At 63.6% G+C, this 96,510-nt stretch carries 89 protein-coding genes and 1 pseudogene (1 of these 90 cut by a window edge); 69 read left to right on the plus strand and 21 right to left on the minus strand.

The features are described from left to right. Positions 1–577 carry the 5' portion of a DUF4439 domain-containing protein gene (locus AB0N65_RS08860; RefSeq protein ID WP_364160210.1) on the minus strand. The gene continues 521 nt to the left of window position 1, outside the view, so 577 of the gene's 1,098 nt are visible here — the first part of the coding sequence; the start codon lies at positions 575–577; its stop codon lies beyond the left edge, outside the window. Between the two features lie 105 nt (positions 578–682). Between AB0N65_RS08860 and rimP the strand changes: the two genes are divergently transcribed. The 6 genes from rimP (at position 683) to AB0N65_RS08890 (ending at position 6,983) form a co-directional block, all read left to right on the plus strand. Beyond that, positions 683–1,294 (plus strand): ribosome maturation factor RimP, encoded by a 612-nt coding sequence (gene rimP, locus AB0N65_RS08865; RefSeq protein ID WP_364160212.1) that lies wholly within the window; start codon positions 683–685, stop codon positions 1,292–1,294. Beyond that, positions 1,294–2,274: a transcription termination factor NusA gene (gene nusA / locus AB0N65_RS08870; RefSeq protein WP_364160214.1), complete on the plus strand. Its 981-nt coding sequence runs from the start codon at positions 1,294–1,296 to the stop codon at positions 2,272–2,274. The genes rimP and nusA overlap by 1 nt, the downstream gene beginning before the upstream one ends. 195 nt (positions 2,275–2,469) lie before the next feature. Beyond that, on the plus strand, positions 2,470–2,811 hold the full coding sequence (locus AB0N65_RS08875; protein ID WP_364160216.1) for a YlxR family protein: 342 nt from the start codon (positions 2,470–2,472) through the stop codon (positions 2,809–2,811). A gap of 152 nt (positions 2,812–2,963) precedes the next feature. Beyond that, a complete protein-coding gene (infB, locus tag AB0N65_RS08880) occupies positions 2,964–5,813 on the plus strand; it encodes a translation initiation factor IF-2 (protein ID WP_364160218.1) in 2,850 nt (949 codons plus the stop codon). A 77-nt stretch (positions 5,814–5,890) separates the two neighbouring features. Then, a complete protein-coding gene (gene rbfA / locus AB0N65_RS08885) occupies positions 5,891–6,388 on the plus strand; it encodes a 30S ribosome-binding factor RbfA (RefSeq protein WP_364160220.1) in 498 nt (165 codons plus the stop codon). 82 nt (positions 6,389–6,470) lie between these two features. After that, positions 6,471–6,983: a nucleoside deaminase gene (locus AB0N65_RS08890; protein WP_364160222.1), complete on the plus strand. Its 513-nt coding sequence runs from the start codon at positions 6,471–6,473 to the stop codon at positions 6,981–6,983. A gap of 24 nt (positions 6,984–7,007) precedes the next feature. Here AB0N65_RS08890 and AB0N65_RS08895 read toward each other — a convergent pair whose 3' ends face one another. Beyond that, complete coding sequence (locus AB0N65_RS08895) at positions 7,008–8,162, minus strand: aminotransferase class I/II-fold pyridoxal phosphate-dependent enzyme (RefSeq protein WP_364160224.1); 1,155 nt, start codon at positions 8,160–8,162, stop codon at positions 7,008–7,010. A gap of 34 nt (positions 8,163–8,196) precedes the next feature. On the opposite strand from AB0N65_RS08895, the gene truB reads away from it, so the two are divergent. The 8 genes from truB to AB0N65_RS08935 all read left to right on the plus strand — a co-directional run bounded on the left by truB (position 8,197) and on the right by AB0N65_RS08935 (position 15,936). Beyond that, positions 8,197–9,129 (plus strand): tRNA pseudouridine(55) synthase TruB, encoded by a 933-nt coding sequence (gene truB, locus AB0N65_RS08900; protein ID WP_364160226.1) that lies wholly within the window; start codon positions 8,197–8,199, stop codon positions 9,127–9,129. 2 nt (positions 9,130–9,131) lie between these two features. Further along, entirely contained in the window at positions 9,132–9,485 is a 354-nt protein-coding gene (locus AB0N65_RS08905) for a hypothetical protein (protein WP_364160228.1), read from the plus strand. Positions 9,486–9,505: 20 nt separating this feature from the next. Then, positions 9,506–9,967: a hypothetical protein gene (locus AB0N65_RS08910; protein ID WP_364160230.1), complete on the plus strand. Its 462-nt coding sequence runs from the start codon at positions 9,506–9,508 to the stop codon at positions 9,965–9,967. Between the two features lie 67 nt (positions 9,968–10,034). Then, positions 10,035–11,018 (plus strand): bifunctional riboflavin kinase/FAD synthetase, encoded by a 984-nt coding sequence (locus AB0N65_RS08915; RefSeq protein WP_364160232.1) that lies wholly within the window; start codon positions 10,035–10,037, stop codon positions 11,016–11,018. A gap of 198 nt (positions 11,019–11,216) precedes the next feature. After that, positions 11,217–11,486, plus strand: coding sequence for a 30S ribosomal protein S15 (gene rpsO / locus AB0N65_RS08920; RefSeq protein WP_144663024.1), 270 nt, complete (start codon positions 11,217–11,219; stop codon positions 11,484–11,486). A 235-nt stretch (positions 11,487–11,721) separates the two neighbouring features. Beyond that, positions 11,722–13,971, plus strand: a complete 2,250-nt coding sequence (locus AB0N65_RS08925) for a polyribonucleotide nucleotidyltransferase (RefSeq protein ID WP_364160235.1) — start codon at positions 11,722–11,724, stop codon at positions 13,969–13,971. 77 nt (positions 13,972–14,048) lie between these two features. Next, complete coding sequence (locus AB0N65_RS08930) at positions 14,049–15,392, plus strand: pitrilysin family protein (RefSeq protein ID WP_364160237.1); 1,344 nt, start codon at positions 14,049–14,051, stop codon at positions 15,390–15,392. A gap of 82 nt (positions 15,393–15,474) precedes the next feature. Further along, complete coding sequence (locus AB0N65_RS08935; protein ID WP_364160239.1) at positions 15,475–15,936, plus strand: DUF1579 family protein; 462 nt, start codon at positions 15,475–15,477, stop codon at positions 15,934–15,936. Between the two features lie 3 nt (positions 15,937–15,939). Here AB0N65_RS08935 and AB0N65_RS08940 read toward each other — a convergent pair whose 3' ends face one another. Both AB0N65_RS08940 and moaA read right to left on the minus strand, forming a co-directional pair. Beyond that, positions 15,940–16,206 (minus strand): MoaD/ThiS family protein, encoded by a 267-nt coding sequence (locus AB0N65_RS08940; RefSeq protein WP_364160241.1) that lies wholly within the window; start codon positions 16,204–16,206, stop codon positions 15,940–15,942. A 4-nt stretch (positions 16,207–16,210) separates the two neighbouring features. Next, positions 16,211–17,338 carry a GTP 3',8-cyclase MoaA gene (gene moaA / locus AB0N65_RS08945; protein ID WP_364160243.1) on the minus strand — a complete coding sequence of 376 codons (1,128 nt, stop codon included), beginning with the start codon at positions 17,336–17,338 and terminating at the stop codon, positions 16,211–16,213. 171 nt (positions 17,339–17,509) lie between these two features. Here moaA and AB0N65_RS08950 point away from each other — a divergent pair, with 171 nt between their 5' ends. Genes AB0N65_RS08950 through AB0N65_RS08990 form a run of 9 tightly spaced genes read left to right on the plus strand, consistent with a single transcriptional unit; the run spans position 17,510 to position 25,112 of the window. Next, positions 17,510–18,241: a response regulator transcription factor gene (locus AB0N65_RS08950; protein ID WP_364160388.1), complete on the plus strand. Its 732-nt coding sequence runs from the start codon at positions 17,510–17,512 to the stop codon at positions 18,239–18,241. Beyond that, complete coding sequence (locus AB0N65_RS08955) at positions 18,228–19,460, plus strand: HAMP domain-containing sensor histidine kinase (RefSeq protein ID WP_364160245.1); 1,233 nt, start codon at positions 18,228–18,230, stop codon at positions 19,458–19,460. Before AB0N65_RS08950 ends, AB0N65_RS08955 begins: the two co-directional genes overlap by 14 nt. After that, positions 19,457–21,007, plus strand: a complete 1,551-nt coding sequence (locus tag AB0N65_RS08960) for a molybdopterin-dependent oxidoreductase (RefSeq protein ID WP_364160247.1) — start codon at positions 19,457–19,459, stop codon at positions 21,005–21,007. The genes AB0N65_RS08955 and AB0N65_RS08960 overlap by 4 nt, the downstream gene beginning before the upstream one ends. Before the next feature lie 59 nt (positions 21,008–21,066). Continuing rightward, positions 21,067–22,299, plus strand: coding sequence for a gephyrin-like molybdotransferase Glp (gene glp / locus AB0N65_RS08965; protein WP_364160249.1), 1,233 nt, complete (start codon positions 21,067–21,069; stop codon positions 22,297–22,299). Further along, positions 22,287–22,856, plus strand: coding sequence for a cyclic pyranopterin monophosphate synthase MoaC (gene moaC, locus AB0N65_RS08970; RefSeq protein WP_364160251.1), 570 nt, complete (start codon positions 22,287–22,289; stop codon positions 22,854–22,856). Before glp ends, moaC begins: the two co-directional genes overlap by 13 nt. Next, the gene (locus AB0N65_RS08975) at positions 22,853–23,356 is read left to right on the plus strand and encodes a MogA/MoaB family molybdenum cofactor biosynthesis protein (protein ID WP_364160253.1); all 504 of its coding nucleotides are present in this window, start codon (positions 22,853–22,855) and stop codon (positions 23,354–23,356) included. The genes moaC and AB0N65_RS08975 overlap by 4 nt, the downstream gene beginning before the upstream one ends. After that, a complete protein-coding gene (locus AB0N65_RS08980; protein WP_364160255.1) occupies positions 23,346–23,801 on the plus strand; it encodes a molybdenum cofactor biosynthesis protein MoaE in 456 nt (151 codons plus the stop codon). Before AB0N65_RS08975 ends, AB0N65_RS08980 begins: the two co-directional genes overlap by 11 nt. 60 nt (positions 23,802–23,861) lie before the next feature. Continuing rightward, a complete protein-coding gene (gene dapB, locus AB0N65_RS08985; protein ID WP_364160257.1) occupies positions 23,862–24,620 on the plus strand; it encodes a 4-hydroxy-tetrahydrodipicolinate reductase in 759 nt (252 codons plus the stop codon). A gap of 3 nt (positions 24,621–24,623) precedes the next feature. Then, entirely contained in the window at positions 24,624–25,112 is a 489-nt protein-coding gene (locus AB0N65_RS08990; protein ID WP_364160259.1) for a hypothetical protein, read from the plus strand. Here the strand turns inward: AB0N65_RS08990 and AB0N65_RS08995 are convergent. Further along, positions 25,088–26,323: a heparan-alpha-glucosaminide N-acetyltransferase domain-containing protein gene (locus AB0N65_RS08995; protein ID WP_364160261.1), complete on the minus strand. Its 1,236-nt coding sequence runs from the start codon at positions 26,321–26,323 to the stop codon at positions 25,088–25,090. The genes AB0N65_RS08990 and AB0N65_RS08995 overlap by 25 nt on opposite strands. 91 nt (positions 26,324–26,414) lie before the next feature. On the opposite strand from AB0N65_RS08995, the gene AB0N65_RS09000 reads away from it, so the two are divergent. The 7 genes from AB0N65_RS09000 (at position 26,415) to AB0N65_RS09030 (ending at position 34,100) form a co-directional block, all read left to right on the plus strand. Beyond that, positions 26,415–26,744, plus strand: a complete 330-nt coding sequence (locus AB0N65_RS09000) for a hypothetical protein (protein ID WP_364160263.1) — start codon at positions 26,415–26,417, stop codon at positions 26,742–26,744. Between the two features lie 61 nt (positions 26,745–26,805). Further along, positions 26,806–27,717: a 4-hydroxy-tetrahydrodipicolinate synthase gene (gene dapA / locus AB0N65_RS09005; RefSeq protein ID WP_364160265.1), complete on the plus strand. Its 912-nt coding sequence runs from the start codon at positions 26,806–26,808 to the stop codon at positions 27,715–27,717. A gap of 26 nt (positions 27,718–27,743) precedes the next feature. Continuing rightward, entirely contained in the window at positions 27,744–29,435 is a 1,692-nt protein-coding gene (locus AB0N65_RS09010; protein ID WP_364160267.1) for a ribonuclease J, read from the plus strand. 74 nt (positions 29,436–29,509) lie between these two features. After that, positions 29,510–32,383 carry a DNA translocase FtsK gene (locus AB0N65_RS09015; RefSeq protein WP_364160269.1) on the plus strand — a complete coding sequence of 958 codons (2,874 nt, stop codon included), beginning with the start codon at positions 29,510–29,512 and terminating at the stop codon, positions 32,381–32,383. 24 nt (positions 32,384–32,407) lie between these two features. Further along, entirely contained in the window at positions 32,408–33,010 is a 603-nt protein-coding gene (gene pgsA, locus AB0N65_RS09020; RefSeq protein WP_364160271.1) for a CDP-diacylglycerol--glycerol-3-phosphate 3-phosphatidyltransferase, read from the plus strand. Further along, complete coding sequence (locus AB0N65_RS09025) at positions 33,007–33,528, plus strand: CinA family protein (RefSeq protein ID WP_364160273.1); 522 nt, start codon at positions 33,007–33,009, stop codon at positions 33,526–33,528. The genes pgsA and AB0N65_RS09025 overlap by 4 nt, the downstream gene beginning before the upstream one ends. A 137-nt stretch (positions 33,529–33,665) precedes the next feature. Then, on the plus strand, positions 33,666–34,100 hold the full coding sequence (locus AB0N65_RS09030) for a helix-turn-helix transcriptional regulator (protein ID WP_364160275.1): 435 nt from the start codon (positions 33,666–33,668) through the stop codon (positions 34,098–34,100). A gap of 130 nt (positions 34,101–34,230) precedes the next feature. On the opposite strand, the gene AB0N65_RS09035 is transcribed toward AB0N65_RS09030, so the two are convergent. Continuing rightward, positions 34,231–34,815 carry a MarR family transcriptional regulator gene (locus AB0N65_RS09035; protein WP_364160277.1) on the minus strand — a complete coding sequence of 195 codons (585 nt, stop codon included), beginning with the start codon at positions 34,813–34,815 and terminating at the stop codon, positions 34,231–34,233. A 59-nt stretch (positions 34,816–34,874) separates the two neighbouring features. Between AB0N65_RS09035 and AB0N65_RS09040 the strand changes: the two genes are divergently transcribed. The 6 genes from AB0N65_RS09040 to dapF all read left to right on the plus strand — a co-directional run bounded on the left by AB0N65_RS09040 (position 34,875) and on the right by dapF (position 40,352). After that, complete coding sequence (locus AB0N65_RS09040; RefSeq protein WP_364160279.1) at positions 34,875–35,072, plus strand: DUF3046 domain-containing protein; 198 nt, start codon at positions 34,875–34,877, stop codon at positions 35,070–35,072. Between the two features lie 238 nt (positions 35,073–35,310). After that, positions 35,311–36,351, plus strand: coding sequence for a recombinase RecA (gene recA, locus AB0N65_RS09045; RefSeq protein WP_364160281.1), 1,041 nt, complete (start codon positions 35,311–35,313; stop codon positions 36,349–36,351). Beyond that, positions 36,341–36,883 carry a regulatory protein RecX gene (locus tag AB0N65_RS09050; RefSeq protein WP_364160283.1) on the plus strand — a complete coding sequence of 181 codons (543 nt, stop codon included), beginning with the start codon at positions 36,341–36,343 and terminating at the stop codon, positions 36,881–36,883. Before recA ends, AB0N65_RS09050 begins: the two co-directional genes overlap by 11 nt. Beyond that, complete coding sequence (gene miaB / locus AB0N65_RS09055; RefSeq protein ID WP_364160285.1) at positions 36,883–38,412, plus strand: tRNA (N6-isopentenyl adenosine(37)-C2)-methylthiotransferase MiaB; 1,530 nt, start codon at positions 36,883–36,885, stop codon at positions 38,410–38,412. The genes AB0N65_RS09050 and miaB overlap by 1 nt, the downstream gene beginning before the upstream one ends. A 25-nt stretch (positions 38,413–38,437) precedes the next feature. Continuing rightward, positions 38,438–39,337, plus strand: coding sequence for a tRNA (adenosine(37)-N6)-dimethylallyltransferase MiaA (gene miaA / locus AB0N65_RS09060; protein WP_364160287.1), 900 nt, complete (start codon positions 38,438–38,440; stop codon positions 39,335–39,337). A 46-nt stretch (positions 39,338–39,383) separates the two neighbouring features. Then, entirely contained in the window at positions 39,384–40,352 is a 969-nt protein-coding gene (gene dapF / locus AB0N65_RS09065) for a diaminopimelate epimerase (RefSeq protein WP_364160289.1), read from the plus strand. On the opposite strand, the gene AB0N65_RS09070 is transcribed toward dapF, so the two are convergent. After that, complete coding sequence (locus AB0N65_RS09070; protein WP_364160291.1) at positions 40,333–40,947, minus strand: methyltransferase; 615 nt, start codon at positions 40,945–40,947, stop codon at positions 40,333–40,335. The genes dapF and AB0N65_RS09070 overlap by 20 nt on opposite strands. Before the next feature lie 507 nt (positions 40,948–41,454). Here AB0N65_RS09070 and hflX point away from each other — a divergent pair. Then, positions 41,455–43,017 (plus strand): GTPase HflX, encoded by a 1,563-nt coding sequence (hflX, locus tag AB0N65_RS09075; protein ID WP_364160293.1) that lies wholly within the window; start codon positions 41,455–41,457, stop codon positions 43,015–43,017. Then, positions 43,010–45,076 (plus strand): ATP-dependent DNA helicase, encoded by a 2,067-nt coding sequence (locus tag AB0N65_RS09080; RefSeq protein ID WP_364160295.1) that lies wholly within the window; start codon positions 43,010–43,012, stop codon positions 45,074–45,076. The genes hflX and AB0N65_RS09080 overlap by 8 nt, the downstream gene beginning before the upstream one ends. Positions 45,077–45,096: 20 nt before the next feature. Here AB0N65_RS09080 and lexA read toward each other — a convergent pair whose 3' ends face one another. Next, positions 45,097–45,843 carry a transcriptional repressor LexA gene (gene lexA / locus AB0N65_RS09085; protein WP_364160297.1) on the minus strand — a complete coding sequence of 249 codons (747 nt, stop codon included), beginning with the start codon at positions 45,841–45,843 and terminating at the stop codon, positions 45,097–45,099. A gap of 357 nt (positions 45,844–46,200) precedes the next feature. Here lexA and AB0N65_RS09090 point away from each other — a divergent pair, with 357 nt between their 5' ends. From AB0N65_RS09090 to AB0N65_RS09125, 8 genes are all read left to right on the plus strand, one after another. Beyond that, positions 46,201–46,560: a LysM peptidoglycan-binding domain-containing protein gene (locus AB0N65_RS09090; protein ID WP_364160299.1), complete on the plus strand. Its 360-nt coding sequence runs from the start codon at positions 46,201–46,203 to the stop codon at positions 46,558–46,560. Positions 46,561–46,659: 99 nt separating this feature from the next. Further along, positions 46,660–47,757: a histidinol-phosphate transaminase gene (locus tag AB0N65_RS09095; RefSeq protein ID WP_364160301.1), complete on the plus strand. Its 1,098-nt coding sequence runs from the start codon at positions 46,660–46,662 to the stop codon at positions 47,755–47,757. A 134-nt stretch (positions 47,758–47,891) separates the two neighbouring features. After that, positions 47,892–48,518 carry an imidazoleglycerol-phosphate dehydratase HisB gene (gene hisB / locus AB0N65_RS09100; protein ID WP_026541582.1) on the plus strand — a complete coding sequence of 209 codons (627 nt, stop codon included), beginning with the start codon at positions 47,892–47,894 and terminating at the stop codon, positions 48,516–48,518. After that, positions 48,515–49,258, plus strand: coding sequence for an imidazole glycerol phosphate synthase subunit HisH (gene hisH / locus AB0N65_RS09105; RefSeq protein ID WP_364160303.1), 744 nt, complete (start codon positions 48,515–48,517; stop codon positions 49,256–49,258). The genes hisB and hisH overlap by 4 nt, the downstream gene beginning before the upstream one ends. Next, the gene (locus tag AB0N65_RS09110) at positions 49,259–49,417 is read left to right on the plus strand and encodes a hypothetical protein (RefSeq protein ID WP_364160305.1); all 159 of its coding nucleotides are present in this window, start codon (positions 49,259–49,261) and stop codon (positions 49,415–49,417) included. A gap of 34 nt (positions 49,418–49,451) precedes the next feature. Further along, a complete protein-coding gene (gene priA / locus AB0N65_RS09115; RefSeq protein ID WP_364160307.1) occupies positions 49,452–50,195 on the plus strand; it encodes a bifunctional 1-(5-phosphoribosyl)-5-((5-phosphoribosylamino)methylideneamino)imidazole-4-carboxamide isomerase/phosphoribosylanthranilate isomerase PriA in 744 nt (247 codons plus the stop codon). Then, entirely contained in the window at positions 50,195–51,124 is a 930-nt protein-coding gene (locus tag AB0N65_RS09120) for an SseB family protein (RefSeq protein WP_364160309.1), read from the plus strand. Before priA ends, AB0N65_RS09120 begins: the two co-directional genes overlap by 1 nt. A 52-nt stretch (positions 51,125–51,176) precedes the next feature. Next, positions 51,177–52,484 carry an MFS transporter gene (locus AB0N65_RS09125; protein ID WP_364160311.1) on the plus strand — a complete coding sequence of 436 codons (1,308 nt, stop codon included), beginning with the start codon at positions 51,177–51,179 and terminating at the stop codon, positions 52,482–52,484. 84 nt (positions 52,485–52,568) lie between these two features. On the opposite strand, the gene AB0N65_RS09130 is transcribed toward AB0N65_RS09125, so the two are convergent. Beyond that, entirely contained in the window at positions 52,569–52,973 is a 405-nt protein-coding gene (locus tag AB0N65_RS09130; protein ID WP_364160313.1) for a DUF1844 domain-containing protein, read from the minus strand. A 344-nt stretch (positions 52,974–53,317) separates the two neighbouring features. Between AB0N65_RS09130 and infC the strand changes: the two genes are divergently transcribed. From infC to AB0N65_RS09155, 5 genes are all read left to right on the plus strand, one after another. Further along, complete coding sequence (gene infC, locus AB0N65_RS09135; RefSeq protein ID WP_364160390.1) at positions 53,318–54,328, plus strand: translation initiation factor IF-3; 1,011 nt, start codon at positions 53,318–53,320, stop codon at positions 54,326–54,328. Positions 54,329–54,446: 118 nt separating this feature from the next. Further along, complete coding sequence (gene rpmI / locus AB0N65_RS09140; RefSeq protein ID WP_028266640.1) at positions 54,447–54,641, plus strand: 50S ribosomal protein L35; 195 nt, start codon at positions 54,447–54,449, stop codon at positions 54,639–54,641. Between the two features lie 117 nt (positions 54,642–54,758). Continuing rightward, positions 54,759–55,436, plus strand: a complete 678-nt coding sequence (gene rplT, locus AB0N65_RS09145) for a 50S ribosomal protein L20 (protein WP_364160315.1) — start codon at positions 54,759–54,761, stop codon at positions 55,434–55,436. A 26-nt stretch (positions 55,437–55,462) separates the two neighbouring features. Next, positions 55,463–56,374: an RNA methyltransferase gene (locus tag AB0N65_RS09150; RefSeq protein WP_364160317.1), complete on the plus strand. Its 912-nt coding sequence runs from the start codon at positions 55,463–55,465 to the stop codon at positions 56,372–56,374. Between the two features lie 99 nt (positions 56,375–56,473). Continuing rightward, positions 56,474–57,391 carry a cation diffusion facilitator family transporter gene (locus AB0N65_RS09155; RefSeq protein WP_364160319.1) on the plus strand — a complete coding sequence of 306 codons (918 nt, stop codon included), beginning with the start codon at positions 56,474–56,476 and terminating at the stop codon, positions 57,389–57,391. 76 nt (positions 57,392–57,467) lie between these two features. On the opposite strand, the gene AB0N65_RS09160 is transcribed toward AB0N65_RS09155, so the two are convergent. Continuing rightward, complete coding sequence (locus tag AB0N65_RS09160) at positions 57,468–58,673, minus strand: MFS transporter (RefSeq protein WP_364160321.1); 1,206 nt, start codon at positions 58,671–58,673, stop codon at positions 57,468–57,470. Positions 58,674–58,805: 132 nt separating this feature from the next. Between AB0N65_RS09160 and AB0N65_RS09165 the strand changes: the two genes are divergently transcribed. Further along, positions 58,806–59,240 carry a (deoxy)nucleoside triphosphate pyrophosphohydrolase gene (locus tag AB0N65_RS09165; RefSeq protein ID WP_364160323.1) on the plus strand — a complete coding sequence of 145 codons (435 nt, stop codon included), beginning with the start codon at positions 58,806–58,808 and terminating at the stop codon, positions 59,238–59,240. Positions 59,241–59,294: 54 nt separating this feature from the next. Here the strand turns inward: AB0N65_RS09165 and AB0N65_RS09170 are convergent, their stop codons facing one another. After that, positions 59,295–60,407 (minus strand): Rv2578c family radical SAM protein, encoded by a 1,113-nt coding sequence (locus AB0N65_RS09170; protein ID WP_364160325.1) that lies wholly within the window; start codon positions 60,405–60,407, stop codon positions 59,295–59,297. A gap of 78 nt (positions 60,408–60,485) precedes the next feature. Here AB0N65_RS09170 and pcp point away from each other — a divergent pair, with 78 nt between their 5' ends. After that, complete coding sequence (pcp, locus tag AB0N65_RS09175; protein ID WP_364160327.1) at positions 60,486–61,124, plus strand: pyroglutamyl-peptidase I; 639 nt, start codon at positions 60,486–60,488, stop codon at positions 61,122–61,124. Positions 61,125–61,147: 23 nt separating this feature from the next. On the opposite strand, the gene AB0N65_RS09180 is transcribed toward pcp, so the two are convergent. Together AB0N65_RS09180 and AB0N65_RS09185 are read right to left on the minus strand one after the other, a co-directional pair. Further along, positions 61,148–61,780 (minus strand): SIMPL domain-containing protein, encoded by a 633-nt coding sequence (locus AB0N65_RS09180; RefSeq protein WP_364160329.1) that lies wholly within the window; start codon positions 61,778–61,780, stop codon positions 61,148–61,150. Then, positions 61,777–62,229, minus strand: coding sequence for a hypothetical protein (locus AB0N65_RS09185; protein ID WP_364160331.1), 453 nt, complete (start codon positions 62,227–62,229; stop codon positions 61,777–61,779). The genes AB0N65_RS09180 and AB0N65_RS09185 overlap by 4 nt, the downstream gene beginning before the upstream one ends. Before the next feature lie 123 nt (positions 62,230–62,352). On the opposite strand from AB0N65_RS09185, the gene AB0N65_RS09190 reads away from it, so the two are divergent. The 3 genes from AB0N65_RS09190 to pheT all read left to right on the plus strand — a co-directional run bounded on the left by AB0N65_RS09190 (position 62,353) and on the right by pheT (position 67,021). Further along, positions 62,353–63,261, plus strand: a complete 909-nt coding sequence (locus tag AB0N65_RS09190; protein ID WP_364160333.1) for a hypothetical protein — start codon at positions 62,353–62,355, stop codon at positions 63,259–63,261. A 152-nt stretch (positions 63,262–63,413) separates the two neighbouring features. Then, positions 63,414–64,475, plus strand: coding sequence for a phenylalanine--tRNA ligase subunit alpha (gene pheS / locus AB0N65_RS09195; protein ID WP_364160335.1), 1,062 nt, complete (start codon positions 63,414–63,416; stop codon positions 64,473–64,475). A gap of 2 nt (positions 64,476–64,477) precedes the next feature. Next, complete coding sequence (gene pheT, locus AB0N65_RS09200) at positions 64,478–67,021, plus strand: phenylalanine--tRNA ligase subunit beta (protein WP_364160337.1); 2,544 nt, start codon at positions 64,478–64,480, stop codon at positions 67,019–67,021. Positions 67,022–67,075: 54 nt separating this feature from the next. Here pheT and AB0N65_RS09205 read toward each other — a convergent pair whose 3' ends face one another. Beyond that, positions 67,076–68,830, minus strand: a complete 1,755-nt coding sequence (locus tag AB0N65_RS09205) for a hypothetical protein (RefSeq protein ID WP_364160339.1) — start codon at positions 68,828–68,830, stop codon at positions 67,076–67,078. Positions 68,831–68,973: 143 nt separating this feature from the next. Then, a complete protein-coding gene (locus tag AB0N65_RS09210; protein WP_364160341.1) occupies positions 68,974–70,728 on the minus strand; it encodes a CDP-glycerol glycerophosphotransferase family protein in 1,755 nt (584 codons plus the stop codon). Between the two features lie 453 nt (positions 70,729–71,181). Between AB0N65_RS09210 and AB0N65_RS09215 the strand changes: the two genes are divergently transcribed. Continuing rightward, positions 71,182–71,871, plus strand: a complete 690-nt coding sequence (locus AB0N65_RS09215) for a 4'-phosphopantetheinyl transferase superfamily protein (RefSeq protein WP_364160343.1) — start codon at positions 71,182–71,184, stop codon at positions 71,869–71,871. A 4-nt stretch (positions 71,872–71,875) separates the two neighbouring features. Here the strand turns inward: AB0N65_RS09215 and AB0N65_RS09220 are convergent, their stop codons facing one another. The 4 genes from AB0N65_RS09220 to AB0N65_RS09235 all read right to left on the minus strand — a co-directional run bounded on the left by AB0N65_RS09220 (position 71,876) and on the right by AB0N65_RS09235 (position 79,445). Beyond that, positions 71,876–73,219 (minus strand): M1 family metallopeptidase, encoded by a 1,344-nt coding sequence (locus tag AB0N65_RS09220; protein WP_364160345.1) that lies wholly within the window; start codon positions 73,217–73,219, stop codon positions 71,876–71,878. A 12-nt stretch (positions 73,220–73,231) separates the two neighbouring features. Next, the gene (locus AB0N65_RS09225) at positions 73,232–77,188 is read right to left on the minus strand and encodes a Pls/PosA family non-ribosomal peptide synthetase (protein ID WP_364160347.1); all 3,957 of its coding nucleotides are present in this window, start codon (positions 77,186–77,188) and stop codon (positions 73,232–73,234) included. A gap of 118 nt (positions 77,189–77,306) precedes the next feature. Further along, on the minus strand, positions 77,307–78,272 hold the full coding sequence (locus tag AB0N65_RS09230) for a quinone oxidoreductase (protein ID WP_364160349.1): 966 nt from the start codon (positions 78,270–78,272) through the stop codon (positions 77,307–77,309). Positions 78,273–78,356: 84 nt separating this feature from the next. Beyond that, a complete protein-coding gene (locus AB0N65_RS09235) occupies positions 78,357–79,445 on the minus strand; it encodes an acyl-CoA desaturase (protein ID WP_364160351.1) in 1,089 nt (362 codons plus the stop codon). 173 nt (positions 79,446–79,618) lie between these two features. Here AB0N65_RS09235 and argC point away from each other — a divergent pair, with 173 nt between their 5' ends. The 9 genes and pseudogenes from argC (at position 79,619) to AB0N65_RS09280 (ending at position 89,173) form a co-directional block, all read left to right on the plus strand. Further along, positions 79,619–80,650, plus strand: a complete 1,032-nt coding sequence (gene argC, locus AB0N65_RS09240) for an N-acetyl-gamma-glutamyl-phosphate reductase (RefSeq protein WP_364160353.1) — start codon at positions 79,619–79,621, stop codon at positions 80,648–80,650. Then, positions 80,647–81,813: a bifunctional glutamate N-acetyltransferase/amino-acid acetyltransferase ArgJ gene (gene argJ / locus AB0N65_RS09245; RefSeq protein ID WP_364160355.1), complete on the plus strand. Its 1,167-nt coding sequence runs from the start codon at positions 80,647–80,649 to the stop codon at positions 81,811–81,813. Before argC ends, argJ begins: the two co-directional genes overlap by 4 nt. Positions 81,814–81,822: 9 nt before the next feature. Further along, on the plus strand, positions 81,823–82,782 hold the full coding sequence (gene argB / locus AB0N65_RS09250; protein WP_364160357.1) for an acetylglutamate kinase: 960 nt from the start codon (positions 81,823–81,825) through the stop codon (positions 82,780–82,782). Continuing rightward, on the plus strand, positions 82,779–84,053 hold the full coding sequence (locus tag AB0N65_RS09255; protein WP_364160359.1) for an acetylornithine transaminase: 1,275 nt from the start codon (positions 82,779–82,781) through the stop codon (positions 84,051–84,053). Before argB ends, AB0N65_RS09255 begins: the two co-directional genes overlap by 4 nt. Next, on the plus strand, positions 84,050–85,057 hold the full coding sequence (gene argF / locus AB0N65_RS09260; RefSeq protein ID WP_364160361.1) for an ornithine carbamoyltransferase: 1,008 nt from the start codon (positions 84,050–84,052) through the stop codon (positions 85,055–85,057). The genes AB0N65_RS09255 and argF overlap by 4 nt, the downstream gene beginning before the upstream one ends. Beyond that, positions 85,057–85,593, plus strand: coding sequence for an arginine repressor (locus AB0N65_RS09265; protein ID WP_364160363.1), 537 nt, complete (start codon positions 85,057–85,059; stop codon positions 85,591–85,593). The genes argF and AB0N65_RS09265 overlap by 1 nt, the downstream gene beginning before the upstream one ends. 64 nt (positions 85,594–85,657) lie before the next feature. Beyond that, entirely contained in the window at positions 85,658–86,860 is a 1,203-nt protein-coding gene (locus AB0N65_RS09270) for an argininosuccinate synthase (RefSeq protein WP_364160365.1), read from the plus strand. Then, positions 86,857–88,332, plus strand: a complete 1,476-nt coding sequence (gene argH / locus AB0N65_RS09275; RefSeq protein ID WP_364160367.1) for an argininosuccinate lyase — start codon at positions 86,857–86,859, stop codon at positions 88,330–88,332. Before AB0N65_RS09270 ends, argH begins: the two co-directional genes overlap by 4 nt. Before the next feature lie 96 nt (positions 88,333–88,428). After that, positions 88,429–89,173, plus strand: a pseudogene (locus AB0N65_RS09280) (maleylpyruvate isomerase family mycothiol-dependent enzyme). 45 nt (positions 89,174–89,218) lie between these two features. On the opposite strand, the gene AB0N65_RS09285 reads toward AB0N65_RS09280, so the two are convergent. After that, positions 89,219–90,742: an AlkA N-terminal domain-containing protein gene (locus AB0N65_RS09285; RefSeq protein ID WP_364160369.1), complete on the minus strand. Its 1,524-nt coding sequence runs from the start codon at positions 90,740–90,742 to the stop codon at positions 89,219–89,221. Positions 90,743–90,823: 81 nt separating this feature from the next. On the opposite strand from AB0N65_RS09285, the gene AB0N65_RS09290 reads away from it, so the two are divergent. After that, positions 90,824–91,486, plus strand: a complete 663-nt coding sequence (locus AB0N65_RS09290; RefSeq protein WP_364160370.1) for a DNA-3-methyladenine glycosylase — start codon at positions 90,824–90,826, stop codon at positions 91,484–91,486. Positions 91,487–91,507: 21 nt separating this feature from the next. Here the strand turns inward: AB0N65_RS09290 and AB0N65_RS09295 are convergent, their stop codons facing one another. Continuing rightward, positions 91,508–92,140 (minus strand): GNAT family protein, encoded by a 633-nt coding sequence (locus tag AB0N65_RS09295; RefSeq protein ID WP_364160372.1) that lies wholly within the window; start codon positions 92,138–92,140, stop codon positions 91,508–91,510. Positions 92,141–92,302: 162 nt separating this feature from the next. On the opposite strand from AB0N65_RS09295, the gene AB0N65_RS09300 reads away from it, so the two are divergent. Then, positions 92,303–94,531 (plus strand): AAA family ATPase, encoded by a 2,229-nt coding sequence (locus tag AB0N65_RS09300; protein ID WP_364160374.1) that lies wholly within the window; start codon positions 92,303–92,305, stop codon positions 94,529–94,531. Positions 94,532–94,568: 37 nt separating this feature from the next. Further along, positions 94,569–95,879 (plus strand): tyrosine--tRNA ligase, encoded by a 1,311-nt coding sequence (gene tyrS / locus AB0N65_RS09305; RefSeq protein ID WP_364160376.1) that lies wholly within the window; start codon positions 94,569–94,571, stop codon positions 95,877–95,879. The last annotated feature ends 631 nt before the right edge of the window (positions 95,880–96,510 follow it).

Below are 96,510 nucleotides of genomic sequence, written 5' to 3' on the forward strand. Positions count from 1 at the left end.
GTGGAGCTGTGTTCGTGCTGCCTGAAGGGCTTCCCGACGTCGGCGAAGGTACAGGCAGTTGCCACGCCGCGGCGAGTTTCTCTGCCTCCAGCAGTTGGGCGGACCCGACGGCGGCGAGCAGCCGCGCGATCCCGCCGTCGGCTTCGCGCGCGTGGTCCAGCCGCTGCCGGCCGCTCGTGGCAAGGCCGGCCACAAAGGAAGCGCGCGTCGGTTCGCCGGCCGTTTCAGCACTGGACGGTGGAGCGCTGGACGGTGGGGCGCTGGTGTCGGAGGATGCAGCCGGATCCTGCAGGGCGCGGGCATGGGTTGTCAGCAATGTCACAGCATCGCCCAAGGCCTTGGCGTCGGTGCCCGGGTCAGCGGCGGCAGCCAAGGAGTCTGCGGACCGGCGGAGCAGCAAGGTTCCGGCCAAAGCTTCGGTGCGGGCGGTCTCGGAGAACGGAACGGCCGGGGGAGTCCCGGAATCCCGCGGAATAAGGACTATGCCGGTACCCACAACAAGCAGGGCGACTACTGAAACGAGCAGGACCCGGCCCCACGCTGGTGCCTGTCGTTTTTCACTTGCCTGCTCGTTCACAACACACCATGGTGTCACGTGGGCGGCCAACTCCGTGCACCATGAGCTCCCGAAAATCGTTAGGCTAGTAGTCACAACAACATCTATCGGGAGGCGGCGGGCAACGTGAGTGACTCGGAAGCCACGACTTCAACGGACCGTACTGAATCCAACTCAACGGCCACCATCCACAACCCGGAAGAGAGCAGGCTCAAAGCTTTGCTCGAACCGGCTGTCCTTGCCAACAGGCTTTACCTCGAGGATGTTTCCATCCACGTTGCCGGTTCCCACCGCACCGTCCACGTCGTGGTGGACCTTCCGCAGGAAGAAACCGGTGGCGTCAGCCTTGACGCTATCGCGGACGTCTCCCGGGGCCTGTCCGATATCCTTGACAACGACCCCCATGACGACGGCCGGCCCTACGATCTCGAGGTTTCCTCGCCGGGCGTCGGTCGGCCGCTCACTGAACCCCGACACTGGCACAGGGCCCGTGGCCGAATGGTCAGAGTCAATGTCATCCAAGGCGAAAACATCCTGGGCCGCATCGCGTCCGTGGAGGCAGATGCCGTGACGTTGATACCGGAGCACGAGGTCAAGAAGGGCATGAAACCCAAGCAGGGTGACCCCATCACTATTCCTTTCGACAGGATCCGGCACGGAAAAGTCGAGATTGAATTCAGCCACCTCCACGAGGCCGGGCTGGCAGACGAACACAATGGACCTTCCGAGGAGGCCTAATGGATATTGACATGAGCGCACTGAGACTCCTGGAGCGTGAGCGTGAAATTCCGCTGGACCTCCTGATTCCCACCATCGAACAGGCGTTGCTGGTGGCGTACCACAAGACGCCCGGGGCATTCGAGAAAGCCCGCGCCGAGCTGGACCGCAAGAGCGGCCACGTGACCATTTGGGCTACCGAGATCGACGACGACGGCGAAGCCATCGGCGAGTTCGAGGACACCCCGGCCGGCTTCGGCCGCATTGCGGCCAGCACCGCGCGGCAAATCATCCTGCAGCGCCTCCGCGATGTTGAGGATGACAACGTGCTGGGCGAATTCAAGGGCCGTGAGGGCGAGCTCGTGGCCGGCATGATCCAACAGGGCAACAACCCGCACATGATCCAGGTCAACCTCGGGTCTGTGGAAGCCCTGCTTCCCCCGCCCGAACAGGTCCCCGGAGAGAAGTACGTCCACGGCAGCCGCCTGCGCGCGTTCGTCGTGGATGTCCACCGCGGCGCCAAAGGCCCGTCCATCACGCTTTCGCGCTCACACCCGGGCCTGGTCCGCAAGCTGTTTGAAATGGAAGTCCCCGAGATCGCGGACCGCTCCGTGGAGATCGTGGCCCTGGCCCGCGAAGCAGGTCACCGCACCAAGATCGCCGTCAAGGCGAACGCCCCGGGCGTCAACGCCAAGGGTGCCTGCATCGGTGAAATGGGTTCCCGTGTCCGTGCCGTGATGACTGAACTCAACGATGAAAAGATCGACATCGTCGACTTCAGCGACGACCCGGCAACGTTCATCGCGAACTCCTTGTCGCCGTCGAGGGTGAATTCCGTCACCATCACGGACGAGGCAACCCGCTCGGCCAGGGTGGTGGTTCCCGACTACCAATTGTCCCTGGCGATCGGCAAGGAAGGCCAGAATGCACGCCTTGCCGCCAAGCTGACTGGATGGCGGATCGACATCGTCTCCGACGCCACCCCGGCAAAGACCAACTAGGGGCGTATTCCGGCGGTCTTGACCGTCGGAATACGCCGCGCTGGCGGCGCCACGGTTTCGGCTGTCCGGGACCGGGGGGCTAGAATGGATAGAACCGGGCTTTCATCCGGTATCCGCGCGCCTCGGCGTGCCTCGTCTGTATGTGCAGATCGTGGCGGTCCGGCGCAAGTTGCGTAAGGCAGGTAAGGACACATCGTGGCTGAACTGCTTGAACGCGGCCATGTGCCCGTTCGCACCTGTATCGGATGCCGGAAGCGAGGCTCCCGGTCCGAGCTTCTCCGGCTGGTCGCCCAAGGCGGCGGTTCGTCCGCTGTCCTGGTCGATATTCGACGCCGGATGGCCGGCCGGGGTGCGTGGCTGCACCCCAGCGAAAAGTGCTTGGCATTGGCGATCAAGCGGCGAGCCTTCGGAAGGGCCCTTGCGGGCGCTACCGAAACAAGCGCCGTCGAACGTCACCTGATGCCGGGTACGCCACTTGTGGAGGCCCCGGTCGCCACAGGAAAACCGTCCAAACCTGAAAGCGGGTCAGAAATCTGATGGAAACCCGATGAGTTCCCAGCGATGAGTGCGTAACGATGACAACTTTGTTGCGCTCTGCAAAGGGCCCTTTCGCCGCATGTGTGGCGAGGGTCCGCAGTAAGAAGTAGACGGTTCGTGCCTGGCTCGGTGCGGACCGAGACAGGAGAAATGTGGCCAAGGTCCGCGTACATGAGCTCGCCAAAGAGCTCGGTATCACTTCCAAAGATGCAGTAACCAAACTGCAGGAATTGGGCGAATTCGTTCGCTCCGCCTCTTCCACCATTGAGGCCCCCGTCGTGAAGAAGCTTCGCGACGCCTACCCGGGCGCAGGAGCTGCAAAGTCGGCCGCACCCGCAGCAGCTCCCAAGGCTCCGGCCGCACCAGCAGCGTCCCGTCCGGCTGCTCCGGCACCCGGCCCGGCAGCTCCGAAGGCTCCGGCCCCCGCGGCTCCTGCTCCGGCAGCTCCGGCACCGGCTGCACCCGCTGCCGCGACGCCCGCTGCTCCGGCAGCATCCACCCCCGTTCAGGCAAAGCCCGGAGCGCGTCCGGCTCCCAAGGCTGAGACGCCGGCTCCGGCACGCCAGGGCGGCCAGGCTCCGCGTCCCGGTGGTCCCCGCCCGGGCAACAACCCCTTTGCTACGTCCCAGGGCATGCCCCGCGGCCGTGGCGGCGACGGCGAACGTCCGCCGCGTCCGGGCAACAACCCGTTTGCTACGTCCCAGGGCATGCCGCGTCCGGGTGGCCGCAACGAGGGCGAACGCCCCGGTGGTCCCCGTCCCGCTGCCGGTGCGGGCGGTCCCCGTCCCGCAGCCGGTTCCGGTGGACCGCGTCCGGGTGCTCCGCGCCCCGGTGCGCCGCGTCCGGGAGCACCGCGACCCGCTGGTGGTCCCGGCGGCAACCGTCCTACTCCGGGCATGATGCCCAACCGTACCGAGCGTCCGGCTCCGGGTGGCGCAGGCCGTCCCGGTGGTGCCGGCCGTCCGGGCGGACCGGGTCGTCCCGGTGGCGCCCCCGGTGCCGGTACCGGTGGCGGTGCACCCGCCGGCGGTGGCTTCGGCAAGGGCGGCCGTGGCCGTGGAGGCACCCAGGGTGCCTTCGGCAAGGGCGGTGCGGGCCGTGGCAAGCAGCGTAAGTCGAAGCGCGCAAAGCGCCAGGAACTGGAGCAGATGAGTGCTCCGTCGCTGGGCGGCGTGACCGTACCCCGTGGCGACGGCGAGACCATCATCCGCTTGCGCCGTGGTTCCTCCATCACGGACTTCGCCGAGAAGATCGATGCGAACCCCGCATCGCTCGTGACCGTGCTGTTCCACCTTGGTGAAATGGCAACGGCAACGCAGTCCTTGGATGAAGACACCTTTGGCCTGCTCGGCGCCGAACTGGGCTACAAGCTGCAGGTTGTTTCGCCGGAAGACGAAGAGCGCGAATTGCTCGACTCGTTCGACATCGACCTCCAGGGCGAACTCGACGCCGAAGGCGACGACGTCCTTGAGGCACGTCCGCCGGTCGTCACCGTCATGGGTCACGTTGACCACGGTAAGACCCGCCTGCTCGACGCCATCCGCAACTCCAACGTTGTGGCCGGCGAGCACGGTGGCATCACCCAGCACATTGGCGCTTACCAGATCAGCCACATCCACGAGGGCACTCCGCGCGACATCACGTTCATCGACACCCCCGGCCACGAGGCGTTCACCGCCATGCGTGCCCGTGGTGCCAAGGTCACGGACATCGCCATCCTGGTTGTCGCAGCCGACGACGGCGTCATGCCGCAGACGGTGGAAGCGCTCAACCACGCACAGGCGGCCGACGTGCCGATCGTCGTCGCGGTGAACAAGATCGACAAGGAAGGTGCCAACCCGGACAAGGTCAAGGGTCAGCTCACCGAGTACGGCCTGGTTCCCGAAGAGTACGGTGGCGACACCATGTTCGTTGAGGTCTCTGCGCGCCAGAACCTGAACATCGATGAACTGATCGAAGCTGTCCTCCTGACGGCGGACGCCGCCTTGGACCTGCGTGCCAACCCGGACAAGGACGCTCGAGGCATCGCCATCGAAGCCAACCTGGACAAGGGCCGCGGTTCCGTGGCTACCGTCCTGGTGCAGTCCGGTACCCTGGCGGTTGGCGACACGATCGTGGCCGGTACAGCCCACGGACGCGTCCGTGCAATGTTCGACGAGAACGGCGAGGCACTCGATGTCGCACTGCCGTCCCGTCCGGTCCAGGTGCTCGGCCTCTCCAACGTGCCGCGTGCAGGTGACACCTTCCTGGTGACGCCTGACGAGCGTACGGCCCGCCAGATCGCCGAGAAGCGTGAAGCGGCAGACCGCAACGCTGCGCTGGCCAAGCGCCGCAAGCGCATCAGCCTGGAAGACTTCGACCAAGCTGTCGCCGAAGGCAAGATCGACACCCTTAACCTCATCCTCAAGGGTGACGTCTCCGGTGCCGTGGAAGCCCTCGAAGATGCCTTGCTCAAGATCGACGTCGGAGACGACGACGTTCAGCTCCGTGTCATCCACCGCGGTGTGGGTGCCATCACGCAGAACGACGTCAACCTGGCAACCGTGGACAACGCCATCATCATCGGCTTCAATGTCAAGCCGGCTGAACGGGTGGCCGAACTGGCCGACCGTGAGGGCGTCGACATGCGCTTCTACTCCGTCATCTACGCGGCAATCGATGACATTGAGATGGCTCTCAAGGGCATGCTCAAGCCGGAGTACGAAGAGGTTCAGCTCGGTACCGCCGAGGTTCGCGAAGTCTTCCGTTCGTCCAAGTTCGGAAACATCGCAGGTTCGATCGTCCGCACGGGCATCATCCGCCGTAATACCAAGGCACGCGTCAGCCGCGACGGCAAGGTCATCGGTGACAACCTCACCGTTGAGACCCTCAAGCGGTTCAAGGATGACGCCACTGAAGTCCGTACCGACTTCGAGTGTGGTATCGGCCTGGGCTCGTTCAACGACATCGCTGAAGGCGACATCATCGAGACCTTCGAGATGCGCGAGAAGCCGCGCGTCTAGGTTCCGCTCGGAACGGGTCCGTCGGGAAGTCCCGGCGGACCCGTTCCGTCCCCGTTTCTACTTTTCAGGAGGAAGACATGGCCGATCCGGCACGCGCTGCCAAATTGGCGCAGCGGATAAAGGTTGTCGTCGCCGAGGCACTTGGTCGCAGGATCAAGGATCCGCGCGTCGAAGCCATCACGGTCACGGACGCCCGCGTCACCAACGACCTTCAGCACGCCACCGTCTACTACACCGTCTTCGGTGACGAGGTAGCCCACTCCGACGCCGCCAAGGCATTGGAGAAGGCCAAGGGTGTGCTGCGCCAGGAAGTGGGCCGCAATATTACGGTCCGCCTCACCCCGACCCTCGAATTCGTGGCCGACCAGATACCGGTCAACGCCTCCAACCTTGAGGATCTGCTTCGCGAAGCCAAACGCCGTGATGCCGAGGTGGCTGCATTGGCCGCAGGCGCCAAGCACGCCGGCGATGCCGACCCGTACAAGAGTGCGCAGGAGATCGACGAAGACGACTTCGACGAAGAGGAGCTTGACCTCTCCGGCGATGACGACCTGGACGAAGACGCACACCGTTAACGCCTTCCGTGTTTGTCCACAGATGCCCTTTAGAGCTTCTCTAAAGGGCATCTGCCGTACCCGGACTCGCTAAGATCGGAGCATGCCGGCGCACAGTCTTCAAGATCCCGATGCCCAAGAACCCGATGCCCGCGACCGCGAGCACTTCCTGAACCAGGCCATCCAGCTCGCCGTCCATAACGTTTCCGACGGCGGCGGACCTTTCGGTGCCGTGGTGGTCACCCCTGACGGGACTGCGCATCAGGGGGTCAACCGGGTTACCCGGGACAACGATCCAACAGCGCACGCTGAAGTTGTTGCCATCCGACGAGCGGCAGCGGAAACAGCTAATTTCGACCTCAGCGGTTCAATCCTTTACGCCAGTTGCGAGCCGTGTCCGCTCTGCCTCTCTGCGGCACTATGGGCAAGGATCGGGCGTGTCTACTTCGCCGCCGACCGTCATGGGGCCGCCCGTGCAGGCTTTGATGACGCTGTGTTCTATGAGTACTTCGCCGGAACGAACCCCGCTCTGCTTCCCGTGGAACACAACCCGCTGGACCTCTCCGAGTCTCCGTTCGAGGCGTGGCGCAACAACGCCGGACGCACGGACTACTGAAGCGACCAAAGCACCTCGGCGCTGTCAGGCACGGGCAGGAAGGCGACTGACGCCGTCGAGCAGGTTTTCCTGGTCCCCGCAGAGCGCAATCCGGATCCAACCCTCGCCAATCGACCCGAAGGCCGTACCGGGAGCGACAGCGACTCCTGAATCCGTCAGGAACGACCGCGCCCAGCCCCGGACGTTGCCGCCGCTGACATGCGAGACGTCCGCCCATAAGTAGAACGCACCTTGCGCTCCGAGGAACGGGATCCCCTTGGCTTCAAGAACAGCCGAAGCCGCGTCGCGATTGCTGCGGTAATGGTTGCGGGCTTCCGTCACGTAGTCCTGCGGACCGGTCAATGCTGCCAGTGCGGCATACTGCGGCGGTGAGGCCACGCAGGACACGATCGATTCCATGACGTTGTTCATCTTCTTTTCCAAGCCCGGCGGGCAGACCAACGCGCCGATGCGCAGGCCCGTCAGGCCATATGTCTTGGACAGCGTCAGGGACGTGAAGACACGGGCTTCGCCGGGGACGTCGCTGTCGAAGCGGGCCGGGCTGACATGAGGTACGTCAAAAGTGAAAGCCTCGTAGCACTCGTCGGAAATAATCCAGAGGTCGTGCCGCACGGCCAGGTCCACGAGCCTGCGGGTTGCTTCCTCGGTAATAACCGCACCCAAGGGATTCGAGGGGGAGTTCAACATCAGGACCCGTGTCCGGGGTGTGATCAGGGCTTCGATGTCCTCGATGCGGGGTTGGAACCGGTTCTGCGGGTACAGGGGGTACTGCACGGGCACTGCGTTGAGGAGCCGGCTCGTCATGGCGAACGTTGGGTACCCGGGGTTGGGAATCAGGATTTCGTCGCCGGGGGACAGGAGCAAGCTCATGGCCAGATGTATGCCTTGCTGGGCGCCGGCCACCACATAGACGCGCTCCGCGCCGATCTCGACGTGATGATGCTCACGGAACCTGGCCGCAAAGGCCTCCCGCAAAGCGGGTATGCCGGCGTTCGGCGTGTAGTTGGTTTCATCGCGGTCGAGGCACGCGATGCCGGCGTCGAGCACATGCCGTGGCAGCGGGAAGCCGGGTTCGCCGATGCTGAGGACCACTGCGCCGGGAGTGGCCCATGCGGCTTCCGTGATTTCGCGGATCTGGTTGACGGGGACATCGCGGACGTGGGCAGCAAGCTCAGGCATGGGAGCAATCCTAGCCACCGATATACTGGTAAGCGTGCTTTCTGGACTGGTGATCGTTGACAAACCGCAGGGATGGACCAGCCACGATGTGGTTGGCCGGATGCGGCGACTGGCCGGTACCCGGAAAGTGGGGCATGCTGGAACGCTCGATCCCATGGCGACGGGTGTCCTGGTTCTGGGCATCAACAAGGCCACGCGGCTCCTGACCTACATCGTGGGCACCTCCAAGACCTACACCGCCACCATCAGGCTCGGCGAAAGCACCATCACCGACGACGCCGAGGGCGACGTCACGGAAACCCGCAGCGCGGCCGGCGTCACGGCTGACGCCATCGCGGGTGGGGTCGCCGCCTTGACCGGCCCCATCCAGCAAGTACCGAGCAGCGTCAGCGCCATCAAGGTCAATGGTGAACGCTCCTACGCCCGCGTCCGCTCGGGTGAGGAAGTCAAGCTCGCGGCGCGTCCCGTGGTGATCCACCGCTTCGACGTCCACGCCATCAACCGGCTCGACGGCGGCCGGGTAGTGGACATCGACGTCACCGTCGAGTGTTCTTCAGGTACGTACATCAGGGCACTCGCCCGGGACCTGGGCAGCGCTTTGGGTGTTGGCGGGCACCTGACGGCCTTGCGGCGGACCCAAGTGGGCCCATACACCATCGACCAAGCCCGTACCCTGGAGCAACTCGCTGAGGAACTGGAGATCCTGGAGATGTCACTGGCCGCGCGGTCCCTCATGCCCAACCGGGAATTGAGCGATGACGAAACCACGGAGATTTCCTTTGGACGGCGCATTTCCGCGGGTCCGGGAGCCGGAACCCCTGCTGCCGCGACGGCCGAGAACCCTGCAGCGGCGTTCGCGCCGTCCGGAGAACTGGTCGCCCTCTTGGCCGACAGCGGAAGCTTCGCCAAGCCTGTGCTGGTCTTTGCGCCCGGCACAGGAAACGGCGGAACAGGTCAAGGTACGTAGGCATGGACGGCTACTTCTACTCCATCCTCATCGTCGGCCTGATTTCCACGATTCTCTGCGTGGTGGCCGGCGCCATGAAAAAAGCCCCGAACGACCTCACGATCTTCTCGGTCCTCGCCGTTGAACTCGCCTTGGTGGTCTACCTCGTCGGCTCCATCGTCCGCGTTGCCCTGGGGGAGCACATTGCGGGCGAAGCATGGGAGTTCTGGGGTTACCTGGTCACCGCGTTGATGATTCCACCGGGTGCCGTGTTTTGGTCCATCCTTGAACGGACCCGTTGGAGCAACTTCGTCCTGGCCGCGGTGGGAGTCACCGCACTCGTCATGGCCGCCCGCATGAACCAGATCTGGTACTGACCTTGAAGGAAGAACACAACGTGACCGGAACCGAGACAGAAGCCGTCAACGGGCAGCCTCAAAAGTCCACCAGGGACACCCGGAACACAGGTCCCGGCAGGCTGCTGATCGCCGTGTATGCCGTGTTCGCGCTCTCGGCCACAGCCCGGGCCGGCTACCAGATCGCCACAAAGTTTGCCGAGGCACCGCTGGCGCATGTCCTCTCTGCCTTCGCAGCAGTGGTCTATATTGTCGCCACCGTTTCCCTCGCCAAGCCGGGCAGGACGTGGTTCAAGGTTTCGCTTGCAGCCGTCCTCGTCGAACTCATTGGGGTCCTGGTGGTGGGAGCCGTGAGCCTGTTCGATCCGGTGGCTTTCCCGCACGATACTGTGTGGTCCCTGTTCGGCCGTGGTTACGGGTTTGTTCCGCTGGTGCTGCCCATCCTCGGCCTGCTCTGGCTCAACCGCCGCCGGCCGTCAAGGACGAACGGCCACAGCGGGTAACCTTAGAATGTTCCGGCGCCGGGAGGATGCCGGACGGAACGCATAACTGCAGTAAAAGGCGAGGTTGATGGTCCACATCTGGAACGATCCCACCGAAGTCCCCAAGGACTTCGGCCCAACAGTCGTTACCATTGGAAACTTTGACGGCGTCCATCGCGGCCACCAGCACGTCCTTGCCCAATTGACGGACACCGCCCGGCGGCACAATATCCCCTCCGTGGCCGTGACCTTTGATCCCCACCCCGCCCAGGTGCACCGCCCGGACTCTGCTCCCGAGCTCATCATGGGCCTTCAGGACAAACTCGAGGCCTTGGGCCACACAGGCATCAATGCCGTCCTCGTCATGAAGTACACCCTGGATCTTGCGTCGATGACGCCCATCGAGTTCGTGCGCGACATCCTCCTTGACGCCCTGCATGCCAAGCACGTCGTGGTGGGTCACGATCTCCGCTTCGGCGCCGGGAACGTAGGGGACGTCGTCACCATGCAGGAGTTGGGCGAACGGCTCGGCTTTGGAGTGCAGGTGGTGAATGAGTACGGTGCAGGAGGCTTCCCGGTCCATCACGACGGCGACACGGACCGGCGCTGCTCTTCCACCTGGGTCAGGGAGGCCTTGTCCGAAGGCGACGTCGTGACTGCTGCCGCCGTCCTCGGCCGCCCCCACCGCATGCGCGGCGAGGTCGTCCACGGAGCCGCACGCGGTCGCGACCTCGGTTTTCCCACTGCCAACCTCTCGCATGACTCCACAGGGTACGTACCCGCGGACGGGATCTACGCCGGATGGCTGATCGACGAGGCCGGAACCCGCTGGCCCGCGGCTATCTCGGTGGGCTCCAATCCCACCTTCGATGGCGTCAGCAGACAGGTTGAAGCCCACGTCATCGACCGTCCCGAAGAAGCGGTGGAGGATTTCGACCTCTACGGCCAGACGGTCGCGGTCGAATTCACCCAGCGGTTGCGTGGCATGGTCGCTTATACGGGACCCGAAGCACTCGTGGAGCAGATGTGCCTCGATGTGGCGCAGGCGCACGAACTGCTGGCCCGCCGCTGAGGAACGCTGAAGACCTTGGGCGGCAGGCCGCCGTCGAACCCTGCTTTCGACAACACTGCTGACCTGCCGGTAAACTGATGAGTGGTTCCGGCCGCAGTCCGTGGCAGCTGGACCTGCTTTTGTGTGCGGTGACGCGCCAGAGGCAACCCGTCCGCGCAGCGCTGGATCGGGAAGCACGGCACAACTCTAGGAGTTCACGTGGCACTTGACGCCGCTGTAAAGCAGTCCATCATCAAGGAATACGCAACCTCTGAAGGCGACACCGGTTCGCCCGAGGTCCAGGTTGCAGTCCTGACCCAGCGGATCAAGGATCTGACTGAGCACATGAAGGAGCACAAGCACGACTTCCACACCCAGCGCGGTCTCCTCGCGCTGGTTGGTCGCCGCAAGCGCATGCTTTCCTACCTGAAGGACACTGACATCGCCCGCTACCGTTCGCTCATCGAGCGTCTCGGCCTGCGCCGCTAGTCTGCCTTGGGCGGCCCGGTCCCTTGTGGAACGGGCCGCCTTCTTCAACAACTAAAAACAGGAATCAACCGCATCGCGCATTCGCGGTCCTCGGTAGTGATTCCCGGGATGCACATCGGAGGCGATGTCAGCCCGTGGATCTCGATCGATGACCGGGTGTCGTACAGGCCAGGAATAAAGAAGAGGCCTGGGTTGGTGCGGCGGACTTCCGCTAACAGAAACGGAGGTGACTCTCATGGAGGGTCCCGAAATCCAGTTCTCCGAAGCGATCATCGACAACGGCCGGTTCGGCAAGCGTGTCATCCGCTTTGAAACCGGCCGCCTTGCCAAGCAGGCTGCCGGCGCTTCGATGGTTTACATCGACGAAGACACCGCACTGCTGTCCGCAACCACTGCCGGCAAGCAGCCGCGCGAGGGCTTCGACTTCTTCCCGCTGACGGTTGATGTTGAAGAACGCATGTACGCCGCCGGCCGTATCCCGGGCTCGTTCTTCCGTCGTGAAGGCCGCCCGTCCACGGAAGCCATCCTGGCTTGCCGCCTCATGGACCGCCCGCTGCGTCCCGCCTTCGTCAAGGGCCTGCGCAACGAGGTCCAGATTGTCGTGACCGTCCTGGCCATCAACCCGGACGAGCTCTACGACGTCGTCGCCATCAACGCTTCCTCCATGTCCACGCAGCTTTCCGGCCTGCCGTTCTCCGGCCCGATCGGTGGCGTCCGCGTTGCGCTGATCGCCGACGAGCAGGGTTCGCAGTGGGTTGCTTTCCCGAAGCACTCGCAGCTTGAGAACGCCGTGTTCAACATGGTTGTTGCCGGCCGCATCGCGGGCGACGACGTCGCCATCATGATGGTCGAAGCCGAAGCCACGGACAACTCCTGGCAGCTCATCAAGGAACAGGGCGCCACGGCTCCCACCGAAGAGGTTGTTTCCGAAGGCCTCGAGGCGGCCAAGCCGTTCATCCGTGCGCTGTGTGAAGCCCAGGCCGACCTGGCCGCCCGCGCAGCCAAGCCCACGGTCGAGTTCCCCGTCTTCCTTGACTACCAGGACGACGCCTACGCCGCCGTTGAGGCAGCCGCAGCCGACAAGCTCGCTGCCGTCTTCCAGATCGCCGACAAGCAGGAACGCGACAACGCCTCCGACGCCCTCAAGGACGAAGTCCTGGGTGCCCTCGCGGCAGACTTTGAAGGCCGCGAAAAGGAACTTTCCGCAGCTTTCCGTTCCGTGACCAAGCACGTGGTCCGCCAGCGGATCCTCAAGGACCAGATCCGCATCGACGGCCGTGGCCTGACGGACATCCGCCAGCTGACCGCCGAGGTCGAGGTTCTGCCCCGCGTCCATGGTTCTGCCATCTTCGAGCGCGGCGAAACCCAGATCATGGGTGTCACCACGCTGAACATGCTCAAGATGGAACAGCAGATCGACTCGTTGTCGCCGGTCACGCGCAAGCGCTACATGCACAACTACAACTTCCCGCCTTACTCCACCGGTGAGACGGGCCGCGTCGGTTCCCCGAAGCGCCGCGAAATCGGCCACGGAGCACTCGCAGAGCGCGCACTGGTTCCTGTTCTGCCCACCCGCGAGGAATTCCCGTACGCGATCCGCCAGGTATCGGAAGCTTTGGGTTCCAACGGTTCCACCTCCATGGGTTCCGTTTGCGCCTCGACGCTCTCCATGCTGAACGCCGGTGTGCCGCTCAAGGCTGCTGTTGCCGGTATCGCCATGGGCCTCGTTTCCGACCAGGTTGACGGCCAGACGCGCTACGCCGCACTGACCGACATCCTTGGTGCCGAAGACGCCTTCGGCGACATGGACTTCAAGGTTGCCGGTACGTCCGAGTTCGTCACGGCAATCCAGCTCGACACGAAGCTCGACGGCATCCCCGCTTCCGTGCTGGCCGCAGCCCTGAAGCAGGCCCGCGAAGCCCGCCTCCACATCCTCGAGGTCATCAACGCTGCAATCGATACCCCGGATGAGCTCTCCGAGTTCGCACCGCGCGTCATCGCAGTGAAGATCCCCGTTGACAAGATCGGTGAGGTCATCGGCCCCAAGGGCAAGATGATCAACCAGATCCAGGAAGACACCGGCGCTGACATCTCCATCGAAGATGACGGCACTGTCTACATTGGCGCCACCGATGGTCCGTCTGCCGATGCGGCACGTTCGGCCATCAACGCCATTGCCAACCCGCAGGTACCGGAAATCGGTGAGCGCTACCTGGGTACGGTCGTCAAGACCACCACCTTCGGTGCTTTCGTTTCCCTGACCCCGGGCAAGGACGGACTGCTGCACATCTCCGAACTCCGCAAGCTGGCCAACGGCAAGCGCGTGGACAACGTGGAGGACGTCGTTTCCGTGGGCCAGAAGGTCCAGGTGGAGATCACCAAGATCGATGACCGCGGCAAGCTCTCCCTCTCTCCGGTCGTTGCCGAAGAAGAAGGCGCAGCCGAAGAAGCTCCTGCCGAGGCCGCAGAAGCCTCCGCAGAGTAGTCTGTAGAGAAGTACCCGGCGGGGCCGGTGGACTTGAAGGTCCACCGGCCCCGCTGCCCTTTACCCGAAAGGTCTTGATGACTGTCGTACCCCTGCCGCTGGAACAGACACTTCCCGGCGGCGAATTGATCCATGGTGCCGAGGGTGGTTCCGTCGTACGGCGCTCGGTCCTGCCGGGCGGTGTCCGCGTCCTCACGGAGGCAATGCCCGGGCAGCGCTCGGCCACCATCGGTTTCTGGGTTGCGGTCGGCTCACGGGACGAAGCCGAGGGGCAGCACGGTTCCACGCACTTTTTGGAACACCTTTTGTTCAAGGGCACCAAGAGGCGGACTGCCTTGGAAATCGCCTCGGCCTTTGACGAGGTTGGTGGCGAGTCCAACGCTGCCACTGCGAAGGAAAGCACCTGCTACTTCGCCCGCGTCCTGGACACCGACCTCCCCATGGCCATCGACGTCATTGCAGACATGATCACGGGCGCCGTCCTGGATCCGGCGGAACTGGAGCAGGAACGGGACGTCATTCTCGAGGAAATCGCGATGGACAGCGATGACCCCACTGATGTCGCCCACGAAAAGTTCGTGGAGGCTGTCCTTGGCAGCCACCCCCTGGCGCGCCCCATCGGCGGAACGCCGGATGCCATCAGGGCCGTACCCAGGGATTCAGTGTGGGAGCACTACCAGCGTTACTACCGTCCGGAGGAACTGGTCATCACCGCGGCCGGTGGACTCGACCACGATGTCGTGTGCGGACTTGTGCTCAAAGCGCTGGAAGCCGCGGGTTGGCAACTCGATCCCGGGGCAGCACCCGTGGAGCGACGGGCCACGGATCGCGCCGTGATCACCGGGACGGCGGGCCTCCACGTCGTTAAGCGCCCGGTGGAGCAAGCCAACATCATCATGGGGTGCCCCACCATCGTGGCAACGGACGAGCGCCGCTTCGTCATGAGCGTTCTCAACGCGGTGCTCGGTGGGGGAATGTCATCCAGGCTTTTCCAGGAGATCCGCGAGAAGCGCGGACTTGTCTACTCCACCTACTCCTTTACGGCCGCCTACGCCGACGCCGGATACTTCGGTATGTACGCCGGCTGCACACCCTCCAAGGTCCGCCAAGTGCTGGAACTGCTGGGTGTGGAGCTCGACAAGCTTGCCAGGGACGGCATCACCGAGGAAGAACTCAGGAAGGCCGTGGGCCAGCTCAGCGGCGGCATTGTCCTCGCCCTTGAGGACACCGGCTCCCGCATGTCGCGCTTGGGCAGGGCCGAACTGGTGTCCGGAGAGTTCCAGGACATTGACGAGACCCTTGCCCGGATCAAGGCCGTCACCGTCGAGGAAGTACAGGTCCTGGCGCAGGAGCTCGCCTCGGCTCCCCGCACCGTTACCGTGGTGGGTCCGTTCGAAGAGGACGAGACTTTCGGCTTCTGAGGCCCGGGCAAGCTGGACTCCCCGGCAGGAAAAGGGCAGCATGATCACACGATGATGCTGCCCTGTCCACTTTGGAGCCGTGATGAACCTGCCCCCGACCGGTCGTGCCGCCCAGATGCTGGAGGCGTTCATCGGCCACTGGCGCGGAATAACCGAGATAGCGTCGTCACCGTGGGGGACAGCGCGGACCGCTGAAGCGGAGTTGGCCTTCACCAAGGCGGCCGGGGGACACGCGGTCGTGCAAAGCTACCGGCACCGCGAACCTGACGGGACGCATTTTGAGGGCCATGGCATGTTTACGGTGGACGCTTCCCATGGCGACACGCTGTGGTACTACGTGGACAGCATGGGCCGGCCGCCTTCCGCCCCGGTCCGGGGGACGTGGAATGCAGGAACATTGTCTTTGGAGCGCAGGACGCCTGACGGCGTGGCCAGGCATACCTTCCGCGTGGATGAGGGCGTGTTGGTGCACACCGCGGAATTGCGCCTGGAGGGGAGCAGCGGATTCAGTCCGCTCCTGAAGAGTGTGTTCCGGAAGGCCTGATTGTCAGCCGCCCGCGAAGGGCGGGAGGACATCGATGACGTCCTCAGCACCCAGCGGCGCCGAATGGTCCCGGACGGCGACTTCGTTGCGGAGGAAGCTGCTGCGCGCCACGATCCGGGCAAGTGGTGGTGTGCCCTCCGGAGGCAGGGGACGTTCGACGGCGAGGGCGGCTTCCAGGAGTGCCTCCAGGCTGGTGCCTTCCGGGAGCGGGTGGATTTCCTCTTCGACGCCTGCAGCCGCGCGTGCCGCAGCGAAGTAACGGACAAGCAAGGATTCAGCCTCCGATTGCGCTCATGCTGCGGTCCGGCTGCACGAAGTCCGCTGCGCCGAGGCCGGTGTGGTCCATGCCATGGGCTTTGGGTTTCACCCACATCGCGTCCTGCCAGCGTTCGGCCAGCTCGTCATCCGTGGCGCCGCTTCGCAGCAGCCCGAGGAGGTCGAACTCTTCGCGGGAGAACAGGCAGCTCATGATCTTTCCCTCGGCTGTGATCCGGGTGCGGCGGCAATCGGAACAGAACGGTTCCGTCACGGAAGCGATGATGCCGACTGTACCCAGGACCGGGCCTGACCCTTCACCGGAAGCCGGGTCCCGGCGTCGTACTTCAAACCGTTCGGCGGGCGCACCGTCACGTTCGCGGGGGTCAGGGCCCAGGACGAAATCCTGTGAAAGCAGTTGGCGGATCTCAGCGGCGGTAATCATGTTGCGGCGGGTCCAGCCGTGGTCCGCGTCGAGCGGCATCTGTTCGATGAACCGCAATTCGTAGCCGCGGTCCAGAGCCCACGCGAGAAGGCCCGGGGATTCGGCATCGTTGATGCCGCGCATCAGGACAGCGTTCAACTTGACGGGTCCGAGGCCCGCAGCCCAGGCGGCGTCGACACCGGCAAGGACCCGGTCAAGGAAAGGCCGGCGTGTAAGTTTTGCGAATGTTTCTTCGTGCAGGGAATCCAAGGAGACGTTGATGCGGGTCAGGCCCGCAGCCTTGAGCGCCGCCGCCTTCTTGTCCAGCCCAACGCCGTTGGTGGTCATGGAGACGGGGAGGTCCGGATGGTCGTGGCGGATTGCGGCAATGATGTCCACGAGGTCGGCGCGGACCAGGGGCTCACCACCGGTGAGGCGCAATTCCCGGACGCCGAGTGAGTTGACACCTACCCGGACGATGCGAACGATCTCGTCCTTGGTCATGACTGCTTGTTTGGAGAGCCACTCCAAGCCCTCCGCCGGCATGCAATAGGTACAGCGCAGATTGCATTTGTCCGTGAGGGACAAGCGCATGTCCGTAGCCCGCCGGCCGTAACGGTCCCACAGGCCCGCAGGCGTGCCAGCCGGGCGCGGCGGCGGAACCGGCGCGCTGCCCGCCGTACTGCCCGAAGGGGGCACAGGCATACCAAGCTGAACACTCATGAATTCAGGCTACGCCACCCCTGCCCAATCAGTGATATTGGCTACATTGCGTTCCAGCCACCGGACAGTTGCCCACCGCCGGACAGTTCTTACGGAATACGTACGCTTGCCCGGAAGACGCCCCGGGTGGATGCCCGTGGGGCGCGGCAAACCTATGCTGAAAGCGTGACCATGCAATCGGCATCACCAGCGGCAGAACCGGGAAACCGCCGTATCCTCCTCGTGGAGGACGAGCAGACCATCGCCGATGTTGTTCGTGACTACCTTCTGCAGGCCGGCTTCCAGGTGGATGTTGCCGGGGACGGCTTCACAGCGCTCAAGCTGGCTGCGACGCGCGGGCCGGACCTCGTGATCCTGGATCGCATGTTGCCCGGGTTGGACGGGGTGGAAGTGTGCCGGAGGCTACGCCAGAGCATGAGCGTGCCAGTCATCATGGTCACAGCCCTCGGGACTGAGGATGACCGGATCCTTGGCCTGGAGATGGGAGCTGATGACTACGTCACCAAGCCCTTTTCGCCGCGGGAACTGGTCCTCCGCGTCAAGTCCGTCCTGCGCCGAAGCGTCAAGGAGTTTGCCCCGGAACCGCGGGTGGAACTTGCCGGCTTCGACCTCGATCCCGCATCCCGCACGGTGACGCACAACGGAGGCCAACTGTCCCTGACCGTGCGTGAGTTCGACCTCCTGGCATTCCTGCTCCGCCGGCCCAACCAGGTGTTCAGCAGGGAAGACCTCATCAAAGCCGTGTGGGGGTGGGACTTTGGAGATCTTTCAACGGTGACGGTCCACGTTCGGCGGCTGCGCGAGAAGATCGAGGACAACCCCACAAAACCAGAGCTGATCAAGACGGTGTGGGGCGTCGGCTATCGCTTTGACTCGCAGGGGGACGGACATGCAGGGCACTGAGCTGGCCACGATCCTCGCGTGGGTGCTGTTGTGGGCTGTGGTGATCGGCGCCATCACCCTGTTTCTCCTGCGCTTGCTTCGCCGGGCTTCCGTGTTGGCCCAGATCTGCCTCGTCGTGGTTGCCACTGTTGCGGTGCTCGTAGCCGGAATGGTGAGCGCCTTCAACGCCATGTTCATCTCCGCCCGCGACCTTGAAGTCATGTGGTACATCCTGGCGATGGCATCGGCCGTGGCGGTGGCACTTTCGCTGATGCTGGGAGCCGGTGTCTCCCGGAACGCTGCCCGCTTGGTAGACGCCGCCCGCAGGCTCGGCCGGGGCGAAACCTTGGACGGCCGCGCGGTGGATGGGAAGCGGGCGGCTCCAGCCATGACCTCGGAACTGGCCGAACTCGCCAAGGAACTGGAAACAAGCAGCAGGAGCCTGGCAGAGTCGCGCGAGCGCGAAGCGGCCATCGAGACAGCGCGACGCGAGCTTGTGTCGTGGATTTCGCATGACCTGCGCACACCCTTGGCCAGTATGCGGGCCATGACGGAAGCCCTGGAGGACGGAATGGCTTCCGATGTGCCCGCGTACTACCGGAAGATCATCAGCCAGACCGAGCAGATGACGGCCATGGTGAACGACCTCCTCGAATTGTCAAAGATCCAGGCGGGCAGCCTGCGCCTGAGTGCCGAGCCCTTGGATCTTTATGACCTTGTCAGCGACGCGCTCTCCGATCTGTCCCCGCTCGCTGCGCGGCGCGGCATTACGCTCGACGGCGGCGGCGACCGCGAGTGCATGGCGGTAGCGGACGGGCCGAGCCTTGCCAGGGCCGTGCGGAACGTGCTCCTCAACGCGATCATCTACAGCAAACCCGATACCGATGTGCACGTCACGGTGGGGCGGGAGAACGGAACAGCCGTAATCGGTGTGCAGGATTGCTGCGGTGGCATCGCTGAGGAGGACCTTCCCCACCTCTTTGAAACGGGTTGGCAGAAGGATCCGTCGCGGGGCAGCAACTCCGCCCTCCAGGGACGGTACAGCGGGGCGGGCATCGGACTCAGCATGGTGTCCGGGATCGTCAGGGCCCATGGGGGAGCGGTGACGGTGGAAAACGTCGACGGCGGCTGCCGGTTTGCGCTGTCCCTCCCGGCCGGTGGGACTGCCGCCTGGGGAGGAACTGCTCCCGTCGGCGGGGCAGAAGAGTCGGCAGACAACCTCGAAGGAGGCCGGAAGTGACGAAATCGGTGCTGTGGTCAGCCACGGCCGGGCTGGCGGCCGGCACGGCCGGGATTATCGCGGGTGAGCTGACGGCCGCCTTCTTCAGCCCCCTCGTTTCGCCTGTTACCGCGCTGGGCGGTGCTGTGATCGACGCCGTTCCGCCGGCCGTGAAAGACCTCGCCATTCAACTCTTCGGAACAGCCGACAAGGTAGTCCTGGTAGCCTCCATCATTCTCGTGGCTACGATCCTGGCCGCCTTCGCGGGCATCCTGGAGCGCCGCCGAACCGGAACAGGGCTCGTGCTCGCCGGCCTGGCCGGTGCCGCCGGGCTGACGGCCGTCCTGACCCGTGCCCAAGCGACACCGCAGGCCGCCGTGGCTCCGGTGGTGGCCGCCGTCGTCACCATGCTGCTGCTGCGGACGCTCATCCGCCGGCTGGCGGCGTGGACGCCGCCGGAACCAGCAACTACGGAAGCCCCGACAACCCCAGCCGCGTCCTTTGCCCGGCGGCGCTTCCTCAACGCGTTGGCAGGCACCACACTGGCGGCGGCGGTAGCAGGGGCCGTCACCACCGTCCTCACCCGCGCGACCGCCGTAGCTTCAGGATTCCGCGGGTCCATGACGTTGCCCGATCCTGTGACCACGCCACAGCCCATTCCATCGGGTGCCTCGCTCGCGGTAGATGGAATCAGCCCCCTGGTAACCCCGAACGCGGACTTCTACCGCATCGATACGGCGCTGACGGTGCCGGCCATCGATCCACCCGCGTGGAAGCTGAAGGTCACGGGAATGGTGGAGCGGGAGGTTGAGATCGACTTTTCCACCCTCCTGTCCAAGCCGATGACTGAACGGCACGTCACCATCGCGTGCGTCTCCAACGAGGTGGGCGGCGACCTCATAGGCAACGCACTGTGGTTGGGGTGGCCCGTGCGCGAACTCCTTGCCCTGGCCGGCCCGAAACCCGGTGCGGACATGGTGCTGTCCACGAGCAACGACGGCTGGACCGCAAGCACGCCCTTGGAAGCACTCACGGACGACCGCGACGCCTTGCTGGCCGTCGGCATGAACGGCGAACCGCTGCCCTTGGAACACGGCTTCCCCGTCAGGATGATCGTGCCGGGCCTCTATGGATTCGTCTCAGCCACCAAATGGCTGACCGAACTGAAGGTCACCCGCTTTGCGGACGACGTCGCCTACTGGACTCCCAGGGGCTGGAGCGACCGCGGTCCGATCAAGACGCAGTCCCGCATCGACGTGCCGCGCAGCGGGCGCACACTGTCCGCAGGCCGCGTGCAATTCGGCGGTGTCGCCTGGGCGCAGCATCGCGGCGTGGGAAAAGTTGAACTCCGCGTCAATCGCGGCACTTGGCAGGAGGCCGTACTCGCACCGGGGATTTCCAAAGACACGTGGTACCAGTGGCAACTGGGCCTCGACCTCACGCCCGGCGACTACGAAGTGCAGGTCCGCGCAACGGACGCCACGGGCAAACCCCAGACCGAAGTACGCACGCATGTTGCCCCGGATGGCGCAACGGGCTACCACACCATCAACGTCAAGGTCGCTTGAGGCCCTACTCTGGGTAGGTCCGGATAATCCCCGGAAGCCGAGCGTGACCACACAGGAGGATGTCCGTGCCCAGATCCGTTGCTGCCCACCGTGCCGCCGTGGTGGAACTTCTAACCGGCGTGGCTGCGGCCAACGGCACCGAACACCTGCCGCTGCTGGATGCCCTCGGCAAGGCGCTCGCCGTCGACATCCATGCGCCGGTCTCCCTCCCGCCGTTCGCCAACTCGCAGATGGACGGCTTTGCCGTCTCCTCCGCGGAAATTCCCGACGGCGGCGCGGAGCTCAGGGTCGCCGCCCCGGTTCCCGCCGGTGCAGCTCCGGAACCGCTGAAGCCGGGGCATGCCGCACCCATCATGACCGGTGCCATGATTCCGGACGGCGCGGATGCTGTTGTCCCCATCGAGAGAGCCGTCCCCAACTCCTTTCCGCAGCCGGGCGCTGTGGACGCGGTAGTCGAACTGCCAGCCACAGAGCCGGGCACCTACGTACGGAATGCCGGCAGCGACATCGCAGCAGGGGCGCTGGCGTTGCCGGCCGGCACGTGCCTGGGCCCGGCGCAACTCGGTCTTTTGGCCGCGCTCGGCCTGACAACCGTTGAAGTGCGCAAGCCACTGCGCGTCCTGCTGGTCACCACGGGGGATGAAGTGGTGGAACCCGGCCGAGAGCTGGCTACCGGCAAGATCTACGACTCCAACAGCACGCTCCTGGAAGCCTCCATGCGCCAGGCAGGCCTTGAGGTGCTGCGCAGCGGTATTTCTGACGACGATCCTGCCGGCTTGCTCGCCGTTCTTCGCAACCACACCGGATCCGGCCAAGGGAATGACACCGCGGACCTGATCGTGACCACAGGCGGCGTGAGCAAGGGCGCCTACGAGGTTGTACGCCAGGCCCTGGCCCCGCACCACGTCGAGTTCGTGCCGGTGGCCATGCAGCCCGGTGGTCCGCAGGGCATAGGCAATTTTGAAGGGACCCCCTTCCTGGGCTTTCCAGGCAACCCGGTCAGCTGCCTCGTCTCCTTCGAGATGTTCCTTCGCCCCGCCCTGTCCCTGGTCCACGGAGCACCGGCGCTGCGGACGGTGCAGAAGGCCCGCCTTGTCGGTACCCTCACGTCGCCCGACGGCAAACACCAGGTCCGGCGAGGCACCGTCGGCATTGACGGCTCAGTCCGGTTGGAGGGCGGTGCAGGATCGCACCTGGTTCATGCCCTTGCACGCTCCAACGCCCTGGTGCAGATTCCCAGCCACGTCACGGAACTGCCGGAAGGCGCCGAAGTGGAAGTATGGATGTTGTGAACGAAACTCCTGCCGTACCCGACAGCCCCAGCGGCCTCACGCACCTCAGGCACGACGGCACCGCCCAAATGGTGGACGTCTCAGAGAAAGCGACCACTACGCGCGAGGCCACTGCCACGGCGACGGTGCACAGCACTGCCGAAGTGCTGGAACTCCTGGGCGCCGGGGAACTCCCCAAGGGGGACGCGCTCGCCGTCGCCCGTGTGGCCGGGATCATGGCGGCCAAGAAGACCCCCGAACTGATTCCGCTATGCCACCCGTTACCCATCTCCAAGGTCACCGTCGATTTTCAGCTTGGACGTGACTCGATAGGCGTTCTGGCAACCGTCAAGACCCGGGGAGTCACCGGCGTCGAAATGGAAGCACTGACAGCGGCTTCCGTGGCAGCCTTGAGTGTCTACGACATGATCAAGGCCGTGGACAAGCACGCAGTCCTGACTGACATCCGTGTGTTGGCAAAAAGCGGCGGCAAGAGCGGTAACTGGACCAGCGACGACTGGAAGACGGGAACCCCGCCACGCACCGGGACTGTGCCGCCGGAAGGCGGACGCGCATGAACGCCTGCGAACCCCACGGCCACGGTCCTCGGAAGGCGGGCGTCGTCATTGCCTCCACCCGGGCAGCGGCCGGAATCTATGCGGACGAAACCGGCCCGGTCATCCTGGATTGGCTCAGTGAGCACGGTTTCGATGCTTTTCCCACCATGGTGGTGCCGGACGGCGAGCCGGTCGGCGCGGCGTTGAGGGCGCTGCTCACGCAGCAGCCCGCCGTCGTCATCACCAGCGGCGGAACCGGACTCAGCCCCGATGACCGCACGCCCGAGATGACCCGCCCCCTTTTGGACCGCGAGATCCCCGGCATCATGGAAGGCATTCGCCGGGCAGGTGCTGCCAAGACACCCATGGCCATGCTGAGCCGTGGCCACGCAGGAACTGCGGGGAAGACGTTCATCATCAACCTCCCCGGCTCACCGAAGGGTGTCATGGACGGCCTCGCCGTCCTGGACCCGGTGATCGGGCACCTCTGCGAGCAATTGGAAGGAAGCCATGGGCACTGAAACAGACTTCGAGGTGGTGAGCGCTGTCCTCAGCGCCGAAGCCATCTCCGTGGACCAGGCCATCGCCGCGGTGGAATCGGACACCGCCGGCGCCGTCGTCAGCTTCAGCGGCGTCGTGCGGAACCATGACGGCGGGAAGGCAGTTGACCGGCTGAGCTACAGCGCCCATCCGACCGCCCACCGGATCATGTCCGATGTGGTGGCGCAACTGGTGGCGGAGCACACAGGCGAGGCTGCGCAGCCCGTCCGCATCTGGGCAGCACACCGGATCGGCACGCTGGAGATCGGTGACCCCGCACTTGTTTGCGCTGTTGCCGCTGCCCATCGAGGGCAGGCCTTCGCAGTCTGCTCGGAACTGGTGGACCGGATCAAAGCCCAGGTGCCGATCTGGAAGGAGCAGTTCTTCAGCGACGGCACCGTGGAGTGGGTCGGGGCCGGGGAGTAAGGGCACCGCGGGGGAGTAACGGTTCCTGCCCCAACGCGCCCCGGCGGTAGGGTTAAGGGCATGACCGAACAACTTGCCGTAGCAGTGCTGGGTGCCCACGGGCGCATGGGAATCGAAGCCGTCAAGGCGGTAGAAGCCGCCGACGATATGAAGCTCGTAGCCACCCTCGGTCGTGGCGATTCCTTGGAGACGCTGCTTGAGGCAGGTGCCCAATATGTTGTTGACCTCACGGTTCCGGACACCACGGAAACCAACGTCCGGTTCGCCGTCGAACACGGTATCCACGCGGTAGTCGGTACCACGGGATGGGATGCCCCGCGCCTTGAGGCCTTGCGTTCACTCTTGGAGCAAAAGCCGGATACCGGTGTCCTGATCGCCCCGAACTTTGCCTTGGGATCGGTCCTTGCATCTGCGTTCGCTGCGAAGGCTTCGCAGTACTTCGAATCCGTGGAAATCATCGAACTCCACCACCCAAACAAGGTTGATGCACCCTCCGGGACCGCGGTACGGACGGCTCAACTGATCGCTGAAGCACGGCAGGAAGCCGGGGTCCCTGCGAGTCCGGACGCGACGAAAACGTCCCTGGACGGAGCCCGTGGGTGCGACGTCGACGGTGTCCGCGTCCATAGCGTGCGCTTGCGTGGCCTTGTCGCCCACCAGGAGGTGCTGTTTGGCGGTGCGGGTGAGCAGTTGACCCTGCGCCATGATTCCTTCGACCGTGCGTCGTTCATGCCGGGCGTCTTGCTCGGCCTGCGCAAGGTAGCTGCCCACCCGGGGCTTACCGTTGGGCTCGACGGCTATTTGGACCTGGGGCTTTAGGCCATGGCCGGTATTTGGGATTCAATGAAGAAGAACCGCACCAAGATCTGGGTGGGGGCCATCACCCTGTTGCTGGTGCTGTATCTGGTGGTCTCGTTGCAGCGTTCCATCCTGCTCCTCGGCGACCCCAACCTCGTGGCCAAGGGCATCGGTGCGGCGTACTTGGTCCTGCCCGTCATTGGCGCCTGGGCACTCATTCGCGAGTTGCTGTTCGGCGCCCGCACTGAGCAGATGGCCAAGGTCCTTGAAGCCGAGGGCGGGCTGCCGGTGGATAACCTTCCGCGAACCCCGGGCGGCCGCATTGTCCGTGCCGCGGCGGACGCGGAATTTGAAAAGTACCGTGCAGAGGCAGAGGCCGCTCCTGACGATTGGCGTTCCTGGTTCAGGCTTAGTTGTGCGTACGACGCTTCCGGGGACCGCAAGCGCGCACGCGCATCCATGCGCGACGCCGTGAAGCTGTTCCGCGCTCAACCGACGGCCGCGGGGCGGTAACTGCCCAGGCCCGCGGCCTGATGTGCGAGCCATTCGAGCGGACCACGCCGTCGGAGGAGCGCAAAGCACACGCCGATGCCTACCGCGATGAGGGCCTGGGTCCAGTATATTCCTTCCGGCGTCCACCCTGCGGGCAGTGGCCGGTTATGGAACCCGGACACTACCCAGACGTGCACCGAGTAAAGGGTGAGCGTCATGGCACCTGGTCCGCTGAGGAGGATCAAGAAGTTGACCTTGCTTCGTTCGGCCAAAGCTCCGAGCACGAGGAAGGCGCCGACGACTGCGGCCGCCACGCCACCGGTGTGCAACAGGTCAAGGGTGGTGCCCGCATGCGGTGCCGCCGACGCCAACCACCACCACGAGTCCACCTGCTGTAGCCCGGTGACGTTGACCTGCAACATGCTCTCCAGCGGATAACCCCGCGTCCCTGGGAGTGCTTCGAGGACGGCGCGGCCTCCCCACGCTTCCATGGCCAGCGTTCCCGTGATTTTGGCCAGGGCGGCCACCACGATTCCGCAGGTGACAAGCAGCAGGTGCACCGTCGTGGTGGTGAGCGCCATCCGTCCGATGGCCAATCCCACCAGCAAGTACGCGATCCATTGGAACACCGGGTAGTACCCGGTGAAGAAGAGGTCGGAGAGGAGGCGGCCGGGCGTTTCGAAGTGTTCGCTGTTCGGGTTGTGTCCCAGGACCAGGGGAGGCGTGGCGTCCAGCAGTCCAGGCCTGATGAGGTAGGCCAGGAATGGTGCTGCCACAATCCAGCCAAGCGCCCAGAAGCACAAAGCCTTGAGCCGCAGACCGAGGAACGGCAGGATGCACAGGAACAGGACGGCGTAGTGGACCAGGATGACGGCGATGTTCACGTCAAGCCCTCCGAGCGTCAGCCCGACGACGGCGATCACCAGGGCCCGCATGGCCACGCCGCCTCGGGCCGCCCAAAGCTCCATGCCGTGGCGGGGATGCTGCTTGCCCGTGCTGAGCGCCAGGCCAATGCCGGCCAGAACGGCGAACAGGGCTGCCGACCGTCCCGAGAAAGTCAGTCCCACCCAGGTCGGTTCCCAATCGGGGGAGGGCCCGAACGTCGGCATCAAGTGGGTTGCCATCATTCCCAGCAAAGCCACACCCCGGGCGGCGTCGATGCCCGAGAGGCGGGGTGGCAGCGTGCGCTCCCCGGGGACCTCACGGGCAGGCGCGGTCTCACGCGGCGTCATGGTGCGATCGTCTCACAGGCCGCTGTGAAGGCGCTGTAAAAGTGCGGGCCCCAACCTTGCCTTCGAATATATGTTCGAATACCATGACTGCATGAACGATGTCCCGAAGTTGCCGGAAGGCCTCCATGGGCCTATGAAGGCCATGAGCCCCGGCGTGGTCGATTTCCTGTTCAGGCAGCTTGTAGCCGGTGAGCCACCGGAAGATGTTCAATGGCGCCGGGAGGGCACGGTTCTGGCCGAGCAGGCACCGGGTGCCGAGCTTGCCCGCCGCTTGGCTGAAACGGACCTTGAAGCACTCACGCCGCTGGAACTGTTTGAATACGTCCGGGCTTCCCAGCGGCTGGTCGCGTGGGCCGAGCATCTCAAGGAACGGGCCGTGGCGCACTACTGTTCGGACGGTGCTGCGCGGACGCCCCACTGATGACGACCATCACGGCCGGAATATTCCCGTAACGAGGCTGTGACAAGGTAACGTTTTTCCTATGTCTGACTCCCGCGCGCATTCCCCTGCCCTTGGCACCCTGCTGACCGCCATGGTCACTCCGTTCACCGAGGACGGCAAGGTCGATTACGACCAAGCCGCGGCGTTGGCCGAGAAGCTCGTTGAGGACGGCTGCGACGGACTCGTCGTGACGGGCACCACCGGAGAAACGTCGACGCTGACGGACGAAGAAAACCTGGGCATGTTCCGGGCGGTCAAGGAAGCCGTAGGTGGCAAGGCGGCCATCATCGCCGGCACAGGCACCAACGACACCGCGCACTCCGTGCACCTGTCACAGCGCGCGGCCCAGTTGGGGGTCGACGGTCTCTTGATCGTCACCCCGTACTATAACAAGCCCAGCCAGGCCGGCGTCCGGGCCCATTTCGAGACGATTGCCTCCGCGACGGACCTGCCCGTCATGCTCTATGACATCCCGGGCCGCTCCTCGATTCAGATTGCCCCGGAAACCATGATCGCGCTGGCGCAGCATCGGAACATCGTCGCAGTCAAGGATGCCAAGGCAGACTTCGCCGCTGCTACCCGCGTCATGGCGGAAACGGACCTCGTCTTCTATTCCGGTGACGACGGCCTCACGCTGCAGTGGATGGCACTCGGAGCCGTTGGCCTTGTGGGCGTCACTACCCACGTCGCCACCCGCCGTTTCCGCGAGCTCATTGACGCCGTCAATGCCAGCGACCTCGCAACAGCCAGGGCGATCAACTTTGAACTCGAACCCGTGGTACGTGCAACCATGACCCGGGTGCAGGGCGCAGTAGCCGCCAAGCAGATTCTCAAGTGGCAGGGAGTCCTGCCCAACTCGGTTGTCCGTTTGCCTCTCGTGGAGCCGGACGAAGCCGAGATTCAATCGATCCGCGGGGATTTGGCGGAAGCTGGAATGGACTTCAACGTCTAGGACAGGCCGCCGGAAAGAAGCTGAATATGACCCAAACCGCCCTTCCTGGATTGGTTACTCCGCCGCCGCTGCCGAAAGGCACGCTGCGGATTGTTCCGCTCGGTGGGCTGGGGGAGATTGGCCGCAACATGGCGGTCTTCGAAATCGACGGCAAGTTGCTGGTAGTTGACTGCGGGGTACTTTTTCCCGAGGAAACCCAGCCTGGCGTCGATTTGATCCTGCCTGACTTCTCGTACATCGAGGATCGCCTGGACGACGTCGTCGGCGTTGTGCTGACCCACGGCCACGAGGACCACATCGGAGCCGTTCCCTACCTGCTGCGCCTGAAGGCCGACATCCCGTTGATCGGTTCACAGCTGACTTTGGCGCTGGTGGAAGCGAAACTCCAGGAACACCGGATCAAGCCCTACACGTTGACTGTGTCGGAGGGCCAGGTTGAGCAGTTCGGACCCTTTGAATGCGAGTTCGTGGCCGTCAACCATTCCATACCTGACGCCTTGGCCGTCTTCATCCGTACCGAGGGCGGCACCGTCCTCCACACGGGTGATTTCAAGATGGACCAGTTGCCGTTGGATGGACGTATCACCGACCTTCGGCACTTTGCGCGGCTGGGCGAAGAGGGTGTGGACCTCTTCATGGCTGACTCCACCAATGCCGACGTCCCCGGTTTCACCACGGCCGAGAAGGAGATCGGGCCCACGCTCGACCACCTGTTTGGCCAGGCGAAGAAGCGCATCATCGTCGCTTCCTTTTCGTCCCACGTCCACCGCGTCCAGCAGGTTTTGGACGCTGCTGCCAAGCATGGCCGCAACGTGGCATTCGTCGGTCGGTCCATGGTGCGCAATATGGCCATCGCGGCCAAGCTGGGGTACCTCGATGTGCCGCCGGGCATCCTTGTTGACATCAAGAACATCGACGACCTCCCCGACAACCGCGTGGTGCTCATGTCCACAGGCTCCCAGGGAGAGCCCATGGCTGCACTGTCCCGCATGGCGAACGGCGACCACCGGGTGGTTGTCGGCACCGGAGATACGGTCATCCTGGCCTCGAGCCTCATCCCTGGCAATGAGAACGCAGTGTTCCGGATCATCAACGGCCTGCTCAAGCTGGGTGCGGACGTGATCCACAAGGGAACGGCCAAGGTCCACGTTTCCGGGCACGCGGCGGCAGGGGAACTGCTCTACTGCTACAACATCCTTGAGCCACTGAATGCCATGCCCGTGCACGGCGAAACCCGGCACCTCATTGCCAATGGGAACATTGCGGAGGAATCGGGTGTCCCGTCCGAGGGCATCATCCTCAGTGACAACGGCACTGTGATCGACTTGCGGGACCACAAGGCAAACATCGTAGGCCAGGTCGAGGTCGGATTCGTTTACGTCGACGGGTCCAGCGTGGGTGAAATCACCGACGCCGACCTCAAGGATCGCCGCATCCTGGGCGACGAAGGCTTCATCTCGGTGATCACCGTGATCAACCGGACCACAGGCAAGATTGTCTCGGGACCGGAGATCCATGCCCGGGGTGTGGCAGAGGACGATTCCGTTTTCGATGAGATCATCCCCAAGATCAACGCCGCGCTGGAGGAAGCTGTGCTGAATCACACAGACCACACCAACCACCAGTTGCAACAGGTTGTCCGCAGGGTCATCGGCACGTGGGTCAACCGAAAGCTGCGTCGACGCCCCATGATCATTCCGGTGGTCCTGGAGGCTTAGCCGATCAACAACATGCATCCCAAGGGGGCCTGAAATCCGCGGATTTCGGGCCCCCTTGGGGTAGCGTGGCACGTATGGCGACCCGTACTTCCTCCACGCCACGAGGCAGCTCTAGCAGTAAATCCGGCGGAACAGGCCGTGGTTCGGCTGCATCCAAATCCAACGCGGCTGCCAAAGGCGGCCGGGGTGGCGGCAGCGCCCGGACAAGGCAGCAAGCAGCCCTTGAGCCCCATGCCCCGCTTCCGTTGCGCATGCTTTCGGGCGCCTGGCAGGGCATAGGCCACGTGGTTGGAGCAGGCGTTCGCCGGATCGGCCACGACGTCAGCGACATTGATCCCGCAAACCGCCGCGACGGTGCCGCCCTCTTCAACCTCGTTCTGGGCATTGCCATTGCCACCTTTGCCTGGTGGGGCCTCACCGGCTGGCTCCCTGACATCGTCTACAGCGTGGTCAACGGCACGTTTGGATGGATGTCGCTGGTCCTTCCGTTCATGCTTTTCATTTGCGCGTTCCGCTTGTTCCGCAAGCCGCAGGACGGCCGCGGCAACAACCGCGTAGGCATCGGCTTCATGATCATGACGTTCGCAGGGTCCGGATTGGCGCACATCATCGGTGGGGAGCCGACCGTAGCCGAGGGCTTTGATGGTTTGCGCAGGGCAGGCGGCATGCTCGGTTTCCTTGCGGCGTCGCCATTGGCCGCCATCCATGTGGCCGTTCCCGTGCTGGTGTACAGCCTCCTCGCTTTCGTCTCGGTGCTGATTGTCACGGCGACGCCGTTCGGTGCCATTCCGTCCCGTATCCGGTCCGCGTACGAGCACCTCATGGGCGTTGACCTCATGGAGGACTCCGGCAGGGACGGCCATGACCGCAGCTATCTTTACGAGAATGATTCCGCCGCGAAGCCCAAGCGGAAAAAGCGCATGCGGCTCTTCGGGAAGGACGAAGAAGCAGACCCCGGCTTGGAAGGTTACGTCGGGGACGAGGCTTTTGAGCACGCGATAGTCGACGACGACGAAACTCCCCGTGCGCCTGAGCCCCGCGTTCCGCCGGGCGTGCGTCGCCCGACCCAGGCAGAGATCGCTGTTGGCAAGATCAAGGCCGCACAGGGTTTGGGAACCGCGCAGGGTCCTGGAGGCGCTGGAGGGGACAACCCCACCGAGGCCATCCCGGTCCTCACCTCCGAAATGACCGCACCGGCGCCGCAAGTGCCGGCGAGGCCGGCAGGCCCGCCCGTGCCGCAGACGCCCATTCCACAGCGCACGGAGCAGTTGTCCCTGGCCGGCGACGTCACCTACACCCTGCCGGCTTCGGACTTCCTCACGCCGGGGTCCATTCCGAAGGAGCGCACGGAAGCCAACGACGCCGTCGTCGCTGCCCTGACCGACACCCTGACGCAGTTCAACGTCGACGCTTCGGTGACCGGCTTCAGCCGTGGCCCCACAGTCACCCGCTATGAAATTGAGCTGGCCCCCGGTACAAAAGTGGAGCGTGTCACGGCGCTCTCCAAGAACATCTCCTACGCCGTGGCATCGAGCGACGTCCGCATCCTGAGCCCTATTCCGGGAAAGTCGGCCATCGGCATCGAGATCCCCAATACGGACCGTGAAACGGTCTCGTTGGGCGATGTCCTGCGGAGCCAGAACGCGCGCCGTACGGACCACCCCATGGTGATGGGCGTGGGCAAGGACGTGGAGGGCGGCTACGTCGTGGCCAACCTTGCCAAGATGCCGCACCTGTTGGTGGCTGGTGCTACCGGTGCCGGTAAGTCGAGCTTCGTGAACTCCATGATCACATCGATCCTGATGCGGGCAACGCCTGACGAAGTGCGGATGGTCATGGTGGACCCGAAGCGTGTGGAGCTCACAGCCTATGAGGGTGTTCCGCACCTGATTACGCCCATCATCACCAACCCCAAGAAGGCCGCGGAAGCCCTGCAATGGGTGGTGCGCGAGATGGACGCACGCTATGACGACCTCGCCAACTACGGCTACAAGCACATCGACGACTTCAACAAGGCCGTCCGTGCCGGCAAAGTGACACCGCCGGTGGATTCCAAGCGCGTGATCAAGCCATACCCGTACCTCCTGGTTATCGTGGACGAACTCGCGGACCTCATGATGGTTGCCCCGCGTGACGTCGAAGATTCCATTGTCCGCATCACCCAGCTCGCACGTGCTGCCGGTATCCACCTGGTCCTGGCAACCCAGCGACCCTCCGTGGACGTTGTCACGGGGCTCATCAAGGCCAACGTGCCGTCCCGCATGGCCTTCGCAACGTCCTCCGTAACCGACTCCCGCGTGGTGCTTGACCAGCCGGGCGCGGAGAAGCTCATCGGCCAAGGTGACGCCTTGTTCCTGCCCATGGGGGCGTCCAAAGCGATGCGTGTGCAGGGTGCCTGGGTCACGGAGTCCGAAATCCACAAGGTAGTGGAACATGTGAAGGGCCAGTTGCAGGCCGTGTACCGTGAGGACGTTGCTGCAGAGGCTCCGAAGAAGCAGATCGACGACGACATCGGGGACGACCTCGAAGTCCTGTTGCAGGCCACGGAATTGGTGGTCACCACGCAGTTCGGTTCCACGTCGATGCTGCAACGCAAGCTGCGCGTCGGCTTCGCGAAAGCCGGCCGCCTCATGGACCTCCTTGAATCCCGGGGCGTAGTGGGACCATCGGAAGGCTCCAAAGCCCGTGACGTCCTGGTCAAGCCGGATGATCTCGCGGCTGTGCTTGCCGCCATGAAGGGCCAGGAGGCGCCTGCCGCTCCCGATGCCCACACGGCCGCCTTGAGCGACAACGCGAACTCGAACATCGGCGTTGGGGGTTACGCCGAGGACGTGGTGGCAGCTGACCTGGACAACCGCACGCAGGCCATTGAATACCACGACGGCGCCGATGGGTCAGATGACGACGACGAGGGCGGCGAGGACGCCTGGTCCCTCACGGGAAGGTAGTTTCGAAGACTGTAGCCTAGAGGGGTGACTACAGCCGAGGGTGAAAACGCCGCTTCCAGCAGTTCCGACGTCTGGAACCTGCCCAACATCCTCACGATGCTCCGCATCGTCCTGGTTCCGTTCTTCGTGTGGTTCCTGCTTGCCGACAACAGCCAGCATGGTCTATGGCGTTGGGCTGCTGTGGTCGCCTTCGCAGTGGCAATCTACACGGACAAGCTCGACGGCGACATCGCCCGGGCCCGTGGCCTCATCACCAACTTCGGCAAGATCGCGGACCCCATCGCAGACAAGCTGCTTATCGGCTCGGCATTGGTACTCCTGTCCATCCTGGGGGAGTTGCCGTGGTGGGTGACAATCCTCATCCTCGTGCGTGAATGGGGCATTACCGCCCTGAGGTTCTTCGTCATCCGCTACGGGGTGATGCCGGCCTCCCGCGGCGGAAAGCTCAAAACCGTGGTGCAGACCGTGGCCATCTTCCTCTACATCCTCCCGCTCGAGTCGATCGCGCCGTGGCTGGGAGCTGTTGCTTTCTGGGTCATGATGCTGGCGTTGGCCATCACGGTGTGGACGGGAGTGGAATATGTCATCCAGGCGTTGAAGCTTCGAGCCGCAGGACGCCGCTCGTGAATACGCCGGAAGAGGAAACAACGGCCGCCCGGACAGCCCAAACAGCGACGGCGGCAGTCGCCGTCGCGCTCGGCAAAGGCCTGAGGGTCGCTACGGCCGAGTCCCTGACGGCCGGGATGGTTTCAGCGGCGTTGGCCAACACACCGGGAGCTTCAGGGATGCTCCAAGGTGGCGTGGTTGCGTACCAAAACTCAGTCAAGGCTGCCTTGCTTGGTGTGCCGCGGGAGCTTCTGGACTCCGTCGGCTCAGTGGATGGCGAAGTAGCCGCCGCGATGGCCGCCGGTGCCAGGCAGGCCTGTAGCGCCGACGTCGGGATTTCAACCACGGGCGTGGCCGGGCCGGAACCCCACGACGGCAAACCAGTGGGCACGGTCTTCATCGGCGTCGCCACCGGGCAGGGCAGCCGTTGGTTCCAGTACGGCTTTTCGGGAGACCGGCAGGCCATCCGCGAACAAGCGTGTTCAGCCGCGCTGGCGAGGCTCCTTGCCGTGGTGGAAGACGTTGGTTACCGTTCGTAAAGTAGTCGGGAACAAAAACTCATTGCCAATAGTTGTGTCATTGTGTCGCTTCGGAATGGCCGGGGCGCCTAGGATGTAGAAACCAACCCGGTCCGCCAGCCAGCGAACCGGATGAACGAGGGAGCAAGGCGATACAGATGGTAAAGCAGCCCGTATCCGTAAACGGCGTTGTCCGCTGGAAGGATGTGGGCTTGGCTGATCAGGCACAGAGCGAACAGAAGGAGCGCAAAATGGTCGTACTACGCCACGAGATCGGTGATGTACTGCGCGATGTCCGCCAGCGTCAGGGCCGTACCCTCCGCGAGGTTTCGCACAGCGCCCGCGTTTCACTCGGATACTTGAGTGAAGTTGAACGCGGCCAAAAGGAGGCTTCGTCCGAGCTCCTGTCCTCTATCTGCACGGCATTGGACGTTCCTTTGTCCAGCATGCTCCGTGAAGTCAGCGACCGCGTGGCCGTTGCGGAGGGCGTGGCTGTTCCGGACACCGTTCCGCAGGAATTCTCCCAGCGCTACGGCCGGGAACTCGACCTTACCGACGACTTCCCGCAGGGCATGCTCTCCGGAGCCCGGTAAACACCAGACAGGCTACGAGGAGAGGTCCCCGGCCACGGCCGGGGACCTCTTTTTGTACTGCTGGTTTTTGTACTGCCGGGTTGGGTGCGGGACTGAAAGCCGGTGCCCGGTTGCTTCCTCGGCTGTTGCTTCAGTCCGCCGTTTCGGAGGAGCCTGCCCCGGATGCTTCTGCGTCCGTATCGTCCCCGGACTCAGCCTCCTTCAGGCCGCCATCCTTCAAGAGGCCATCTCCATACACGGCGTTGAGCCTGCCCATGTAGTCTGCCAACGTTTTCACGTCTTCCAGCGGCCATTCGCCAAGACGCTCCCGGAACACCTGGCGGCGCGCGTCCTGCACCTGGTGCATCTTTTCCTCGCCCTTGTCCGTCAGCCGAATGGACTGGGCCCTGCCGTCCTGAGGATCGGCCTCCTTGTAGACCAGGCCGATGCTTTCAAGGAACGCAATCTGGCGGCTTACCGAGGGTTTGCCCACTCCGATGCAGGAGGCAAGATCGGTGAGCCGGATGGGTCCCTCCCTACGGATCACGGTCAGCAGTCCGTACGCTGCCGGCTCCATATCGGGATGGACCTGGCGCGACAACTGATGCGATATGGACCTCGCGCGTCGCCAGAGCAGGCTCAGCTGGTGCTCCACCTGCTGAAGGGCGTCGTCCACCGCGTCGCCTTGCACGGCCGGCGCGGGCGTGCTCTGGAGAGGATTGCTCATGGCAACCATTCTAGAGTCCACGCACGTGAGAGACTCTATCCGTGAGGGCAAGTGACTTTTGGCGATTGATGGACGACGAATTCGGGGCCGGCTATTCCCGCGTCCTGGCCGGTTCACTCGTGCTTGCAGGCGTAGGAGGCCGGACCGCCGTGGATGCCCTCGCTTCCGGCTACAACCCCAGGGACGTCTGGTTGGCTGTGTGCGAGGTTCAGGATGTTCCTCCCGAGCGCAGGCTCGGCAAAGACATCAAGCCTGCTGCGAATTAGCGTCCCGACACAGGTGACACGCCGCAGGCGTGTTCGAATATCTGTTCGGATGGGGATATGCTCCTGTGAGAGGAACATTGATCCTGAAGAACGCCTTCCACGGCATCCGGCGGCGCTGGTTTTCCACATACGCGAAGTCGGCTACTAAAAATGTCAGGGCACCGTAATAGCGTCTGACATGACAGGAAAGCGGCCATTCAGGCCACTCCACAGCGAGAAAGCATCAGAGGTGTGAACCATGGCGGCAACCCCGGATCGTGAGAAGGCGCTCGAGGCAGCGCTTGCCCAGATCGACAAACAATTCGGCAAAGGCTCCATCATGCGGTTGGGGGACGATACCCGTGCGCCAATTGAAGTCATCCCCACCGGATCCATCGCACTGGATGTCGCCCTCGGCATTGGCGGGCTGCCCCGTGGCCGTGTCGTGGAGATCTATGGACCGGAATCCTCGGGTAAGACCACCGTTGCACTCCATGCCGTAGCCAACGCGCAACGCAACGGCGGCATCGCGGCCTTCATTGATGCTGAACACGCCCTTGACCCCGATTACGCCGCCAAGCTTGGCGTGGACACCGATGCCCTGCTCGTATCGCAGCCGGACACGGGTGAACAGGCCCTGGAAATCATGGATATGCTGGTGGGCTCCGGCTCCCTCGACATCATCGTCATCGACTCCGTGGCTGCCTTGGTTCCACGCGCGGAAATCGAAGGTGAGATGGGCGACTCCCACGTTGGCCTGCAGGCCCGGCTCATGAGCCAGGCACTGCGTAAGATCACGGGCCGTCTTAGCCAGACCAAGACCACCGCGATCTTCATCAACCAGTTGCGTGAAAAGATCGGTGTCTTCTTCGGATCGCCGGAAACCACCACCGGTGGTAAGGCCCTGAAGTTCTACGCGTCCGTCCGCATTGACGTCCGCCGTATCCAAACCCTGAAGGAAGGCGCCGATTCCGTCGGTAACCGCACCAAGGCCAAGATCGTCAAGAACAAAATGGCCCCACCCTTCAAGGTCGCCGAATTCGACATCATTTACGGCCAGGGGATTTCCCGCGAAGGCGGCATCATCGACATGGGTGTCGAGCACGGCATCATCAAGAAGTCCGGCTCCTGGTTCACGTACGACGGTGATCAGCTTGGCCAGGGCATGGAGAACTCCCGCCGCTTCCTGAGGGACAACCCTGAGCTTGCGCAAGAGCTCGAGCGCCTCATCAAGGAGAAGCTCGGTGTTGGCGTCAAGCCGGAGGAGGACACCCCGAAGCTGAAGGCCGTTGACGGCTAGACACGGGCCGGACCCCGAATCCTCCATTGCCGGCGATCCCGAGTCGGCCCCCGAATCCGTGGCACGCGCCATCGTTCTCAGGCAATTGACGATGGCGCCACGGAGCCGGCTGCAGCTATCGCGCAAGTTGGCGGAACGGAACGTTCCCGAAGACGTGGCGGAGGCTGTCCTTGATCGATTCGAGGAAGTCCAGCTCATAGACGACGCCGAGTTCGCCCGAATGTGGGTACGTAGCCGCTCGCAAGGAAAGAAGCTGGCTAAGGGTGCCCTTCGCCGCGAACTGTCGGATAAGGGCATTGACGTGGAGGATGCCGAAGAAGCCTTGGCGCAGCTCAGTGACCAGGACGAGGAAGCCGCCGCCCGCGAACTGGTACTGCGAAAGTTGAGGCCAGGCGTCGACCTCTCTGATCGTGCGGAGCGCGATAAGTACACGCGGAGGCTGGCTTCCATGCTGGCACGCAAGGGTTACGCGCCTTCGATGGCCTTCCGAATCGTCAGTGAGGTACTTGCGGAAACCGGTACCCTTGAGTAGTGAGTTTGACCATTCCTTCCCCAACAGCTGCCACCTCGCCCTCCATTGAGCCGAGAACCTATCAGGTCCGGACCTTTGGGTGCCAGATGAACGTGCACGACTCAGAGCGCATGGCCGGCCTCCTCGAAGACGCCGGCTATGTTCCCTCCGAGGGCGAGTTTGCCGACGTCGTGGTCTTCAATACGTGCGCAGTCCGGGAGAATGCGGACAACAAGCTTTATGGAAACCTGGGCCAGCTCAGGCAAGTCAAAGCCGCCAACCCGGGGATGCAAATCGCTGTGGGGGGCTGCTTGGCCCAAAAGGACAGGGAGACAATCCTCCGGAAGGCGCCATGGGTTGACGCCGTCTTTGGAACCCACAATGTAGGGGCGCTTCCGGCGCTGCTCAGCCGGGCGCGGCACAACAATGAAGCCCAGCTCGAGATCCTCGAATCCCTCGATGTCTTCCCTTCTACCCTGCCTACCAAGCGCGACTCCGTCTATTCGGGCTGGGTCTCCATCTCCGTCGGCTGCAACAACACGTGCACTTTTTGCATCGTTCCCTCACTTCGGGGCAAGGAGAAGGACCGCCGCCCAGGCGAGATCCTGGCCGAGATCCAGGCCCTGGTGGATGACGGTGCCGTTGAGGTGACATTGCTGGGCCAGAACGTAAACTCGTACGGCGTGGAATTCGGTGACCGTCAAGCTTTCTCGAAGCTGCTCCGGGCCTGCGGGGACATTGAGGGGCTGGAGCGTGTGCGCTTCACCAGTCCGCACCCTGCCGCTTTCACCGACGACGTCATCGACGCCATGGCAGAGACCCCCAACGTCATGCCGCAACTGCACATGCCGTTGCAGTCAGGATCGGACAAGGTCCTCAAGGACATGCGGCGCTCGTACCGCTCAAGCAGGTTCCTCGGGATCCTGGACAAGGTCCGGGACCGCATTCCCCATGCTGCCATCACCACCGACATCATTGTCGGCTTCCCCGGCGAAACGGAAGAGGATTTCCAAGCGACGTTGGACGTCGTGGAAAAGTCGCGTTTCTCGTCGGCCTTCACCTTCCAGTACTCCAAGCGGCCGGGCACGCCGGCCGCGGACTTGCCCGGGCAGCTTCCCAAAGCCGTGGTCCAGGAACGCTATGAGCGGCTCACCGCCTTGCAGGACCGTATAGCAGCGGAGGAGAACGCCAAACAGCTTGGGCGCAGGGTTGAGATCCTTGTGACTGCGCAGTCAGGTCGCAAGGCCGGTGAGACCCACAGGTTGTCGGGCCGTTCGAAAGACCAGCGACTGGTCCACTTCTCCATGCCCGCCGGCGCTGAAACACCACGCCCTGGTGACTTCGTGACCGTGACCATCACGGAAGCCGCGGCCTTCCACCTGGTGGCTGACCCCGCGACCACAGCGGACTACTCCTTGCGCAGGTCCAGGGCGGGCGATGCCTGGGATCGCTCGCAGGCGGACAGCTGCGGCGTGCCCGGCCCGGGTGCAGCCTCAGGCAAGACCGGAGTTTCTTTGGGCATGCCGTCGCTGCCGGTTCGCCGGGCATAGCTGCGCCCCCGGATACGTGTCTTCCATGCACCATGGCACCCCGCCGGTGATCGCCGTCGTAGGCCCAACCGGCTCCGGCAAATCTGATCTAGGCGTCGAACTTGCCCTTGCCCTGAATGGGGAAGTCATTAATGCCGACGCTTTGCAGTTTTACCGCGGCATGGACATCGGAACAGCCAAGATCACTGCGCAGGAGCGCCGGGGCGTGCCACATCATCTGCTGGATACGATGAACGTCACGGAGGAAGCCAGCGTGGCTGACTTCCAGCAGGAATGCCGGGCGGTCATTGAGGACATCCATTCCCGGGGCAAGCGGGCCATCATGGTGGGCGGCTCAGGGCTGTATGTGCGGGCAGCTTTGGACGTCCTGGAGTTCCCCGGTACGGACCCGGTCTTACGCAAGCAGTTGGAAGACGAGTATGAAGCCTCCGGTTTGGCGCCGTTGCGTGCACGCCTGGAGCAAGTGGATCCCGTGTCTGCCGCACGCCTGGGCGATGCCCGTCGAGTGATCAGGGCACTTGAGGTCCATGGCCTCACCGGACGTCCCTTCAGTTCGTTCATGCCGCAACGCCAGTACTTCCAGCCGGCAGTGCAGATTGGCTTGTCGGTGGACCGGGAAGTCCTGCGTGAGCGTCTTGCACTCCGCGTCCATCGCATGGTGGATGCGGGTTTGCTCCAGGAGGTTGAGCGGCTGGACGCTGAGGGATTGCGGGAGGGCAAGACGGCATCGCGTGCCTTGGGCTACGCGCAGTTCCTCAAGGTACTCGACGGCGACGCCAAGGTCGCGGACGCCGCCGAAGAAACCATAGTGGCCACCCGGCAGTTCGCGCGTCGGCAACTGACCTGGTTCCGTGCAGACCCTCGCATCAGCTGGCTTGATTGGCAGGACCCGGATCTCCTGTCGAAGGCAGCAGCCCTGGCCTAGCCACGGCAATTTCTGGCCGCACACGCACGACGGGTAGCCTAGGTGCATGGAGCAAACCGCCGCAGTTTCCGCCCAGCAGCCTGCCGCTGCCGGTACCGCCCCGCCCGCCGCCGGCCTTGCCGGTCTGGCCTTTTCCAAGGGCCACGGAACGGGCAACGATTTCGTGCTCATCGCAGACCCCGAGGACACCCACCACATCACCCCCGAACAGGTGGCGCAGCTGTGTGACAGGCACCGCGGCATAGGCGGTGACGGCCTTATCCGGGCTGTGCCATCCCGCTACCTGCCTGAAGGTCGCACCCTGCTGGAGCAGGATGCCTCGGCTGAATGGTTCATGGATTACCGCAACGGCGACGGCTCGCTTTCGGAGATGTGCGGGAACGGTGTGCGGGTGTTCGTCCATTTCCTGCTGGCGGAGGGTCTGGTGGACCTTGACCCGGGCGCTACGTTGACCATCGGTACTCGCGGCGGTATCAAGAAGATTGTTCGGACCGCAGAGGGCTACGCCGTTGACATGGGACCCTGGGAGTTTATTTTTCCGGCCGAGGCCACGAGCAAAGCCATGGATGCCCTGGTCAGCGCTGACGGCCTGGAGGTCGCGCGGCCGGGTCTTTCGGTCAGCATGGGCAACCCGCATACGGTGGTGGCGCTTGCCGAGCTCAGCGAACTTGCTGCGACGCAGTTGTTCAAGGCACCGGTTGTCGATCCAAAGCCAGTCAACGGAACCAACGTGGAATTCGTGGTCCCTGCCGAGCCACTGGTGCACGATGGCGTGGGGACTATCACCATGCGCGTCCACGAACGTGGAGTAGGTGAGACGCAGTCGTGCGGCACCGGTGCGTGTGCCGCCGCGGTTGCCATCCGGCATTGGGCGGGCAGCACGGCTCCGAACTCCTGGCATGTGAACGTCCCAGGAGGCGTGGTGGGAGTCAAGTTCTTTCCCGGCGTGGACGGACGGGAGCACGTCGAACTCAGCGGCCCGGCCGTGATCGTGGCTACAGGGACGCTTTCCTGACCCTGAGGATCCTGAAGGACTTGGACGTGCTCTCCCGGGTGACCGTGAAGGACGCGTCCAGTTCGGTGGCGAGCCAGCGTTGCAGGGAGTCCGACCCAAGGTTCTTCTGGACAACCAGCCATGCGTTGCCGCCCGGGGCCAGCCTGGGGAGCCAGGTCAGCAGCAGCGTGTGAAGTTCGTCTTTGCCGATCCGGATAGGCGGATTGGACCAGATGGTGTCAAACTCGACGCCGGGATCCACCTCGTGCGGGAGGCTCGCCTTCACGTTGTCCAGGCCCAGGGCCGCCGCATTTTCGTTGGTCAAGGCGATGCAGCGTTCGTTGACATCCACCGCAAAGACGCGGGCCAAGGGCGCCATCAATCCCATGGTGAGGGCGATCGGCCCCCAGCCGCAGCCGATATCCAGCAGGTTGCCACGCGGCGACGGCGGGGGGACCTCAGACAGAAGGATGGTGGTGCCCTTGTCCACACCGTCAGGGCTGAAGATTCCCGATGAAGTCTGCACATGGCGGATGGACCCGGCAAGCTCAACGGTGAGGGGCTTACGGGTGAAGGGACCGGCCGGTTGGGCGCTGAAATAGTGTGCAGACTCCATAATTTGCCAGATTAGTGGGCTATCGGCGGCTTGGGAAACTGCCCGGGGCACGGGCGGGTTTGACACCGGTGATATTGTTGGACGCATGTTCTTGATCTTTGAGTAATCAGCCGCCACCGCCCGCGATGCAGGCTCTGCGCTTGGCACAGGTACACCCTAGTGGGTCCCTGCTCCCGGCCCGCAGCCTTTCCGCCCGGCAGGTTCCACCCGGCGCAGTCCGCCCCCTGTCATAGGACGCGGACGCTCAAAGATCACACCACTCCAAGCAACGTGCCCGCTGTTTTGCGCCCCGCGCGCAGGCAACGTGTTTGGTGTCCAGTGTTCTTCCACCGGTCAGGGCCTCCGAAGCGGACCAGCCACTCGATCACAGCAACCCGGTAGACCCAAGAGGTTGCTTTCAGCAGCACAGGAGGCCCGTTGGCCCAATCACGTCAGCCCAACGCGAATACCGTCCCACAGGACACCAATCAGCATTATTCTGGAATAGCCGAACAGTCTAAGGAGACCATGACCACCCAGAAGCACTCCGGATCCGATTCCGACGCCCAGGACATGAGTCCTGAACAGATCCAGGCCGTCATCGACCGGATTCTTTCCAAGGATGTCCCTGCGCGGGCATCCGGGGACAACGACGACAAGGGCGTCTTCGGCAAGGCCCAGGCCATCTCCACGCTTGACGAAGAGCACAGCATCTACGACGGCGAGCAGGAAGATCTCGCTGAACGGCGCGCGTTGCGGCGCGTTGCCGGTTTGTCCACGGAACTCGAAGACGTCACTGAAGTCGAATACCGGCAGCTCCGGCTTGAGCGGGTTGTTCTTGCCGGGCTGTGGACCGAGGGCACCCTGGCGGATGCCGAGAATTCCCTCCGCGAACTCGCAGCTCTTGCTGAGACCGCCGGCTCGGAGGTCTTGGATGGCCTGGTTCAGCGACGCATGAAGCCGGACCCCGGGACCTTCCTCGGGTCGGGTAAGGCACAGGAACTCAAGGACATCGTTTCTGCGACCGGTGCTGACACCGTGGTGGTGGATACCGAGTTGTCGCCCTCACAGCGCCGTGGTCTTGAGGACATCGTCAAGGTCAAGGTCGTTGACAGAACGACGTTGATCCTGGACATCTTCGCGCAGCACGCCAAGAGCCGTGAAGGTAAGGCGCAGGTCGAGCTTGCACAGCTCGAATACCTGCTCCCCAGGCTTCGCGGTTGGGGTGAATCGATGTCCCGCCAGGCTGGTGGCCAGGTGGGTGGCGCCGGTGCCGGCATGGGTTCGCGTGGCCCTGGCGAAACAAAGATCGAACTCGATCGCCGGCGGATCCGCACGCGCATGGCGAAGCTGCGGCGCGAGATCGCCGCGATGAAGCCGGCGCGCGAGACCAAACGGGCCAACCGTCGTCGTAATTCCATCCCGTCCGTTGCCATTGCCGGTTACACGAACGCCGGAAAGTCGTCCCTCCTCAACCGGCTCACTGACGCCGGCGTCCTGGTGGAAAACGCGCTGTTCGCCACCCTTGACCCGACGGTACGCAGGGCGCAAACCCCTGATGGCATCGGCTACACCCTCGCGGACACAGTGGGCTTCGTCCGGTCGCTGCCCACGCAATTGGTGGAAGCTTTCCGTTCTACTTTGGAAGAAGTCGCCGACTCCGACCTGATCCTGCACGTCGTGGATGCATCCCATCCCGACCCCGAGGGCCAGATCGCGGCTGTCAGGGCTGTCTTCACCGAAGTGGATGCCCGCAAGGTTCCGGAGATCGTCGTCCTGAACAAGGTTGACGTCGCGGATCCGTTCGTGGTGGAACGGCTGAAGCAGAAGGAACCGCGGCACGCCGTGGTGTCCACCCGCACCGGACAGGGGATTCCTGAGCTCCTTGAGACCATCAGCCAAGCCATCCCAAGGCCCGGCGTACGCCTCGAAGTCCTCATTCCCTACAACCGCGGCGAGTTGGTGAACAGGCTGCACAACTCCGATGCCGAGATCCTGAGCCTCGAGCACGAGGAGAACGGCACGCGCGTCGTGGCGATGGTCCGTGAAGGGCTGGCGGCCGAGCTGGAGTCATTCGTCACCAATGGTTGAGAAGGTGGCGGCGGACGTCGTCGAATCTGCGGGGGAGAAGTTCACCCTCGAGTTGCTGGATAAAGCTGTTGCCGGAATGGGTGGTCAAAGCCGGACCGGTCAGCACGAAATGGCGAAGCATGTGACCCGGGCCATCGAGTCGGGGGAGCACCTGCTGGTCCAAGCGGGGACGGGAACGGGTAAGTCGTTGGCCTACCTGATTCCGTTGATCGCCCACTCCATGGACAGCAACAAACCGACGCTTGTGTCCACCGCCACCTTGGCCTTGCAAACGCAGATTGTGGGTCGGGACCTTCCCAGGCTCCTTGAAACCATCGAACCTGCCCTTGACCGCCCGGTTAACGTGGCGCTCGTCAAGGGCAGGGCGAACTACGTTTGCCTTCAAAAGCTTGAAGGCGGCTTTCCGAGTGAAGAACCCACCGAGGGTCAGTTGTTCTCGCTCGGCGAGGATACGAGCGTGCCGCATTTCGCTGCGTCGGTGGGCGGTCCGTCCTCGCAACTGGGCAAGGAAGTAGTCCGGCTTCGCGAATGGGCGCAAAAGACGGCCACCGGCGACCGCGACGAGCTCATGCCCGGCGTAACGGATCGTGCGTGGCGGCAGGTCTCCGTCACGTCTATGGAGTGTCTGGGTGCCCAAAAGTGTCCGCTGGCCGAGGAATGCTTCAGCGAGCAGGCCCGGGCGCGGGCGGCGGAAGCCGATGTCGTGGTGACCAACCACGCAATGCTGGCGGTCAGTGCCTTTGAAGGTCTCGCAGTCCTTCCCGAGTACGATGTCGTGGTGGTGGACGAAGCCCACGAACTTCAGGACAGGGTAACGGGCGCTGTGTCCGGACAACTGTCGGTAGCCATGGTTCATGCGGCTGCGTCCAGTGCGCGCAAACACACCGCCATCACTGTTGATGCCCTCAATGCCGCGGCCGACCGCCTGGACATGGCGATCGCCGGGGTCCCGAACGGATTGTTGCCCAACGGACTCAACGACGAACAGCTGGATTGCCTTGACCAGTTGCGGGACGCCGCGCGGGCGGCCTTGTCGGACTCGAAGCCGGACTCCTCCTCATCGAACGTCGTCGACGGCGGTCGGCAGCTTGCCCGGTCAAGGCTGCTTTTGATCCTGGAACTGTGTGAGCGGCTCCTCGCCGCCAAGGAGAACCGCGAAGTTGTCTGGTTCTCCAGGAACAGCACCTTCGACCCCCAGCAGGGCTATTCACAGCCCGATGAAACAGCACCGGCCCTCATCAACATCGCCCCGCTCAGTGTTGCGGGGAAGCTCCGGGACGGGCTGTTCGCGGGACACACGGTGGTGCTCACTTCTGCGACGCTGGCCATTGGTTCTGCCTTTGAGCCTGCGGCGGGCGGTCTCGGCTTGATAGGAGACGGCGCGCCCAGCTGGACCGGCCTGGATGTTGGTTCCCCGTTCGACTACCCGAAACAGGGTGTCCTCTATGTAGCCAAGCATCTTCCGAAACCCGGGCGGGGGACCTCCCCGGAGGCACTGGATGAGCTCGAGGACCTCATCAGGGCGTCGGGGGGAGGCGCTTTATGCCTGTTCTCGTCCCGCCGCGCGGCTGAGGAAGCCGCCGACGCGCTCCGCTTGCGCTTGGACGTGGATATTCTCTGCCAGGGCGAATCAACCATGGCCGCCCTCGTAAAACAGTTTTCCGACGAACCCGATACCTGCCTCTTCGGCACCATGTCCCTGTGGCAGGGTGTGGATGTTCCCGGCGGATCGTGCCGTTTGGTAGTGATAGACCGCATTCCCTTCCCGCGCCCTGACGACCCCCTCATGACGGCGCGGTCAAGGGCCGTGGCTCAGTCCGGAGGTAATGGGTTCATGGCTGTTTCCGCTACTCACGCAGCAATACGCCTCGCGCAGGGTGCGGGCCGACTTATCCGTTCCACGGGCGACAGGGGAGTGGTGGCTGTTCTGGACTCCCGGTTGTCCACCGAGCGCTATGGCGGTTTTTTGAGGGCGGCGCTGCCCCCCTTCTGGGCAACGACGGATCGCACTGTGGTGCGAGGGGTCCTGGAACGGTTGGCCGCCAGGACGACTGCGTAGGAAACCCCTGGAGGGAACGCTTAGAGGGAACGCAGTACGGAGACGACCTTGCCCATGATGGTTGCTTGGTCGCCGAGGATGGGTTCGTACTGTGTGTTCTGGGGAAGCAGCCAGGTGTGTCCGTCACGCTGCCGGAAGGTCTTCACGGTGGCTTCGTCGTCCAGGAGGGCGGCAACAATGTCGCCGTTGATGGCATCGTTTTGGCGACGGACAACAACCCAGTCACCGTCGCATATTGCCGCATCGATCATCGAATCACCAGCGACCTTCAGCATGAAGAGCTCGCCGTGGCCCACCAGTTGCCGGGGCAAGGGCAGGACGTCTTCCACGGTCTGGTCAGCGAGGATAGGACCGCCTGCCGCGATGCGGCCTACCAGCGGCACCAGGGCAGTATCGCTGGCACTCGCAAGTTCCGTAACGGCCAGTCCGCCCGCGCTGCGCAAGGTTGCAGGTGCTTCCACTCCGGGAATGGTCGCGCCGCCATCAAGCGTCAGTGGCATCAGAACTTCCATGGCCCGTGGGCGCTTGGGGTCCCGCCGGAGGTAGCCGAGCTTTTCCAGCTGGGAGAGCTGGTGGGTGACGCTGGACAGGCTCGCCAATCCCACGGTGTCGCCGATCTCCCGCATGCTCGGCGGGTAGCCGTTGTCGTTCACCGACCGCTGGATGGTTTCCAGGATCTTCTTCTGCCTTACGGTCAGGCTCTTGGGACTCTTTTGAGGCTGCTGGCTCCGCAGGGGTACCCCGCCGCCTGTGGCTTTCGCTGCCATGTTCGCCAATGCCTTTCCGCTTCGTCCGGCCGCAACATTAAGGGGCCGGTGATGGCGGGCCTGAAAATGTCAGACCCTCCTGTTCCACTGAAACAGTGCCTGTTTCTTCACTCAAACGTAGGCCAGGCGCACGCGTTTATCAAACATTTGTTCTAGCGAGTCTCGACACCGTTCGTTGATAAGTGCTAAAAATGTCATAGCAAGGTTCGAATATGTGTTCTATAAATATTCGGCAGCGGGTCGGGATGTTCGAAGGCAGTGTTCGAACGCCGGGCCTTCGGCAGAGAAGAACACAAGGAAATTGGCAGCCAGATACCGGAGCACTGGTCCTGGCAATCGCTCAGAAGGGCTCAGCTCATGTCCGCAGTCACGGCATTCCATGATTTTCGCAACACTCCCGCTCCCGCGCGTATCCGTCTGACGCGGCGTGGCAGGATCGTCTTCTTCGGCATCCCAGCCATGCTCCTGGTTGCAGCCCTGTTGAGCCTTGCCGGCTTCGTCAACTCTCCCGCGAAGGCATCCGACTCGGCGGCGCAATTGCAGCCGCCCGTAGCAGTGACGGTAACCGTTCAACCCGGCCAGTCGTTGTGGGGCATTGCTGGTGAGGCGGCGCCGGAGCGGGACCCCCGGGACGTCATTGCGGAGATCATCCAGTTGAACGACCTCCACGGCGGCCGGATCCAGCCCGGACAGCAGCTTTTCGTCCCCGCCAACTGACTTCCCCTCCGTGTCGCAGCCGGCGTTCCACGTTGCCTGCCGTGGCGGGCGGGGCGTCACAGTTACTCTGCAGTCGCAGCGGCACCTTAAACTGTCTTGGTGAGTGACCAGCTTGAGCGACTTGACCGACTTCCCCTCCGGACCAACCTGCGTGGACTGAGCCCCTACGGCGCACCGCAGCTTGATGTTCCGATTCTGCTCAACGTCAACGAAAACACCCATGGCGTGCCGGCCGACGTTCAAGCCGCCATTACCGAAGCCGTGGCAGCCGCGGCCACCGGACTGAACAGGTACCCGGACCGCGAGTTCACGGAATTGCGGGAGTCCCTTGCCGAATACCTGGGGCACGGACTGTCGGCGGACAACATCTGGGCCGCCAATGGATCCAACGAGGTCCTGCAGCAGATCCTCCAAGCGTTTGGGGGGCCCGGTCGCAAGGCGCTCGGCTTCCCGCCGACGTACTCGATGTACCCGTTGCTGGCCAGCGGCACGGACACTGAGTACATCCGGGGCGTCCGGGCAGACGATTATGGCTTGGACGCCGCCTCAGCGGGTGCCCAGGTCCGGGAGACCGGCGCCAACATCGTGTTCCTCTGTTCTCCGAACAACCCCACCGGCACAGGGCTCGGCCTGGACGTCGTGGAGGCCGTATATGAAGCAGGTGAAGCCAGCCAGGCCATCGTGATTGTCGATGAGGCGTATCACGAATTTGCTCACGACAATACGCCCAGCGCCTTGACCTTGCTCCCGGGCAGGGAGCGGCTGATCGTCTCACGTACCATGAGCAAGGCTTTCGCGCTGGCCGGCGCCCGTCTGGGATACATGGCCGCCGCACCCGAGGTAACTGACGCCATTCGGCTCGTCCGGTTGCCCTACCACCTCTCAGCCGTTACCCAGGCAACGGCACTTGCAGCCCTGCGCCACCGGGAAGCCCTGATGGCAGATGTCGAGGACATCAAGGTACAGCGCGACCGCATTGTGACTGAACTCCTGCGCATGGGCCTCAAGCCCGCAGCCTCGGACTCCAACTACGTCTTCTTCGGCGGACTGGAGAACCCGCACGCCATCTGGCAGGGCCTGCTGGATGCTGGAGTGTTGATCCGCGACGTCGGCATCCCGGGCCACTTGCGGGTTACGGCCGGCACCGAGAAGGAAACCACCGTATTCCTTGAGGCGTTGGAACGCCTGCTCGGCTGACGACAGCCGCCGCCTCTGCCGCAGCCGAGCCCCGGATCGCGGCAGCCGGCCCGGTCCCTGTTCAGTGGAAAGACGCGGCCGAACTAAACTTGTCCCTAGACCCCCATCCGACTTTTGTGTAGAAGGACGTCCCAATGAGCGAAACCGGCGCCACGCCGTCCGCTGCCCGCACCGCGCGCATGGAGCGCACCACCAGCGAATCCTCCGTCCTGGTGGAGATCAACCTGGATGGCACCGGTGTCTCGGACATCAGCACTTCGGTTCCGTTCTATGACCACATGCTGACGGCCCTATGCAAGCATTCCCTGATCGACATGACCGTCAAGGCGACGGGGGACACGCATATTGACGCCCACCACACCGTGGAAGACGTCGCCATCACGTTCGGTGAGGTGCTCCGCACGGCGTTGGGCAACAAGGCAGGCATCCGTCGCTTCGGCGAAGCCACTGTGCCCTTGGACGAAGCTTTGGCGCACGCCGTAGTGGACGTTTCCGGGCGTCCTTACCTGGTGCACGGCGGGGAGCCGGCCGGGCAGGAGTACCACCTGATCGGCGGCCACTTCACCGGTTCACTGACGCGTCACGTATTTGAAGCCATTACCTTGCACGCAGGAATCTGCCTGCACATGAACGTGCTGGCCGGCCGCGATCCCCATCACATTGTGGAGGCGCAGTTCAAGGCCTTCGCCCGGGCGCTTCGCGCTGCCGTAGAGTCTGATCCGCGCGTGGAGGGCATTCCATCAACCAAGGGGGCGCTGTGAGCGGCCAGATCCTCAAGAACGGCGCCGTCACTGACGCTGCCGCCTCCGTCAAGCCGCAGTCCCCGGAAGGTAAGCCCACGGTGACGGTCCTGGACTACGGATCCGGCAACGTGCGCTCTGCTGTCCGTGCGGTTGAGCGCGCCGGCGCCCACGTGATCCTCAGTTCCAAGCCGGAAGATGTACTGAACGCCGATGGCCTTCTCGTGCCGGGCGTAGGCGCCTTCGAGACCGTCATGAACGAACTCAAGGCCGTGGACGGCATCCGGATGATCGGCCGCCGCGTAGCGGGTGGACGTCCCGTGCTGGCTATTTGCGTAGGCCTGCAGGTTCTTTTTGAAGCCGGTGTGGAACACGGTACTGAGTCCGAGGGGATGGCTGAGTGGCCCGGCAAGGTCGAACTCCTTCCCGCCCCCGTTGTACCGCACATGGGCTGGAACACCGTGGATGTGCCTGAGGGTTCCAAGCTCTTTGCAGGCGTGGAGCATGAGCGTTTCTATTTCGTGCACTCCTACGGCGTTCAGGAGTGGAACTTCGATGTCGTGCAGCCGCGGATGGCCCCGCCCATGGTGACGTGGTCCGAGCATGGCGCCCGGTTCATCGCTGCAGTCGAAAACGGTCCCTTGTGTGCCACGCAGTTCCACCCCGAAAAGTCCGGTGACGCCGGTGCCCGCCTGTTGCGCAACTGGGTCGAGAGCCTCAAAAAGCCTTCGGCGAATACCGAGGGCGCGGGTGCCGCGTAAATGTGGTCCGTTGTGCTCATGGGCCTCGCCGGCGTGTTGGTGGGCGGAGGTATCTCCTTCCATCAGCAGAAGAAGCCCGCATGGGTCTCGATCTCCTTTTATGTGCTGGCCGGGATGTCCCTGCTGGCCGCTTATCTCCTGACGCTTCCGGGCAACTGATCGCCCGGTCCATAAAACGACCTCTAGGACACACATGACCACCTCTGCTCCCTCCGTTCTGGAACTCCTGCCTGCCGTCGACATCGTTGACGGCCAGGCAGTCCGTCTCTTGCAGGGCGAAGCGGGTTCGGAAACCAGCTATGGCACGCCGCTTGAAGCAGCTTTGAACTGGCAAAACGCCGGCGCCGAATGGGTGCATATGGTGGACCTTGACGCCGCTTTCGGCCGCGGCAACAACGCCGAGCTCATCAGCGACGTCGTATCCCAGCTCGACGTCAAGGTGGAGTTGTCCGGTGGTTTGCGGGACGATGAGTCGCTTGAGCGGGCGTTGGCGCTGGGCGTTGAGCGTGTGAACCTCGGGACAGCGGCTTTGGAAAACCCGGAATGGACGCGGCGGGCCATCGACCGCTTTGGTGACAAGATCGCCGTAGGCCTCGATGTCCGCGGAACCACACTGGCAGGACGCGGTTGGACCAAGGAAGGCGGCGACCTCTGGGAGGTCCTCGCCCGTCTGGAAGACGCCGGGTGCGCACGCTACGTGGTCACGGACGTCACCAAGGACGGTACCCTTCAGGGGCCGAACGTGGAACTGCTGCGCCGGATGGTTGAGAAGACCGGTAAGCCTGTGGTTGCGTCGGGTGGTATTTCCAGCCTTGAGGACCTCCGGATCCTTCGTGAGCTTGTGCCGTTGGGCGTCGAGGGGGCAATCGTGGGCAAGGCGCTGTATGCCGGGGCCTTCACGCTGCCTGAAGCGTTGGACGTCGCCGGCCGCCGCTGATGCAAAACTCCGGAGCGAACCACCCGGCGCCGCAGGACGGTCACCCGCATCCGGGTGCCGGCAGGCGTGATCTGCCCGGCCACATCGCCGCTGCCCTGGCGGGCGCCGGGGGAGCCACCGACTCCGCAGGCCAGCCTTGGGCGGGCCGCAGCCTCAGCGGTGACGACGCCAAGATCCACAATTTCGAGGACGACGACGGTACAGCCGACGCCGGTTATCTCGCCGCTGTTTCTGCCTTGCTGAACGGCACGGGTACCGAGGCCGACGTCGTAGCTTCCCTTGCTACCGCGAGGGTCTTTGTTCCAGTGGTGGCCCAGCTCGCGCAGGAAGCTGAAGGCGTTGACGGGCTGCATGCCGACAAGCAGGCCGATATGGCGTTGGTCACGCTCCAGGCCCCTGACGGTCGGACGGCGATGCCCGTGTTCACGTCGGCCGCTGCCCTTGAAGCGTGGCACGCAGATGCCCGTCCTGTAGCGGTTTACGCGGCACGGGCGGCGCTTTCCGCGGTTTCCGAGGGCGCCCAATTGCTGGTGCTGGACCCGGGTTCCGCTTTCACGTTTGTGGTCCGGCGCCCGGCTGTGTGGGCGTTGGCGCAACAACGGGACTGGACGCCGTCATACCTTGATGATCAACTGGAGTCTGCTCTCGCTTCAACAGCCCGGGCCTTTCCGGCGGTCCGGCGACTCGAAACGCAACCCGGCGGCGGCGTTGCTGCCCTGGCCGCGGACGGGCGGACGGTTCTCGGGGGAGGCTCGGGTCCGGAACTCCGGGTTGTGCTCTACCTCGAGGACGGCTTGGACGCTCCTGCCGTTCAGGCGCTCGTATCCGGGCTGAACGAGGCGTGGGCACAGATGGAATCCTTTGCCGAAGGTGTCGACTCCATCGAAGTAAAACTGCAACGTGCGGCGCAGGAGCCTGGGCGGCACTAACGGCAGCACCCGTTTCACCGGGACTGCCCGGGGGAACAAGAGGATTTAGCCTGTGAACTTTGCTCTCTACAAGGAGATGCTGTCCATCCGTCCTGTCCGGCGGCTGTTGCTGGTGGGCATGATCGCCCGCATTCCGCATTCCGCGGCAGGTGTACTCCTGACGCTGCACATTGTGCTGACGTTGGGGGAGGGGTACGCCGCTGCGGGTGCGGCAGCCGCTGTCATGACGATCGGCATCGCGCTCGGGGCTCCCTGGCGTGGCCGGCGGGTGGACATGGTGGGCCTGCGGAAGGCGCTCATCCCTTCCGTGGTGTCCGAGGCGGTGATCTGGTCCATCGTGCCCCACGTGCCCTACGCCTGGCTTCTGCCCTTGGTGTTCGTTGGCGGCTTGTTCACTCTCCCGATCTTTAGTGTCATCCGTCAGTCCCTTGGTGTCCTGGTGGATGGAGAGCAGCGACGCTCCGCCTTCGCGCTCGATTCCATAGCCACTGAGCTGGTCTTCATGATCGGTCCTGCCATTGGTGCGGTTGTTGCCACGAGCGGATTCTCTGCGATTGGACTCAGTGCCGTGGGAATCTCCGTCTGCGTGGCGGGCTTGTTCCTGATGTGGTTCAACCCGCCCACACGCAGTGAGGCATCGTGCACGCCGGAGGAAACGGCGGCGCGGGCGGCCGCCGACCTTGCCGCTGCGGAAGCTGCCATGGTCGCTTCCGCTCCCGGTCACGTCCAGGAAGCAGCCTCCGAGATGGGTCCTGCAGGTGGCTCCCGGGCCGCGGCCCTGAAGAGCCGGGTAGCCCGGAACTTCACCTGGTTCACGGTTTCCGTGGCTGCCTTGTTTGCGGTGGCTGCCGGAGCAGGCATGGTGCTGAGTGGTTCGGACGTCAGCATTGTCGGCCTGTTGGAACGCGGAGGCCACGAGAATGAGATCGGCATCGTCTTCTTCTTCTGGTGTGCGGCCTCAGTCGTGGGTGGAATCATCTACGGCGGGATGAAGCGGCAAGTGTCGCCCATGGTGCTGCTGTTGGGAATGGCTGCCCTCACCATTCCCATGGGCTTCGCCCAGGACACCTGGTCCCTGGCCTTCCTGTCCATCCTTCCGGGCTTGTTGTGCGCGCCTGTGTTGTCGGCTTCGTCGGAGAAGGTGGCTGATCTGGTGGACGAAGACCGGCGGGGCGAAGCCATGGGCTGGTACGGCTCGGCGCTGACCGCCGGTGTTGCGCTTGGAGCGCCGCTCGCAGGCGTCTTCATTGACACCGTGGGTCCATCCGGCGGATTCGCGGCCATAGGTTCTGCAGGAGTCGTACTGTGTGCTGCGGGGCTGGTGCTCATGTCTCTGAGGCGCCGCGCCGCGCGCGTCTGATCCTCGGCAGAGTGGCATAAGGACGACGGCGGGCCGACCTCGTGTGGTCGGCCCGCCGTCGTGGCTTCTTGCGGGAGTTGGAGGCTAGTTCACCGGGCCGGTGAACTTTTCGCCGGGGCCCTTGCCGGGAGCATCAGGAATAAGCGAAGCCTCGCGGAAAGCGAGTTGCAGGGAGCGCAGCCCATCGCGCAAGGGTCCGGCGTGTTGCGAGCCGATCTCGGGTGCAGCTGCGGTGACCAGGCCGGCGAGGGCGGTAATGAGCTTGCGGGCTTCGTCGAGGTCCTTGAGGTCCTCGGCGTTGGGGTCGTCGGCCAGGCCCACTTTCACTGCGGCAGCGCTCATCAGGTGGACGGCGCCTGTGGTGATGACCTCTACGGCGGGAACCTCGGCGATGTCACGGATCTGCTGGGAGACACCGGCGTCGGCGGCGGTGGCAGCGGACGTGGCTTCGCCATAGGAGTTGCGGGGATTGCTGTCTTCAGTGCTCATACTGGTAAGCTTGTCACAGACCGACTGGAAGTCGTTATTTGCAGTAATGCTCCCGCCGCGCGCAATGTGCGCAAGGCGGGTTATTTCTGTAGAATTGATTTTCAGTTTGCAAGCGGAGTTCTCTCCCACCCGCGTCAGCCGTCTCCCTACGGGACAGAGCCTTTACGGCCAAGAGGTTGCCGGGTACCTGGTCGGACACTTCCCTGGGAAGTGCGTGGTCCCCAATTTCTTGGGGCCTGCAGCCGATCTTCGAGGCCTTCGATTGCGCCAGCAATTGGAGGCCTTCTCTATTTGCCGGTGAAACTCACCACAACCACAGGAGCTTTAACATTAGCGAGCCAAGAATCAATGAGCGTATCCGCGTCCCCGAGGTGCGGCTGGTCGGCCCTGCCGGCGAACAGGTAGGAATCGTCCGCATCGAGGACGCCCTGCGTCTTGCTGCCGAGTCCGATCTCGATCTCGTTGAAGTTGCCCCGCAGGCTAAGCCCCCTGTTTGCAAGTTGATGGACTTCGGTAAGTACAAGTACGAGGCCGCAGTCAAGGCGCGCGAAGCCCGCAAGAACCAGACCAACACGGTTCTGAAGGAAATCCGCTTCCGCCTCAAGATCGACAAGCACGACTACGAAACCAAGCGCGGGCATGCACTGCGCTTCCTCGGAGCCGGTGACAAGGTCAAGGCCATGATCCAGTTCCGTGGTCGTGAACAGCAGCGTCCTGAGATGGGCATCCGCCTGCTGCAGCGCTTCGCAGAAGACGTTGCGGAAGTGGGCGTTGTTGAATCCAGCCCGCGCATCGACGGCCGCAACATGGTCATGGTGATCGGTCCGCTGAAGAACAAGGCAGAGGCCAAGGCCGAAGCCCGCCGTGCGGCGCAGCGAGCCGAAGCCAAGGCGCAGAATGAGGCCAAGGCTGCCGGGCGGGTGGATGTCACCGGCGATCAGGCTCCCTTGACTCAGACCCTCGGCGATCTCCTTCCCGCCGGCCTCCTGGCCGCTGGTGAGGAAAAGCAGGAGAGTGCTGCAGCCACTGACACCGCAGCTTTGCAGGTTCCGGAAGCGCCCGCAGCGGTTGCGGGAGAAACTACGGCCGCGGTTGAAGCCGCGGCTGAAGAAGCCCCGGCTGTTGAGGCGCCTGCCGCTGAGGAGGCTCCCGCAGCAGCCGAAGCCTCCACGCCGGCACCGCAGGCAGCACCTGCACCTGCTGCCCCGGCGCCGAAGCCGGCAGTGCCTGCCGCTCCGAAGCCGGCCGTACCGGCGGCGCCCAAGCCGGTCGCCAAGCCGGCGGCTCCCAAGCCGGCAGCACGGCCTGCGGCCCCCAAGGCCACACCTAAGCCTGTATCACGCAAGACCAACTAGTTCAACGCCTCGGAGGCCTGGCCTCCAACGGCAAGCAACCAGCACGCTGGCCCTTGTAGGCCGGCTGCACGAAAGAACTGCGGACCATGTCCGCGGATACGTAAGGAGATCGGTTCCCATGCCGAAGATGAAGACCCACAGCGGTGCTAAGAAGCGCTTCAAGCTGACCGGCACCGGCAAGCTGAAGCGCCAGCAGGCCAACCGCCGCCACTACCTGGAGCACAAGTCCTCCACGCTGACCCGCCGCCTCGCCGGCGACAGGATCGTCTTCAAGGGCGATGCCAAGGTCATCAAGAAGATGCTCGGCGTCTAAGTTCCAAGTTCTTTGGTTGCTGCCATCCGGCAGTGACCGACTACCAAAAGCCTTCTCAGGCCAGCCGGACTTCCGGCAGTAGCAGCTTGGGATAAAGATTTCTGAAGGAGTACGCACGTGGCACGTGTGAAGCGGGCGGTAAACGCCCACAAGAAGCGCCGGGTTGTCCTCGAACGCGCCAAGGGTTACCGCGGTCAGCGTTCGCGCCTGTACCGCAAGGCCAAAGAGCAGCTGCTGCACTCGTTTGTGTACAGCTACGGCGACCGCCGCAAGAAGAAGGGCGACTTCCGTCGCCTCTGGATCCAGCGCATCAACGCTGCATCCCGCGCCAACGGCCTCACCTACAACCGTCTCATCCAGGGCCTGAAGGCCGCTGAGGTCGAGGTTGACCGCCGCATGCTCGCCGAACTGGCTGTTTCCGACGCCAACGCTTTTGCCGCTCTGGTGAACGTTGCCAAGGCTGCCCTCCCGGCTGACACCTCCGCGCCTGCCAAGGCCGAGGCTGCTGCACCGAAGGCCGCCAAGGTCGCTCCGGCCGCTGCGACGGCAACGGCTGTCAAGGCCGTTGTTTCCGAGAAGCCTGCCATCGATGGGGCAGTTGCTGCCGTTGACGGCGAAGGCGCGCCGGAAGGCTACGCCATCAAGGGCAACGCCGAGTCCAAGAAGTACCACGTTCCGGGCTCCACCTGGTATGAGAACACTGCTGCTGAGTATTGGTTCTCCACCGTTGAAGCTGCCAAGGCTGCAGGCTTCGAGCCGGCCGGCGGCGAAGCACGCCAGCAGATCAAGAACTAGTCGCAACTGCCACTAAAGTTCTTTATATGAACCAAACCGGGCGCCCGCAAGACTTTCCGATGACCAACCCCCGAGCCGATCGGGTAAGGGATGTCGCAAAGCTTGCCGGGCGCCCGGCGCGTTTAAAGCGCGGGCGTTTCCTGGCTGAAGGCCCGCAGGCCGTACGTGAGGCCTTGACGCTCCACCGTGACAGGACCGCGGCAGGAGGTGCCGCCGTCGTACATGAAGTCTTTGCCAGCGCGGCCTGCCTTGACCGCCTACCTGAACTGGCGGACCTCGCCCAAGGAACACAACTCCGGCTTGCGAGCGACGACGTCTTGTCCGCCATGGCGGACACCATTAACCCGCAGGGGATCGTGGCAGTCTGCAGTTTCGTGGATGTCACCTTGGAATCAGTGCTCGACGCCGGCCCGCGGCTTATCGCCGTTATGTGCCAAGTGCGCGACCCCGGCAACGCGGGCACTGTCCTCAGGGCAGCCGATGCCGCTGGTGCCGATGCCGTGGTTCTTACGGGTTCCAGTGTGGACATCTACAATCCCAAGGCTGTCAGGTCCACGGCTGGTTCACTCTTCCACCTCCCCGTGGTCCTGGGGGCGGACGTAGAGGAGTTGGTGGAGCAGTGCCGGGCGCGGGGGATAGGTGTCTTGGCGGCCGATGGATACGGCACTGTGAACCTGGACCAACTGCAGGACGAGAATGCTGCCCGCAGGCTCGGCAATGTCGCAGTGGCGTCCACCTATGCCCTGGAGCAGCCCACTGCCTGGCTGTTTGGAAACGAGGCCCAAGGCCTCTCCGACGCAGAACTCGCGCTGGCAGATCATCGCGTCGCAGTGCCCGTCTACGGGGCGGCTGAAAGCCTGAACCTTGGCACCGCAGCTACCGTGTGCCTCTACGCCAGTGCCCGGTCCCAGCAGGGTGCCCGGGTCGGGAATGCATAAACAGCCTGCCGACGGGTACGGTATTGCTTGCAAGAGCAGACGATGACGACTTTCTTGGCATAGTCCATACTTTCCCGAACCCGAAGAGGTGAAGCTTTCGTGGCTGCAAGTGGCGGTACCAAAGCGATCGTGGCGGCTCTCGCCGCGAACTTGACCATCGCTGTACTGAAGTTCATAGCGTTCATTCTGACGATGTCATCGTCCATGCTTGCCGAGGCGATCCACTCGGTGGCCGACTCCGGCAACCAGATCCTTCTCTTGGTGGGTGGCAAGCGTGCCAAGCGCGCAGCGAGCCCGGAGCATCCTTTCGGTTACGGACGGGAACGGTACATCTACGCGTTTATCGTGTCCATTGTGCTGTTCAGCGTCGGTGGCCTGTTCGCCCTGTACGAAGCTTGGGAAAAGTTCCAGCACCCCCACGGCATCGAGGGCGATTTCTGGTGGGTACCCTTGGCTGTTCTCGTGGGGGCCATCATTGCCGAGTCATTCTCCTTCCGGACCGCGATCATCGAATCGAACCATGTCCGCGGCAAGCAAAGCTGGGTTAACTTTGTCCGCAATGCCAAGCAGCCGGAACTGCCCGTCATCCTCCTCGAGGACCTTGGTGCGCTGCTCGGCTTGATCTTCGCCCTTTTCGGCGTCAGCCTGACGCTCCTCACGGGCGACGGCGTCTGGGATGCCTTGGGCACGGCCATGATCGGCCTGCTGCTGGTGGCCATTGCTGTTGTGCTGGCGCTGGAAACCAAGTCGCTGTTGCTGGGCGAGTCTGCCACCAAGGATGACGTTGCCCGCATCACCTCCGCTTTGGAAGCGGATGGAACCCGCATCATCCACCTGAAGACCCTGCACCTGGGACCGGACGAGCTGTTGGTTGCCGCAAAGATCACGATGGGCGCCGCCGACACCGGCCAGTCCATTGCCAAGGCCATTGACGACGCCGAGCAGCGTATCCGTGCGGCTGTGCCGATCGCACGCGTCATTTACCTTGAGCCGGATCTGGAGCGCGTGAAGGCCTAGCCTGATTCGCAAAAACAAAGGCTCCGCAGCTGTGACCAGTCACGGCTGCGGAGCCTTCTGCTTGCAGGAGGGAGGCTTAGGCGAGGGGCCTCTTTCGTTCCAACAGGCCGCTGACGATCGCTACGCCCAACCCCAGGACGGCCAGGACGGCGCCCACAAGGGCAGGAGCAACGTAGCCCCAACCCCAAGCGATCACGGTGCCGCCGAGGAACGCGCCCAGGGCGTTGGCGATGTTGAGCGCCGAGTGGTTCAGCGATGACGCGAGCGAAGCGGCGCCTGGCGCTGCGTCCAGCAGGCGGGTCTGCAGGGCGGGCGTGAGCATGGATCCGGTGCCGCCCACCACAAAGGCCATCATGAACGCGGACCAGGCCCAATGGGCGGCGATTGCGTAAATCACCAGGGCTGAGGCGATGCCAGGCATCACCCAGTAGATGGTGCCCATGACGGAGCGGTCCGCGATCCGTCCGCCGATGATGTTGCCGACCACCATGCCCAGACCATACAGGGCCACCACGGCAGGGATGAGGGTCTCCGGGACTCCGGCCACACTGGTCATGGTGTGGGCGATGTAGGTGTAAACGGCAAAGAACCCGCCGAACCCGATGATGCCGATCAGCAAGGCCAACCACACCTGGAGCCTCTTGAGGGCGCCCAGTTCACGGCGAATGCTCGCTTCAGGATGTACCGCTTCGAAGGGCACGAACTTCCACACCATCGCCACAGTGGCCAGGCCGATGGCGCCTACGATGACGAAAAGGAGCCGCCACCCAAACGTCTGTCCCACCCACGTGGCAAGCGGCACGCCGATGACGTTGGAGACCGTCAGTCCGGCCATCACCATGGAGATGGCCCAGCCCCGTTTGGTCGGAGCCACAAGGCCGGCGGCGATGACCGCAGCGACACCAAAGAAGGCGCCGTGCGGAAGTCCGGAGGCGAAGCGCGAGAGCAGCATGAGGCCGTAGTCGGGTGCGATGAAAGACGTCAGGTTGGCTACCGAGAGGAAGAGCATCAGGCCAAGGGCAAGGTACTTCCTGGGAAGCTTCGCACCAAAGGCCGCGAAAACCGGCGCTCCGATGACGACGCCCAACGCATAGGCGGAGATCAGGTTGCCGGCCTCCGGTGTGCTGATCCGCAAACCATCCTCGACTTCCTTGAGCAGTCCCATCATGGCGAACTCGGTGGTGCCGATGGCGAACCCGCCCATGGCCAGTGCCAGAATGGCAAGGCCAATATGGCGCCTCGTTGAAAGGACCGGGGCGGGTGGGGACACAGTGGTAGTCATAAGCCTGTTTCTCGGTGGTGCCTTGTGGGCTGGGGAAAGTGGAGAAAATCCGATAACAAGCTTAGTGGCCGCCTAGTTCTGTGAGGCCTCAATGTGACCATTCCCATGGCCCAACGCCCATAGACTGTTGCGGTGACTGGACTGATTAACGTGGTGGGTGCCGCCGTGGTGGACTCGCTTGCAGCCCCTGCCCAACTCCTCGTAGCCCGGCGTACTGCACCGCCACAGTTCGCGGGAATGTGGGAATTCCCCGGAGGCAAGGTGGAAACCGGCGAGTCGCCCGAAGCTGCATTGCATCGCGAACTTGCCGAAGAGTTGGGCGTCACGGTCCGCCTGGGACCTGAACTCGAATCAGGCGTGCCCACTGGCTGGCCCCTGAATGAGCGTGCTGCCATGCGGGTTTGGTTCGCGGAACTGGCCTCCGGCAAACCCCGCCCGCTGGAGGACCACGATGAACTCAGGTGGGTACCACTGCTTGAGAGCGAAGCGGCGCTCGCGTTGCCCTGGATTCCTGCGGACCTGCCCATTGTGCGTGCATTGTTGGAGCGCGTAGCCGCGCCGGCCTAGCGAGCACTGGAGCCGGTAACCTTGAGAGCCGGGCAACCTTTAGCCGGGCAAGCGCTAGAACAGGGGCTCTTGGCCTGGGTGTCGCTCCGTGGCTTCACGGGACTCACGCCGTCCGGCCGTCGCGGCCGACTCCTTGTCCGCTGTGGCACGGGCGTTCCTATGGCCAAAGCCGTAGGTTCCCGTAAATCCATGTTTCGCTTTGAAGTAATTGATCCGGCCTGACAGCCAGGTGCGGTACTCCTTGGATGCGTAGGACCCCTGCCCGTACAGGCGGCGGTAGCGCCCCACGAGTCCCGGATGGTGGGAAGCGAGCCACGCCATATACCACTCCCGTGTTCCCGGCTTGAGATAAAGCGCGCCAGCGGTCACCCCCGTAGCGCCGGCCTTGACCAACTCCGTAAACAGGGCATCCAATGCTTCGTCGGAATCCGTGAGCCACGGGAGGATCGGCATGGCCATGACCCCACAGCCCAACCCGGCGTCCCGAAGCCGGGCGATGAGCTTGAGCCGCGCCCTGGGGGAGGGGGTACCGGGTTCAATGACTTCGGCCAGGTCTTCGTTGGTCATGGCGAGGGAGATGCCAAGGTCCACGGGAACCTGTGTGGCGGCGTGTTTGAGCAGGGGAATGTCCCGTGCCAGCAAAGTGCCCTTGGTCAGGATGGAAAAAGGAGTCCCGGAATCCGCGAGGGCCCGGATGATCGCGGGCATGAGGGCGTACCGGCCCTCAGCGCGTTGGTAAGGATCTGTGTTGGTTCCAAGGGCCACGGTGTGATGCCCCCAGGAAGGTTTGGCCAACTCCTTGCGGAGGACCTCCGCTGCATTGATCTTGACCACTACTTGGGAATCGAAGTCCCTTCCGGAGTCGAACTCAAGGTAGGTGTGGGTCTTGCGTGCAAAACAGTAGACGCAGGCATGACTGCAGCCGCGATACGGGTTGATGGTCCATTCGAAGGGCATGTTTGAGCCCGAAGGCACCCTGTTGAGCACTGACTTGGCGGTGACCTCATGGAAGGTGACTCCGGAGAATTCGGGTGTCGAGATGGAACGCACAAGCCCGGCCAGCGGCACGAGGGCATCCAAGGCCGGGGCAGGGCCTGGAGCCGCGGTGCTGCTGTTTTCGGACGCCGGTCTCCGGGTTGGTGAAAGTGCCTGTGCGTCCCATCTCATGCACTCCATTCGAAGGTATGTTCGAACGAATGTCAAGAACTTCCAAAACCGGGATCCGGGCATTGCTAATGTTGGCCCATGATTCTGCTCACTGGCTTCGAACCGTTCGGCGAGGACGCGGTCAATCCGTCGTGGCCAGCGGTTCTTCGGGCCCGCGACATCCTGGTGTCCGAGGGGCACTCGGTGGAGGCATTGGAGTTGCCCTGTATATTCGGCGGGTCGGTGGACGTCCTCCTTTCTGCCGTCGCCGACCTCCAGCCCGACATCGTGCTGAGCGTTGGATTGGCCGGGGGGCGGGAACGGCTTTCGCTGGAACGCGTGGCCATCAACTGTGACGACGCCCGGATTCCTGACAATAAGGGCCAGCGGCCTGTCGATCAGGAAGTGGTGCCGGGTGGACCGGCCGCCTACTTCTCCACCCTGCCCATCAAGGCGGCCCTCAGGAACCTGCAAATTGAAGGCATCAAGGGCGAAGTCTCACAGTCGGCAGGGACCTACGTTTGCAACCATGTGTTTTACGCGCTGATGCATTCGGTCGCGGAAACAGGCGTCAGGGGAGGATTCCTGCACGTTCCTTACCTGCCCGAACAAGTGTCCCCGGGCAGCAAGGTACCTTCCATGCCCCTCGAGTCCATGGCTGCAGGCATTGCGGTCGTCGCCCGGACAGCGATCACCACGTCCGTGGACGCCAAGCTTTCCGCCGGCGCTGTCCACTAGCAGCGCCGTCCGCAAGTTCTCGCCTACGGCTCGAGTAACTCCCATTCCACGGTGATGCTCGCAGCCATCTGTGTCTCTCCGGGCTCAACAGGGAGTGCCTCCGCAGCGTAGGCCCTGACCATACCGCCCATGGGAACAGGCGCTCCGGGGACAGGCTGCTGGGAGATTGACACTACCCGCCCAAGCCTGGCGGAGGCCAACGATGCGTATTGGTCCGCGCGTCGCAGGGCGTCCTTCCATGCGGCCTCCTGCGCTTGCGCAGTCACCGCTGACGTATCCGCAAAGCCTTGCTCCAAACCATTGATCCTGATGTCGTCTCCGCCGGCGGCCACCGCCGCGGCGATGGTTGCCGGCGCATCCGCGTGCGAGCGAATGCCGACGTGGAGGTTGGTTGTCGCCACATAGGCGGTGACTTTCTGCCCCTGCCCTTCCACCCACACGAACTCGGCACGGAGGTTCAAGCCACTGGTCCGAAGATCCACGTCCTGGATACCGGCCGCCCGCAGGCTTGAGGCAACAGCGCCTGCCGCCCGTCCGGCGTCGTCATATGCTCTCGCGGCGGTGTCCCGGCGCGTTTCTACACCGAGCGTCAGTGTCACAAGGTCCGGGACAGCCCCGGCGCTCGCGGTCCCGGTCACGGTAATGGTTCGGTTCATGCGTCGGCCTCGCTTTGCTGTGTTGGTCGGCCGCCCGGCCGGCGGTTGTCAGTGTCAATGTAGCCACCAGCCGAGAGTCCCGCTTGGCGTTCAAAGAAATTCCTGGACGCCGGGTTGCCCGCCCGGAGCATCGACCATCCAGCTGCAAGACCGTACGCCGCCAGAAACGGAAGGCCGAGGCAATACGCGTACTGCGTGCTGTGCTTCTCTTCGTGGCCAAGCAGCACCTCGTTGCGGCCCGCCACGCCATGGGGCGCACGGTAAATGATGACGTTGCCCACGGTGAAGGCGCCGGCGTACGGGAGCTTCCAGTCGTAATCTCCGGCGATCAGCAGGCCCCGCGGTCCATGGGAAACCTTCGAGTCCGAGGCAGCAGCAATCACCAGTCCCAAAGGAGTGGTCAGGTTAAGGACGTTGGCAATTTGCCGTAGGCGCTGCCCTGGTGTCATGACGCCATGCTAGCCCCGTAGCGCGCCACAGCCGGGGGTAGTCTGATGAAACACACCGCGGGTGCGTTCTGCCCGCGGTCCGTGGTGGAAGCGATGGATCCATCGCGAAAAGGGGGAGGCAAAATGAACGTTAGACGGGTCGTCGGCGTGTTCGGTGTGATGCTCGCCGTCATGGTGGCGCTGACGGGATGTTTCAAGCTCAACATGGCCGTCAAGGTCAACAACGAACACAGCGTGGACTACGAAGTTGTCTACGCCATCCAGAAATCGGTCCTGGGCGATAAATCCTTTGATGAATTCATGGAGTCCAACGGCAGCGGCGACCAGGAAATGGACATTCCCGAGGGCGCCACGGTATTGGACTACGAAGACGATAAGTACAAGGGGAAGCGCATCACCGCCTCCAACCTGGACCCGGCCAGGTTGGCCGAATCATCCAGTTCGGAATCACCCTTCGAGTTGAAGAAGGACGGCAACTATTACGTCATCACCATGGGCGGGATAGCCGGCAGCGAAAGCGCGGACCCGGCAGCGGCGGGAATGGCCAAGTCGATCTTCGACGAAGCGTCGGTCAAGTTCACCTTCCCGGGGAAGGTTGTGGAAGCCAAGGGCGCCGCAATCGACGGCAATACGGCGACCTTCGATATGCTCAGTGTCAGTGACACCACGGTCCAAGCGAAGGCCGAGGCCAGTGCAGGGATTCCCCCGTGGATCATCTGGATCCTCGTAGCCGTGCTCGTCATTGCCGCCGCACTGGTCCTCCTCTTTGTCCTGCTGCGTAAGCGGTCGGCCCAACAGTCGCCTGCACCCGCAGGCGCTGCGCCGTACGGGCAGCCCGGATACGCCGCGCCGGAGCAGGGGTTCCCGGCACAACGGTCCGCCCAACAAGCAAGCCAGGACTGGGCCGGCCAGGGCTACACGCCCGGGGCGCATCCGCAAACGCCACATCAACCGCCACGGCAGCCAGACCAAACGCCCGACGGCGGCCAGGCACCTCCGCCGCCCCCATCACCTCCGGCGTCGGGGGCCTAAGACGTACGGCAAGTACGGCCGTCGAGGTTCAACTAGACTGAAGGGTAGTGTTCGCCGTCCGCGGTGGGCACTGCCCTTTTCATGCACTGCCCTTTTTCGTATTCCAGGCCTGCCTTGCCGGGCCGTTCCCGACTCGTAGCTAAGAACAGTAGATGACTGACACTTTGCCAGGCGCTGCCATCCCGAATCCGCTGGATGAAGCCGCCATCACCGCTGCCGTAGAGGACGCGATTGCCGCCATTGCGGCTGCTTCCTCCCTCGAAGAACTCAAGGCTGTCCGCCTCGCCCACACGGGCGAGAAGTCGCCGCTCAGCCTGGCCAACCGTGAAATCGGCGGCCTCGCCAAGGAGCACAAGGCTGCCGCCGGCAAGCTCATGGGTTCTTCGCGTGGCCGGGTCAACCAGGCGCTGGCAGCGCGGACCGAGGTTCTGGAAGCCGAGAACGACGCCCGGATCCTGGTAGAGGAAACCGTGGATGTCACGGCCGCACCCCGCCGCCGTCGCGCCGGTGCCCGCCACCCGTTGTCCACTCTGCAGGACCGTGTTTCCGACATCTTCGTTGGCATGGGCTGGGAAATCGCGGAAGGGCCCGAGGTCGAGTCTGAGTGGTTCAACTTCGACGCGCTGAACTTCAAGCCGGATCACCCGGCCCGTGAAATGCAGGACACGTTCTTCGTCGAGCCGCCGGAGGCGCACCTCCTCATGCGCACGCACACCTCTCCGGTGCAGGTGCGCTCCATGCTTGAACGCGAGGTTCCCATCTATGTGCTGTGCCCGGGCAAGGTGTTCCGCACCGACGAACTGGATGCGACGCACACCCCGGTGTTCCATCAGTTCGAGGGCCTGGCCATCGACAAGAACCTGAGCATGGCCGATCTTCGCGGCACGCTGGAGCACTTCGCGCGCCAGATGTTCGGGGAGGAAGCTTCCATCCGCCTGCGCCCCAACTACTTCCCGTTCACTGAGCCGTCCGCGGAACTGGACATCTGGCACCCCGGCGCCAAGGGCGGTCCCCGGTGGATCGAGTGGGGCGGCTGCGGCATGGTCAACCCGAACGTCCTGCGTGCAGCGGGCATTGACCCCGAGGTCTATTCAGGTTTTGCCTTCGGCATGGGCATCGAGCGGACGCTCATGTTCCGCAATGAGGTCGGCGACATGCGCGACATGATCGAAGGCGATGTACGTTTCAGCGAGCACTTCGGGATGGAGATCTAACAGTGCGTATCCCACTTTCCTGGCTGCGTGAATTCGCGCAGGTACCGGCCGACGCGACGGCCGAAGACGTCATGGCAGACCTGGTCAGGGTCGGTTTTGAAGAAGAAGAAGTCCACCGCCCCACGGATGGGCTCAAGGGTCCGATTGTGGTGGGACAGGTGTTGAGCCTGATCAAGGAACCACAGTCCAACGGCAAGACCATCAATTGGTGCCAGGTTCGCGTTGTCCCCGAGGGCAAGGAACAGACCCTCACGGGTAAGGGCATTGATCCTTCAGGCGTGCAGGGCATCATTTGCGGTGCCCACAACTTCGTTGAAGGCGACAAAGTGGTAGTGACCCTGCCCGGCGCCGTGCTTCCCGGCGACTTCCATATCTCGGCCCGGAAGACCTACGGCCACATGTCCGCAGGCATGATCGCTTCCGTGCGTGAGCTTGGCATCGGCGATGACCACGACGGCATCCTTGTCCTTTCGAGGATCGGCCTGGACCCGGAAATCGGTACGGATGCGATGGAGCTGCTTGGTTTGTATGACCAGGCCGCGGAAATCAACGTCACTCCGGACAGGGGCTACGCGTTCTCCATCCGCGGCGTCGCCCGCGAGTACGCCCACGCCACTGGTACATCGTTCGTGGATCCGGCTGCCAAGGTCAGCGCGCCGGCTTCCCTTCAGGGCGGCTACGGCGTGAAGCTCAACGATGATGCCCCGATCTACGGCAAGCCCGGTTGCGACCGCTTCGTGGCCCGCACGGTCCGGGGCGTGGATCCTTCCCGCCCCACGCCGCCGTGGATGGTGTCCCGCCTGCGCCTCGCAGGCATCCGGAGCATCTCCCTGCCCGTGGACATTTCGAACTACGTCATGCTGGAGCTTGGCCAGCCGAACCACTGCTACGACCTCGACAAGCTTTCCGGCGATATCGTGGTTCGTCGTGCCGTTGCGGGGGAGAAGATCACCACCCTCGACGACAAAGAGCGCACCCTCGACGTCGAAGACCTGCTGATCACTGACGACTCCGGAGCCATCGGCATCGCAGGGGTCATGGGTGGCGCACACACTGAAGTCTCGGATTCCACCACCAACATCCTGGTGGAAGCCGCGCACTTCGATGAGGTGTCCATCGCCCGCTCCCGCCGCCGGCACAAGCTTCCGTCCGAGGCTTCCAAGCGCTTCGAGCGTGGCGTGGATTGGCACGTGGCCGGCATTGCAGCGCAGCGTGTGGTTGACCTCCTGGTGGAGCTCGCCGGCGGTACCGCTGACGAGACCGGCACGGACGTCGGAACTGCACCGGACGCCGTCACTATCGAGTTGCCGGCAGAGTTCGCTGCTGCGCGTATCGGCATCGACTTCACGGAAGAGCAGATCACCACATCCTTGGTGGACCTCGGTGCCATGGTGGAGAAGACCGCCTCCGGCTACCTCGTGACTGCCCCCAGCTGGCGCCAGGACTTGGAAACCAAGGAGGACCTCTCCGAGGAGATCGCGCGCCTGGTCGGTTACGACCACATTCCTGCTACCCTGCCGGTGGCGCCTCCGGGCCGTGGCCTGACCCGCACGCAGCAGCAAAAGCGTCGCGTCGTTCAAGCGTTGGCTGATGCGGGGCTCACCGAGGTCCTTTCCTACCCGTTTGTCACCAAGGCAGCCAACGACACGTTCGGCGTGGCCGTTGAAGGCGAGGGGCGTCCGGCTCTGAAGCTTGCAAACCCGATCAGCGAGGAACACGGCTACCTCCGCACGTCCATCTTGCCCGGGCTGATCGAGGTTGCCCGCCGCAACCATTCGCGGGGTTTCCGCGACCTCGCCCTGTACGAGGCCGGTTCGGTGTTCCTGCCCGGCGAGAAGCTTGGTACGGAATCCATCCCTGCGCTGGGTGCCAAGCCTGCCGATGAGGTGCTGGACGGACTCTACGACGGCGTTCCCCACCAGCCGCTGTACATCGCCGCAGTCCTGACGGGCCACGACTCCCCGGCAGCTGCGACGCACAAACCGCGTGCCTGGGACTGGGCGGACGCCCTCGACGTGGCCCGCCTGATTGCGGATGTCCTTGGTGTTGAACTGGTCGTCAACCAAGGCAGCCATCAGGCATTCCACCCGGGACGTGCCGCCCAGCTTGCACTGCCGAACGGTGACGTTGTGGGTTACGCGGGCGAGCTTCACCCGAAGCTCCTGGCTGCGCATGACATGCCGGCCCGCTCTGTGGCGTTGGAAGTGAACGTGGAAGCCCTCTTCGATGCTGCCGCCGACGTGATCGTTGCCAAGCACATCTCCGGCTTCCCCGTTGCCACGCAGGATGTCGCACTGGTGGTTCCGCAGGACGTACCCGCTGATCACGTCCTGGCTGCGCTGCGCGAAGGCGCCGGTGAGCTCCTTGAGGACGTTGCGTTGTTCGATGTCTATGTAGGACCCGGCATTGAGGACGGTAAGAAGTCGTTGGCCTTTGGCCTCCGGTTCCGTGCAGCAGACCGTACCCTCACCGCTGATGAGGCTTCGGAGGCACGCGCGGCAGCTGTTGCCGTAGCCACCGAGCGCTTCGGGGCTGTGCAGCGTTAGGTTCCGGGCAGGAGAATCCCCGGAACCAGTAGGTTCCGGGGATTCTGCTTAGTCCTAGTAGGCATCCGCCATCATTTCCCCGGCAGCGGCAATATCTTCCGCCGTCGTCAACATAATGGAGCTCTCGGGCCAGTCCACCGCCTGGAGAGCTTCCACGGCCTCTTTGATGGGCCCAACATCGTGAAGCACCATGAGCAGCCGTCTTGCACCCGAAGCGATGACAAACCTCAAAGGCATGAGGTCAGCCAGCTCCCAGCCGTCCAGGGGCTGCACCACCGCAATGTGTGAGGCCCTGTGGGATCCGCGGTCGATGGTGATCATGGAGATATCAGATTCAACATCCGCGACGAAATGAATTTCCATGGTGTCGCCATCTACATTGGCAGGGCTGCAGCGGTAGAGGTATCGGCTGAGACGGTCACCTTCCAAGACAACGTAAGGCTGCGAATGCTTTGCTTCGAGCTCCAATGTGGATGCGTCGACGTCACAGCGTTCCACGTGCCCTGAAGCCTTGAAGGTTGGACTGGGCAAGCGGCCTGTCCATAGGGTCCCGGCAGGCTCAATCGCGACCACGGCTGCAAGCGTGTCAGTGGGATCGTAGGCTGGGTACAGTTGCTGGCTCTCAGTGGTGTACTTCAGAAACCCGTAGGAGTGTTGGGAGATCAACTGCCTGAAGCGCGTGCTTCCCAGCCATCCCTCGATAAACCAGTTCGCTTCGTTGATCTTCGATCCGGTCTGGTCCACGCGCGCCTGCAACTGGATGCCGTGCTCCTGAGGGAAAGCCCGAATTTCTTCACAGGAAAAAGTCTGGTGCTGGGGACCGCGGAGGAAGCCGCGGATTATGCCCAGCATAGCGGGCAACGCCGTCCGCGCCACGGAAGAGTGTTCGCCGTCGACACGGTACTTCGTAAGATTCGGGACGTCTTTTACGAGTTCGATGAGTGAGTGATTACTGAGTTCGTCCGAGTTTGTGTAGAAATAGTCGATTTTCCGTCCCTCGCGGAAGTATCGGCGCAGGTTATGCTCGGGTTGCTCAATGTCGCGGAGTGCGCTGTTCAGGAAAAGGTTGTCGCGAAAGAAGGGTTTGTTGAAGTAGTACGGCAAATTCATTTGCGGGACTGCCAGCAATAGTTGCGCCGCCGGAAAGTCTTTCGCGTAGTGGATGGCGATGCTGCCACCTTTGGAGGCTCCGAAGAACAGCATGCGGGCAGGATCGATGTCGTACCGGGCTCGAAGTTCCTCGATGGCTTGGGTAACCCGATCGAAGAGCGGTCTGCCGGCGTTATCTGCCACCATGTAAGACCCCGCTGACAAATAGCGGTCCTGGAAGCACACCATGAGAGTGTCTTTCAGGTCGGCATCGACGATGTCCTTAAGGTAGCTAACGGCATAGGAAACTCTGGACGTTGACGGCCCGAAGCCCGGGAATGTGAGTAGCAACTTCCTGGGGTTCACGGTGTTCCCGCGCAATGAGTAGTAGATGTCCCCGTGCTGCTCCACTCCGTACTGGTGATCGTACTTAATTTGTTGGGGAGTGGTGAATGCTCCGCGGCCGATCGTCAATTCGTAGGGTGCGTCGATGTCCAGGGAGAATCGGGCAGGATCTTTTGACGTGACAATAATGTTTCGATATTCGAGAGGGAATCCTCGGGCCGGAGCTTCTATCAAGTTCCCATAGATGATCTGGCCGTCCTGTAGAAGGCGGAAGGCTCTGCCAATGTGCTTCTGCCACTCAGGGATCCGCAGCCTGGCAAAGTATGTACCGGACGGCAGGCTTTCGGAAGCGAGCCTTCTGAAGCTGCCTTCCAAGTTCCTGGCCTTCAAAAGTCGCCGTACAGGTGTGCTCGGTGGCGACGCCAGGACTGTGCGTGCAATGGCGGTGCCCGTCTGTGAGTATGCAACCTTCACAGCCAGTCCACGGACTGTTCGTTTTATCCTCCGAATCTTCGCCATCACAGACTCAGCATCCTCTCTATGATTTTTGCGTTGATGCTTTTCGGGTCCACGCCGTGGAAAAAGTTCGCACGGCGTTGTGCAAACTTTTCATGTGGATGCGCATAAAGTTCCTGAACGATGTGCCTGATCAATTCGTCGTGTTCGATGAATACGGGACCGAGGCCGTCCTGGCTGTAGTCGACCCGGCCTTCATAGGGTTGATCCCGGAAAAACTCTTGCGCGTCCCAGTGATAGTACGCGATGGGTTTGCCCACAAAAGCTGCGTCAAGCACTGCTGAGCTGTAGTCGGTGAAGACCAGTTCTGCCGAAGCTATTGCGTCCCTATAGCTCAGATCCGACTTGACGACGTTCTTCGAGAAGCTGAATTGGTTGGCCCTCTTTTCCACATTTGGATGAAGTTTCACTTGCAGGTTCCGACCGGTCCTTTCAAGGAACGTGAGCAGCATCGGATCTGTCAGGACAGCCTCAATCGCACGGAAGTACTGTGAGCGTTCGAATAGTTCGGTGGAGGCCTGATGCAGGTTGAAACGCCATGTTGGCATGAAGAGGAGGTGTTGCGGTTTGTGCCCTTCCTGAGCCAAGGCTTCGAATCGGGGGAGTCCGGAGTTCAGGGTTTCCACGGGCGCAATTCCACGCATGTACTCGGCCTCGAGCTGGCCCGTGGTGACAAACACGTCAAAGTACTTGGAAAAGACCCAATCTGTCATGTCATTGAGTTGAATCCCATGCTGGAGGTACACGAAGCGGGAATTTGCGAAGGACTTGCCGCGGTACCGGATATTGTAGATCTGCGACGACACCACTACGTCCGAGATCAGGAACTTTTCATAGAATTCCGTAGTAAATATCGGGATAAGCTTGAAGCCCTTCCTGGCCAACCGGTCCCAATCGGCGGATTTTGGATTCAATGCGAAGTAGGCTTCGGTAAACTCCGGGTGCGTTGCCGTGAAATATTGGTACAGGTGCTCGGCGTTGTCGTCGGCTTGAAGCGGCCTATCAAAGAAAATGATTGTGGATGCAGGCGTGATAGGCCGCTCGTAGAAGTCGTAACTGGCAGCGTGGGTATAGCCGGGCCTGAGCTCTCGCGGCCTGTAGGACCTATCGATGGTCATAGTGTCGTTTCCGAACTGCAACCGGTAAAGAGGTGTCCCGGCGCCGGCCTCGACCCCACCCTCTTCGAACACCAGGTAGGAGTCACGCTCGCTCAGTTGCTTGTAGAGGTACATGTTCACGTCGGGTGCATCCAGCCACCGGATCCACGCGGCTTCCACAGGTTGCAGGGGTTCAACCCACGTCAGTAGCTCGACCAGCCGAAACGTGCGGATGAGGTCCCGGAGATGGCCCAAACGCACGCTTCCGGTCTTTTGGGCACGCATGCCTCGAAGGTAGAGAGCGAGATAGCGTGTTAGGTAGAGCCGCAATTCCTCCGAGGAAGACGGAATCAGCGGGACCAGGCGCGCGGTGTCGGGAGCCACTCGCAGACCGATTGCCGCCTTGGTATCCGACGCCACCGAAAAACCGGTTTCCTGCGGTTTCACCGTTCCGACCGACCAATACAGCCGGTAGGCCAGGTACAGTGCTGATCGATCGACGTCCCCGATGGCCTCGAGCGCATCCACGAGTCGCTTGACGTTGAATGAAACGCCGAAAATATCGGTATCGCGTGCATAAAAATACGCTTGGTCAATCTTTGTTGCACCGACATTGCCCGGCAGGTTTCCTGTGTAGATAACCGGCTCGGCAAGATACACCGTCCGCGTCTGTAGATATTCGATCATGGTGGTTAGGAAGTTGGGCGAAACCTGGTGGGATGCCCTCATGAACACCACGTACTTGGTGTCAATGGACCTACAAATTCCGGCCACGCCACTTGTTGTCAGCCGCTCCCGAACATGGAGAATTCTGAACTGCTCTTCGTAGCGGAGGCGCCCAGAAATTATCCGCCTGTACAGGACTGATTCGCGGTCGAGGCCCTCGGGAGCCTCAAGCACTATGGTGAGCAGGGGTTCCATAGCTGTCATGTGCTCCTCAGCGAAGATAGCTGGTGGCGTGGCCGTTTTACACGGAACTCCGCCTTCTTTATGGTCCATACGGAGTTAAGTGGGCTGTCTACTGGAATCGTGACGCTGATGAGGGGATTAAGTTTTCAAGGCTCCTTATGACCGTCAGCTTGGGCGGGAACATGGCCTTCTATAGTTAGAGGCGTGACTCAAGCGGCACCGCCTAATAATGAGGACGCGGTCCTGATCGACGGCGTCGGGCTTGAGTTGCGCAGGTTGCATGAGAGTCCGCTGCTTGAAACCACTCTTCAGCACTTGGACCACGCAGCTCAGCAGCGTGCGCTCCGGCTCGTCGCCGCCCGGGACCGCAATGAATTCGTGGCCGGGAGGCTTGCCCTCCAGCGATTCGCCGCGCACCTGCTCCGGATCGATCCGGCTGAGCTCGTGCCGGACTATCACTGCCCGCAGTGCGGTCCCGGCCAGGATCACGGACGCCCGGGTTACATGCTCGACGGCGGTCCCGCGCCTTTGCTGCTCAGCGCCTCACGGGCGTCCGGCTGGGTGCTGCTGGCCGGCGTCGTGCGTCCAACGGAAGGCCTCCGGCTGGGAGTGGACCTTGAAGCGCTAGACGCTGCCGGCTTCGATGGCTTCGACAACGTCGCCCTGACCGTAGGCGAGAGGGACTTCCTGGCGTCCATCCCGAAGAAACAGCAGGCCGGGCAGCGGGCGCGTTTGTGGGCGCGCAAGGAAGCCTGGCTGAAGATGACCGGTGAAGGCCTGAGACGAAACCCGGCCGAGGTGGACGTGCTGAAGCGTCCGGGGTTGCGGGACGTAGGCACTGTCGGCGGACTGGCGCTACCGGACGGACTCGTTGCCGCATTGGCGCTCGGCTAGCTCCCTATCGAGCTGCGGGGAGGGGCGGAAGCGGCTTTTCGTAGAGCCAGGGGCGCAGTATTGCGGCAGTATCGCAGCCCGGAATGAACGCATCTGCCGCCATGATGAAAGACTCCGTGGAAACGGAGCCGTGACGGTTCTCTGCCGTCCAGTGCTGGAGGAAGCCAAAGAATGCCTGGTCACCTATCGCCATGCGTAAGGCATGGACTGCGAGGGCGCCTCGCTTATATACGCGGTCGTCGAACATGAGCTCCGGGCCGGGGTCGCCGACCAACAGGTCCTGGGGGGAGACCTCGAGCTTCTTCCAAGCCGCCATGGCCCGGTCCGCTATGGTCATGACTCCCGACTCTTCCGACCACAACCACTCGGCATAGCAGGCGAAGCCCTCGTGGAGCCAGATGTCCTTCCAACCGCTGACAGTGAGTGAGTTCCCAAACCATTGGTGCGAGAGTTCGTGCGCGATGAGGCGCTGGGCCTCCCACGTGTCGCGCATGTGGTTGCGGCCGAAGATGGACAATGTCTGGGCTTCGAGCGGGATCTCGAGTTCGTCCTCGGTGACCACGGAGGTGTAGTCCGTAAAGGGGTAGGGACCAAAGCAGTCCTCGAAGGTCCGCATCATGTCAGGCTGGCGGCGAAGGCCGTTCCGTGCTTCCTCTGCCAGGTCCACGGGGACAGCGGCGAACTGGGGAACACGGTGATGCGTTTCCGCGTCGTTGAGGGGAATGACGCTGTAGCGGCCGATCTGCACGGTAGCGAGATAGGTGGCCATGGGTTCGGCGTGTTCGTAAACCCACGTTTCACGGCTCGACTTCCGTGTCCTGGACACCAGGCGGCCGTTGCACACCGGCCGATAATTGTCGTCGGTGGTCACGGAGATCAGGAATGTGGACTTATTGCGCGGATGGTCGTTGCAGGGAAACCACGAGGCCGCACCGTTGGGCTGTCCGGCCACCAACACGCCATCGTTCAATTCCTCCCAGCCAACGTCGCCCCACAGGCCCCTGCGTGGTTGGGGGTTGCCGTCGTATCGGATGTCGAGGACAAACTGCTGGTCGGCCTTTAAGGGGACGGCAGGCGTAACAACGAGGTGCTCGGCCCGGTGGGAGAACTTTTGGGGTTTCTTTCCATCAAGCTGAATTTTTGAAGCCCGCAGGCCAACGAGGTCCAGGACAAGCCGGCCGACGGATTCCAGTGCCGTGCAGCGGAGAACAGCCCTGCCGATCAGCTTGTTGCTGCCCAATCTGACGTCAAGGTCCAACTCGTACCGGTCTACGCGATAACCGGTGCTGCCGTGGTCCAGCGTGTACGGGTCGGTTCCTGCTGTGGGAGTGGTGATCGGTGCAGTCATGGTCAGCCCAATCTACTTGAGACGGGCAGCTTGCGCAGACGGACCCACCCAAGGACTGACCGGGTTCCCCATCCAATATGTTCCTGCGGGGACAGTTTCTCCACGCATCACCAAGGAAGCCGGCCCCACGGTTCCACCGTCACCAATGCTTGCGGCGGGGAGGATGACGCCGTGCGGACCCATCGTCGCTCCGTTACCGAGGGTCACGGTGTCGATGCTCATGACCCTGTCGTGGAACAGGTGCGTTTGGACAACACAGCCCCGGTTGACGGTGGAGTTCTCGCCGAGCGTCACGAGGTCGGCCTCGGGCAGCCAGTAGCTTTCACACCACGTTCCGCGGCCGATCTTCGCGCCGAGTCCGCGAAGCCACCACACCAGGGCAGGTGTTCCTGCGGCCGAGCGGGCAAACCACGGAGCACTGACCATCTCAATGAATGTATCCACAACCTCATTGCGCCAAATGAAGGAACTCCACAGCGGGTGCTCGCCGGTACGGATGGATCCGACGAGGATCCACTTGGCCACTACGGAACTCAACGCGGCAACGGCACCTGCCAACAGCATCACAACGCCGCCCAGGAGTGCGGCGATCCAGTAGCCCCGGTTCCCTGCGATCCAGTCGAGGGCAAGCATCACGCCAACGGCGATGGCCACTGTCAGGATGACTGGAACGAGCCGGCACAGCTCCCAGAGCGCCCGTGCCACCTTGAGCTTGGCCGGCGGTTGGAAGGTGCGGGTCTGGTCGGCATCGACGGCGGTGCGGCGCAACCTGACAGGCGGGCTACCCAGCCAGGATGTTCCGGACTTCGCCTTGGCCGGGGTGGCAGACAGTACCGCCACCAGTGAGTTCTTTGGCACGTTGCGGCCGGCGGCGGTCATGCCTGAGTTGCCCAGGAAGGATCGTTTTCCGATTTTGGCCGGGGCGATCTTCATCCATCCGCCGCCAAGCTCGTAGGATGCCACCATTGTGTCGTCGGCCAGGAAGGCGCCGTCACCGATGGTTGTCATCCGGGGTACCAGGAGAACGGTGGAGGCTTCCACGTTCTTCCCGACCTTGGCACCAAGAAGGCGCAGCCAGACAGGAGTGAACAAACTGGCGTAGACAGGGAAAAGCAGGTCCCGCGCCATATCCAGGAGGCGTTCCGTGGCCCATACCTGCCACCCGACGCGGCTGCGAACCCGGTGGTAGCCTTCCTTGAGTCCGAGGCCCAGTAAGCGGGCAACAACCAGGATCAGTAGGAGATTGCCGAAGAACCACGTGAGGGCAGCCAGCGGCAAGGCGGCGGCAATCTGGGGCAAGGCCGATAGCAACGAGTCGTGGCCCCGGATGAACGCCAGGACGACCAAGGCGCCTGCAAAGGCGGAAACGTAAGGAATCAGCGCCAGGAGGGCCGAAGCGCCTGCGAAAGCGGTGAGCCACAAACGGTCCACCGCGGATCGGCGGCCGGGTGCTTCCGGCCACTCAGTCTTCGCCTTGCCGCGTCGCTCTGCGGGAGATCCGGCCACGAGGTGCCCCGCTTTCACCTTGCCGAACACCGCAGAACCTGCTTCGACGTGGGCGCCGGCGCCGATGGTGGCACCGGGCATGAGCGTGCTCCGGGAGCCCACGACGGCGCCGGCTCCCACGTGGATCTGGCCTATGTGGACGGAATCGCCATCCACCCACCAGCCGGAGAGATCGACCTCGGGTTCCACGTTGGCGCCGCTTCCGAGCGAAAGAAGGCCCGTGACCGGTGGGAGGGAGTGAAGGTGGACGTCCTTGCCGATCCTGGCGCCCAAAGCGCGTGCGTAGTAGGGAACAAAGGGCGCGCTGGCCAATCCGATGGCACCGGAGAGGTCCTGGATCTGCTCCGCCAACCAGAGCCGCAAGTGCGTCTTGCCGGAGCGCGGATAGGTTCCAGGCTCAACCCTTCCCAAGAGCAAGCGGGCCGCGAGGACCGAAATCGCCATCCGGCCGAAGGGGCTCACGAAGACCAACCAGGATGCGGCGATCCACCACCACGAAACCACAGGTGCGGCGGCGAAACCTGCGAAGTCGGCCAACAACCGGTTTGCGGCCATAAGGTACGTCAGCCAACGCATGCCTACAAGGATGTGCAGCGGCACGCCCATGAGGACCTGGAAGACCTGCGATTTCCGTGCCGTGGGACGAACGGTGCGCTCCGCAGCGGGGCCCGGCGCGCCGCCGTCGGGAATCGACTGGCGCGCGGCGTCGACCAAGGCGCCGACGCGCGGCGTAGCGTAGATGTCTGCCACCGTGATGCTCGGGTAGCGGACCCGGAGCGCGGAGACGAGTTGGGCTGCGGCCAGGGAGCCGCCGCCATATGCGAAGAAGTCCGCGTCGAGTGACCCTACCGGGCTGCCCAGTACGGACTCCCACTGCTCCACTATCCAGCGTGCGTCGTCAGCGAGGTTCAGGGGAGCGTGGCTTGCTTCGGTGGCGGCTGCGCCGGCAAGGGGCCAGGGGAGTGCGTGGCGGTCCACTTTGCCGCTGGTTTTTGTGGGCAGCGATTCGACGGTTGTCAGCAGGGGGACCAGAGCGGCAGGGAGGCTCTCGCCCAGCAAGTGGCGTGCCTTGTCCAGGTCGAGGTCGTAGCCGTCGGCGGGGGCAAGGTAGCCCACCAGGATCTGGTTGCCGGCCGTGGTGGTCTGCACTGCGGCCGCGGCGCCCGCGACGCCCGGCAGGGATTGCAGGGCGGCGTCCACTTCGCCGAGTTCGATGCGCCGCCCGCCAAGTTTTACTTGCTCGTCGGCGCGGCCCAAGAAGATCAGCCCCTCGTCTTCAAAGCGCACCAAGTCGCCGGACCGATAGGCGCGCTCCCAACCGAGCGTCGGCATGGGGGCGTACTTCTCGGCGTCCTTGGCGGGGTCCAGGTAGCGGGCGAGTCCCACGCCGCCGATAATCAATTCGCCGACTTCCCCCTCGGCCACGGGAACGCCGTCGGAATCGACGACGGCGAGGTCCCAGCCGTCCAGCGGCAGCCCTATCCGTACGGGGCCTGGTCCGCCCAGCGGTGCTGCGCAGGCGACGACTGTCGCCTCGGTTGGTCCATAGGTGTTCCAGACCTCGCGGCCTTCCACGGCGAGCCGCACAGCAAGTTCGGGAGGGCACGCCTCGCCGCCGAAAATGAGGAGACGGACATTCTCCAAGGCTTCCGCAGGCCACAGGGCAGCAAGGGTGGGAACGGTGGAGACCACGGTGATTCCGTGGTTGATAAGCCACGGCCCAAGGTCCATGCCGGTTCGCACCAAGGCACGGGGAGCGGGGACCAGGCAAGCACCGTGGCGCCAAGCGAGCCACATCTCTTCGCAGGAAGCGTCGAACGCCACGGACAAGCCGGCAAGCACCCGGTCCTGGGGTCCGATGGGTTCGGCTTGGAGGAAGATCCGCGCTTCCGCGTCCACGAAGGCAGCGGACGATCGGTGCCTAACCGCCACGCCTTTGGGCGTCCCGGTGGAACCGGACGTGAAAATGATCCAGGAATCGTCGTCAAGCCCCGGCTTGCCGGCCGCTGCAAGAGGCTCCCGTGCACCTCCGGACAGCTCAACAGCCAGGCCGGCCCCGATCACCGCCCCTACCTTGGCTTCGCCGAAAACCAGGCGTGCTCGCTCGTCGGGGTCATCCGCGTCCACCGGGACGTACGCCGCCCCGGCCATGAGAATTCCGAGGATTGCGATGTAGAGCTCGTTGGTACCCGAGGGGATGCGGACGCCGATCCTGTCACCGCGTCCCAGGCCGGCTGCGTTCAGTCGGCCCGCGAACCCACGGACTGCTGCAAGCAACTCGGTGTAGCTCAAGGAGCGGTGGCCATCGTCCAAGGCCGAGGCTTCGGGGAACGTCGCGGCGGTGTTCTCCAGGATGTCCACCAGCGTGCGCTCGGCAGGGGCTGCAGCGCCGCCCGGAAGCTGGGGGCGGTAGGTAGTAAGGGCGGGGGTATGCCCGTCCCCAACGGGTTGTTCAGTACTCACCGAGCCAGCTTTCCGCAGAAAGGTGAACAAAAGGTGTCAGACGTTTCCTGCACGTCACATTTTGTTGCGCTGTCGTTCGCTTGATAGTTGCCGGCCGTTGGGAATTTCACTTGCCCGGTCAGGGCACCAGCAGCACCTTGCCTGTGGTGCGGCGGCCTTCGAGGTCACGGTGAGCCTGCGCAGCCTCGGAGAGGGCGTAGGTTGCGCCGATGCGGACGGCGAGTGTGCCCTTGGCTGCGGCTTCGAAGATCTCTGCGGATCGCCACCTGCGCTCATGCGTGTTCTGGAGGAAGTGACCCATGGTCGGGCGCGTCAGGGTCAGGGAGCCGCCGGAGTTAAGCCTTTGGGGGTCGAACGGGGGTACCGGTCCGGATGCCGCACCAAAGAGAACCATGGCGCCCCGGATACGCAGGCTCCTGAGTGAATCGTCGAACGTGTCCTTGCCGACGCCGTCATACACCACGTTCACGCCTTCGCCGTCGGTAAGTTCCCGCACTTTGTCGGCAAAGCCGTCGTATCGGAGAACTTCGTCAGCACCGGCGAGCTTGGACAGATCCGCTTTCTCGTCCGACGAGACGGTGGTGATGACCCTCGCGCCCCGCGCCTTCAGCAACTGCGTCAGGAGCAGCCCTACTCCGCCGGCGCCGGCGTGCAGGAGCACCGTGTGTCCCGGCTCCACGCGGAACGATGAATTCATCAGATAGTGGGCAGTAATGCCTTGGAGCGGCAGGGCTGCGGCCGTATGGTCATCGACGCCGGCAGGAACCGGCAGCGCTTTGGTCGCGTCGACGACGGTGTACTCTGCGTAGGTTTTCGCACCCTCCGCCGTGGCGATCCTGTCTCCTACGGCAAACTCTTCAACGCCCTCGCCTACTGCCGCTACGGTCCCTGCCGCCTCCGCGCCGGGGGTAAACGGATACTCGACTTTGTAGGTGCCGCTTCGCTGATACGTCTCGATGAAGTTGACCCCTGCAGCTGCAACTTTGACCAGCAACTGTCCCGGCCCCGGGGCCGGCGGCTCGGCAGATGCATATTCGAGGACTTCAGGTCCCCCGGGCTGCTGTGCAACGATCGCGTGCGTCATGGTGGCTCCTCACTCCGGGACGGTCCTTCCGGTGCCCGGTTCCAGATCCATCCTAGGGAGGTCGGTGCCCCCGGCGTCGAACGCTCAGCGGCGTCCGTGCGTCGAGGCGACCGGGCAATCGAAGCCGCGACCGGCAGCGAGGCCAACCTCATTGAGGTAGGTCACGACGATTCCATATGACTGGGGCAACGTGGTTTCGGTATACGGGATCGAGTGCTTCGTGCAGAAAGCGCGGACGATCGCCGCAGCGCGGTGGAGTTGCGGACGCGCCATGTCAGGGAACAGGTGGTGCTCCACTTGCCGGTTGAGGCCACCGAGGAGGAAGTCCATGAACCGACCTCCCGAAATGTTCCGGGACGTGAGGACCTGGCGGCTGAGGAAGTCCACGCGGCTGTCTGCAGGCAGGACCGGCATCCCCTTGTGGTTGGGAGCGAAAGAGGCACCCATGTAGAAGCCGTAGACCATGATCTGCACAGCCAGGAAGGCGAAGGCCATTCCGAGGGGGAGGAAGGTGAAGGCCAGCACAGGCAGCGCTGCCAGCCGGGCCACGAGGATTGGTGTCTCAACCCAGCGGTGACGCACCTTTGCCTTGCTGAAGACGAAGCGCAAGGAGTCGAACTGCAGGCTCAGGCCGAGGAGGGTAAGGAGCGGAAAGAAGAAGAGGCCCTGCCTCCTCGTCAGGAAGGCAAGCCGGCCCTTGCGCTCTACGGCCGCTTCCTCGTAGAAGACCAACGCATTGTTTCGGATGTCGGGATCCTTGGAGATGACGTTGGGGTGGTTGTGGTGCGCCCCGTGTTTTTGCTCCCACCATGAATAGCTGATGCCGGCGACGCCCGTGGCGAGCAGCCGCGCGGACCAGTCATTGGCGCGGCGGGAGGCAAAGATCTGCTTGTGTCCTGCCTCGTGTGCCAGGAAGCTCAGTTGCGTGCAGAAGATCCCCAGTGCTGCGGCGATCAGGAGCTGGTACCAGGAATCTCCCAGCAGGGCGAACCCGAGCCAGGTGCCCGCCATGAGGAGCATGAGGGCCACGAAAAGCCAGATATAGAAACCGCTGCGCCGTTCGAGGAGGCCGGCAGCCTTCACGCTCTTGAGGAGCTCCGAATAGCTGTGCACAAGGGGGTTGGGCTGAATCGCGCGCGGCTTGGGGCGTTCAGTAGTGGACGTGGGTGCCATGAATGTGCCCCGTATCGCTAACGGGCAACGCTGCAGCCGACGTTCGGACTGCACGGTCTGGATCACCCTTCTTCAAGCATACGTCTTTATGGCTAACCGTCCGGCCGGCACTACTTTGCGAGGGCATGCATAATTATCGGCAACCATGAATACTTTTGCTGTATCATGAAGCCATGACTATTTCTGTTGCCGTCTCCGGTGCCAGCGGGTACGCCGGGGGAGAAGTGCTGCGTCTGCTGGCGAATCATCCGAACGTCACCATCGGCGCGATCACCGCGCACAGCAACGCCGGTTCCAGACTAGGGGAGTTGCAGCCCCATCTCCACGGTTTGGCCAGCCGGATTCTCGAAGACACCACAGTGGAAAACCTCTCCGGTCACGACGTCGTCTTCCTGGCGCTGCCGCATGGGGCCTCGGCGGAAATCGCCGCCCAACTGCCTGAGGGCACAGTAGTCATCGACGCCGGCGCGGACCACCGCTTGCAGGACGCCGCCGCGTGGGAAAAGTTCTACGGATCCGCGCATGCGGGCACGTGGCCCTACGGGCTGCCGGAACTTCCCGGACAACGCGAGACGCTGAAGGGTGCCACGCGCATCGCCGTACCCGGCTGCTACCCGACGTCGGCCCTGCTCGCTTTGACGCCCGGGTTCGCCAACAACCTCCTCTTGACCGACGACGTCGTGATCGTTTCGGCGTCCGGTACCTCCGGGGCCGGCAAAGCGGCCAAAGTCAATCTCATTGGTTCCGAGGTCATGGGCTCCATGAGCCCCTACGGCGTGGGTGGCGGCCATCGCCACACGCCCGAGATTGAACAGGGGCTGTCCAACGCCGCCGGCGAGCCGGTGACGGTTTCCTTCACCCCGACGCTGGCCCCCATGGGCCGCGGAATCCTCACCACTGCCACGGCAAAGGTCGGGCACGGCGTCACCGCGGCCGAACTTCGCCAGGCTTGGGCGGACGCCTATGACGACGAGCCGTTCGTGCACCTGCTCCCTGAAGGCCAGTGGCCCACCACCAAATCGGTGCAGGGATCAAACCACGCCGTCATGCAGTTGGCCTTCGATGCCCACACCGGCCGCGTGATAGTGACATGCGCCATCGACAACCTCACCAAGGGGACCGCAGGCGGAGCCGTGCAGTCCATGAACATCGCCCTCGGCCTGGATGAAACCGCCGGCCTGAACCTTCAGGGAGTTGCCCCGTGACCATTACCGCCCCCAAAGGATTCCGCGCAGCAGGCGTGAAGGCCGGCATCAAGGCTTCAGGCAACCCGGACCTCGCCCTCGTTGTCAACGACGGCCCGCTTAAAGCCGCAGCAGCCGTCTTCACGTCGAACCGCGTCGCCGCCGCACCGGTGCACTGGTCCCGCCAGGTGGTCACGGACGGTCGCGTGGATGCCGTGATCCTCAACTCCGGTGGTGCGAACGCCTGCACCGGCCCGCAGGGTTTCCAAAACACGCACGCCACCGCAGAGAAAGTAGCCGAGGTTCTGGGAGTCTCCGCTTCGGACGTCGTGGTGTGCTCTACCGGCCTCATCGGCGAGCAATTGCCGATGGACAAGATTCTGCCGGGTGTTGAAGCAGCCTTCAAGGAACTCTCAGAGGACGGCGGCGCGGCCGCAGCAACAGCCATCATGACCACGGACAGCGTCCCAAAGGAAGCCGTCTTCACGGGCAAGGACGCTGAAGGAAAGGCCTTCACGGTAGGCGGTATCGCCAAGGGAGCCGGCATGCTGGCGCCCGGCCTGGCCACGATGCTGGTTGTCCTCACCACCGACGCGGAAGTGCCGGCCAATGAACTGGACGTCGTCCTCCGAGACGCCACACGCGTCACCTTCGACCGCGCCGACTCGGACGGTTGCATGTCCACCAACGACACCGTGGTGCTGTTGGCCTCGGGCGCGTCGGAATCGCTGCCATCCGCCGAGCAGCTCAGCGAAGCCGTCACCCGGGTGTGTGCTGAGTTGGCCCGGAAGCTCATTGGCGACGCCGAGGGTGCCAGCCACGACATCGCCATCCGGACCTTCAATGCAGCCAGTGAACGTGACGCCGAGATCGTGGGCCGTTCCGTAGCACGCTCCAACCTCTTCAAGGCGGCCATCTTCGGCAAGGACCCCAACTGGGGCAGGGTCCTCTCCGCCGTAGGAACCACGGACGCCGTCTTCGAGGCCGATCAGCTCAACGTTTCAATGAACGGCGTCCGGATCTGCCGGAACGGCAGCATCGGCGATGACCGGAACCTCGTGGACCTCGAGCCACGTGAAGTGCTCGTCGAAATCGACCTGCAGGCCGGCGACGCCGAAGCCACCATCTGGACCAATGACCTCACGCACGACTACGTGCATGAGAACAGCGCGTACTCGAGCTAAGGGATGACTGTGACGGCACATACGCGCGAGACGACGTCCATGAGCGCTGCCCAGGACAAAGCTGCCACCTTGATCGAGGCTTTGCCGTGGATCCAGCGATTCGCGGGCACCACCATGGTGATCAAGTACGGCGGTAACGCCATGGTCAACGATGACCTCCGGCGTGCGTTCGCTGAGGACATCGTCTTCCTCCACCACGTTGGCATCCACCCCGTAGTAGTCCACGGCGGCGGTCCGCAGATCAATTCAATGCTGGGTCGTCTGGGTATCGAGTCCGAGTTCAAGGGCGGCCTGCGGGTTACGACGCCCGAAGCCATGGACGTGGTGCGCATGGTGCTGACCGGCCAGGTTGGCCGCGAACTTGTCGGCTTGATCAACTCGCACGGACCGTACGCTGTTGGAATGTCGGGCGAGGACGGCGGGCTGCTGCGCGCTGTCCGCACCGGCACCGTGGTGGACGGCGAAGAGGTGGACCTCGGCCTGGTAGGCGAGGTAGTCGGCGTCGACCCTGCGGGAATCAAAGACATCCTCGACGCCGGTCGCATCCCGGTGATTTCCACCGTCGCCCCCGAAATCGTGGATGAGAGCAACGGAGGAGATGGTGCACACGGCTACCAAACCACGGGCCAGGTCCTGAACGTCAACGCGGACACCGCGGCAGCCGCAGTGGCCTCCGCATTGGGTGCTTCCAAGCTCGTCATCCTGACGGACGTGGAAGGCCTGTACGCCAACTGGCCGGACAAGTCCTCGCTGATCTCCTCGCTGACCGCGTCGGAGCTGCGGGAGATGTTGCCGAGCTTGGAGTCCGGCATGATCCCCAAAATGGCAGCGTGCCTCAAAGCAATTGACGAAGGCGTGGAACGCGCACACATCGTGGACGGCCGCCTGCCGCACTCCATGCTGTTGGAAACCTTCACGACGGCCGGCATCGGCACCCAAGTAGTACCTGACGAGGACGTGAACGCATGAGCACCAACGAAGCAGCAGTGGTCGAAACTCCGGCCGACGCCATCACCGGGCACAGCAGCGGCGCGGACTGGCTTTCCCGGTATTCGTCATCCCTCATGGGTGTCTTCGGCACGCCGCAACGTGTCCTCGTGCGCGGGGCCGGCTGCCTCGTCTGGGACGCTGACGGCAAGGAATACCTGGACCTCCTTGGCGGCATTGCCGTGAACGCGCTGGGGCACGCCCACCCGTTCGTTACCTCAGTCATCTCGAGCCAGCTCGCCACGCTTGGCCACGTCTCAAACTTCTTCACCAGCCCCACCCAGATCGCGCTCGCCGAAAAGCTGCTGGCCATCAGCAACGCACCCACAGGTTCCAAGGTGTTCTTTGCCAACTCCGGCACGGAAGCCAACGAAGCCGCGTTCAAGCTGGCCCGTCGCAACAGCGATGGTCCCCACGGCAAGCGCACCAAGATTATTGCCCTTGAAGGTGCCTTCCACGGCCGGACGATGGGCGCCTTGGCTCTGACGGCGAAGGAGGCCTACCGCACGCCCTTCGAACCGTTGCCTGGTGGCGTGGTCCACATTCCGTTCGACGACATCGATGCCCTGCGTGCCGCCGTCGACGATTCCACCGCAGCCGTCTTCCTGGAACCGATCCAAGGTGAAGCAGGCGTCCGGCCGCTCAGTGCGGAGTACCTGCGAGCTGCCCGTGAAATCACGTCTGCCGCCGGCGCCCTGCTGATCCTGGATGAAGTGCAAACCGGCATCGGCCGAACCGGCAAGTGGCTCGCCAGCGAAGACGCCGGCATCGTCCCGGACGCGATCACCCTCGCCAAGGGGCTGGGCGGCGGCTTCCCGGTGGGTGCCTTGATCACTTTTGGAAGTTCGACGTCGGCACTGCTTGCCGCCGGCCAGCACGGCACAACGTTCGGCGGAAACCCTGTAGCAACTGCCGCGGCACTGGCCACCTTGCACGCGATCGAAAGCCAGGGCGTCCTGCAGAACGTCCGGACGATCGGGGCGCACATACGGGCAGGTCTGGCAGCCACCGACGCCGTTACCGAAGTCCGTGGCGAAGGCCTCCTGATCGGCTTCGACGTCAACGCAGACATTGCGCCCGCAATGGTTACTGCGGCGCTGGATGCCGGCTTCATCGTCAACAGCCCGGGTCCACACACCATCCGGCTGGCCCCTCCGCTCATCCTGACCTTTGAACAGGCTGACCGTTTCCTGGCAGCCCTGCCAGGGCTGATTGCCACAGCTACCGCCACCACCGCTAAGGACGCACAGTGACAACTTCCATCAGCACCCGGCACTTCCTGAAGGACACGGACCTGACCCCCGCCGAGCAGGCGGAGGTCCTGGAACTCGCTGTTCGAATGAAGGCAGCACCGTTCAGCGTGCAGCCCTTCGCCGGTGACGGCAACGGCCGCAAGACCGTGGCCGTCATCTTCGACAAGACGTCCACCCGCACGCGGGTTTCCTTTGCCACCGGCATCGCGGACATGGGCGGGAACGCCCTCATCATCAACCCCGGCGAAGCCCAGATCGGTCACAAGGAATCCGTGGAGGACACAGCCAAGGTCCTGGAGCGGATGGTGTCCACCATCGTGTGGCGGACAGGTGCGCACTCCGGACTGGTCGCCATGGCAGAGAACTCCAAGGTGCCCGTCATCAACGCGTTGTGCGACGATTACCACCCCTGCCAGCTCCTCGCAGACCTGCTCACCGTCAAAGAGCGCAAGGGCGAACTTGCCGGACTGACCATGGCCTACCTCGGGGACGCCGCCAACAACATGGCAAACTCGTACCTCCTGGCCGGTGTCACAGCGGGAATGCATGTCCGTATCTCCGGACCGGAGGGCTACCTTCCGGCGGCAGGGATCGTGGCCGTGGCTGAGCAGCGCGCGGCTGAAACCGGCGGTTCGGTGCTTATTACGAGCGACGCCGCCGAGGCCCTCAAGGGCGCCGACGTCGTGGCCACGGACACGTGGGTCTCCATGGGCCAGGAAGCCGAAAAGGAAGCCCGCCTGCAGTTGTTCCGCGACTACTCTGTGGACGAGGCCGCCATGGCACAGGCTGCACCGGACGCCGTCGTGCTCCATTGCCTGCCCGCCTACCGGGGCTATGAGATCTCGGCCGGCGTCATCGACGGCCCGCAGTCCATCGTGTGGGACGAAGCCGAGAACCGCCTCCATGCCCAGAAGGCACTCATGGCGTGGCTCATGCACCGCTCGGGCCTGGCATTCGTCGAGGGCCTGGCTCCCGTTGAAGGAACCGGCGAAAGCACATTCTAGTGTCCACGAATCCAGCAGTACCGGGCGTCAGCCCAGCCACCAAGACCGCACGCCAGGCGCGCATCACGGCGATCTTGACGGGAGAGTCCGTCCGGTCGCAGGCGGAGCTCGCGGCCCTGCTGGCGGACGACGGCGTGCAGGTCACCCAGGCGACGCTGTCGCGGGACCTGGTGGAACTTGGTGCTGTCCGGGTCCGTGGCAAGGACGGGGCGCTTGTGTACGCTGTGCCGGGGGAGGGCGGCGACCGCAACGCCAAGAGCGGCGTCACCCAGGAAATCCTGGACGCCCGCCTTGCCCGGCTGTGCGGGGAGCTGCTTGTCACTGCCGAGGCTTCGGGCAACATTGTGGTGCTGCGAACGCCGCCAGGAGCCGCCAACTTCCTTGCCCTGTCCATCGACCACTCCGTCATGCCCTCTGTTTTGGGTACGATCGCAGGCGACGACACCGTCCTGCTGGTGGCGCGGGATCCGGATGGCGGGGCCGAACTGGCCGCACGCTTCCTTCGCCTCGCTGAAGAAGCCGGGCCCGCCAACTAAGCCGCAACGGCGACTATCAAGACTTTGAGACAAAACAACCAAGCAACAACAAAGGAGCACTCTCGTGACTGAGCGCATTGTTCTGGCCTACTCCGGTGGCCTTGATACGTCCGTAGCCATCGGCTGGATCGGTGAAGCAACCGGCGCCGAGGTCATCGCCGTGGCCGTCGACGTCGGACAGGGCGGCGAGTCCCTTGAGACCATCCGCCAGCGCGCCCTCGGTTGCGGCGCCGTCGAAGCCTACGTTGCGGACGCCCGTGACGAGTTCGCCAACGAGTACGCCATGCCGACCCTGAAGGCCAACGCCCTCTACCAAGGCCACTACCCGCTGGTCTCCGCCATTTCCCGCCCGGTCATCGTCAAGCACCTCGTGAAGGCTGCCCGTGAATTCGGCGCAACCACTGTTGCTCACGGCTGCACCGGCAAGGGCAACGACCAGGTCCGCTTCGAAGTGGGTATCCAGACCCTCGGGCCGGACCTGAAGTGCATCGCACCTGTCCGTGACCTCGCCCTCACCCGCGACAAGGCGATCGCCTTCGCCGAGGAGAAGGGCCTGCCGATCGAGACCACCAAGAAGAACCCGTACTCGATCGACCAGAACGTCTGGGGACGCGCCGTCGAGACCGGCTACCTCGAGGACATCTGGAACGCTCCCACCAAGGACATCTACGACTACACCGCCACTCCGGAATTCCCGCCGGCACCGGACGAGGTCACCATCTCCTTCCAGGCCGGCATTCCGGTAGCAATCGACGGCGTCAAGGTCTCCCCGTTGCAGGCCATCCAGGAACTGAACCGCCGCGCCGGTGCCCAGGGCGTTGGCCGCATCGACGTCGTCGAAGACCGTCTCGTAGGCATCAAGTCCCGCGAAATCTACGAGGCTCCCGGCGCGATGGCGCTCATCACCGCGCACAAGCACCTCGAGGACGTCACCATCGAGCGTGAGCAGGCCCGCTTCAAGGCAACGGTGGGCCAGCGGTGGGCCGAGCTCGTGTACGACGGCCAGTGGTTCTCCCCGCTGAAGCGCTCCCTCGACGCGTTCATTGAAGACACACAGAAGTACGTCTCCGGCGACATCCGCATGGTGCTCCACGGTGGCCAGGCCATCGTCAACGGCCGCCGCTCGGACACCTCGCTGTACGACTTCGATCTCGCCACCTACGACACCGGCGACACCTTCGACCAGTCCATGGCACGCGGTTTCATCGAGCTGTGGGGCATGTCCTCCAAGGTCGCCTCGGGCCGCGACTTGCGGGTTGCGGAGTGAGTCCACAGCAGGGCCCACGAACGCCGGGGTCCCCGGCCGAGCGAAGCGAGGTTGGGGCGCGTTCGGGGACAAACGAAGGCGCACTGTGGGGTGGCCGGTTCGCCGGCGGCCCCGCGGATGCGCTGGCCGCTCTGAGCAAGTCCACGCACTTTGACTGGCGGCTGGCCCGCTACGACATTGCCGGTTCCAAGGCGCACGCCCGTGTGCTCCACAAGGCCGGACTGTTGGACGACGCGGAACTTGAAGGCATGCTGAAGGCTCTTGCCCAATTGGATGAGGACGTCGCCAGCGGCGCGTACCTTCCGGCCGAGAGCGACGAGGACGTCCACGGTTCATTGGAACGCGGACTGATCGAGCGGGCCGGTGCCCAGCTCGGTGGCAAGCTTCGCGCCGGACGTTCGCGCAACGACCAAGTGGCAACGCTGGGCCGCATGTTCCTGCGTGACCATGCGCGGATCATCGCCCAGGGTGTCCTCGCTACGATCGAAGCCCTCGTCGAGCAGGCCAAAGCACACCAAGGCGTGGCCATGCCCGGCCGCACGCACCTGCAGCATGCCCAGCCTGTACTCCTGAGCCACCACTTGCTGGCCCACGCCTGGGCGCTGCTGCGTGACGTCCAGCGGCTTCAGGACTGGGACAAGCGTGCCGGTGTTTCGCCATATGGTTCCGGGGCACTGGCTGGTTCTTCCCTGGGCCTGGATCCCGAAGCGGTGGCCGCGGACCTTGGTTTCTACTCCGCGTCCCACAACTCGATCGACGGCACCGCCTCCCGCGATGTCTTCGCTGAGTTCGCGTGGGTGTGCTCCATGATCGGCGTGGACCTGTCCCGCATCTCCGAGGAAGTCATTTTCTGGGCCACCAAGGAGTTCTCCTTCGTGACCCTGCATGACTCCTATTCCACGGGGTCCTCGATCATGCCGCAGAAGAAGAATCCGGACGTCGCCGAGCTCGCGCGAGGGAAGGCAGGGCGCCTCATCGGCAACCTGACCGGCCTGCTGGCCACTCTCAAGGGTCTGCCGCTCGCGTACAACCGCGATTTGCAGGAAGACAAGGAACCGGTGTTCGATGCCGCCGACACGCTGGAGCTGCTGCTGCCGGCCGTGTCAGGCATGATCGCCACGCTCACGTTCAACCGTGAGCGGATGGAATCGCTCGCACCCCAGGGCTTCGCCCTCGCGACGGACATCGCCGAATGGCTCGTCCGCCAAGGCGTTCCATTCCGCGAAGCCCACGAGCTTTCCGGTGCTGCCGTCAAGCAGGCGGAAAGCCGCGGGGTTGAACTCTGGGACCTGACTGACGAAGAGTACGCAGCGATTTCCGAGCACCTGACGCCCGAAGTCCGCAGCGTCCTCAGCACGGAAGGTTCGCTCAACAGCCGCAACTCGCAGGGCGGAACGGCGCCGGCCGCCGTCGAACGCCAGCTCAAGGCACTCGAAGCTGAACTCGAAGCCGCGCGCTCCTACGCGGCCTAGCGCTGTGCAAGCAGGGCGGGATGGTGCCGGTAGGCGCCGTCCCGCTATGCGTTTAACCGTCCCGTTTTGCGTTTAGCTGTGCGTTAGCATGGCGCTATGACCCGGATCACCCCTGAGACGCTGCCCGCAGAGCTTCACAAAGCCGCCGGCACCGTCACCCGTTTGCTCGCCAAAATGGACGAAGCCTCCGTCGCCGCACCGTCGGAACTTCCCGGCTGGACCCGCGGCCACGTCCTCGCGCACATCACAGGAATTACCAACGCCATGACGCGGCAACTGGATTACGCACGGCGAGGCGAGAAAATCGAGCTGTACGACGGCGGCATGGACGGCCGTACGAAGGCCATCGAACTCGCGGCGGGCCACAGCCTCGGCGAACACACTGCGTCCGTCACCGACGCCGTGGCCAAGGCACTCGCCGCCTTCGACGACGTAGGCCCGGACGGCTGGCAGGCGCGTATCACCTACCGGGACGGAACAGTCTTCGACGGCGGCCTGGCGCTCTGGCGCGAACTCACTATTCACGCGTCGGACCTGGGCCTCGGGTTCGGACCAGAGACGTGGAGCCGCCCTTTCTGTGAACACCTGCTCGGATTCCTGGCAGCCCGGGTGCCTGAAGACAAGAAGCTTGTCCTGCAGCCCACCGGACTTCCGCAGGTGACGATCGGCAGCGGGAGCACGTCCGTTGCCATCGGGCATGCTCACCGACATCGCAGCCTGGCTTGCGGGCCGTGAACCCAGCCTGGGAAGTCTCCGCGCCACCGCGGCAGCCGACGGAGTTGAGTTGCCCGAGCTCCTACCGTGGCCTGCAGGAGTGCCCGCCCAACCTCCAGCCCACTAAGCCAAACCCTCGCTCACCTTTGGCCGGTTTTGGGGGCACCCTCTCTCACCTTTGGCCGGTTTTGAGGGCACCCTCTCTCACCCTTGGTGCCCCGGCAGCGGCCCGCCACAGGTGCATCGTGCCGTAGGACCTCCACGGACTGACTTCCCGGAAGTCAGAACTGAGGCCCGGACCCCTCGGCATGGCTTTGAGCCCGTTCCTCACCGCGGCGTCGTTGCCAAGAAAGACGTCAGACGCCCCGAGTACCCGCATGGCCACGTAACCAACCGTCCATGGCCCCACTCCGGAAAGCGGCAGGAGCTTCCGCTCGAGTCCGGCTAGGTCGTCGCCGTAGCCGAAGTCGAGTTCTCCATTTGCCATGGCTTCGGCCGCGGCCAGCAGGGAATCGATGCGTCGCTGCGGTCCCCTCAGCAGGTTTCTGCCGTGTTCAGCGATGTGAGCCGCTGTTGGAAACAGGCGGTCCAGTCCGAACGATGGGACGCTCGCCGGCGAGCCGGCAACGGACAACTGCGTCAGCGCAGTACGGGCGGCCGACACAGTGATCTGTTGGCCGACCATGGCTCGCACCAACAGTTCTTGGGGATCGACGGCTCCGGGCAAGCGGATTCCGGGGGTTTCCGCAACGCTGCCGCTCAGCCGGGAGTCTGTGGCCAGGGCTTCGTCGATCGCCTGGGGGTCGGCATCCAGATCGAAGAGTCTCCTGACACGGCTCAAGAGCGCGGGAAGGTCGTGGAGATCAACGGACGTGGCCGTGAGTTGCAAGGACTGTCCGCTCATGCGGGGGTCATGGCTCACGGTGAAGGAGCCGTCTCCGTGGGGCAGCTGAATCGTGCGGGAGTATGTCTTTACCCCCAAAGCGTCAGAATCAGCGACTTCGATGCCCGGCACGGCACGAATGGCGAGAAAATCGAAGATGCCGGGATCAAAGGGCTCCCGGTACGGCAGGTTCAGCGTTAGTTCCGATGGAACCGGATCCATGTTTCGCGCTTGAGAACCCCGCCGGGAGCTTGGCTTCGCCGCCGTGGCGCGCACCGCCGTCGGGGTCATGGCGAAGACTTCCCCGATGGTGTCGTTAAACTGCCGGACGCTGTTGAACCCGGAAGCGAAAGCGACGTCCGCGAGCAACATGTCCGTTGAGACCAGCAAGGTCCGGGCTGTTTGGGCTCGGCTGGCACGCGCCAAGGACAGTGGACCGGCGCCGAGTTCGTGGCTGAGGATCCGGTTGAGTTGCCTTGCCGAATAGCCAAGGCGGCGTGCAAGCCCCTCCACGCCTTCGCGGCTGATGACACCGTCGTTGATAAGGCGCATTGCGCGTCCGGCGACGTCGGACCGGAGGTTCCAAGCAGGCGTCCCCGGGACCGCTTCCGGGAGGCAACGTTTACATGCAGGATAGCCTGCCTCGTGCGCCGCGGCGGACGTCTCATAGAACGTGACGTTCTTAGCCTTGGGCGTCCGTGCCGGGCACGATGGCCGGCAATAAATGCCGGTGGTGCGGACAGCTGTGAAGAATTGGCCGTCGAACCTGGGATCCCGGGCGTCGATTGCCCGGTAGCGCTGCCAGAAGTCCATGCCTTCATCGTGCCAGTCGAACCAACCCGCTGCTAGCGGAAATCAGACATGGCCGTCGGTGGATGTTGCTAAGGTCTGGGCATGACCGCCTATCCAAGCAGCCACCCCCAAGCCGTGCGAGAGTTCCTGGCCGGAGACCCGCGCGTCATTGCGCCGCTCTTCCTGGGTGCGGTGCTGACCCACCACTCCGACGTGGGCACTGTGGCAGTCCGCCTCACGGAGGTCGAGGCGTACCTGGGACCCCGCGATTCCGATCACCCCGACCCAGGCTCACACACCTACGGCGGACGCACAGCGCGGAATTCCCCCATGTTCGGACCGCCTGGATTCCTCTACGTCTACTTCACCTACGGAATGCATTACTGCGCCAACATCGTTTGCGGACCCGACGGCTTTGCCTCTGCGTTGTTATTGCGTGCAGGGGAGGTGGTGGCAGGCGAGGAGCTCGCCAAGGTCCGCAGACCGGCGTCCAAAGCGCACAAGGACCTTGCGAGCGGACCTGCCCGGCTCGCCTCCGCCCTGGGGCTTACGACGGCGGACACCGGCCGTGATGCGCTCGCGGAACCTTTCAACTTGTGGTTGCCGGAAACGCCGGCTGCCGCCGTAGCCAGCGGGCCGCGCGTGGGTGTTGCCGGCCCCGGTGGGAGCACCGGTTTTCCTTGGCGTTTTTGGATCGAGGACGACCCCACGGTCTCGCGTTACAAGGCGGCAAGACCGCGTAACCGTAACTCGGCACCTTTGTAGCGCACGCCTCATCAAGTCCGCTTATGCAGCCCGATCGTGCGGTAGGGCATCGGCCGCTAGGGCATCGGCGCCTGGCGACACGTCCGAGGCCAGCCGTTCCATAAGCCCGTCACGGATTCCGGGCCATTCAGCCCGCAGGACCGAGAACACGGCCGTGTCCGAGCGACTTCCGTCCGGGGCAGGGCGATGGCTGCGAAGCGTCCCTTCGTACGTAGCCCCGAGACGTGAAATGGCAGTGGCGCTGCGGGTGTTCCGGGCATCGCAGCGGAACCCGACGCGATGGACCTCCAGCACTCCGAACGCATGCTCAAGCAGCAAAAACTTGCTTGCCCGATTCGTCGGCGTTCCCCACCATGGGCGCCCGATAAAGGTTCCCCCGATGTCGGCCCGTTGCCCGTCGGGGTTGACGTCAACCAATGAGGTGGTGCCCACCATAAGACCGGTCCTCTGCGACTGCAGGGCAAATGCGATCGTGCACGGGTCCGCGATGCGCGAGGCAAACAACCCGGCCAGTTCATCGACGTTCCGGGGCTGGCTTGCGGCCATGCCGGCCCACATGTCGGAGTCGATGAACCCGAAGAGTGGATTTGCATGCCAGGGATAAAGCGGGACCAAAGTGATTCCGTACCCGGCCAAGGACAGGTCGTGCTGCATTGCAGAATCAAAGCACCCCGGAAGGCCTGGGCGAATGGTTTCGGGGTAAGCGGAGCATGAACATTAGGTAGCGGTGCGCGGCATCCGGGCTCCGCCCCGCACGTTTACCAAAATCGCTGTAGAATGGACGGTCTGTCTTTTCCGATAGGGGTTACGGTTCGAATGCACGACGCTGATTTGGTCCACGAGCAGGAATACGTTGCCGGGCTGTATGCCCGGCTCGATGAGCTGCGCGCCGAAAAGCGCGCCCAGCTGGCGCAAGTGCGCAAGGCCGGTGCAGTGGGAACCATGCAGAACGTTTCCGAACGCGACGCGTTCGCGGCCTTGTACGAAGACCGCCTGGCCCAGCTCGACGCCGTCGATGACCGGCTCGTGTTTGGCCGTCTCGATCTGGACTCGGGTGAAGCGCAGTACATAGGCCGCATCGGTCTGTCCACCGCAGACCTTCAGCGGCTCATGGTGGACTGGCGTGCCCCCGAAGCAGGTCACTTCTACCAAGCCACGGCTTTCGACCGCCAAGGCGTGCGTCGCCGTCGTCATTTGATCCTGCAGGGACGGGACGTAAAGGCCATCGAGGACGACGTCCTGGACGCAGGGATGCTGGCCGACAACGAGTCCCTTCAGGGTGAGGGTGCGCTGCTCGCCGCACTGAACTCCAAGCGCACCGGACGCATGTCCGACATCGTAGGAACCATTCAGTCCGAGCAGGACCGGATCATCCGCTCGTCCATCTCCGGCGCGCTCGTCGTCCAGGGCGGTCCGGGTACCGGCAAGACCGCAGTCGCGCTGCACAGGGCGGCTTATCTCCTCTACACCCACCGCGACCGCCTCAAGAGCGCCGGGGTACTTCTGGTGGGACCGTCGTCCTCGTTCATGCACTACATTGAGCGCGTACTGCCTTCGCTCGGTGAGACGGGGGTGGTTATGGCAAGTCTTGGCCGCCTGATGCCGGGTATTCATGCGATCCCCGAGGAGAATCCGGACATAGCAGCTTTGAAGGGCAAGCTGGACATGGCCGCCGTGGTGGCCAACGCTGTCGCCAACCGGCAACGGACCCCCGGCAAGGACCGTGTCCTCGAAGTCGATTCGCGCAAGCTGACCCTGACGGAACGCCAGGTCCGCCGCGCCCGCGACAAGGCGCGCGCCACCGGCAAGCCGCACAACGAGGCACGCCTGACGTTCATCAAGATCCTCCTGCGTGAGCTGACGGAGCAGCTGACGGACCTGGTGGAGGAGGCGAATATCGGCAACAACGCCGATCGCGCCTATCTGGCCGAGGATGTACGGACCGCCCGCGATGTCCGAATCGTGCTGAATCTTTGCTGGATGCCCATGACGCCGGAGAAGCTCATCTCAGAGCTGTTCAGCAAGCCCGCGATCCTGGAAGCCTGCACTCCGCACCTGACCGCGGAGCAGCGCGCGTTGCTCCTGCGCCCCGCTGACGCCCCTTGGACCGAGGCCGACGTCCCCCTTCTCGATGAAGCTGCGGAGCTGCTGGGTGAACTGGATCCTGCCGCCGGCAGGGGACTCGCGCAGCAGGAAGCGGACCGGGCCCGCGACCTCGCGAACGCCAAGCAGACCCTGGCCAACATGGCTGCCATGGGCGTTGACGTGCTCATGACCGCAGAGGAACTGGCCGACCAGAACCAGGAACGCGAAAGCCGACTGACTGCTGCCGAGCGCGCCACGAGCGACCGCTCGTGGGCTTTCGGGCACATCGTTGTTGACGAAGCACAGGAGCTTTCGCCCATGCAGTGGCGTCTTCTGGTGCGGCGCTGCCCCTTGAAGTCGTTCACCATCGTGGGGGACATCGCCCAGACGAGTGCCGCCGCCGGTGCCAATTCCTGGCAAAGTGCTCTGGCGCCGTCGTTCGGTGACCGCTGGCAACTCGAGGAACTGACTGTCAACTACCGCACGCCGTCCCAGATCGCCGAGGCAGCAGTCCGCATGGCCAACCGGGCCGGCCTGGTGGTCTCCGCTCCGAAGGCCGTGCGCGAGGGCAAATGGTCTCCCATCGTGGACCGCGTTGACGCGGACGGCATCGTGTCGCGTCTGGTTGAAGTCCTGCCGGAGGAGGTTGAAGCGATCGACGGCGGCCTGCTGGCGGTGATTGCCGACGGCCCGCTGCTGCCACAAGCGGCAGCGGCCCTGCGGGAGATCTATGGGCGCCGCATCGGAACGGGGGCCGGCAGTTACGAACAGGACATCGTGGTGATCAGCCCCAAGGAAGCCAAGGGCCTGGAATTCGATGGCGTAGTGGTTCTCGAACCAGCAGCCATGCTCAACCACGATCACGGCAAGGTGGGCGACCTCTACGTTGCCATGACGCGACCCACTCAACGCTTGAGGCTCATTACCGCTGCACCGCTGCCCGCCGGCATCGAGCGCTAGGAAAAACAGCGCCTGCAATCCTGCTAACTTAGAAGTCGTGTCACACGTAAACAGCCTCGAGTCCCAACAGAACGATCCAGCCTTTGCCAACATCTGGCAGGAGCTCAAATGGCGCGGCCTGGTTCACGTTTCCACCGAGGAAACTGAACTGGAAAAGCTGCTCGCCGGGGACCCGATTACCTATTACTGTGGCTTCGACCCGACGGCGCCCTCCTTGCACCTGGGCAATCTGGTGCAGTTGTTGGTGATGCGTCGCCTCCAGCTGGCAGGTCACATGCCCCTCGGCCTGGTGGGCGGTTCAACCGGCCTGATCGGCGACCCGCGCCCGACGGCGGAACGCACCTTGAACACCAAGGACACCGTTGCGGAGTGGGTCGGCAAGCTTCAGGGCCAGGTGCGCCGCTTCCTCAGCTTCGAGGGCGACAACGCCGCCCGCATGGTCAACAACCTGGACTGGACAGCACCGCTGACCGCCATCGACTTCCTGCGTGAAATCGGCAAGCACTTCCGGGTGGGCACCATGCTCCGCAAGGATGCCGTGGCGTCGCGACTGAATTCGGACGAAGGCATCAGCTACACCGAATTCAGCTACCAGATCCTGCAGGGCATGGACTACCTCCAGCTCTTCCGCGACTACGGCTGCGTGCTGCAGACGGGCGGTTCGGATCAGTGGGGCAACCTCACCAGCGGCACCGAATTGATCCGGAAGGTTGAAGGCAAGAGCGTCCACGCGATGGGCACGCCTTTGATCACCAATTCTGACGGAACAAAGTTCGGAAAGAGCGAAGGCAATGCCATCTGGCTCGATGCCGAGATGTGCAGTCCCTACACGTTCTACCAGTTCTGGCTGAACACGGCCGACGCTGACGTAGTTGACCGCCTCAAGGTCTTTACGTTCCTCTCACGTGCAGAAATCGAGGAACTCGCCCAGGCCGTGGCGGAACGTCCGTTTGCCCGCGAGGGCCAAAAGAAGCTGGCGTTCGAGGTGACAGCGTTGGTACACGGTGTGGAGGCAACGGAAAAGGTGATTGCCGCGTCGGCTGCACTGTTCGGCAACGGCGACCTTACGGTCCTCGATGAGCGGACCCTCGCCGCGGCGACCGCAGAGCTTCCCTCGGCCCGGATAGGCGCGGAAGGCCTGGGGATTATTGACCTCTTGGTCGCTTCCGGTCTGTCCGACAGCAAGTCCGCCGCTCGCCGGACCGTAGGTGAAGGCGGTGCGTACGTAAACAACACGAAAGTGTCCGACCCCGACGCCGTCATCGCCCGGGATGAGTTGCTGCATGGCCGTTACTTGCTGCTTCGCCGTGGGAAGAAGAACCTCGCCACCATCGAGGTTTCCGCGTAAACAGATTTTGTCCGCCAAGCTCGAAGGGGCCGGTAACCGTACGGTTGCCGGCCCCTTCGGTGTTTGAACCGCATTTCCGGCCTATGGATCGCTCTCTCACGGAAGGCCTGGGTTTCCCGATCGCTCTCTCACGGAAGTCCGGGTTTTCCCGATCGCTCTCTCACGGTCGTCCCGGGGTGTGCCGGAATGGGGTGAGGGGGTTCACATGGATCGTACTGCCGGCCTACCGGGTGATGGGCCTGGTTCATGCGGGCTTTGCCGCGGGTTTACGGGGTTTTTGGGGTGCTGTGGGGGTGGATTTGCGTTGGGGTGGTGGGGGGTGTATTGTTTTCTGAGTCGCCGGGAGCGGAACGGAAAGCCGGAAGGTGTGTATGTTTCGGGTGGGCGGCCAATAATAACTCTTCTTTTCCAATGGCCCTTTTGGGTGTGCTGCTTTGTGTGGTGTGCTGTGGGTGATGTTTTGGGGGGTCTGTTGTTTGAGAACTCAATAGTGTGCCAAGTTTGTTGATACCGATTGTTTTTTGATTGGTTGAAATTTTTTGCCGGGCCGTTGCGCACCCCCGTGTGTGGTGGTCTGGTTTTCAGCTGGTTTCAGATTTGCAGCTGCTTTTGCCGTGATTTCCGGTGGGGG

This window comes from Paenarthrobacter sp. NPDC089322 (assembly GCF_040684895.1).
GTDB lineage: Bacteria > Actinomycetota > Actinomycetes > Actinomycetales > Micrococcaceae > Arthrobacter.

Coding starts and splice junctions, on each gene's coding strand:
- nusA (WP_364160214.1), top strand. CDS start 1,294: ATGGATATTGACATGAGCGCACTGAGACTCCTGGAGCGTGAGCGTGAA.
- rbfA (WP_364160220.1), top strand. CDS start 5,891: ATGGCCGATCCGGCACGCGCTGCCAAATTGGCGCAGCGGATAAAGGTT.
- AB0N65_RS08890 (WP_364160222.1), top strand. CDS start 6,471: ATGCCGGCGCACAGTCTTCAAGATCCCGATGCCCAAGAACCCGATGCC.
- AB0N65_RS08895 (WP_364160224.1), bottom strand. CDS start 8,162: ATGCCTGAGCTTGCTGCCCACGTCCGCGATGTCCCCGTCAACCAGATC.
- AB0N65_RS08905 (WP_364160228.1), top strand. CDS start 9,132: ATGGACGGCTACTTCTACTCCATCCTCATCGTCGGCCTGATTTCCACG.
- AB0N65_RS08915 (WP_364160232.1), top strand. CDS start 10,035: ATGGTCCACATCTGGAACGATCCCACCGAAGTCCCCAAGGACTTCGGC.
- AB0N65_RS08925 (WP_364160235.1), top strand. CDS start 11,722: ATGGAGGGTCCCGAAATCCAGTTCTCCGAAGCGATCATCGACAACGGC.
- AB0N65_RS08930 (WP_364160237.1), top strand. CDS start 14,049: ATGACTGTCGTACCCCTGCCGCTGGAACAGACACTTCCCGGCGGCGAA.
- AB0N65_RS08935 (WP_364160239.1), top strand. CDS start 15,475: ATGAACCTGCCCCCGACCGGTCGTGCCGCCCAGATGCTGGAGGCGTTC.
- moaA (WP_364160243.1), bottom strand. CDS start 17,338: ATGAGTGTTCAGCTTGGTATGCCTGTGCCCCCTTCGGGCAGTACGGCG.
- AB0N65_RS08950 (WP_364160388.1), top strand. CDS start 17,510: ATGCAATCGGCATCACCAGCGGCAGAACCGGGAAACCGCCGTATCCTC.
- AB0N65_RS08955 (WP_364160245.1), top strand. CDS start 18,228: ATGCAGGGCACTGAGCTGGCCACGATCCTCGCGTGGGTGCTGTTGTGG.
- glp (WP_364160249.1), top strand. CDS start 21,067: ATGTCCGTGCCCAGATCCGTTGCTGCCCACCGTGCCGCCGTGGTGGAA.
- moaC (WP_364160251.1), top strand. CDS start 22,287: ATGGATGTTGTGAACGAAACTCCTGCCGTACCCGACAGCCCCAGCGGC.
- AB0N65_RS08975 (WP_364160253.1), top strand. CDS start 22,853: ATGAACGCCTGCGAACCCCACGGCCACGGTCCTCGGAAGGCGGGCGTC.
- AB0N65_RS08980 (WP_364160255.1), top strand. CDS start 23,346: ATGGGCACTGAAACAGACTTCGAGGTGGTGAGCGCTGTCCTCAGCGCC.
- dapB (WP_364160257.1), top strand. CDS start 23,862: ATGACCGAACAACTTGCCGTAGCAGTGCTGGGTGCCCACGGGCGCATG.
- AB0N65_RS08990 (WP_364160259.1), top strand. CDS start 24,624: ATGGCCGGTATTTGGGATTCAATGAAGAAGAACCGCACCAAGATCTGG.
- AB0N65_RS08995 (WP_364160261.1), bottom strand. CDS start 26,323: ATGACGCCGCGTGAGACCGCGCCTGCCCGTGAGGTCCCCGGGGAGCGC.
- AB0N65_RS09000 (WP_364160263.1), top strand. CDS start 26,415: ATGAACGATGTCCCGAAGTTGCCGGAAGGCCTCCATGGGCCTATGAAG.
- dapA (WP_364160265.1), top strand. CDS start 26,806: ATGTCTGACTCCCGCGCGCATTCCCCTGCCCTTGGCACCCTGCTGACC.
- AB0N65_RS09010 (WP_364160267.1), top strand. CDS start 27,744: ATGACCCAAACCGCCCTTCCTGGATTGGTTACTCCGCCGCCGCTGCCG.
- AB0N65_RS09015 (WP_364160269.1), top strand. CDS start 29,510: ATGGCGACCCGTACTTCCTCCACGCCACGAGGCAGCTCTAGCAGTAAA.
- AB0N65_RS09030 (WP_364160275.1), top strand. CDS start 33,666: ATGGTAAAGCAGCCCGTATCCGTAAACGGCGTTGTCCGCTGGAAGGAT.
- AB0N65_RS09035 (WP_364160277.1), bottom strand. CDS start 34,815: ATGGTTGCCATGAGCAATCCTCTCCAGAGCACGCCCGCGCCGGCCGTG.
- AB0N65_RS09040 (WP_364160279.1), top strand. CDS start 34,875: ATGGACGACGAATTCGGGGCCGGCTATTCCCGCGTCCTGGCCGGTTCA.
- recA (WP_364160281.1), top strand. CDS start 35,311: ATGGCGGCAACCCCGGATCGTGAGAAGGCGCTCGAGGCAGCGCTTGCC.
- miaA (WP_364160287.1), top strand. CDS start 38,438: ATGCACCATGGCACCCCGCCGGTGATCGCCGTCGTAGGCCCAACCGGC.
- dapF (WP_364160289.1), top strand. CDS start 39,384: ATGGAGCAAACCGCCGCAGTTTCCGCCCAGCAGCCTGCCGCTGCCGGT.
- AB0N65_RS09070 (WP_364160291.1), bottom strand. CDS start 40,947: ATGGAGTCTGCACACTATTTCAGCGCCCAACCGGCCGGTCCCTTCACC.
- hflX (WP_364160293.1), top strand. CDS start 41,455: ATGACCACCCAGAAGCACTCCGGATCCGATTCCGACGCCCAGGACATG.
- AB0N65_RS09080 (WP_364160295.1), top strand. CDS start 43,010: ATGGTTGAGAAGGTGGCGGCGGACGTCGTCGAATCTGCGGGGGAGAAG.
- lexA (WP_364160297.1), bottom strand. CDS start 45,843: ATGGCAGCGAAAGCCACAGGCGGCGGGGTACCCCTGCGGAGCCAGCAG.
- AB0N65_RS09090 (WP_364160299.1), top strand. CDS start 46,201: ATGTCCGCAGTCACGGCATTCCATGATTTTCGCAACACTCCCGCTCCC.
- hisB (WP_026541582.1), top strand. CDS start 47,892: ATGAGCGAAACCGGCGCCACGCCGTCCGCTGCCCGCACCGCGCGCATG.
- AB0N65_RS09110 (WP_364160305.1), top strand. CDS start 49,259: ATGTGGTCCGTTGTGCTCATGGGCCTCGCCGGCGTGTTGGTGGGCGGA.
- priA (WP_364160307.1), top strand. CDS start 49,452: ATGACCACCTCTGCTCCCTCCGTTCTGGAACTCCTGCCTGCCGTCGAC.
- AB0N65_RS09120 (WP_364160309.1), top strand. CDS start 50,195: ATGCAAAACTCCGGAGCGAACCACCCGGCGCCGCAGGACGGTCACCCG.
- AB0N65_RS09130 (WP_364160313.1), bottom strand. CDS start 52,973: ATGAGCACTGAAGACAGCAATCCCCGCAACTCCTATGGCGAAGCCACG.
- rpmI (WP_028266640.1), top strand. CDS start 54,447: ATGCCGAAGATGAAGACCCACAGCGGTGCTAAGAAGCGCTTCAAGCTG.
- AB0N65_RS09150 (WP_364160317.1), top strand. CDS start 55,463: ATGAACCAAACCGGGCGCCCGCAAGACTTTCCGATGACCAACCCCCGA.
- AB0N65_RS09160 (WP_364160321.1), bottom strand. CDS start 58,673: ATGACTACCACTGTGTCCCCACCCGCCCCGGTCCTTTCAACGAGGCGC.
- AB0N65_RS09170 (WP_364160325.1), bottom strand. CDS start 60,407: ATGAGATGGGACGCACAGGCACTTTCACCAACCCGGAGACCGGCGTCC.
- pcp (WP_364160327.1), top strand. CDS start 60,486: ATGATTCTGCTCACTGGCTTCGAACCGTTCGGCGAGGACGCGGTCAAT.
- AB0N65_RS09180 (WP_364160329.1), bottom strand. CDS start 61,780: ATGAACCGAACCATTACCGTGACCGGGACCGCGAGCGCCGGGGCTGTC.
- AB0N65_RS09185 (WP_364160331.1), bottom strand. CDS start 62,229: ATGACACCAGGGCAGCGCCTACGGCAAATTGCCAACGTCCTTAACCTG.
- AB0N65_RS09190 (WP_364160333.1), top strand. CDS start 62,353: ATGAACGTTAGACGGGTCGTCGGCGTGTTCGGTGTGATGCTCGCCGTC.
- pheS (WP_364160335.1), top strand. CDS start 63,414: ATGACTGACACTTTGCCAGGCGCTGCCATCCCGAATCCGCTGGATGAA.
- AB0N65_RS09220 (WP_364160345.1), bottom strand. CDS start 73,219: ATGACTGCACCGATCACCACTCCCACAGCAGGAACCGACCCGTACACG.
- AB0N65_RS09230 (WP_364160349.1), bottom strand. CDS start 78,272: ATGACGCACGCGATCGTTGCACAGCAGCCCGGGGGACCTGAAGTCCTC.
- AB0N65_RS09235 (WP_364160351.1), bottom strand. CDS start 79,445: ATGGCACCCACGTCCACTACTGAACGCCCCAAGCCGCGCGCGATTCAG.
- argC (WP_364160353.1), top strand. CDS start 79,619: ATGACTATTTCTGTTGCCGTCTCCGGTGCCAGCGGGTACGCCGGGGGA.
- AB0N65_RS09255 (WP_364160359.1), top strand. CDS start 82,779: ATGAGCACCAACGAAGCAGCAGTGGTCGAAACTCCGGCCGACGCCATC.
- AB0N65_RS09285 (WP_364160369.1), bottom strand. CDS start 90,742: ATGGACTTCTGGCAGCGCTACCGGGCAATCGACGCCCGGGATCCCAGG.
- AB0N65_RS09290 (WP_364160370.1), top strand. CDS start 90,824: ATGACCGCCTATCCAAGCAGCCACCCCCAAGCCGTGCGAGAGTTCCTG.
- AB0N65_RS09295 (WP_364160372.1), bottom strand. CDS start 92,140: ATGCAGCACGACCTGTCCTTGGCCGGGTACGGAATCACTTTGGTCCCG.
- AB0N65_RS09300 (WP_364160374.1), top strand. CDS start 92,303: ATGCACGACGCTGATTTGGTCCACGAGCAGGAATACGTTGCCGGGCTG.